This window comes from Holtiella tumoricola (assembly GCF_027857615.1).
Lineage (GTDB): Bacteria > Bacillota > Clostridia > Lachnospirales > Cellulosilyticaceae > Holtiella > Holtiella tumoricola.
In genome coordinates, this window is the sequence record NZ_JAQIFT010000010.1 from 1 (window position 1) to 115,343 (window position 115,343).

At 33.9% G+C, this 115,343-nt stretch carries 94 protein-coding genes, 12 tRNA genes and 1 riboswitch (1 of these 107 running past the window's edge); of the genes, 23 read left to right on the forward strand and 83 right to left on the reverse strand.

Annotation, left to right across the window (positions count from 1 at the left end):
- Nucleotides 1–49: 49 nt before the first annotated feature.
- Nucleotides 50–1,858: a translational GTPase TypA gene (typA, locus tag PBV87_RS01440; RefSeq protein WP_053984705.1), complete on the reverse strand. Its 1,809-nt coding sequence runs from the start codon at nt 1,856–1,858 to the stop codon at nt 50–52.
- Between the two features lie 272 nt (nt 1,859–2,130).
- On the opposite strand from typA, the gene PBV87_RS01445 reads away from it, so the two are divergent.
- Nucleotides 2,131–3,456 (forward strand): APC family permease, encoded by a 1,326-nt coding sequence (locus PBV87_RS01445; protein ID WP_053984706.1) that lies wholly within the window; start codon nt 2,131–2,133, stop codon nt 3,454–3,456.
- An 80-nt stretch (nt 3,457–3,536) separates the two neighbouring features.
- Here PBV87_RS01445 and PBV87_RS01450 read toward each other — a convergent pair whose 3' ends face one another.
- The 9 genes from PBV87_RS01450 to yjbM all read right to left on the reverse strand — a co-directional run bounded on the left by PBV87_RS01450 (nt 3,537) and on the right by yjbM (nt 14,177).
- Entirely contained in the window at nt 3,537–4,424 is an 888-nt protein-coding gene (locus PBV87_RS01450; protein WP_053984707.1) for an NAD(P)H-dependent oxidoreductase, read from the reverse strand.
- A gap of 34 nt (nt 4,425–4,458) precedes the next feature.
- Nucleotides 4,459–5,361: a LysR family transcriptional regulator gene (locus PBV87_RS01455; protein WP_271010898.1), complete on the reverse strand. Its 903-nt coding sequence runs from the start codon at nt 5,359–5,361 to the stop codon at nt 4,459–4,461.
- Between the two features lie 236 nt (nt 5,362–5,597).
- Nucleotides 5,598–5,771 (reverse strand): DUF362 domain-containing protein, encoded by a 174-nt coding sequence (locus PBV87_RS01460; RefSeq protein WP_053984709.1) that lies wholly within the window; start codon nt 5,769–5,771, stop codon nt 5,598–5,600.
- 256 nt (nt 5,772–6,027) lie between these two features.
- Nucleotides 6,028–8,337, reverse strand: a complete 2,310-nt coding sequence (locus tag PBV87_RS01465; protein WP_053984710.1) for a type IA DNA topoisomerase — start codon at nt 8,335–8,337, stop codon at nt 6,028–6,030.
- A gap of 167 nt (nt 8,338–8,504) precedes the next feature.
- Nucleotides 8,505–8,861, reverse strand: coding sequence for a hypothetical protein (locus PBV87_RS01470; protein ID WP_154668825.1), 357 nt, complete (start codon nt 8,859–8,861; stop codon nt 8,505–8,507).
- Between the two features lie 165 nt (nt 8,862–9,026).
- Nucleotides 9,027–11,393, reverse strand: a complete 2,367-nt coding sequence (locus PBV87_RS01475; RefSeq protein WP_271010899.1) for a hypothetical protein — start codon at nt 11,391–11,393, stop codon at nt 9,027–9,029.
- A gap of 167 nt (nt 11,394–11,560) precedes the next feature.
- A complete protein-coding gene (locus PBV87_RS01480) occupies nt 11,561–12,244 on the reverse strand; it encodes a hypothetical protein (RefSeq protein ID WP_053984713.1) in 684 nt (227 codons plus the stop codon).
- 205 nt (nt 12,245–12,449) lie between these two features.
- Nucleotides 12,450–13,364 (reverse strand): homoserine O-acetyltransferase MetA, encoded by a 915-nt coding sequence (metA, locus tag PBV87_RS01485; RefSeq protein ID WP_053984714.1) that lies wholly within the window; start codon nt 13,362–13,364, stop codon nt 12,450–12,452.
- Between the two features lie 12 nt (nt 13,365–13,376).
- Nucleotides 13,377–14,177, reverse strand: a complete 801-nt coding sequence (gene yjbM / locus PBV87_RS01490; RefSeq protein WP_053984715.1) for a GTP diphosphokinase — start codon at nt 14,175–14,177, stop codon at nt 13,377–13,379.
- Between the two features lie 148 nt (nt 14,178–14,325).
- On the opposite strand from yjbM, the gene spoVB reads away from it, so the two are divergent.
- Nucleotides 14,326–15,849 carry a stage V sporulation protein B gene (spoVB, locus tag PBV87_RS01495; protein ID WP_053984716.1) on the forward strand — a complete coding sequence of 508 codons (1,524 nt, stop codon included), beginning with the start codon at nt 14,326–14,328 and terminating at the stop codon, nt 15,847–15,849.
- Here spoVB and PBV87_RS01500 read toward each other — a convergent pair whose 3' ends face one another.
- Nucleotides 15,850–17,172, reverse strand: a complete 1,323-nt coding sequence (locus PBV87_RS01500; protein WP_271010900.1) for a replication-associated recombination protein A — start codon at nt 17,170–17,172, stop codon at nt 15,850–15,852. It lies immediately after the preceding gene.
- Between the two features lie 160 nt (nt 17,173–17,332).
- Between PBV87_RS01500 and PBV87_RS01505 the strand changes: the two genes are divergently transcribed.
- Nucleotides 17,333–18,019, forward strand: a complete 687-nt coding sequence (locus PBV87_RS01505; protein ID WP_053984718.1) for a TrmB family transcriptional regulator — start codon at nt 17,333–17,335, stop codon at nt 18,017–18,019.
- A gap of 11 nt (nt 18,020–18,030) precedes the next feature.
- Nucleotides 18,031–19,287: a diaminopimelate decarboxylase gene (gene lysA / locus PBV87_RS01510; RefSeq protein WP_053984719.1), complete on the forward strand. Its 1,257-nt coding sequence runs from the start codon at nt 18,031–18,033 to the stop codon at nt 19,285–19,287.
- Between the two features lie 92 nt (nt 19,288–19,379).
- Here lysA and PBV87_RS01515 read toward each other — a convergent pair whose 3' ends face one another.
- On the reverse strand, nt 19,380–20,837 hold the full coding sequence (locus PBV87_RS01515; protein ID WP_053984720.1) for a methyl-accepting chemotaxis protein: 1,458 nt from the start codon (nt 20,835–20,837) through the stop codon (nt 19,380–19,382).
- A gap of 209 nt (nt 20,838–21,046) precedes the next feature.
- Here PBV87_RS01515 and PBV87_RS01520 point away from each other — a divergent pair, with 209 nt between their 5' ends.
- The gene (locus PBV87_RS01520; protein ID WP_053984721.1) at nt 21,047–22,237 is read left to right on the forward strand and encodes a THUMP domain-containing class I SAM-dependent RNA methyltransferase; all 1,191 of its coding nucleotides are present in this window, start codon (nt 21,047–21,049) and stop codon (nt 22,235–22,237) included.
- A gap of 67 nt (nt 22,238–22,304) precedes the next feature.
- On the opposite strand, the gene PBV87_RS01525 is transcribed toward PBV87_RS01520, so the two are convergent.
- Complete coding sequence (locus PBV87_RS01525) at nt 22,305–23,693, reverse strand: HAMP domain-containing sensor histidine kinase (protein WP_271010901.1); 1,389 nt, start codon at nt 23,691–23,693, stop codon at nt 22,305–22,307.
- 3 nt (nt 23,694–23,696) lie between these two features.
- Nucleotides 23,697–24,401, reverse strand: a complete 705-nt coding sequence (locus PBV87_RS01530) for a winged helix-turn-helix domain-containing protein (protein WP_271010902.1) — start codon at nt 24,399–24,401, stop codon at nt 23,697–23,699.
- A gap of 152 nt (nt 24,402–24,553) precedes the next feature.
- Between PBV87_RS01530 and PBV87_RS01535 the strand changes: the two genes are divergently transcribed.
- The 3 genes from PBV87_RS01535 to PBV87_RS01545 all read left to right on the forward strand — a co-directional run bounded on the left by PBV87_RS01535 (nt 24,554) and on the right by PBV87_RS01545 (nt 26,558).
- The gene (locus PBV87_RS01535; protein ID WP_053984724.1) at nt 24,554–24,988 is read left to right on the forward strand and encodes a hypothetical protein; all 435 of its coding nucleotides are present in this window, start codon (nt 24,554–24,556) and stop codon (nt 24,986–24,988) included.
- 65 nt (nt 24,989–25,053) lie between these two features.
- Nucleotides 25,054–25,968 (forward strand): tRNA modification radical SAM protein MnmL/YtqA, encoded by a 915-nt coding sequence (gene mnmL / locus PBV87_RS01540; RefSeq protein WP_271010903.1) that lies wholly within the window; start codon nt 25,054–25,056, stop codon nt 25,966–25,968.
- 65 nt (nt 25,969–26,033) lie between these two features.
- Nucleotides 26,034–26,558, forward strand: a complete 525-nt coding sequence (locus tag PBV87_RS01545) for a DUF4364 family protein (protein WP_053984726.1) — start codon at nt 26,034–26,036, stop codon at nt 26,556–26,558.
- 168 nt (nt 26,559–26,726) lie between these two features.
- Here PBV87_RS01545 and PBV87_RS01550 read toward each other — a convergent pair.
- The 9 genes from PBV87_RS01550 to tig form a co-directional block, all read right to left on the reverse strand.
- A tRNA-Pro gene (locus tag PBV87_RS01550) sits at nt 26,727–26,801 on the reverse strand.
- Nucleotides 26,802–26,809: 8 nt separating this feature from the next.
- Nucleotides 26,810–26,882, reverse strand: a tRNA-Gly gene (locus PBV87_RS01555).
- 87 nt (nt 26,883–26,969) lie between these two features.
- Nucleotides 26,970–27,167, reverse strand: coding sequence for a hypothetical protein (locus PBV87_RS01560; RefSeq protein ID WP_271010904.1), 198 nt, complete (start codon nt 27,165–27,167; stop codon nt 26,970–26,972).
- Between the two features lie 162 nt (nt 27,168–27,329).
- Nucleotides 27,330–27,980, reverse strand: coding sequence for a ribosome biogenesis GTP-binding protein YihA/YsxC (yihA, locus tag PBV87_RS01565; protein WP_053984728.1), 651 nt, complete (start codon nt 27,978–27,980; stop codon nt 27,330–27,332).
- 16 nt (nt 27,981–27,996) lie between these two features.
- Nucleotides 27,997–30,303: an endopeptidase La gene (gene lon, locus PBV87_RS01570; protein ID WP_053984729.1), complete on the reverse strand. Its 2,307-nt coding sequence runs from the start codon at nt 30,301–30,303 to the stop codon at nt 27,997–27,999.
- Nucleotides 30,304–30,427: 124 nt separating this feature from the next.
- Nucleotides 30,428–32,068 (reverse strand): ATP-dependent protease LonB, encoded by a 1,641-nt coding sequence (gene lonB, locus PBV87_RS01575; protein WP_271010905.1) that lies wholly within the window; start codon nt 32,066–32,068, stop codon nt 30,428–30,430.
- A gap of 91 nt (nt 32,069–32,159) precedes the next feature.
- Nucleotides 32,160–33,452, reverse strand: coding sequence for an ATP-dependent Clp protease ATP-binding subunit ClpX (clpX, locus tag PBV87_RS01580; protein ID WP_053984731.1), 1,293 nt, complete (start codon nt 33,450–33,452; stop codon nt 32,160–32,162).
- Nucleotides 33,453–33,470: 18 nt separating this feature from the next.
- The gene (gene clpP / locus PBV87_RS01585; protein WP_053984732.1) at nt 33,471–34,055 is read right to left on the reverse strand and encodes an ATP-dependent Clp endopeptidase proteolytic subunit ClpP; all 585 of its coding nucleotides are present in this window, start codon (nt 34,053–34,055) and stop codon (nt 33,471–33,473) included.
- A gap of 45 nt (nt 34,056–34,100) precedes the next feature.
- Nucleotides 34,101–35,399, reverse strand: coding sequence for a trigger factor (tig, locus tag PBV87_RS01590; RefSeq protein WP_053984733.1), 1,299 nt, complete (start codon nt 35,397–35,399; stop codon nt 34,101–34,103).
- Nucleotides 35,400–35,632: 233 nt separating this feature from the next.
- Between tig and PBV87_RS01595 the strand changes: the two genes are divergently transcribed.
- The gene (locus PBV87_RS01595) at nt 35,633–36,055 is read left to right on the forward strand and encodes a hypothetical protein (RefSeq protein WP_053984734.1); all 423 of its coding nucleotides are present in this window, start codon (nt 35,633–35,635) and stop codon (nt 36,053–36,055) included.
- Between the two features lie 92 nt (nt 36,056–36,147).
- Here PBV87_RS01595 and PBV87_RS01600 read toward each other — a convergent pair whose 3' ends face one another.
- Entirely contained in the window at nt 36,148–36,690 is a 543-nt protein-coding gene (locus tag PBV87_RS01600) for a DJ-1 family glyoxalase III (RefSeq protein WP_271010906.1), read from the reverse strand.
- 188 nt (nt 36,691–36,878) lie between these two features.
- Between PBV87_RS01600 and PBV87_RS01605 the strand changes: the two genes are divergently transcribed.
- Complete coding sequence (locus PBV87_RS01605) at nt 36,879–37,331, forward strand: CYTH domain-containing protein (RefSeq protein WP_053984736.1); 453 nt, start codon at nt 36,879–36,881, stop codon at nt 37,329–37,331.
- Between the two features lie 46 nt (nt 37,332–37,377).
- Here PBV87_RS01605 and PBV87_RS01610 read toward each other — a convergent pair whose 3' ends face one another.
- Together PBV87_RS01610 and PBV87_RS01615 are read right to left on the reverse strand one after the other, a co-directional pair.
- The gene (locus PBV87_RS01610) at nt 37,378–37,728 is read right to left on the reverse strand and encodes a hypothetical protein (protein ID WP_271010907.1); all 351 of its coding nucleotides are present in this window, start codon (nt 37,726–37,728) and stop codon (nt 37,378–37,380) included.
- A gap of 250 nt (nt 37,729–37,978) precedes the next feature.
- Nucleotides 37,979–38,206: a YgjV family protein gene (locus PBV87_RS01615; RefSeq protein WP_053984738.1), complete on the reverse strand. Its 228-nt coding sequence runs from the start codon at nt 38,204–38,206 to the stop codon at nt 37,979–37,981.
- A gap of 124 nt (nt 38,207–38,330) precedes the next feature.
- Between PBV87_RS01615 and PBV87_RS01620 the strand changes: the two genes are divergently transcribed.
- Nucleotides 38,331–39,005: a DUF6199 family natural product biosynthesis protein gene (locus PBV87_RS01620; RefSeq protein ID WP_271010908.1), complete on the forward strand. Its 675-nt coding sequence runs from the start codon at nt 38,331–38,333 to the stop codon at nt 39,003–39,005.
- A 68-nt stretch (nt 39,006–39,073) separates the two neighbouring features.
- Here PBV87_RS01620 and PBV87_RS01625 read toward each other — a convergent pair whose 3' ends face one another.
- From PBV87_RS01625 to PBV87_RS01635, 3 genes are read right to left on the reverse strand one after another with little or no spacing between them, the layout of a single operon-like run.
- Nucleotides 39,074–40,288: a radical SAM protein gene (locus PBV87_RS01625; RefSeq protein ID WP_271010909.1), complete on the reverse strand. Its 1,215-nt coding sequence runs from the start codon at nt 40,286–40,288 to the stop codon at nt 39,074–39,076.
- A gap of 12 nt (nt 40,289–40,300) precedes the next feature.
- Nucleotides 40,301–41,155 carry a class I SAM-dependent methyltransferase gene (locus PBV87_RS01630; RefSeq protein ID WP_053984741.1) on the reverse strand — a complete coding sequence of 285 codons (855 nt, stop codon included), beginning with the start codon at nt 41,153–41,155 and terminating at the stop codon, nt 40,301–40,303.
- Nucleotides 41,152–41,742, reverse strand: a complete 591-nt coding sequence (locus tag PBV87_RS01635; protein WP_271010910.1) for a class I SAM-dependent methyltransferase — start codon at nt 41,740–41,742, stop codon at nt 41,152–41,154. Before PBV87_RS01635 ends, PBV87_RS01630 begins: the two co-directional genes overlap by 4 nt.
- A gap of 212 nt (nt 41,743–41,954) precedes the next feature.
- Between PBV87_RS01635 and PBV87_RS01640 the strand changes: the two genes are divergently transcribed.
- Nucleotides 41,955–43,676 carry a methyl-accepting chemotaxis protein gene (locus tag PBV87_RS01640; RefSeq protein WP_271010911.1) on the forward strand — a complete coding sequence of 574 codons (1,722 nt, stop codon included), beginning with the start codon at nt 41,955–41,957 and terminating at the stop codon, nt 43,674–43,676.
- Between the two features lie 120 nt (nt 43,677–43,796).
- On the opposite strand, the gene PBV87_RS01645 is transcribed toward PBV87_RS01640, so the two are convergent.
- From PBV87_RS01645 to PBV87_RS01660, 4 genes are all read right to left on the reverse strand, one after another.
- Entirely contained in the window at nt 43,797–44,465 is a 669-nt protein-coding gene (locus tag PBV87_RS01645) for a nitrite/sulfite reductase domain-containing protein (RefSeq protein ID WP_271010912.1), read from the reverse strand.
- A gap of 268 nt (nt 44,466–44,733) precedes the next feature.
- On the reverse strand, nt 44,734–47,202 hold the full coding sequence (locus tag PBV87_RS01650) for a Xaa-Pro dipeptidyl-peptidase (protein ID WP_271010913.1): 2,469 nt from the start codon (nt 47,200–47,202) through the stop codon (nt 44,734–44,736).
- A gap of 163 nt (nt 47,203–47,365) precedes the next feature.
- A complete protein-coding gene (locus PBV87_RS01655; protein ID WP_271010914.1) occupies nt 47,366–48,124 on the reverse strand; it encodes a copper amine oxidase N-terminal domain-containing protein in 759 nt (252 codons plus the stop codon).
- A 154-nt stretch (nt 48,125–48,278) separates the two neighbouring features.
- Nucleotides 48,279–49,103, reverse strand: a complete 825-nt coding sequence (locus tag PBV87_RS01660) for a MerR family transcriptional regulator (RefSeq protein ID WP_271010915.1) — start codon at nt 49,101–49,103, stop codon at nt 48,279–48,281.
- Nucleotides 49,104–49,182: 79 nt separating this feature from the next.
- Between PBV87_RS01660 and PBV87_RS01665 the strand changes: the two genes are divergently transcribed.
- A complete protein-coding gene (locus PBV87_RS01665) occupies nt 49,183–50,547 on the forward strand; it encodes an MATE family efflux transporter (protein WP_271010916.1) in 1,365 nt (454 codons plus the stop codon).
- Between the two features lie 106 nt (nt 50,548–50,653).
- On the opposite strand, the gene PBV87_RS01670 is transcribed toward PBV87_RS01665, so the two are convergent.
- The 25 genes from PBV87_RS01670 to PBV87_RS01790 form a co-directional block, all read right to left on the reverse strand.
- Nucleotides 50,654–50,725: transfer RNA gene (locus tag PBV87_RS01670), tRNA-Gln, on the reverse strand.
- A 93-nt stretch (nt 50,726–50,818) separates the two neighbouring features.
- Nucleotides 50,819–50,890 (reverse strand) — tRNA-Gln (locus PBV87_RS01675).
- A 6-nt stretch (nt 50,891–50,896) separates the two neighbouring features.
- A tRNA-Arg gene (locus PBV87_RS01680) sits at nt 50,897–50,970 on the reverse strand.
- 4 nt (nt 50,971–50,974) lie between these two features.
- Nucleotides 50,975–51,045: transfer RNA gene (locus PBV87_RS01685), tRNA-Gly, on the reverse strand.
- 37 nt (nt 51,046–51,082) lie between these two features.
- Nucleotides 51,083–51,163 (reverse strand) — tRNA-Leu (locus PBV87_RS01690).
- Between the two features lie 3 nt (nt 51,164–51,166).
- A tRNA-Lys gene (locus PBV87_RS01695) sits at nt 51,167–51,239 on the reverse strand.
- 28 nt (nt 51,240–51,267) lie between these two features.
- Nucleotides 51,268–51,339 (reverse strand) — tRNA-Gln (locus PBV87_RS01700).
- A gap of 16 nt (nt 51,340–51,355) precedes the next feature.
- Nucleotides 51,356–51,429 (reverse strand) — tRNA-His (locus PBV87_RS01705).
- Nucleotides 51,430–51,433: 4 nt separating this feature from the next.
- Nucleotides 51,434–51,507 (reverse strand) — tRNA-Arg (locus tag PBV87_RS01710).
- A gap of 4 nt (nt 51,508–51,511) precedes the next feature.
- Nucleotides 51,512–51,582 (reverse strand) — tRNA-Gly (locus PBV87_RS01715).
- Between the two features lie 93 nt (nt 51,583–51,675).
- On the reverse strand, nt 51,676–52,194 hold the full coding sequence (locus PBV87_RS01720) for a metallophosphoesterase family protein (protein WP_053984749.1): 519 nt from the start codon (nt 52,192–52,194) through the stop codon (nt 51,676–51,678).
- Between the two features lies 1 nt (nt 52,195).
- Nucleotides 52,196–52,795 (reverse strand): XTP/dITP diphosphatase, encoded by a 600-nt coding sequence (locus PBV87_RS01725; protein WP_053984750.1) that lies wholly within the window; start codon nt 52,793–52,795, stop codon nt 52,196–52,198.
- Nucleotides 52,796–53,009: 214 nt separating this feature from the next.
- Nucleotides 53,010–55,205 (reverse strand): N-acetylmuramoyl-L-alanine amidase, encoded by a 2,196-nt coding sequence (locus PBV87_RS01730; protein WP_271010917.1) that lies wholly within the window; start codon nt 55,203–55,205, stop codon nt 53,010–53,012.
- 126 nt (nt 55,206–55,331) lie between these two features.
- Nucleotides 55,332–56,621, reverse strand: a complete 1,290-nt coding sequence (locus PBV87_RS01735) for an MFS transporter (RefSeq protein ID WP_271010918.1) — start codon at nt 56,619–56,621, stop codon at nt 55,332–55,334.
- 172 nt (nt 56,622–56,793) lie between these two features.
- Nucleotides 56,794–58,383, reverse strand: a complete 1,590-nt coding sequence (locus PBV87_RS01740; protein ID WP_271010919.1) for a DUF3502 domain-containing protein — start codon at nt 58,381–58,383, stop codon at nt 56,794–56,796.
- 24 nt (nt 58,384–58,407) lie between these two features.
- On the reverse strand, nt 58,408–59,310 hold the full coding sequence (locus PBV87_RS01745) for a carbohydrate ABC transporter permease (RefSeq protein ID WP_330373783.1): 903 nt from the start codon (nt 59,308–59,310) through the stop codon (nt 58,408–58,410).
- Nucleotides 59,311–59,322: 12 nt separating this feature from the next.
- A complete protein-coding gene (locus tag PBV87_RS01750; protein WP_271010920.1) occupies nt 59,323–60,249 on the reverse strand; it encodes an ABC transporter permease in 927 nt (308 codons plus the stop codon).
- 129 nt (nt 60,250–60,378) lie between these two features.
- A complete protein-coding gene (locus tag PBV87_RS01755; protein WP_271010921.1) occupies nt 60,379–62,031 on the reverse strand; it encodes a cache domain-containing sensor histidine kinase in 1,653 nt (550 codons plus the stop codon).
- A gap of 118 nt (nt 62,032–62,149) precedes the next feature.
- Complete coding sequence (locus PBV87_RS01760) at nt 62,150–63,685, reverse strand: response regulator transcription factor (protein ID WP_053984757.1); 1,536 nt, start codon at nt 63,683–63,685, stop codon at nt 62,150–62,152.
- 36 nt (nt 63,686–63,721) lie between these two features.
- Nucleotides 63,722–65,290: a DUF4091 domain-containing protein gene (locus PBV87_RS01765; protein ID WP_271010922.1), complete on the reverse strand. Its 1,569-nt coding sequence runs from the start codon at nt 65,288–65,290 to the stop codon at nt 63,722–63,724.
- A 162-nt stretch (nt 65,291–65,452) separates the two neighbouring features.
- Nucleotides 65,453–67,411: an NAD-dependent DNA ligase LigA gene (ligA, locus tag PBV87_RS01770; protein ID WP_271010923.1), complete on the reverse strand. Its 1,959-nt coding sequence runs from the start codon at nt 67,409–67,411 to the stop codon at nt 65,453–65,455.
- A 210-nt stretch (nt 67,412–67,621) separates the two neighbouring features.
- A complete protein-coding gene (locus PBV87_RS01775; protein WP_053984760.1) occupies nt 67,622–67,816 on the reverse strand; it encodes a hypothetical protein in 195 nt (64 codons plus the stop codon).
- 82 nt (nt 67,817–67,898) lie between these two features.
- The gene (pcrA, locus tag PBV87_RS01780; protein ID WP_271010924.1) at nt 67,899–70,316 is read right to left on the reverse strand and encodes a DNA helicase PcrA; all 2,418 of its coding nucleotides are present in this window, start codon (nt 70,314–70,316) and stop codon (nt 67,899–67,901) included.
- 53 nt (nt 70,317–70,369) lie between these two features.
- Nucleotides 70,370–70,657, reverse strand: a complete 288-nt coding sequence (locus PBV87_RS01785) for a YerC/YecD family TrpR-related protein (protein WP_053984762.1) — start codon at nt 70,655–70,657, stop codon at nt 70,370–70,372.
- 56 nt (nt 70,658–70,713) lie between these two features.
- Nucleotides 70,714–71,430 carry a phosphatase gene (locus PBV87_RS01790; RefSeq protein WP_053984763.1) on the reverse strand — a complete coding sequence of 239 codons (717 nt, stop codon included), beginning with the start codon at nt 71,428–71,430 and terminating at the stop codon, nt 70,714–70,716.
- A gap of 187 nt (nt 71,431–71,617) precedes the next feature.
- On the opposite strand from PBV87_RS01790, the gene PBV87_RS01795 reads away from it, so the two are divergent.
- Complete coding sequence (locus PBV87_RS01795; RefSeq protein WP_053984764.1) at nt 71,618–72,478, forward strand: YitT family protein; 861 nt, start codon at nt 71,618–71,620, stop codon at nt 72,476–72,478.
- An 823-nt stretch (nt 72,479–73,301) separates the two neighbouring features.
- Here the strand turns inward: PBV87_RS01795 and trpS are convergent.
- Nucleotides 73,302–74,309, reverse strand: coding sequence for a tryptophan--tRNA ligase (trpS, locus tag PBV87_RS01800; protein ID WP_053984765.1), 1,008 nt, complete (start codon nt 74,307–74,309; stop codon nt 73,302–73,304).
- Nucleotides 74,310–74,430: 121 nt separating this feature from the next.
- On the opposite strand from trpS, the gene PBV87_RS01805 reads away from it, so the two are divergent.
- Nucleotides 74,431–74,910 carry an S-ribosylhomocysteine lyase gene (locus PBV87_RS01805; protein WP_053984766.1) on the forward strand — a complete coding sequence of 160 codons (480 nt, stop codon included), beginning with the start codon at nt 74,431–74,433 and terminating at the stop codon, nt 74,908–74,910.
- A gap of 22 nt (nt 74,911–74,932) precedes the next feature.
- Here the strand turns inward: PBV87_RS01805 and PBV87_RS01810 are convergent, their stop codons facing one another.
- Nucleotides 74,933–76,513 (reverse strand): extracellular solute-binding protein, encoded by a 1,581-nt coding sequence (locus PBV87_RS01810; protein ID WP_271010925.1) that lies wholly within the window; start codon nt 76,511–76,513, stop codon nt 74,933–74,935.
- Between the two features lie 196 nt (nt 76,514–76,709).
- Here PBV87_RS01810 and PBV87_RS01815 point away from each other — a divergent pair, with 196 nt between their 5' ends.
- Entirely contained in the window at nt 76,710–78,764 is a 2,055-nt protein-coding gene (locus PBV87_RS01815) for a helix-turn-helix transcriptional regulator (protein ID WP_198524911.1), read from the forward strand.
- Between the two features lie 43 nt (nt 78,765–78,807).
- Here PBV87_RS01815 and PBV87_RS01820 read toward each other — a convergent pair whose 3' ends face one another.
- The 6 genes from PBV87_RS01820 to PBV87_RS01845 form a co-directional block, all read right to left on the reverse strand.
- Nucleotides 78,808–79,983 carry an aspartate aminotransferase family protein gene (locus PBV87_RS01820; protein WP_271010926.1) on the reverse strand — a complete coding sequence of 392 codons (1,176 nt, stop codon included), beginning with the start codon at nt 79,981–79,983 and terminating at the stop codon, nt 78,808–78,810.
- Complete coding sequence (argB, locus tag PBV87_RS01825) at nt 79,977–80,861, reverse strand: acetylglutamate kinase (protein WP_271010927.1); 885 nt, start codon at nt 80,859–80,861, stop codon at nt 79,977–79,979. The genes PBV87_RS01820 and argB overlap by 7 nt, the downstream gene beginning before the upstream one ends.
- A gap of 11 nt (nt 80,862–80,872) precedes the next feature.
- Nucleotides 80,873–82,093 carry a bifunctional ornithine acetyltransferase/N-acetylglutamate synthase gene (argJ, locus tag PBV87_RS01830; RefSeq protein WP_271010928.1) on the reverse strand — a complete coding sequence of 407 codons (1,221 nt, stop codon included), beginning with the start codon at nt 82,091–82,093 and terminating at the stop codon, nt 80,873–80,875.
- Between the two features lie 25 nt (nt 82,094–82,118).
- Nucleotides 82,119–83,153, reverse strand: a complete 1,035-nt coding sequence (argC, locus tag PBV87_RS01835; protein ID WP_271010929.1) for an N-acetyl-gamma-glutamyl-phosphate reductase — start codon at nt 83,151–83,153, stop codon at nt 82,119–82,121.
- Nucleotides 83,154–83,327: 174 nt separating this feature from the next.
- Nucleotides 83,328–84,134, reverse strand: coding sequence for a hypothetical protein (locus PBV87_RS01840; RefSeq protein WP_271010930.1), 807 nt, complete (start codon nt 84,132–84,134; stop codon nt 83,328–83,330).
- Nucleotides 84,135–84,242: 108 nt separating this feature from the next.
- On the reverse strand, nt 84,243–85,523 hold the full coding sequence (locus tag PBV87_RS01845; protein ID WP_271010931.1) for an alkaline phosphatase family protein: 1,281 nt from the start codon (nt 85,521–85,523) through the stop codon (nt 84,243–84,245).
- A gap of 242 nt (nt 85,524–85,765) precedes the next feature.
- Between PBV87_RS01845 and PBV87_RS01850 the strand changes: the two genes are divergently transcribed.
- Nucleotides 85,766–86,053 carry a rhodanese-like domain-containing protein gene (locus PBV87_RS01850; protein WP_053984775.1) on the forward strand — a complete coding sequence of 96 codons (288 nt, stop codon included), beginning with the start codon at nt 85,766–85,768 and terminating at the stop codon, nt 86,051–86,053.
- An 87-nt stretch (nt 86,054–86,140) separates the two neighbouring features.
- Here PBV87_RS01850 and PBV87_RS01855 read toward each other — a convergent pair whose 3' ends face one another.
- Complete coding sequence (locus PBV87_RS01855; RefSeq protein ID WP_271010976.1) at nt 86,141–87,439, reverse strand: S41 family peptidase; 1,299 nt, start codon at nt 87,437–87,439, stop codon at nt 86,141–86,143.
- A gap of 154 nt (nt 87,440–87,593) precedes the next feature.
- Nucleotides 87,594–87,671: riboswitch (Fluoride riboswitch) on the forward strand.
- A gap of 46 nt (nt 87,672–87,717) precedes the next feature.
- Here PBV87_RS01855 and PBV87_RS01860 point away from each other — a divergent pair.
- Entirely contained in the window at nt 87,718–88,896 is a 1,179-nt protein-coding gene (locus tag PBV87_RS01860) for a cation:proton antiporter domain-containing protein (protein ID WP_053986321.1), read from the forward strand.
- Nucleotides 88,897–88,985: 89 nt separating this feature from the next.
- Here PBV87_RS01860 and PBV87_RS01865 read toward each other — a convergent pair whose 3' ends face one another.
- A complete protein-coding gene (locus tag PBV87_RS01865; protein ID WP_271010932.1) occupies nt 88,986–90,857 on the reverse strand; it encodes a beta-N-acetylhexosaminidase in 1,872 nt (623 codons plus the stop codon).
- 258 nt (nt 90,858–91,115) lie between these two features.
- On the opposite strand from PBV87_RS01865, the gene PBV87_RS01870 reads away from it, so the two are divergent.
- Nucleotides 91,116–91,934: a helix-turn-helix domain-containing protein gene (locus tag PBV87_RS01870; RefSeq protein WP_271010933.1), complete on the forward strand. Its 819-nt coding sequence runs from the start codon at nt 91,116–91,118 to the stop codon at nt 91,932–91,934.
- Between the two features lie 80 nt (nt 91,935–92,014).
- Here the strand turns inward: PBV87_RS01870 and PBV87_RS01875 are convergent, their stop codons facing one another.
- Nucleotides 92,015–92,479, reverse strand: a complete 465-nt coding sequence (locus PBV87_RS01875) for an NUDIX hydrolase (RefSeq protein WP_271010934.1) — start codon at nt 92,477–92,479, stop codon at nt 92,015–92,017.
- A gap of 151 nt (nt 92,480–92,630) precedes the next feature.
- Between PBV87_RS01875 and PBV87_RS01880 the strand changes: the two genes are divergently transcribed.
- Nucleotides 92,631–93,077 (forward strand): YajG family lipoprotein, encoded by a 447-nt coding sequence (locus tag PBV87_RS01880; RefSeq protein ID WP_271010935.1) that lies wholly within the window; start codon nt 92,631–92,633, stop codon nt 93,075–93,077.
- Nucleotides 93,078–93,134: 57 nt separating this feature from the next.
- On the opposite strand, the gene PBV87_RS01885 is transcribed toward PBV87_RS01880, so the two are convergent.
- The 8 genes from PBV87_RS01885 to PBV87_RS01920 form a co-directional block, all read right to left on the reverse strand.
- Nucleotides 93,135–93,455, reverse strand: a complete 321-nt coding sequence (locus PBV87_RS01885; RefSeq protein ID WP_053984781.1) for a thioredoxin family protein — start codon at nt 93,453–93,455, stop codon at nt 93,135–93,137.
- A 1,070-nt stretch (nt 93,456–94,525) separates the two neighbouring features.
- A complete protein-coding gene (locus PBV87_RS01890; protein WP_053984782.1) occupies nt 94,526–95,017 on the reverse strand; it encodes a hypothetical protein in 492 nt (163 codons plus the stop codon).
- A 154-nt stretch (nt 95,018–95,171) separates the two neighbouring features.
- Nucleotides 95,172–96,548 (reverse strand): sensor histidine kinase, encoded by a 1,377-nt coding sequence (locus PBV87_RS01895; protein WP_053984783.1) that lies wholly within the window; start codon nt 96,546–96,548, stop codon nt 95,172–95,174.
- On the reverse strand, nt 96,539–97,198 hold the full coding sequence (locus PBV87_RS01900; RefSeq protein ID WP_271010936.1) for a response regulator transcription factor: 660 nt from the start codon (nt 97,196–97,198) through the stop codon (nt 96,539–96,541). Before PBV87_RS01900 ends, PBV87_RS01895 begins: the two co-directional genes overlap by 10 nt.
- Nucleotides 97,199–97,367: 169 nt before the next feature.
- Complete coding sequence (locus PBV87_RS01905) at nt 97,368–98,252, reverse strand: TraX family protein (RefSeq protein WP_271010937.1); 885 nt, start codon at nt 98,250–98,252, stop codon at nt 97,368–97,370.
- Nucleotides 98,253–98,342: 90 nt separating this feature from the next.
- On the reverse strand, nt 98,343–98,720 hold the full coding sequence (locus PBV87_RS01910; RefSeq protein ID WP_053984786.1) for a HEPN domain-containing protein: 378 nt from the start codon (nt 98,718–98,720) through the stop codon (nt 98,343–98,345).
- Nucleotides 98,713–99,072 carry a nucleotidyltransferase domain-containing protein gene (locus tag PBV87_RS01915; RefSeq protein WP_053984787.1) on the reverse strand — a complete coding sequence of 120 codons (360 nt, stop codon included), beginning with the start codon at nt 99,070–99,072 and terminating at the stop codon, nt 98,713–98,715. The genes PBV87_RS01910 and PBV87_RS01915 overlap by 8 nt, the downstream gene beginning before the upstream one ends.
- Before the next feature lie 38 nt (nt 99,073–99,110).
- Entirely contained in the window at nt 99,111–99,434 is a 324-nt protein-coding gene (locus PBV87_RS01920) for a DUF1904 family protein (RefSeq protein WP_271010938.1), read from the reverse strand.
- A 105-nt stretch (nt 99,435–99,539) separates the two neighbouring features.
- Here PBV87_RS01920 and PBV87_RS01925 point away from each other — a divergent pair, with 105 nt between their 5' ends.
- Nucleotides 99,540–100,325 carry a putative ABC transporter permease gene (locus tag PBV87_RS01925; protein WP_271010939.1) on the forward strand — a complete coding sequence of 262 codons (786 nt, stop codon included), beginning with the start codon at nt 99,540–99,542 and terminating at the stop codon, nt 100,323–100,325.
- 186 nt (nt 100,326–100,511) lie between these two features.
- Here the strand turns inward: PBV87_RS01925 and PBV87_RS01930 are convergent, their stop codons facing one another.
- Both PBV87_RS01930 and PBV87_RS01935 read right to left on the reverse strand, forming a co-directional pair.
- Entirely contained in the window at nt 100,512–102,374 is a 1,863-nt protein-coding gene (locus tag PBV87_RS01930; RefSeq protein ID WP_271010940.1) for an ABC transporter ATP-binding protein, read from the reverse strand.
- A complete protein-coding gene (locus PBV87_RS01935; protein WP_271010941.1) occupies nt 102,367–104,559 on the reverse strand; it encodes an ABC transporter ATP-binding protein in 2,193 nt (730 codons plus the stop codon). Before PBV87_RS01935 ends, PBV87_RS01930 begins: the two co-directional genes overlap by 8 nt.
- Before the next feature lie 150 nt (nt 104,560–104,709).
- On the opposite strand from PBV87_RS01935, the gene PBV87_RS01940 reads away from it, so the two are divergent.
- A complete protein-coding gene (locus PBV87_RS01940) occupies nt 104,710–105,153 on the forward strand; it encodes a MarR family winged helix-turn-helix transcriptional regulator (RefSeq protein ID WP_271010942.1) in 444 nt (147 codons plus the stop codon).
- Nucleotides 105,154–105,236: 83 nt separating this feature from the next.
- Here PBV87_RS01940 and PBV87_RS01945 read toward each other — a convergent pair whose 3' ends face one another.
- Nucleotides 105,237–108,641: an FtsX-like permease family protein gene (locus PBV87_RS01945; protein WP_271010943.1), complete on the reverse strand. Its 3,405-nt coding sequence runs from the start codon at nt 108,639–108,641 to the stop codon at nt 105,237–105,239.
- A 12-nt stretch (nt 108,642–108,653) separates the two neighbouring features.
- Nucleotides 108,654–109,355, reverse strand: a complete 702-nt coding sequence (locus PBV87_RS01950; RefSeq protein ID WP_053986322.1) for an ABC transporter ATP-binding protein — start codon at nt 109,353–109,355, stop codon at nt 108,654–108,656.
- A gap of 239 nt (nt 109,356–109,594) precedes the next feature.
- Here PBV87_RS01950 and PBV87_RS01955 point away from each other — a divergent pair, with 239 nt between their 5' ends.
- Nucleotides 109,595–110,158: a TetR/AcrR family transcriptional regulator gene (locus PBV87_RS01955; protein WP_271010944.1), complete on the forward strand. Its 564-nt coding sequence runs from the start codon at nt 109,595–109,597 to the stop codon at nt 110,156–110,158.
- Nucleotides 110,159–110,219: 61 nt separating this feature from the next.
- Here PBV87_RS01955 and PBV87_RS01960 read toward each other — a convergent pair whose 3' ends face one another.
- Both PBV87_RS01960 and nifJ read right to left on the reverse strand, forming a co-directional pair.
- Complete coding sequence (locus PBV87_RS01960; protein WP_271010945.1) at nt 110,220–111,659, reverse strand: C39 family peptidase; 1,440 nt, start codon at nt 111,657–111,659, stop codon at nt 110,220–110,222.
- A 210-nt stretch (nt 111,660–111,869) separates the two neighbouring features.
- A protein-coding gene (nifJ, locus tag PBV87_RS01965; RefSeq protein ID WP_271010946.1) for a pyruvate:ferredoxin (flavodoxin) oxidoreductase crosses the window boundary here: on the reverse strand, nt 111,870–115,343 show its 3' portion. The gene runs 48 nt beyond the window's last position; 3,474 of the gene's 3,522 nt are visible here — the last part of the coding sequence; the start codon falls outside the window, past its right edge; its stop codon occupies nt 111,870–111,872.

A 115,343-nucleotide genomic window follows, 5' to 3' on the forward strand; every position in this document is an offset into this window, starting at 1 on the left:
AAGAGGCTACTTAATAGTAGCCTCTTTACATTTATATTAATTTATCCAATTAGCGTCCTGCTCTACGTCTATCGCCTTCGCTAAGAATACGTTTACGTAAACGAATTGCATCTGGTGTTACTTCTACTAATTCATCATCTTCAATAAATTCAAGTGCTTCTTCTAAGCTGAAGATTTTTGGAGGTGTAAGTCTGATTGCATCGTCAGCACCTGATGAACGTGTATTAGTCATTTTTTTATTTTTACATGCATTAACTGTCATATCTTCACGTCTAGCATTCATACCAATAATCATACCTTCATATACTTCTATTGCTGGTGGTACGAATAAGATTCCACGATCTTCAAGGTTATTAAGTGAGTAACCCATTGTTGTTCCTGCTTCTTGAGCAATAAGTGCACCATTAGCTCTTCTTGGAAGTTCTCCTACGTATTCTGTATAACCTTCAATACGTCTTACAAGAGTAGCTTCTCCACGAGAATCTGTAATAAGTTCACTTCTAAATCCTAAAAGACCACGTGTTGTACAAAGGTACTCAATACGTACATAACCATTTTCTGGTTCCATACTTTGCATCATACCTTTTCTCATATTAAGGTTAGCAATTGCTGCTCCTGAATATTGTTCTGGAAGTGTTACAATAACACGTTCAAGTGGCTCTACAAGTTTACCATTTTCATCTCTGTGCATGATAACTTCTGGTTTTGATACTCCAAGCTCATAGCCTTCACGACGCATGTTTTCGATTAAGATAGATAAGTGAAGCTCTCCACGTCCAGATACTTTGTATCCATCTGTAGTATCCATAGATTCTACTCTAAGACCAACGTTAACTTCTAATTCTTTTTCAAGACGATCTTTGATATGTCTTGTTGTTACGAATTTACCACTTTTACCTGCAAATGGTGAATTATTAACTAAGAAGTTCATAGAAAGTGTTGGTTCTTCAACTGTGATTGGTTCCATAGGTTCAACTTTACCTACTTCCCCTACTGTTTCACCAATAGAAATATCAGTGATACCTGCAATAACTGCGATATCTCCACTTGTTACTTCTTCAATAGGTGTTTGTTTAAGGCCTTCATATGCCATAAGTTTTGCAACACGACCTGTTCTAAGTGTACCGTCATTTGCAGAAATTTGAACTGTTTGACCTTCTTTGATTTTCCCTTTATATACACGACCAATACCAAGACGACCGATAAAGTTGTCATAACCTAATGCACTAATTTGCATTTGAAGAGGTGCTTCATCATCTTTTGGATATTCGCCTACTTGTTTAATAATCGTTTCAAGAAGAGGTTCGATATTGTCTGATGGTTGATCTAATTCATATTGCATGATACCTTGTTTACCAATTCCATAAAGGATTGGGAAATCAAGTTGCTCGTCTGTAGCATTAAGGTCTACGAATAAGTCGAATGTCATATCTACTACTTCTTCAGCACGGTGGTTTGGTTTATCAATTTTGTTAATAACAAGAATTGGTTTTAACCCTTTTTCAAGAGACTTTTGAAGTACGAAACGTGTTTGTGGCATAGGCCCTTCAATTGAGTCTACTAAAAGAATAACTGTATCTACTGTACTGATAACACGTTCTACTTCTGATGAGAAGTCACTATGTCCTGGTGTATCTACAATGTTAATTTTGTAATCTTTATGTCTAATTGAACAGTTTTTTGAATAAATAGTAATCCCTCTCTCACGCTCTAGAGAGTTACTATCCATTACGCAGTCCACTACTTCTTGGTTTGCACGGAATACACCACTCTGATTTAAGAAAGCATCTACTAGAGTAGATTTCCCAGCATCAACGTGGGCAATTACTGCTATATTAATTATTTTATCATGATTCATCTATTTTCCTCATTTCTGCATAATTCTACGCATCTTATCACAAATAGATATTGTATCATTCTTATGCTGATTACTCAACATGTAACATCTAACTATATTTAGGATGAAATATGCGTTTTTTTAGCCATTTTTATAAATAAAGAATTATTTTCATCTGTATTACCTTATGTTATACTACTACTTAATTCATATTTCTTCCATCTTTCTTCATTCTAATATGCCGAAAGATAACTTGAAATATATGACAAAATTAGATAAGGAAGAGGTCATTTATGAAAAAAACTGAATACGGTTTATTTACAACCATTGGGATGATTGTGGGGATCGTTATTGGTTCAGGAATCTTCTTCAGAAGTGATAATATTCTTATTGCAACAGGCGGAAGTATTAAACTGGGTGTGCTTGTATTCTGCCTTGCAGCAATTAGTATCATTTTTGGAAGTCTTACTATTGCCGAACTCGCTTCCCGTACAACTAAAGCAGGAGGGATCATTACCTATGCAGAAGATACATGTAATAAGCATGTTGCCTGTGCATTTGGTTGGTTCCACACATTTCTTTACTATCCAACATTAATCTGTGTTGTAGCGTGGGTTGTTGGGATTTATACATGTTTATTATTTGCTATTGAAGGTACGTTATTAGTACAAATTGGGATAGGTTCTATCGTAGTATGTGTACTCTTTGTCTTCAATATTTTATCAACGAAACTTGGGGGTTATTTCCAAAACTTTGCAACAGTAATTAAGCTTATCCCTCTATTTGTAATAGGTATCGCGGGACTTATTGGTGGCAATCCAACTCATTTAACGCCTAATCAATTAGAGACTGCTCAATCTGCTAGCTGGATCGCAGCTATAACACCTGTTGCCTTTGCCTTTGATGGTTGGATTATTGCAACATCAATGGGACATGAAATTAAAGACGCTAAGAAGAACTTAAGAATTGCTCTTATTTTTGCACCTATATTTATCTTAGCAATTTATCTTTTATACTTCATAGGAATTAGTTTATATATTGGTCCTGAAACAGTTATGCAACTCGGGGATGCCCATGTAGATTTAGCTGCACAACAGCTTGTAGGTCCATGGGGTGCTAAGATTATTTTAATCTTTGTTATCATCTCTGTAATGGGAACTGTTAATGGACTTATCATGGGACTTTTAAGACTGCCATACTCTCTTGCTCTAAGAGATATGTTCCCTCGCTCTGAAAAACTCAAAGAAACTTCACATGGTTTAAGTTTTTCACTTTCTAGCGCAGCGATTGCTTTTAGTGTTTGTGTATTTTGGATGATTATTCACTATTTCACTCAATCTAGTGGAATTTTACAAAACTCTGATGTATCAGAAATTGCAATCACTATTAATTATGTCCTTTATATTGTTCTCTATATCAAAGTTTTCCAACTTGGTCAAAAAGGAGAAATCAAAGGATTTTGGCGTAGTAAAATGAACCCAATTCTTGCAACTTGTGGTTCACTCATGATTTTATTTGGAAGCATAAGCAATCCTTACTTCTTTGTATATGCAGGATTCTCTGTACTGTTATTAATCGGCGGAGCATTATTCTGGCATAACAAATCTAAAAACCTATAAATAGAAAGTGCCTCCTATTCTTGTAAGGATAGGAGGCACTTTCTATTTAACTTTATGTATGATTTTATTTTAAAAATTTCTTAGTTAAAAAAGACTTCTTTTAGTTTTGCTTTGAGAGCATCTCTTAACTCATTAATTTCTGCTTCATAGTTGTCTGAACTATTCTTTGGTGTTCTATCATTTACAAATCTTCCTTTGTTCTCAACACCCCAGAAGCCTGCTGTATCATTATCTAAGACCTCAAATGCCTGCATATATTCATCCCATGCAGCATCATCAATACCGATACCATCACCAATATAGCCACGACCACCACCAAGGAATCCTGCATTCATAATAGTATAGATAGATTTATCTGTTAACATACCTTGTAGACCTGATTCTGTATCTTGATAAGCAAATTTCTTAGCGAAAACTTTCTCCATATAACCTTTTACAATAGCATTTGGTGTATCATGCCAGTTTGGATAAGAGAAGATAATATAATCTGCTTGACTTACTAGCTCTTGTTCTTTTTTTATCTCAGGTGTTGGTTCACCATTTCCATCTTTTGCATAATAAAATTCTTCTGGCATAAGTACTGGATTAAAGTTCATATCATATAAATCTCTTACTTCAACTTCTACACCATTTTCTTCAAAATACTGCATTGCAGTACGTGCCAAATCGTAATGCACGCTATCTTTTCTTGGGTCACCTATTACAAATAATGCTTTTTTAGCATCTGTATCTTTGAATCCTTTTGGACTGTAAACTTGTACTAATTCTGCTGGAACAATAGATGCTGATGTTGCAGCATCTACTTCTGAAGCCCCTGATGTTGCATCTGCTTCCTCTTTGTTTTCTACTTCGGCTTGTGTCACTTGTTCTACTGGTTCACTCACTTGTGGTACTTGTTCTTGTGCACATCCTACTAAAGCAATTGCTAAACCAGCTGCTAATAATGAAGCTAACATTTTTTTATTCATTTTAAATCTCCTTGTAAATCAATTTATATAAATATTATTTATACCGTTTTAATTGCTCTAAAAAATATAAAACTTCTTTTCTTAGAACTTCATTGTTACGTTTAATTACAGCAATAGTTACAGAAATGGGATTACCAGCAAACGGTATTCTTTTAAGATAACTATTGACTTCTAAATTACAATGCCATTCAGGTGTAATAGCAAAAGAAGGTAAATGAGCTAGTGCTGCTTCATAGGTTTTGATTTGATGTGTCACTAAACTCTTGTTGCAAAATTCCATTCCTAATTGACGCATCTCATAATCTAAGCTAAACATCCCACTAAACAAGATATTTTTCTTCACATGCACAAGTCCTCTTAAATCTCCTTTATTAATCTTAGCCTTTTTGCTTAATTCCCATTGTTCGCTGACATGTACCTTAAGCTCTCCTGTAAAAATTTCTTGCATACATAAGTTTTTGTTTATCAAAAACTGATCTAATTTTTTATATTGAAGAGATGTATAAGGAATAACAGCCACGTCTACTTCTTGGCTCCCTAATTTCTCAATACATTGTTCAATATTGCAATACTCTAATTCAAACTCATAATTCATTTGATTAAAAACCTTACAAACCTCAAAAAAGGCTGGCTCGATTACTTCACATCCACATGAAGCAATTTTAATCTTATTTTCACTAATATGATTTAATAGTTTTTGCTTCGTTAGCTCAAATTGGCTTACTACTTGCTTTGCATAGTGATAAACTTCTATGCCCTCTTTAGTAAGTGTAACCCCTCTATTACCACGAATAAAAAGTTGTCTTCCTATTTCTTTTTCTAATTGAGTCACTTGACTACTTAAATTAGGTTGCGAAAGAAATAAGACCTGAGCTGCTTTAGAAATACTTCCTGATTCTACAATTTCAACAATATATTTTAACTGGTTATACTCCATCTTTTCACCTACACATTGAACATTTTACCAATAACGGTTATATTTTACTTTTTGTTCACTAAAATAGTGTATAATTTGTAACTATCATTTACAACCGCTTGGTTATCCATATATTTTAACGCTATATTTATTTTTTTATATATCAAAGTTTTACCTATTATGTTTTCACTCACTATAAAAAGGCCCTTTATGGATTTATTCAATCCATAAAGGGCCTTTTTTATACTATGTATATCTTATGCTTCTGGGTTTGGTGCGCCAACTGGACAAACAGATGCACATGCACCACATTCGATACAAGAATCTGCATCAATAACGAATAAGCCATCTCCTTCAGAAATACAGCTTACTGGACATTCAGCTTCACAAGCACCACAGCTAATACAATCTTCACTAATACGGTATGCCATAATAAAACACCTCCATTTTTTCTCTTTAAAATAGTTGACCTTTTTATAGGATTTTCTATAAGGTTAACACACCTATAGCATATATTTTTGTAAGGCTAATGTCAAGATTTTTCCATCTTAAAAAGCACTTCATTATTCTACTTAATTGCATAAAAATATCTTATTAAAGTTTTATTTTTTATTGTTAAAAATGCTTCAATTTTTCTCCAACTTTTAAGAGGTGCAGAGGTACCTTCTCTCCCTCTACACCTCCTATTTACTCAGGTCTTCTAAAGTCCCATTTCCCTACTGCTGTTTCATTATCAAATGTATAACTTACAATAGCATCAAACTTTGTTCCATTCTTAGTCTTAAGCCCCTTTAAAGTGCCTTCGCCTTTTTTAAGCAACTGCTTCACTAATGTCTTAGTTGGCTTCTTCCCATAATGTGCAAGTGTTGTATCTTCTTTCCAAATAACAAAGCGGCAACCTGATTTATAACCCATACACCCAAAACCTTTAGCACCTTCAATAATATCACTACCACAAAGTGGACATTTGCCTAAGATTTCTTTTTCACCGTTTCCTTTAATTCCATTTGAAGAGGTATTTTTAGATGTACTTGATTTACTAGTAGATGCTTTATTAGCAGCTACCTTTTTACTCGCTACACTTGTTGGTGCAAAAGCTTCTTTGTTGTACTGGATAGGCGCTGTTCTTTGTGTCTTGATCGTGTCTACACCACTTACCACAAACTTAACAATATGATTCATAAAGGTTTCTTTTTTCACTGTTCCCTTTTCAATATCTGATAGGGTCTTTTCAAGCTTCCCTGTATACTCTAAGTCCATTAACCCTTTAACAGGTAATGTTTCTATGAGTTTCTTACCCTTTTCTGTACAGCGAATATTCTTCTTTTGCATTACTGTATAATGAGTATAACAAAGCTTCTTGATTGTCTCTGCACGGGTAGCTGGTGTACCAATACTAAAACCACTTAAGATAGCATCCATTAAATCACTATCTTCTCCCTCTTCACCTACATTCTCCTCAACGTCATCAGTATCATCATTATTGTCTGCTTTACCTTTACCGTTCTTAAACTGCTTACCGCATGTCTCCATAGCTCTAAGTAAAGTTTTTTCTGTATATGGTTTGGGTGGTGTTGTTGCATGACTTGTAACTTCAGCTTTTGCTACATCAACTATTGTTCCTTCTTCTAAATCAGGCAAAATGACATCTTTAGAATTATCTTTTTCAATTTTCTTCCAACCTAATACTTTTTGAATCTTTCCTTTAGAGATAAATTCTCCTTCTACACCTTCTATTTTTGTAGTGAATACAGTCTCTTCAACAATAGAAATAGGCATAAACTGCATCAAGAAACGATTACGTATAGCATCATAAACTAACTTTTCTTCTCCTCCTAGCCCCGTTGGTACCATATACGTTGGAGTAATCGCACTATGGCTTTCTACTTTTTTACTGTTAAAGACACGTGGGCTTCTATGGAATTTAATCTCATCTTCAAAAGGTGTACCTTTTTTCTGAGCCATAAGTACCTTTTGTACTTTATCTATTAAACTTTCGTCTAACACACTACTTGCTGTTCTAGGATAAGTAATAAATTTCTTTTCATATAAACTTTGAGCTACTTTTAATACTTTGTCTGAAGTAAACCCATTATATTTACTTGTAATATATCCTTGTAAAGCTGAAAGATTGAATAGTGCAGGTGGATATTCATTCTTCTCTACTACATCTTTTTGAACAAGTTTTCCTTGTTTAGCTGCAATGGCTTCTTTTACTGCAATGAGATCATTTTCTTTTTCAAATTTATCTTTCTTATCAACAGTATAGGCCCCTTCATAGCTTTCTTTATCAGCTTTAAAAGTAGCTGTTAGTTTAAAGTAGGGTTCTGAGTTAAAGTTAAGAATCTCCATATCTCTGTCATAAATCATTTTTAATGTTGGTAAAAGTACACGTCCTATATTGAATAATTCACCTTTACCCGATTTATATTTCAAAGTAGCTACAGAAGTTAAGTTAATTCCAATAAGCCAATCAGCATGCTGGCGACTTATACCTGCATCTTGTAATGGCTGCATAGTTTCATTAGGAACTATCTTCTCTAAGCCTTTTTTCACCTCATCTTCTGTCCATTCATTTAGAAGTATACGGTACCTTGGCTTCTTAACCTTCAAGAAGTTCATAATACAGTCTCCGATAACCTGTCCCTCCCTATCGTAGTCACAGGCTGAGATCACACCATCAACATCATCACGGTTAATAAGGTCTTTGATACACTTCATTTGTTTCTTGGCACCTTGATCTACTTTTTTCTTACCTTGTTCCATCTTGATCTTATATTTAAATTGATCCGGTATAAAAGGGAAGTTTTCCATACGCCAAATTTGCATCTTTTCATCATAGTCTTTTGCATCATAGAGTTCTACAAGATGACCAAATGCCCATGTAATAAGATAATCTTCCCCTTCAAAATATCCGTCTTTTCGTCCTTTGATGTGCAGGGCATCTGCAATATTTTTAGCGACAGATGGTTTTTCTGCAATAATGACTCTTTTCACTTAGATTGCCCTCCCATTAATATTTATCTACTCATTTTTTTCTTAGAAATAGTATTGTAACACATAACAAGAGACACTACAAAATGCTTTTATAGTGTCTCTTGATCTAGCTTATATCATACTTAGAAATATAAAAGCTCTAAGTTTGGCCTAGAGCTTTCATTATACTACTTATTTTCTTCGTCTGTGTTATCTGCTTCTACTACTTCTTCTGTAGCTTCTTCAGCTTCTATTTCGTCTTCTTTATCAAAATCTTTAATTGCTACGTATTCTACATCATCATCTTCTTCGCCATAAAGGTCATCTTCTAGTTCATCTTCTAGATCATCATCGAAATACTCATAGTATTCTTCAATGTATTCATCATTTCTTGATTTTAACCATAATACAAGACCTACTAATCCTGCAACTACAGCTAATGCGATTCCAAACCACAAACCTCTATTTGATCTTTCTTTTCTTCTTCCACAACACATGAGTTTTCTGACCTCCTTGACTTTCTTTTTAAATTTACGTTTATTCACTGTTTCATCTCCTTAACACAGTAAACTACTCTTATATACTATTATAACAATTTTCAAATCATATAACAACTCTATATTTATCTGTATTTAATCTGTTTACCTTTTAATAGGTTATCCATTTCATCTTAAAATATGAATTTCAATTGCTATTTCTCGTATATAAATTTATATCTCTAGTATCATTAAATTTATATATTCTATACAAATATTTTCACATGATTGGTTGCTTAAACTAAAGATACTCTCTTTATCATCTGTCCTAATAATTGTATCACCTATAAAATTAAATTTTTCTGTTTTCCGACTTATTGGTTGACAATACATTCCTGGATATTTCCTAGAATTAACTAAAAAACTAATTTGTATACTTGTTTTACATCTTGCTATACCTGGTAATACAAATATTGTACAATGTACATAATATGATCTATTACTTTCTAGCACTATTTGATTTTTTCCCATTATATATTTGATAGAATCTCCTCTAGAAACTATTTTATCCAACAAAGGGACTTTTTCATAGCACTTCACACACATATTTTTTTCTGCACAAATATATAAATAATCTCTAATAGCATCCTTTCCAGCAGGTCCTGTTGGTCCTTGAGGGCCAGTTGCTCCTGTAGAACCCTTTTCTCCTGGGGGACCTGTTACTCCCGTAGAACCCTTTTCTCCTTGTGAGCCTGTTGCTCCTGTAACTCCCCTCTCTCCTTGTGGGCCTGTTGCTCCTGTAACTCCCTGCTCTCCTTGTGGGCCTGTTACTCCCGTAGAACCCTTTTCTCCTTGGGGACCTGTTGCTCCTGTAACTCCCTGCTCTCCTTGTGAGCCTGTTGCTCCTGTTACCCCCTGCTCTCCTTGTGAGCCTGTTGCTCCTGTAACTCCCTGCTCTCCTTGTAAGCCTGTTGCTCCTGTTACCCCCTGCTCTCCTTGTGAGCCTGTTGCTCCCGTAGAACCCTTTTCTCCTTGTGAACCTGTTGCTCCTGTAACTCCCTGCTCTCCTTTAGGGCCTGTTGCTCCTGTAACTCCTTGCTCTCCTCTTGGACCTGTTGCTCCTGTAGGGCATATAGGACAAGTTGAGTTAATAATAGTCGTATTCACTTCATTAGTATTTACTACTACCCGCCTTGTATTATTTTCCATATCTATAAAGGTATATTTAAGAGTTCCTGTATTATATATTGTCGTGCCATTTTTTAGATTTGATGCCACTTGTACTACGAACTGAATATTGATGGATTGTTTTGGTCCTATATCCTTTAATACAATTCCCTCTGAAAGTAATGGACTATTAACTTGTACATTATTAACTATAACTGAATCTACTTGCAAATTCACATTACTTGACAAAGGATCAACAAATAATACTTCTTTGAGCGTTTGACTACTTGTATTAGTAAAAGTTATTGTATAAGTTAATTTATCTCCCGGCTCACATATCACTCTATTTACATTTTTTTGAATATCTGTTACGGGAGTACCTTCTAATTGCTCCAAACGGATATCATCAATAAGATAATCATTACCGTAGGCGGGACCACCTTCACTAATAAAGCTTACCGTTAACACCGTATTACTTGCACTATTAAAAACAGCACCTACTTGTTTCCATGTAGGAATTGAAGTAAGCCCTAGATTTTGTGTCAATAACTTATTAAATATATCTTCTGATCCTGAAATAATTACACGTAGTTCTGGATTAATATACCCTGTAAGTGCATCTAAATTTAATATCCATGTAGAAAAGACATAATCTGTATTTGCCTTTACTGTTACCTGAGTAGTAAATATAGATTGATCAGGATGTCCCCCATTAACGACCATCATCCTTCCTGTTTCATTACCTGTACTATGGTCTGCTGTATTAAACCACACAGCAAAATTCATATTATCTATAATATTACTTATGGAATACTCTCCATCTACTGGTAAACGATCACCATATTGGACATATTCAAAACTTGTTTCAAAATTGTTATAGGGGGGATTCGCAGTAGGTGGACTTGTTTGAACAGGAGTTCCATTAGGTAATAATCCAAATTCTCCATTTCCTCCTTCTACAATTAAATTTTTTCCCACCGTTACATAAGTATTAAGTGCTAATGGTATATTGGCTACTGGTGAATCTATAAACTGTATGTCTGAAATATCTGATGTAATTACTGTAATATAAACTGTATTTGGCGTTAAAGACATAATATTTGTCGTATCACTTGGTACTCCATCTATTACAGAAACGTCTGGATCTTGAGGTGTTACTGTTATTGATGTTGCTTTATTCCATTCATCATTTATTGTATTCACTGTATACCCTGCAGCTTCAACTACCCTATATTCACCAGTAGGTATATTATTAAATATGAAATCTCCATTACTATCCGTTTTGGTTATAATGCCTAGTCCTGTAAATGTTCCACTAACACTTATATCTCCCTTTTCTTGTAGAGCCATATAAATATTAGCAACGGCCTTACTATCTGACGTTACCTGTGGTACTCCACTAGGAACAAATGCTACATTTCCCGATATATTCATATACACCACCCGAACCTAAAATTATTTTCTATGATAATATATGAATATTTTTTCACCTTGCTACCTAATACTTACAACCTTGTTCTTTTTATTCCAACATTTATAAATGAAAAATATGAGTACAAAATTAACAAGCCACCTTAAGGTGGCTTATTAATTTTAAACTATTAATTAATTCTTAATAGAAATGGTCGATCATGTAATCCATACCAAGACCTATAGCATAAAACCGCTTCATAAAAGTTATTATATCTAATAGGTGTTACCATATCCCATAAAGCATCATTGCCTGTGCAACCACCTTTTGTTTCACCAATGTAGATGATTTGTGCTTTTGGATTAATGTGTTTTAGAAGTTGAATAACTGTTAAAATAGGTGCTTTTTGAGCACACCAAGAAATTAAAAGATAATCTATCTGGCTACCATATTTTCTAACGCTTTCTATACAATCTAATTGTTCTAAATCTTTAATCCAAAAATTAGTCAATAACTCCTCAGAGTAATCATCTGTTGCATGAATATTAACTCCAAAACTTCTCAAGCCATAGGTAAGACATCCTGTCCCTGCCATAATTTCTAGGACTTTTTTGTCTTTAATAAAAGATGCTAATGCCTTACAAACGTTTTTAGTTACTAGTGTGTAACCAACTATAGGTAACAGTGTCTCTCTATAATCATAACTATTGTAATCTTTAGGTATAATAATAGGTACACCGCAACTATCAAATCCAGCATAGATTTGGTCTGTATAATCAAAAGGAATATCTTCTGGTAAATCTTTATGAAAATAAGTTTTAAAAACTGACGGTACAGGAATAAGGGTTTCTCCTAGTTTGCGTATTGTTCTCATGTCATGCCCTCTTTATGTTAAATTTATCATTAATTTGCTACACTATTTTAGTGTAGCTAGTAAATAAATTGTTCCCTTTCTCACTAATCCATATGCTTATCAAAATATTCAAGTTCAAAATAGACTTCTATTAGTTTAGCTATAATGCTAAAGCGAGTTAATCATCTTATATTGATTAACTCGCTTTTTATAATCTCTATCTATTTCATTTTATTTCATCTAACTTATATGGTGTTACTTGGTATACGTAGTAGTTGAGCCAGTTTGAAAACATAATATAAGCATGAGAGCGCCATTTTACATCTGGTCCTTTGTCCATATCATCATCTCTAAAATAGTGATGTGGCATTTGTATAGGTAAACCTTTATCTAAATCACGTCTATACTCATTACCTAATGTCCAAGGGTCATACTCAGCATGACCTGTTGCAAAAATCTGTTTGCCATCTTTTGAAATTGCTAGTGCTATCCCTGCTTCTTCTGAATCCAATAAAATATCTACGCAGTTACAAGCTTTTACTTCTTCCCTAGAGATTTCAGTATGCCTTGAATGAGGAATAAATACACAGTCATCCAATCCATAAAGAAGTGGTCCCGTGCCTACTTTATAATGTTCAAATACTCCAAAACGTTTTGCTGGCAAGTCAAACTTTTTAATACCATAATGATAATAAAGTCCTGCCTGTGCTCCCCAACAAATATGGAATGTAGAAGTTACATGAGTTTTAGTCCATTCCATAATGTCTGCTAACTCTTCCCAATATGTAACCTCTTCAAAAGGTATTTGCTCTACTGGAGCACCTGTAATAATCATACCATCAAATCTTTCTTCACTAATTTCATCAAATGTTTTATAAAATGTATTAAGGTATTCACTAGATGTATTTTTTGATTCATGTGAAGCTGGTCTTAATAATGTAATATCGATTTGAAGAGGGGTATTTCCAAGTAGTCTTAGAAGTTGGACTTCTGTGTCTTGTTTAATAGGCATTAAATTTAATACAGCTATTTTAAGTTCACGTATATCTTGTTTAATAGCCCTCTCCTCATCCATGATGAAAATATTTTCTTTTTGTAAAATATCTGCTGCTGGTAATTGATTTGGTACTCTAATTGGCAAAATACTTCCTCCCTATCTTTGATACACTTGACGAATTTTTTCTTCTAATTCTTTATTGAACTTATTAAGTTTATCTACATTGCCTTCTTCCCATAAGCCCCAAAACATTTCATAAATCTCATTCATGTCGTCTTGTTCATTGTTCTTAGCAAGTGCTTGCACATTTCCAAAGATGTCTGCTACTACGTTTGATTCTGCCTGGAACCCAGCTTGTGCTTTAAGTACTTCATCTCGTATTTCTGCCATTTCTTGATCCAGCTTATGAGCAGCTTCTGCGGCTTTATTAAGACGCTCTTGAATTGTTTCTGGCATATTTTGCTTATATTTATATCTTAGAGAGTGTTCAATTGTTGCCCAAAAATTCATAGCTAATGTACGAATTTGAATCTCTGCAAAAATCAATTTTTCACCTTGAGCTGTTTGCACAGGGTATTTTATAATCATATGATAACTACGATAACCACTTGGCTTTAGGTTATTGATATAATCACGTTCTTCTACTAAATACATATCTTTGCCATGGCGCTTGCGGATAATTTCTCTTACTGTATAAATATCTTCAACAAACTGGCACATAATACGGATCCCCGCAATATCTTCCATCTTTTCTTCCACTTGATCCAGTGGAATATTTTTCTTTTTAGCTTTCTCTAATATACTTGAAATTTTCTTAACACGGCCTGTCACAAATTCTATTGGTGAATACTCATCCAGGTTAATGTACTCGTTTCTAATCCCTTTGAACTTAATTTTCAGTTCTTCTACAGCTTGTGTATAGGGTGTTAAAATCTTCTTCCAGTTATTAATTTCCACCTATTGTTCACCATCCTTTTGCCTAAACTCATCATTTTTATTATACCTTATTTACGGTAACTTGCTCAACTTAAAATTCTAGTGCACATATTTTCCCAACTTGTCTCATAAATTGTACTAGTTATGTATTTAGATAAGGAGGAAGTCTATGGGTAAAAAAGCACTGATCACTGGTACAATTGTTTTAACCTTAACCAGTTTTGCAACGAAAATACTTGGATTTATTTTTCGTATTTACATGTCCAATATTATGGGGGCTGAAGGTGTTGGATTGTATCAACTTATTTTCCCCATCTATATGCTCATCTGGGCAGCCTCATCTGCTGGCATTTCACTTGCTGTATCCAAAAAAGTAGCTGAACATACAGCTCATGGTAGACATGCAGATGGTATCCGTACATTAAGGTCCGCCTTAATTATTTCTGTAAGTATTGCAACATTTATGTCTGGTTTTATTTTTGTCGCAGCACCTTGGGTTGCAAACTCCTATATACACGAGCCACGTACTGCACTTGCTCTTCGCTATTTGTTTGTATGTGTTCCCTTTATGGCTATAGCTTGTTGTATTCGTGGTTACTTCCAAGGTAGACAAGAAATGGCTGTTTCTGGCCTTGCCCAAGTTGTCGAGCAAATTGCTCGTATGGCTATTATTATCTGCTTTGCTAGTCTTTATATTCCAAAAGGTATTGAATATGCCTGTGCTCTTGGTGCTCTTGGCCTTTGCGCTGGTGAGTTTTGTTCTGCACTCTTTACTTTCACTATGTTTCAACTAAAAAAACGCAAGTTACCACCAAGCAAACCAACATTACCTTACCGCAGCATTATGGGCTCACTGATGACCATCTCTATTCCTATTACTGCAAATCGTTTTCTTACTTCAGCCCTAAGCTCTATAGAAAACATTCTTATCCCTATCCAACTTCAAAAGTTTGGAATGAATAACAGTGAAGCACTAGGTATGTATGGTATGTTTAGTGGAATGGCACTTCCTCTTCTTCTCTTCCCTTCAATGGTTACAATGGCCATTTCAACTGCTCTTGTCCCTGCCATTTCAGAAGCGGTAGCTAAGAACAACACCAGAGTTCTCCATAAAACAGTAAGTAAATCTATACAATACTCTGCTGTAATTGGAATTGGTTCTTGCGTACTCTTTTTAACACTAGGAGATGAAATTGCTATGGCTTGCTATGGCCGCCAAGAAGTTGGAGACCTCCTTCGCTACTTAGCCATTATCTGTCCTTTCCTTTACTTAAGAGATATATTAACTGGTATGCTTAATGGGTTAGGACTTCAACGCTTAACCTTTAAGGGTAATAGTATTGCTTCTGTTATATGCATCGTCCTTATTTTAATCCTTGTTCCACGCTTAGGTATTATTGGATTCGTTGTGGCAATGCTTATTCAGTCTACACTTGTAAGCTGCTATCATTTATGGCACGCTCTCAAACATATTAACCTTTCTGTAGATATTGTAGGCTGGTTCATTAAACCTACTTTAGCTGCTGTAGCAGGTGGACTTACACTCAACTATGTGTTTGACCATCATTTAATGACTCTCTTTAGTCTACGTATCTCTACAGTAATTGGTTCCTTAAGTCTTGCAGCCTTCTACATAGTTTTTCTATTTTTATTCAAATCCATTACAAAAGAAGATATTAAATTATTTATTTAATTACTCTTGGCACTTGCGTCTTGCAAGTGCCTCTTTTTGTTTGCGTTCATATCCTTCATCTGTAAGCTCACAATATACAGTGCCTCTTAAAGCTTCTGGTAAATACGCTTGTTCTACATAATGATTTGGATAATTGTGAGGATAAAGATAGTCTATCCCTCTTCCTAAATCTTTTGCACCACTATAATGGCTATCTTTAAGATATAATGGCACTGTTCCAATATCTCTAGTACGCACATCACTAAGCGCTGCATCAATACCAAGATAACTTGCATTGCTCTTTGGTGCACAGGCTACATAGACTGCAGCTTGTGCTAATATAATACGCCCTTCTGGCATACCAATACGTTCTACTGCAAGCATTGCATTCGTTGCTACGACTAGAGCCATGGGGTCAGCATTACCTACATCTTCACTTGCACAAATAGTAATACGTCTTGCTATAAATTTAGGATCCTCTCCCGCTTCTATCATTCTCGCCAAGTAATGAAGTACTGCATCTTTATCACTTCCACGCATACTCTTAATAAATGCAGAGATGACATCATAATGGTTGTCACCCTTTTTATCATAGTTCAACATACGCTTTTGCATGCATTCTTCCATAACTGCTGCATCTATATGAATAAGTCCATCTTCACTTCTTTCTGTAGTCATAGCTGCAAGTTCAATAGCATTCAGTGCACTTCTTGCATCACCCCCACTTCTAAGACCTATAAATTCTAACGCTTCATCTGTAATCGTACACTTATATACACCAAGTCCACGCTCTTTGCTTTTTAGCGCTTCAATTATAATTTTTTTTATAGCCTCTTCACCTAATGGGCGAAGTTCAAAAATTAAAGATCTAGAAATAAGCGCTCTATTTACTTCAAAATAAGGATTTTCTGTTGTTGCACCAATTAATATAATCGTACCATCCTCTGCATAAGGAAGGAGCGCATCTTGCTGAGCCTTATTAAAACGATGGATCTCATCTACAAAAATAATGGTCTTGTGTCCAGTCATAGCCTGATGATCTTTTGCTTCCTTAACAGCTTCTGTTATATCTGATTTACCACTGGTTGTCGCATTCAAAATAACAAACTTTGCTTTTGTTGTATTGGCAATTACTTTAGCAATTGTTGTTTTCCCCGTTCCTGGTGGGCCATAAAAAATGAGAGATTGGAGCTTGTCTGCTTTTATCGCACGATACAGTAACTTATCTGGTTGTAATATATGTTCTTGTCCTACTACTTCTTCTAGTTTTTTAGGTCTCATACGAGAAGCAAGTGGTGAGTCTACACTTTTCTTATTTTCACTAATATAATCAAATAAATCCATATTATCCACCTCAATTCTTCGAAACATCATTATATCATATTTTTACCATATAGTTATGAAATTAACATGCAGACTAAATTCTATCATTTATTAAATACTATTGACTTTTCTAAAATTTTATTCTATAGTAGTTCTAAACAAAACTACTAAGGGTGATAATATGCATTTCGAAGAAGCACTTACCAAGTTAGGGTTAACACCTATAGAAGCTACTATTTACACAACACTTTGTAAACATGGTGCTTTAACAGGATATGAAGTTGCAAAACTCTGTGGCATTTCTCGTTCTAATGTATACGCAGCACTATATAGTCTCCAAGACAAAGGTAAATGCTATCTTCTAGACGAGGAACCTAACAAATATATTGCAATATCAAAGGAAGATTTACTTCTTTTAGCAAAAAAAGATTTTAAAGCCATTTATGAAACAATTGATACATTCTATCCTGAGAATTTACTTGTTTCAGATCCTTATATAACAATCAAAGGTTATCAAAATGTTATAGATAAAATTACAAATACTATCAAAAGCTGCAAATCACATTTGTATATTTTGACAACTGCTGACATTCTTGAACAATTTAGGGATGTCCTAAGTGAGATTAGTACAAGTAAAAGAGTCACCATTATTTGTAATTCACATTTAATATTAGGAGAGGCTCTTGTTTATGTTAAAGTCAAACCGCCTCTTGGTTTTCATATGATTGTGGATACACATTGTGTCATCACTGGGGATCTAGCTAATACATCATCACAATGTCTTTATACCACTAATCAATCTCTCGTACGGCTTATGCGAGAATCATTAATCACAGAATTAGAAATGATTCGTCTCACGAATCAATAGGGAGGATTGCTATGCACACTTTACACGGTAATTTTACAACTGATACTCAATTCTTTGGAGGAAACAATGTCTTCGACCTCATTGAAGAATACGGATCTCCACTCTATATTTACAATGAAGAAATTCTTCGTACACGTTGCAAAGAAATTAAAAACTTAGTTACTTATGAGAACTTTGTTCCACACTATTCAGTAAAAGCAAATACAAATATTCACTTACTTAAAATTGTTAGAGAAGAAGGCCTTCATGCAGATGTTATGAGTCCTGGTGAAATATACCTTGCACTTCAAAGTGGATTCAAACCGGAAGAACTTTTCTTTATTCCAAATAACGTTACAGCTGAAGATATGCGTTATGCGATCAATCATGGTGTTCTAATGAGCTTAGATTCTCTTTCTCAACTTGAACTTTATGGAGAAATGAACCCAGGTAGTAAAGTTGCTTTACGTTTCAATCCTGGTATTGGTGCTGGCCACCATGAAAAAGTTGTTACAGCAGGTAAAAAAACTAAATTCGGAATTAACCAAGAAGATATTGATATTGTTAAATCTCTTCTTAAAAAATATGATTTAACATTAGTAGGAATTAATCAACACATCGGTTCATTATTTATGGATTACGATCCATATATTCAAAGTACTGCTTCTATCTTACACATCGCAGAGCACTTTGAGGATTTAGAATTTATTGATTTAGGCGGTGGCTTCGGTATTCCTTATCATAAACAAGATGGTGAAGCACGCTTAGATATTAAAACACTTGGTCACAAACTCGATGTTGTACTTCACAACTTTGCTGAAAGCTATGGCAAAAAACTTCAATTCCAAATTGAGCCTGGACGCTATATCCCTTGCGAATGCGGACTTATCCTTGGTACAGTTACAAGTTTAAAAGAAAATGCTGGTGTACATTACCTTGGAACAGATGTAGGATTCAATGTTCTTCAACGTCCTATTATGTATGACTCACATCATGATATGGAACTTTATACTACACATGTTGCTTGTACTTCACCACTAACACCTTTTACTGTAGTAGGTAACATTTGTGAAAGTGGGGATATTCTGGCTAAAGACCGTCTTCTTCCTACTCCACATGTAGGTGACCTAATAGGAGTATTAGATGCTGGTGCTTACGGCTTCTCAATGTCATCTTCTTATAACCAACGTCCTCGTACTGCCGAAGTCCTTATTGAGGAAACTGGTAATGTAAAATTAATCCGCAAACGTGAGACACTTGAAGATTTACTTCGTCCTATGCTTGTATAACAAGGATTAATATTAAAAATATAAAAAGAACCTTCTATAGCTAGGAATTTTTCACTAGATATAGAAGGTTCTTTTTTATTATTCATTGCTAACTAGAATACCATTTCTTCTTGTTGTTCTAATCTTTTAGCAATTTTTATAATCTCTTGAAGCTTATTAATAATTTGCTCTGATATCCCATAGGTGTCTTGATAAATTCTCTGAGCTCCTACTAAATCTCCTGTTTCAATTGCACGAATAACATGATGCCCGTTATTATGTAAGGTCTTATGAATGCCTTCAATCGTATCCCATACTTCTTTAATCTGTGGATGTTTAATCTCTAAACCATTATAAAAGTGACCAAACTCACACTTATTCTCATTTGTTTGGATAGCTTCAATCTTTTTATTTTTTAACATTGTTTCTAACTTAATAACCCATTTTTGATGTGCTTTAATCGCTCTTTCAATAACTATTATAAATTGTTCATTTGAAAGTTTTGTATAACCCTCACTCATATTATGGAATATTGCTTTTATCTGGTTAGATACCCCTTCATCTATAGAACTAATACTCTTTGCATACTCATAAGTTTTCTCAGATACTTCGCTTACTTCTAAAGACATTTGATTCATTTTTTCTGTCTCAAGTACAACTTCATTCATCCCAACTGAAATCTCTTGTGCTGACTGATTAATCTCATTTATCGTTGTTGATAAAGTTTGAATTTGCCCTACTGTCATCTCTAGATTACGTCCGCCTTCTTCAAATGTATGATTAACTTGTTCCATCTTTGAATCCATTTCTTCCATTGAGTGAATGGTTGTTTTAACACTATGGATACCATCGGTTGTTGCTTCTCTAATATTTTGTGTAAAGGTCTGCATATCACCTAACTTACTTTTTGTGCCTTCTGCTAACTTTCTAATTTCTTCTGCAACAACAGCAAATCCTCTCCCCTGTTCCCCTGCTCTTGCTGCTTCAATACTAGCATTTAAAGCAAGTAAATTAGTTTGCTCTGCAATAGCTCTTACACCTTCTACAATCTCATCTACTTTATGTGAAAGTTGCTCTAAGACATTAATTTTATCTTCCATAATCTTTGCATTATCGAATACTACTTGTCTAATATTATTGATTTCATTAAGTTGTTGCATATTTTCTTTATTTGTAGTCATAAGCTCTAGTGACTTACTACTTACCTCTTTAAGGACGTGTGTGCTTTCTTCCAAACTCACAGATACTTCATTTATACTTAACTTCGCTTCTTCTACAATTGCCATATTACAATTACTTGACATCTCTAACTCTGCTGCAATATTTTTAAGTCTATTTGCACTAAAGCTCATTGTTACATCAAACTCACTCAACTTTGAGCTTTCTGCTAGAAGTTGGACTGTCATATCATAATTTAAACTATGTACATTCATATATCTATCTACAACTTCTAATACTTTTTGATGCTGTGGGTGGTTTGTTTTAGGTGCTTCACAGCATTTCCCTTTCATATTACTTTCCATATAATCAAAGATACTGCATACTTCTGAACACTTTTTACGTTTGAACATATTAAACGATCTCCTCGTATATTTTATATATTTTCACCTTAAGTCAACCCTACTCTTCCGCTAATATTACTGATATCTAAATTATAAACTAGGTTTACACTAGTTTACAATTATTTTTTATCTTTCCTGTCTCATTTACTTCTATCCTATACATTTAGCTCAACTTATAGTAAAATACATAAGATTAAGTATGATAAAAGGAGATTCCTATGAAAACTTTTGAGCTTATTGCTACTTCTACCTTTGGAATCGAATCTGTTGTTCGACATGAAGTAGAAGAACTTGGCTATGAAATAAATGAAGTTGCGGATGGTAAGATTACTTATATAGGTGATGTTGAAGCCATCGTTCTTTCTAATTTATGGCTTCGCAGTGCTGACCGTGTACTTCTTAAGATGGGAGAATTTAAAGCCCTTACTTTTGAAACACTTTTCAATGAAACTGCAGCTATTCCTTGGGAAAAATGGATTACACCAGATGCTAAATTCACTGTTAATGGTAAATCCGTTAAATCTGCTCTCTTTAGTATTTCTGACTGTCAATCTATCGTAAAAAAAGCTATTGTTACACGTTTACAAAAAGTTTATGGCATTGAATGGTTTGAAGAAACTGGTCCAAGCTATACTGTACAAGTATCTCTTCTTAAAGATATTGCAACTTTAACTATTGATACAACTGGTAATGAAGGTCTTCACAAACGTGGTTACCGTGTAAGCACTGTAGAAGCACCTATTAAAGAAACATTGGCTGCTGCACTTTTACAAATTAGTTACTGGCAAAAAGGACGTATTCTATATGATCCATGTTGTGGTAGCGGTACATTTGCTATTGAAGCTGCTATGATGGCTAAAAATATTGCCCCTGGGCTTAACCGTTCTTTTGCATCTTGTGCGTGGCCTCAAGTGCCTCGTAAACTTTGGCAAGAGCTTCGCGAGGAAGCACGTGACCAAATGGACCAAAAAGGTAACCCTATCATCTATGCTTCTGATATTAATCGTAATGCGATTTTAGCTGCACGTGAGAACGCAGAAGCTGCTGGTGTAGGCGAATGTATCCAATTCTTTGCAAAACCAATCCACAAGACTTCTCTTCCTCATGGAGACTATGGTGTTGTAATCTGTAACCCACCTTATGGTGAACGTATTAGTACAAGTCAAGAACTTCCTAGACTTCATAAGGATTTACGTACCCTTATTGACTCTAATGAAACTTGGTCTTTCTATGCTGTTACATCTGCACCTGATTTTGAAAAAGACTTTGGAAAACGTGCTAATAAAAATCGTAAACTTTTCAACGGACGTATTCCAGTTAAATTCTATCAATACTTTGGACCTCGCCCACCAAAAGATGGTGAGAACTTCAAAGTTGTTGAGCCAAATGAGAAGCAACCAATAGAATAAAAAAAGGCACATAGAGCGTGTATATTTACCTGGCTCTATGTGCCTTTTTTATAAATTTTAAAATTAATTATTCTGGAAACACAATTTTAAAACTTGTCCCTTGATTGACTTTACTTGTAATTTCTACTACTCCACCATAAAGCTCTACAATATGCTTAACAATAGAAAGTCCTAGACCTGTACCACCACTTTTACGTGATCTACTTTTATCTACTCTGTAAAATCTTTCAAAAATACGTGGTAAGCTTTCTTCTGGAATACCTATCCCTGTATCTTGTACACAAAATACTTTCTTTCCATCTTCAATATAAGTAGAGATTATTACATTTCCTTCATCTGTATACTTAACTGCATTACTTACTATATTCATAATAACTTGTTTCACATAATCTGTATTGGCACACTCTAGAATAAGAGATTGCTTAATATCTAGTTTAATTTCTACTTGCTTTTCAGTTGCATTTTGCTCAAGCATTGATACAACTTCTTCGATTAATGGTGTAAAGTTGACTTCATTCCCATCATTATTCTCCATATTTTCAATTTCAGACAGGCATAGTATATCTTGAATTAAGCGATAAAGTCTCTTGGCCTCTATATCAATAATATCGATAAATCTCAATGCTATATCTCTATTATCGATTGCCCCTTCTTTTAACGTCTCTGCAAAACCTTGTATGCTCGTAAGTGGCGTCTTAAGTTCATGAGATACATTACTTACAAATTGATAACGCATGACTTCTAGCTGCCTCGTTTGAGTAATGTCTCTTATGGAAATAATAAATCCATATTTTTTTCGTCCTTTACTAATAGGTCCTATACGAAAATGTAAAATTTGATCATTTTTAAGAAATTCACAAGAACCATATACACCTTGTCCCACCGCTTTTTCTATAACCTGCATAACCTTTGCATCACGAATTAAAGCAAGTATAGATTGATTCTTAATGGCATCTCCACCTAATAGTGTTCTAACCTTTTCATTTCCTTCTGTAATATAGCCTTCTTCATCTAAAATAATAATCGCTTCATTTAAATTACTTAATATAGATTCTGCTTTAGTTTTTTGATATTGGAGTTTTCTAATCGTTCTATAAAGTTTTTCCCCCATATCATCTAAGGCACTTGCTAATTGTTGAACCTCTTTTATACTATAATTTTTAACTTGATGAACGTATTCACCTTTTGCAAATGAACTTGCTTCTTCTGTCATATTTTGCATAGGGTCAACAATTTCTTTAATAAATGTTCTGAGTATCCAGTATAGAATAATGGATGCAATAACAGTTATCCCTACTGTCTTATAAATCATCTGAGTACCTAAATGCACAGCTACATTCTTTTCTAGTAAACCTCTAATACTTAACTCTTCGTAGCTGAGATAACTACTACTCATATAAATAAGCGCTAATACCCATATTGCTACCATTACAGGTCCAATAATCTTATTTTTCATGCATTACTCCTTTGTAAAGCGATAGCCTACTCCACGTACTGTTTCTATACAATCCTCTAGACCATACTGTGTTAGCTTAGATCTTAAATAACGGATATGTACATCTACTGTCCTTGTTTCACCATAGTATTCATAACCCCAAATACGATCGAGCAATACTTCTCTTGTCATTACACGACCTTTGTTTTGCATTAGAATTTTTAAAATCTCAAATTCTTTAAGTGTTAGTTCTAATTGTTGATCACCAAAAAAAACTGTATGACTTTCTATATCTAGTCTTAAACCTTTATAATTTAATTCTTGAGCTTCTTTATTTGTACTTTTTTCTATACGTTGATTTCTTCTAACTACCGCATTGACGCGAGCTACTACTTCCCTTACACTGAATGGTTTGGTAATATAATCATCTGCACCTAACTCAAGGCCTATAATCTTATCAATTTCTTCCGCTTTTGCTGTTACCATGATAATAGGCATATTTTGAGTTTTAGGATTGCTCCTATACTTTTTAAGTGCTGTCATACCATCCATGTCAGGTAGCATAATATCTAAGAGTGTCAAATCTACTACTTCATCCTCTAAAATTCGATCGGCTTCTTGTATACATGTTGCTGTAAAAACTTTAAATCCATTTTGAGATAAGTTGTAAGCGATGAGTTCAAGAATATGTTCTTCATCGTCTACTATCAAAATTTTTACTTTTTCCATATTTATCCTCCACTCTTGTGTTTACATCTTTTATTATAAACGTAAACTACGTATAAGTAAATTTACCAGACACCTTTTTGAGGACTTTGGATATAATAAGTGGTAGAGAACGAGATTTTCTATTTATTTTTCACATTTAAGGGGGATTTGAAATGTCAAAGCTACTTAGTAAACAAGAACTCGAGGCCCATATTAATCAATTCCGTGATATTTTAGCCCATTTTGATTATAGTCAGCTTAAGAACATACGCTTTTTTAATCTAGAGTCTCTTTATAACTATATGGATACTGTAGAGGGAAATCCTTTTCAAGAACAGTATCAAGCTTTACAATCTGAACTTGATTTTCTTCAACCCTATCTCCCTTTTGTATCTTCAGAACGTGCAGCTCATTTTTTAACTGCTATGTCTAAAGCAAAAGATGATGAAGAAATTGCCGAGATAAAAAAAGACTATACCCAAAAACTTCGAAAAGATTTTATCAATGTCGCTCGTACTATGACGACCAATGATCAATGGGCATCTTTACTTTCTACATGTGAAGAAATTCGCCTTCATAAAGAAGAAAGTAGCCTTGCGAGTTATTAAATTAAATGTATAATAAAAAACAAGGCATTGCCTTGTTTTTTATTATACGCAGAAAGGATTTTTTCATGTCAAATGCTACAAGATTCTATAGTTTAAACGATTTTTTAAAAGAACGTCATGGCGAAAAAGTAATGAAACTCTCATTAGATGGAGGCTTTACTTGTCCTAATAGAGATGGAAAAGTCGCTACTGGTGGATGTATCTTTTGTAGTAGTCGTGGTAGTGGAGACTTTACAAGTTCTTCCAAATACTCTATTACAAAACAAATGGAAGAGAATATTACCTTATTATCTAATAAATGGCCTAACGTCACAAAATATATGCCTTATTTCCAAGCTTACTCTAGTACATATGCCCCTTTACAAGTATTAAAAGAGCAATATGAAGAAGCTCTAAGTTTTCCTAATGTAGTCGGTCTTGCTATTGCAACAAGACCAGATTGCTTAGAAGAAGATCTATTAGACTACTTAGGTGAACTTAATAAACGTACACATCTTTGGATTGAATTAGGGCTTCAAACAATACATTCAAAAACAAGTTCATTCATAAATAGGGGGCATGATCTAGCCTGTTTTGAAGAATCTGTTTACAAGCTTTATAACCGTGGTATAGAAGTCGTTGCACATATGATTATTGGGCTTCCTTACGAAACTCGAGAAGATATACTTGAAACAGCTACCTATATGAGTAAGCTACCTCTTCAAGGCGTTAAAATGCATATGCTGCATGTATTAGATAATGCACCTCTTGGCAAACTTTATAATAAACAACCATTTCCACTACTTACAGAGGATGAGTATGTAGAAATTGTAGGAGAGATACTCAAAATTCTCCCTTCTCATTTTGTCATTCATAGACTTACTGGTGATGGTGATCGCAACCACTTAATAGCTCCTTTATGGACTACACATAAAACAATGGTATTGAATCATATCCATAAATATCTCAAATCAGAAAATATCTACCAAGGTTATAGATAAACACATATTGTATTTTTCTTAACTTTAATATACAATATATATTAAAAAGCGTGAGGAGGTGGCCTATGTTTAATACTAACGAAGACTTTACAATTAATAAACTTACTGTGCTCTATCTTTTATCAGAAGTAAAAATGCCTCTTACTCTTTCCCAAATCACGCAAATCGTTTTAGAAAGAGGCTACACCGATTATTTTTCTATGCAACAATCACTTAATGAACTTGTTGCATCAAAACTTATCACAAAAGCAACCGAAAATAATGCTTCTAACTTTGACATTTCTGAGAAGGGACTTCAAACATTAGAGTTCTTTGCTTCTAGAATACCAAATTCTATTCGCACTGAATTAGACACTTTTATTTCGAGTAACTGGAGAAAACTTAGAACACAAAGAGATGTAACTGCCGAATATATTCCTACTAAGGAACACGAATATATGGTACATTGTAAAGTTATGGAACACGATTCCACATTAATTAATCTTTCTATCAATGTAGCTTCTAAGAAGCAGGCCATAGCCCTTTGTGAAAATTGGAAAAATAATTCTGATAAGCTTTATAGCGAAATCTTACAAATTATATCAAAATAAACCAGGCTGTCCATTACAGCCTGGTTTATTTTATTGTCCACTTATTTATCTTAGCTTTATAATTCGTTTATTAAGCCCATTGTTTATTACATCTACTCTCAGGATCTATTAACCTAGTGAGTACATAATAAAAAAACGTCTAGATTAATATCTAGACGTTTTATATCATCGGGGTGACAGGACTCGAACCTGCGGCCTCCTGAACCCAAATCAGGCGCTCTAGCCAAACTGAGCCACACCCCGAAAATAAGAGCGCGAGACGGGACTCGAACCCGCGACCCTCTCCTTGGCAAGGAGATGCTCTACCAACTGAGCCACTCGCGCATAAACTAATTAATGGCTTGTTCTTTTGACAAGAATTATCTTATCATATCACTTGTATAGAGTCAAGTCCTTTTATCAATTTTTTTCCTATTGATTAAAATAGTCGCTCATTTCCCTAAATATACTCTCAATAGTTTCATCTATATAAATCTTAGAATCTTGCAGGCTTGGTATAGATGTTTGTTGTTCTACTGCTGTCATGTTTTCTTCTGGTAAACTCATAGATACTTCATCTAATACGGATAAATCTAAACGACCATTTTTTAAATAATAACATTTTGACATTTCATTCATCAAATACACACCTCTCTATCTGTATTATATTCTAACATTTTTCAAATTTTCTTTCAATAAAATACCAAAAAAAGGAACAAATTTAATTTTTTTGCTCCTTTTCTAAATTATACCCTTTTATTTAATTGTTATGCTTATACTTAAATGTATTTATTAATCCTCAGAGATATTACCTTCACTACTTACTTCTTCTAATACCTCAGCCTGCTCGTTATTATAATCTACAATAACACCATCAAGCATACTCCAAATCTCATCTTTCCCTAATTTACTTACTGAAGAGAAAGCCATAATTCTATCTGTAGGACGAAGCCCTAGCCCTTTCTTAACCATAGCAATATGTTTTTGCACTTGACTACGATTAAGTTTATCTGCTTTTGTCGCAATGATGTTAACTCTCTCATAATAATGTGCGATCCAATCGTACATCATCTTATCATTTTTGCCTACTTCATGTCTAATATCAATAAGTAAAATAACCTCTCTAAGGTTTTCTCTATTACAAAGGTAATCTTCAATAAGTTTACCCCATTTTTCACGCTCTGTTTTTGATACCTTAGCATAGCCATAACCTGGTAAATCTACAAAACGAATTTCGTCTTGTACATTATAAAAATTAATCGTTTGAGTTTTTCCTGGTTGTGAACTTGTTCTTGCTAAAGCCTTACGATTTACAAGGCAGTTAAGAAGGGATGATTTCCCTACATTTGACTTTCCTGCAAAGGCTACTTCTGGTTTGTTCATCTCTGGGAACTGTGACTTATTACCTGCTGTTATAATGAGTTCTGCTTTTGTTACGTTCATTTGTTCCTCCTAAGTATTATGCAAAGACATGCTCAAGTACATCTTCCATTGTTTCAGCATAAATAACTTTTACGCCGTCTAACACGTCTGCATCTATTTCTCTAATATTTTTTTCATTTTCTTTTGGTACAATTACTTCAAAAATGCCAGCACGTTTAGCAGCTAGGATTTTTTCTTTAAGGCCTCCTATCGGAAGTACACGCCCACGAATTGTAACTTCACCTGTCATTGCTATATCATTTCTAACTGGTTTATTGGTTAAAGCAGATATAATAGCAGTAGCCATTGTAATACCTGCTGAAGGGCCATCTTTTGGCACTGCCCCTTCTGGTATATGAATGTGGATATCAATATTTTGATAGAAGTTTTCTTTAAGTTCTAGTTTTTCGCGTTTAGAACGAATAAAACTCATGGCAGCTTTAGCAGATTCTTTCATCACATTACCCATGTTACCAGTAAGCTCAAAACTACCTTTACCATCCATAACATTGACTTCAATAGAAAGTGTATCACCACCAACCGCTGTCCATGCTAAACCACGTACTACACCAACTTGAGGCTTTTTGTTCTTTTCTGCATAATTAACTTTTGGTGCTCCTAAATAGTTTTGCACCTTTTTCGAATTAATAGTCACAGACTTTTTACTTTCTGTAGTCATTTCACGTGTTGCCTTACGGCAAAGTGTTCCAATTTGACGTTCTAAGTTTCTTACACCAGCTTCTCTTGTATAATGTTCAATAACATATTTAAGAGCTTCTTCAGAAATTTTAAGTGTCTTTTTAGTCAACCCATGCTTTTTAAGTTCTTTTGGAACTAAATAACGTTCTGCAATTTGAAGTTTCTCCAGTGATGTATAGCTACTTACTTCTATGATTTCCATACGATCAAGAAGTGGTCTTGGAATAGTAGAAAGTGAGTTTGCTGTCGCTACAAATAGAACTTTACTTAAATCAATTGGAACTTCTAGATAATGGTCTCTAAAGCTATGATTTTGAGCACCATCTAAAATCTCTAACAATGCGGCTGCTGGGTCCCCTCTAAAGTCTCCCATCATTTTATCAATTTCATCTAATAGCATAAGTGGATTATTAGAGTGTGCTTGTGTAAGCGCCGTTGCAAAACGTCCTGGCATAGCACCAACATAAGTTCTTCTATGTCCTCTAATTTCTGCTTCATCACGTACACCACCAAGAGAAATACGTACATAGTTTCTTCCTGTTGCTTCAGCAATAGATTTAGCAATAGATGTTTTTCCTACCCCTGGAGGCCCTACTAAGCATAAAATAGGTGCTTCTATTGATCTAGAAAAGTTCTTAACTGCTAAGAAATCTAATATACGATCTTTAACTTGTGTAAGTCCATAATGATCACGCTCTAATGTATCTTCTGCCACTTTTAAGTCATCTATTTCTTCTGTAGACTTTTCCCAAGGTAAATCTAGAACAGCTTCAATATAAGTCCTAAGCATGCTTGTTTCTGGTGAACTACTTGGTATTTTCATTAAACGATTGATTTCCCTTTCAATCTTTGCTTTAACCTCTTCAGGCATTTGATGTTCATTTAATTTTTGCTTATAACTATCAACATCCGCCTTAAGGCCATCTTTATCGCCTAGCTCTTCTTGGATTACCTTAAGCTGTTCACGCAAATAATATTCTTTTTGAGTTTGATCAATATTGTCTTTTACTTTATTATAAATTTGTTTTTGAATTTTAAGTAACTCTACTTCTTCTTGAAGTAATTCAACTACCTTGTATATACGTTTTGTAATATCTAAGCATTCTAAAACAGCTTGTTTTTTCGCTACTTCTAACGGCATATTGGCAATAATCAAATCTATTACTTCCACTGGAGAGTTACCCCCTAATATGCTATACACCATATCCATTGAAAGTTTTGTATTTAGAGAAGCATAGCTTTCAAATAACTCTCCTACAGTTCGCATTAATGCTTCTGTCTCAAGTGTTACTTCCAGTTCCTCTTCTTCAATTTCCTCTATGTAACCTTCCATATATTCTTTAGAAGTTACTTCTAACAACTTAGCTCTTTTAATACCTTCTACTAGAACTTTAAGCACTGGTGGTTTAAGTTTTACAATCTGTTTAACCTTTACAATTGTCCCTATTTCATAAAGATCTTCATGTTCTGGCTCTTCTAGTTTGGTATCCTTTTGTGTTACAAGTAAAAGCTCCTCATCGTGTAGCATCGCTGCTTCAATCGCCTTTACAGATTTGTCTCTCCCCACATCAAAATGAATAATCATATTAGGAAATACTGTTAAGCCTCTAAGCGGAATTAAAGGCATTTGTTTTCTTTCTGTCATCTCTTATTCCTTTCTTTATTCTCTCTATTTATCAGATGGTTATCATCTGTTTATATATGTACACACAAAAGAATACTTAAAATAAAGTACTCCTTGTGCGTTATTTGTATTAATACATAAGCAACTATGCGTGAAGGATATTTTCTGCCTTTTTGGTAATTGGCATATCCCAAAGATACTCAATAACTTCAGTTACTGTCTCAACTGGAATAATCTCTATATCTTCCTTTAAGAAAGTCTCTTGCATGTTTTCTTTAGGAATAATAACTGCTCTTGCTCCAGCTTTCTTAGCAGCTCTAATCTTTTCACTCACACCGCCTACTGGATAAACATTACCATTAATGGTTACCTCACCAGTCATAGCAATATTCCCAGGTACTGGCTCTTCAAAAAGAGCTGAGTAAAGGCTACAAAACATAGTAATCCCTGCTGATGGTCCATCTACAGGGATACCTGATGGATAATTAACATGGATATAGTAGTCTTCATAATCTACATTATATTTCACTTTGAGCAAAGTTAATACATTTTCTAAAGAACTATATGCCATACTCTTACGTTTTGCCTTACTTGTACTCATCTTTAACTCTTCTTCTTCAATTACTCCTGTAATATTAACTTTTCCTTTTCCAGTACCCACTTTCTGTGCAATAGATTCTACTTCTAATACCATACCACCAGAGTGTCCCATCACACCTAGGCCATTTACCTTACCTATATAATAGCCTGTATTTAACTTTTTGTGAAGTGCTGGGGTATAACCACCTGATTTTACAATCCATTCTACATCTGTTTTAGCGATTGTAGATGCATGTTCATAAAGCATTTTATTATAAGCCGTTTGTAAGATACTTACAGCATCACGACCATTAGCTGCATATTGTGTAATCATCTCTTTTGCTGTATCTTCAATTGGCATATGCTCTTTTGCAATGATTCGGTCTATAATTTTCATAATTTCTTCTTCATCTAAATCCTTAAAGAAAATCTCTACACATCTTGACCTAAGCGCAGAAGGAATCTCTTCTCTTGACCTGGTTGTTGCACCTATTAGTCTAAAATCTGCTGGAAGACCATTTTTAAATACATCATGTACATAAGTTGGTGTATTTTCATCATATGGACTGTAGTAAGCACTCTCTAAGTAAACTTTACGATCCTCCAATACTTTAAGAAGTTTATTCATTTGAATAGGATGTAGTTCACCTATTTCATCTATAAAGAGTACGCCACCATGAGCCTTGGTAACTGCTCCTGGTTTAGGTTGCGGTACACCAGCTTGTCCATAAGCACCTGCCCCTTGATAAATAGGATCATGCACAGAACCCATAAGTGGATCTGCCACGCTACGTTCATCAAATCTAAGTGTAGTTGCATCAATCTCTACAAACTTACTCTTAGAATTAAATGGAGACATCTCACACTGCTTAGCCATCTCAAGGGCAATACGTGCTGCGGCAGTCTTACCTACCCCTGGGCTTCCATAAATTAATATATGCTGTGGATTAGGGCTGCATAGTGCTGTCTTTAGTGCTTTAATACCATCTTCTTGCCCGATAATATCTGCCTCATCATGAGGGCGCATCTTCTCTGTTAATGGCTCAGTAAGACGTATACAACGCATTCTTTGCATCTTCTCATATTTCTCATCTGAATCTCTGCAAATATTTGTTTTAGTTTGCTTTGTATTTTTAAGTTGTAGTAGAAAGTACAACCCAATGACACAGGAAAAAAAGAACTGTACCCCTATCAAAATTCCATTCATGTTCTAAAATCCTCCTTGAAAATCTGTTTTCTAGATTATTGCCGGAGGCTAAAAAAAATATGCAAGGCAACGTTGCCTTGCATATTTTTTATTATGCTGATTCTCCATCAGATTTTAATGCTTTTTTCTTAGGTGCTTTAGAAGCATCTTTATAGACAATCTCTGGCTCAGCTTTATCTTTAATTGTATCTGCGTTGATGATAACCTTCTCAACATTTTCTGCTACAGAAGGTACTTCATACATTACTTCACGCATAACATCCTCTAAGATCGCACGTAATCCACGTGCACCTGTTTGACGTTCAATAGCAAGATTTGCTACTGCTTCTAATGCTTCTTGAGTGAAATCTAATTCAACGTGATCATAATTAAATAACTTCTGGTATTGTTTGATAAGAGCATTTTTAGGTTTACTTAGAATAAGTTGAAGTGCTTCCTTATCTAAACTATCAAGTGACACGATAGATGGAATACGTCCTACAAACTCAGGAATAAGTCCAAACTTAAGAAGATCTTGTGGTTCAAGAGACTTAAGTAATTGGCCTACACTCTTTTCTTTTTTACTTACAATGCTTGCACCGAATCCCATTGTTTTATGTCCAACACGATTTTCAATGATCTTATCAAGACCATCGAAAGCACCACCACAAATAAACAAGATATTTGTAGTATCGATTTGGATAAATTCTTGATGTGGGTGCTTTCTTCCACCTTGTGGTGGTACAGAAGCAACTGTCCCTTCTAAAATTTTAAGAAGAGCTTGTTGTACACCTTCACCACTTACATCACGTGTAATAGATGGGTTCTCTGATTTTCTAGCAATCTTATCAATTTCATCGATATAGATAATACCCATTTGAGCTTTTTCTACATCATAATTGGCTGCTTGGATAATTTTAAGTAAGATATTCTCAACATCTTCACCTACATAACCTGCTTCTGTAAGTGCTGTTGCATCAGCAATAGCGAATGGTACATTAAGCATTTTTGCAAGTGTTTGTGCAAGGAATGTTTTACCTGAACCAGTTGGTCCTAAAAGTAAAATATTACTTTTTTGGATTTCAACTTCATCGTCTTTATGTGAAGGTGTATTAATACGTTTGTAGTGATTATAAACTGCAACTGCTAAAGCTTTTTTAGCATCATCTTGCCCAATAACATATTGATCAAGATGTGCTTTTATTTCTTTAGGTGTAGGCATATCAAAGATACCACCTGCTTCTTCATCACCTTCAAACTCTTCTTCTATAATTTCGGAGCAAAGTTCAATACATTCATCACAAATATAAACTTGTGGGCCTGCAATCAATCTTCTAACTTGATCTTGACTTTTTCCACAAAATGAACATCTTAGTTGTTTTGTATCATCAAATTTAGTTGGCATGCTCCACCTCTTTTCTAATTATTTTTTTGCACTGATTACTTCATCAATGATACCATAAGCTTTTGCTTCATGAGCATCCATGAAATAATCTCTTTCTACATCATTTTTAATCTTTTCAAGAGGCTGACCAGTATTTTCTGAAAGCATTTGATTCATTTTAGCTTTAGTTTTGATAATATGCTGTGCATGAATTTCAATATCTGTAGCTTGGCCTTTAGCGCCACCAAGTGGTTGATGAATCATAATTTCTGCATTTGGAAGAGCAAATCTTTTTCCTTTAGCTCCCCCTGCAAGTAAGAACGCTCCCATACTTGCTGCCATCCCCATACAAATAGTGGATACATCACATTTGATATATTGCATTGTATCGTAGATTGCCATACCATCTGAAATAGAGCCACCTGGACTATTGATATAAAGCATAATGTCTTTATCTGGGTCATCTGCTTCTAAGAATAAAAGCTGTGCAACAATCAAGTTAGCAGTAACTTGATTAACCTCGTCTCCTAAAATGATGATTCTATCTTTTAATAAACGTGAATAAATGTCGTATGAACGTTCTCCTCTATTGGTTTGTTCTACAACTACTGGAACTAAGCTCATTTTTCACCCTCCCAACGCTTTCTATTTTGCTTTTTTGTATAAATATTATTTTGCTTCTACTTTTGCTGTTGATGTAATAAGGTCAGCAGCTTTTTGTACTCTAAGGTCTGAACTTAACATTTCTCTTTCGTAAGCACCGAATGATTTTTTAAGTTCTTCTACTTCCATTTTGTAACGTGTAGCAAGTTTTTCAACTTCTGCCATTACTTCTTCTTCTGTTACAGTGATTTCTTCAGCTTTAACGATTGCTTCAAGAACTTCTCTTGAACGTAATTGGAACTCAGCATCTTTTCTGAAGTTTTCACGGAATTTATCCATGTCCATACCTGTAAATTGTAAGTATTGAGCTAACTCAAGACCTTGTTGACGCATACGCATTTCGAACTCTTTAATGCTTCTATCAACTTGATCTTCAATCATGTTGTTTGGTACTGTAAGTTTTGCATTGTCTACAGCTTGTTGAATAGCTTGGTTTTCAACTTCTGCTTTGTAGCTAGCTTCTTTTTGTGTTGTAAGTTTTGCCTTAATATCAGCTTTATAATCAGCTAATGTTTCAAATTCTGAAACGTCTGCTGCGAAATCATCATTGATTGCTGGAAGTTCTTTAACTTTAATTTCTTTAACTGTTACTTTGAACATAGCTGGTTTACCTGCTAAATTTTCAGCATGATATTCTGCTGGGAATGTAACATTAACTTCTACTTCTTTACCAATTTCAGCACCGATTAATTGATCTTCGAAGTTATCGATGAATGATTTTGAACCGATTACAAGTGCATAATCTTCACCTTTACCACCTTCGAATGCTTCACCATCTACGAAACCTTCAAAGTCAATGATTACTTTATCTTGTGGTTGTACAGCACGGTCTGTAACTGTAATTTCACGTGAATTTTTTTCTGCTTCAGCATTGATAGCCATATCTACATCTTCATCGCTAACTTCAGCTTTTGCTACTTCTACTGTAAGGTTTTTGTACTCACCAAGTTCAACTTCTGGTCTAACTGTGATGTGTGCAATATATTTCATTCCATCTTTTGACATTTCAGCTACTTCAACATCTCCTTGGCGAAGACGTGCTGCCATATCAATTTTGTTTTCTTCTACAGCTGTTGCTAATGTTTCATCAATGATGATATCAGCAGCTTTATTGAAGAATACTTCTGGACCATACATTTTTTCGATCATCGCTTTAGGTACTTTACCTTTACGGAACCCTGGCATATTGAAATCTTTTTTCATTTCATTATAAGCTTTGTTAACTGCACCTGTTACTACTTCTTGGCCAACTTCTACTGTAAGTGATACAATGCTATTTTCTAGTACTTTTACTTCTGTATTCATTAAAAATGATCCTCCTTGGATTTTAATATTCATTACGTTTAAGCGTAAATATTGCATTATAAATTAACATTCCGTAATTATAGCATAAAAAATCAAAAAAATCTACTCGTATTCCTTATTTGTAAAATTTTATTCAGTAAAGTTCCAAGTATTACATATAGTATGTGCGTATGAATTCATTTATAATCAAGTTATGTGATGTTTTGTACGTACTCATAGAAAGGATAACCTTTATGGATGTTAGCTTTAAACACATTTATATGCAAAATATCTCTCCTAAACTTATGGGCATCGATTTGTTCTTAAAGACCAACGATGCGCCGTATGACCCAATAGAGGTTGCCCTTATCTTAGGTATGCCAACACAGGAAATAACGGACATAATGAAGGAGCATAGTATTGCTACTATAACACTTGTTGATTTCTTTACAATTGTGTCTCATGCTTCGAGTTATATATGTAGACTGATACAGCGACAATGGAAATACGCCTTATCGCCAACTTATACACCTGAGATGATTGCTTATATCTATGAACTTAGCTTACAAAAAGTTCAAGATGCTTTTCAAACTCTTGGTAAATGCTACATAGCTCCAGATGAAATCATGGATGTGTTCACCCACATTCCAACTACAATTCTTGTTTTCGGTAATTAGACTAAGTGATGGTATGAAGTCGTAAGGGCTGTTACAGCGATGCTGTAACAGCCCTTGTATTATAAATATATCCCAAAAACGGTATCTTTATGCTATTTGATAAGCATAGCCCCCTTAATCTCTTCAGCTTTATCCACTCCTTTAACAACTTCAAGTAGCTTAAGGGCGAATTCCAAAGAGGCCCCAGCCCCAATACCTGTTACAATTTTATTACTTACTACAGTACGTTCTTCACTGTGTGTTGCACCATATAAAAACTGTTCAAATCCAGGATAACATGTTGCTTTTTCCCCTTCTAAAATTCCAAACTTTCCAAGCACACTTGGCCCCGCACAGATTGCTGCTATCCACTTATCGGCTGATTTAAACTCTAACACACGAGCCTTAACAAGTTCACTTGCAAAAAGATTGTCTACACCTGGAAGTCCTCCTGGTAATACAACCATTCCTATCTCATCATAGTTAATATCTTCTGCTTTTTGATCCATCTGCACTTTTATTCCACGTGCACTTGATACAACATCTCCATCAACACCTGCCATGATGACTTCTACGCCACCTCTTCTTAATATGTCGACTACACTAAGCGCTTCTACTTCTTCGTATCCTGTAGCAAAAAATACAACAACTTTCATTTATGTCACCTCTTCATATAGATTCAATTTCTATTCCCTATCTTATCACAGCTAAATCTGCCTCACAACGCATCATGTAGTACAAAATACTATAATTGTCTTATAAAATCTATCTATTTTTTTGTCTATTTTCTGACTACTTAATATGATACAATGAAGTAAAGATTTATAAGGAGGAGGTAGTAGTTATGGAGATTGAACGTAAATTTTTGATTAAAGAACTTCCTGACCTCAATGCATATACTTGTAAGAAGATTAAACAAGGATATATTTCTACTGACCCTGTTATTAGAATTCGACAAATGAATGATACTTATTGCGTATGCCTTAAATCTCAAGGTCATATGATTCGTGAAGAATTTGAACTTGGTATTACAAAAGAACAGTGTGATGCACTGTGGCATAAAGTAGATAATACTCCAGTGGAAAAAACACGCTACTTTATCCCCCTAGATGGAAACCTTACTGCAGAATTAGATGTGTATGCTGGTCCCTTAGACGGCCTTCTAACTGTTGAAGTAGAATTTCCATCTCAACTAGAAGCAGCTAACTTCATAGCACCTGGTTGGTTTGGTGCAGATATTACTCACGACAATCGTTATAAAAATAACCATCTTTCACAATATGGTTTACCAAAATAGATAAAAGCCCCAACTTACGAGCACAGCTCTTTGTTGGGGCTTTTATCTATTTAAATACAGTAAAACCAATAATCATTAACAGTATTCCTACTAAAATTATCTCTATAACAGATGAACTATTTTGATCTAATTCATTTTTGTCTCTACGAATTTCATCTGTTTGACTCTTAAAGCTCATACTTCTAGCATAGAGATATTGAAAGTCTGCCCTTCTGCCCATATCCCCAAATGTGTTTGATCCTCCTATAAAAATATAGACTACACCAGCAATAACAAAACCATCTTTTAAAGAAAATGCAAAGAATTGTTCTGCCACTAAAATAGCTAAGGAAGTTAGTAAGAATATAATCCCTAATTTTAATATATACTTAAATAATTTTTGCCCCTTCTTATTCACATATTCCCCCTTCCTGGTGATAAAATTTTATCTATGCCATCCATTAAAGCTCCAACTTTGTATTGTTCCGTCTTTAGTCCAACCTACCCTACTTATTACTGCTTAATAACATTATAAAGATATTTTATACAGAATCATTTATACAATTACTCTCTTATAATATCATTATTCTTATCTCTTACCAATACAAATCTCTCACTTACTTCAAATAAAAAAAGAACTGCATTTTAATACTCACAGTTCTTCTTACTTAATTTTTCTCTTTGCTAAGTTTATACAATTGATAAGCATTAATCACTACAATTGCCGCATTAGAAATTACAACTGGATAAGCACCTACTAATACACCATAAATAACAAAAAGTACACATCCTATACTATTAATCACTCTAAGCTTGACCATATTAGTCATAAGTAAAGAAATAACTATACCTACTGATGCTGCATAGCCTATCCACTCAATCCATCCACCAAACATATACATCATCCTATCTTATTTTTCTAAAGTAACCTCAAGCTTAGTATGTGCACTTTTATTGGAGACATGCATAAGGTTTATTAATAGTCTATGATATAATAGAAAATAAATAGGGAGGGATTATATGGAACAACTCTATACTAAATATGGCAAAAAAAATACCTTTATATTTGGGGTTATTATTACATTTATCTTAAGCCTTTTCATAGGTTTACTTACACAATATTTTAGTCGTACGTTTCGCTTCGAAGACAAAACATTTACACTAATCAAACAGACTAATACACATGCTACTTTTAAAGATTCCTATAATAACTTATTAGAAGTAGATAGCGAACCTTATTTATTCAATACCTACAATACACTCCTTCATATTAATTACTTGGATAAAACTATAACTTATAATAGCTTAGACTTAGATGAAGGCATTATTATCACTTTATCAGATGGATCTATCCACAAAAGAGACGTCTTTGGTATATACCTTACTAATTCTACTCAAACTACGTCCTCCATACCTACCGAAGTTATTCTTTTAGATAAAATTTTTCATGTATTAAATAATAATCTTTCTACTGGTATTTTAGTATGTTTTAATATCTTAAGCCTTATCTTAAACTTAATTGGACTTATGAATATTATTTATCCTGAAATATGCTGGAATATTCGATACTGTATGTCTGTTGACGGTGGAGAACCCTCTGATTTTTATATTGTTTCAAGTAGATTGGGTGGTTATCTTTTAATTGGCTTTTCTATCTTTTTTCCTCTTTTTCCTCTATTCACAAGTAACTCTTAATTACCAGAATTACTATAAGGGTCACAGAATAGCAGAATATCTATCTGTGACCTTTATACTAAATAATTCTATTCTCCACCTAGTAACCTATAATATTTAGGTACCTTTTCTATACTACATTTCGCACAATTTTTTTTTGCATAACAATCACACTTAGGCTTGCCACAAGCTTGGTGCATTCTTTGCCATATTTCTTCTATAGGTTCCTTTAGCACATTACCATAGCTTTCATAAATAAAATCACATGCTCTAAAATTACCTTTATAATCAATATAACTATGCTGTACACCTGCTCCACACCCATACTGTTCCTCTGATTCTACATATGGAAAGACTGATGTTTTTGGATAGTCTGGGTTATTATTGAAGCATACATGCAGCTGAATAAGTGCCTCTTTTTCTTCTTTTATCAATACCTCATCTTGTTGTTCTTCTAAGTTTCCACATGGGATAGGTTCTACTATTCTTAGTTCATGAATACCTTCTTTTTTCAAAAACTTTGCAACCTCATGAATCTCACCACTTTGTAACATTTCTCTTGTGCAAACCACTTGCCCCATTGTATAAAGTCCTGCATCCTTTGCATGACGAATAGCATCTAATGCAATTTTGTGTGCCCCTTCATACCCCCTCTTGGCATCATGCTCTTGAGCCTTTGTACTATCAAAGCTAATAGCAACACCAAATAGGCCAGCTTTTTTAAGACTTTCTGCTCTTTCCTTTGTAAGTCCATATCCATTAGAAAACATAAGTGTCATACTTCTTTTATCTATAGCCTGTATAATTTCTTCTAGATCTTGCCTTACAAGTGGTTCTCCACCTGTAAACCCTATAATACCTACGCCTAAACGCTGTAATGCTTGTACGATTTGAATCATTTCCTTAGTTGATAAGTCACATTGTGGCTGTCCCATCATTTCACTTGCACTACAATGCCAACAGTTATACATACATCTTTTAGTTACAGCAACATATGTAGAAATAGGTGCAAGCCTTACCCCTTTAACATGGTTAGTATAAAACTCAGCCCCTTCTCCAGGTACATTTTGAGCTATACATTTAAATGCTTTACTATTTACTGGTGGTAAAAATGCATTAACGATATACTCTCCATCATGTTTAACAATACGTTCATTTTTAATAACATTTAAAGAACAATTAATTAAGTATTTTAATTTATAATTTGAGTTTTCTTTAAATCTTCTATGCAGATAAAAAAAGTTTTCTACTGCCCCTTTACTAAACAGCATCGGTATTATCTTTATCAATGATTTTAATTCCATATGATCTCCCTCTTACTTTCTAAATACACCCCATACAAAACTATGGGTAATCTGCTTAATTTTTTCTTTTTTTAACTCTATGGCAAGTTGATGTTGAATACTTTCATCCTTTAAATCTATCATACAGTCAAAACCTGCTAAGGCACCTGTATGGGTTACCCACCTTACAAGTTTTCTCATATCGTTAAATTGGAAAATCTGCCTTCCTTGCACTACTTTTATCTCTTCAAAGCCCACACTTCTAAACCATTTACCAAATATATGCTTATTCTTTGGATTAGGTAATGCTAACATAATTTCTTTTATAGCTTTTGGTTGCTTTATAAGTAGCTTAGGATAGACTTTTCTTATTTCAGGCAAAGTCTCCTTTGTATTCACGATCACCCCAAAAGTCCCTCCTGGCTTCAAAATGCGATGGACTTCTTTAATTATCTTATGTGGATTTTGATATTTGATCGCCCAACAACATACAACCATATCAAACCTTCCATCTGGTTGAGTATGCAAGAAACTCAGCATATCTTGCTCATAATATATAGCATGCGCAATCTGTTTTTCTCTTGCTTTTGATAACATGCCTCTTGATATATCTACTAAATGAAAATAAGCATTCTTATATTTTCTAGCCAGTTGTTCACTATTATATCCAGTTCCACATGCAAGATCTAATATACTCTCTACATCTTCATCACTGTTTTCTACTAGCTTTTCTAAAACCTTATCATTATGTACATGCATTATCTTTAAAAAATAGTTTTCATAGTAGTCACTCACTTTTGTATACGCTTTTCCTATGTCTTCATAATGTACAATTTTTCTTTGTAACCCCAACTTTCCTAACCTTTTAATGAGTTCAAAATATTTCATATCTGCTCCCTCTTTTTCCCTTGATATAGCATTTCAAACGAACTTGGTGCTATAAAGTTTATTTCATCAAAATACTTTTCACACAGTTTTCTTAAACCATCTTTCGAAAATCTATGACACTTCTCAAAACACAATAATTCAAAGCACCAGATAATCTTAGCAATACACTGCTTTCCATTAAACTCCCATATCAGAATTTCTCCCCCAGCTTGTAGATACTCTCTGCTAAGTGCAATAATTTCTTCTGGATTCTTTATATGATGTAATGCATCTCTTAGAATTACTCTGTCAAAAGTATTCTTTTTTAATATTCCTTCTAAATCTTGTAGGGTGTTGGCATAAATATGGATATGCTTATTTTTTCTGCTCGCTTGATTGATCATCTCCTGACAAGGATCTACAAGTGTTACATCTGCACCCTTATGTTGTAATAAATTAGCTAAAGTACCAGTTCCTCCACCTATATCTAAAATCTTCTTTCCTTTTACTGTTCCTAGATGTTTCAAAATCTCTTCATTGGTATCTAACCGAAACCGCTTCATAAAACTATCATAGATACCTGCATAATTTTTAAATAGATAAGACATGCCTTCTCCTAACTCCTCATTATCACTCTACTATAAATTGTTTCTTATCTCTATTATATCCTTTCATCACCATCGCTTCTAATCTATTTAAAATATTTAATCTTTTTGTAAGAATATATAACATGTTATTTTTCACTAGTACTTGATTTATAAATCTTATAATCATAATATAAGTATGTACTATAATATAAAAATTTAGAAAGAGGAGACCTATGCAAAAACTCAAAGACTTATCACTGAAAACAAAGATCATTACCATTACTTCAGTGATCATATTGGCAATCTGCTTGATTATCAGCAGTATTTTCTACAGCAACATGTATCATCACACAGTCAATATGATGGCAACTGATGCTCTAAACATTGCTCAATCCGCTACTTTATTAATCGATGGTGATGAATTTGAGCACTTATCTCTTAACCAAAATCCTGATTCCCCATTTTATACCCAAGTAAGAGAAAAACTTCAACATCTTAATCTGAATATAGGAAATGGTATGCTTTACACTCTGGCAAACTTAACTACAGATAATTATACCTATATTATTGATGGTAGTGATGCTTACGTAGATTTAGGATATGAACAAACAAAAAATGACTTTTCTAAAGAAACTCAATTGACTTTTGAAACAGGAGAAACTCATACAAGTGAACCTTACTACGTAGATACTTTCTCCAAATATTATATTTCTGCTTTTGCGCCTATCTTTAATAGCAATAAAGAGGTTGTAGGAGTTGTAGAATATGATTATGAAGGTGATGAATTAACTGCTAATACAAAAAAACTTACCTCTACAATTATCATTGTAACAACTGTATTAATTTTGCTTTCTATTGGTATTAATTATATCATTCTTACTTTCTTCTTTAAGCCAATGCGTTCACTTGTTGAAAGTATTGAATCCTTAGCAGAAGGTAATCTCCTTATTTCTATTGATGCTTCAAAATCAGATGAAATAGGAAAAATTAATAAAGCATTATATCAAACGGTGCATGCTTTAAGACATATGGTTACTGGTATTCAGCAATCAGCTACTCAAGTTTCTCAAACTTCTGAAAGCATTCTTGTTAGCTCAACTAATGCTACAATCGCTTACGAAGACTTAGCACAATCAACTAGTGAAATTTCATCTATTTCAACTCAACAACTCTCTGAAACAAAGAATATAAAATCTATACTCGAACAACTTAACTCAAACATTAATACTATTTCATCTAAAATCAATATTGCTCATCAAACTGCCAATGAAACAATCACACATACCACTCAAGGTTTAGATGCAGTTCAAACGACTCAATCTAAAATGGAAAATATCGAAGAAGGTATTAACCATACTCACGCAATCATCCAAAACCTTTCTACCAATATGGTGAAAATCCAAGGTATTGTAACAACTATTTCAGGTATAGCAGAACAAACTAACCTCCTAGCTCTAAATGCTGCTATTGAAGCTGCACGTGCTGGAGAAAGTGGAAAAGGATTTGCTGTTGTTGCAGATGAAGTTAGAAAGCTGGCTGAAAACTCTAATGTCTCTGCTAATGAGATTGTCGATATTATTGGCTACATTAATTCTCTTACTTCTACACTCTCTACAGCTATTTCTGAATGTGTCGACCATACAAAAGAAGGAAAAGATGCTACAACACATGTACTTAATTCTTTTGATGTGATTAAACATTCAAATCTGGATAATCAACATAAAATAGAAGAAATTAAAGAGACTGCAATGAGCATTGTTACTTCTATAGGTATCATTACTGATAATATGTCTACATTAGGCAATGTCTCTCAAACCATTGATATGAATACAATGAACTTAGCAGCTGTTACCCAAGAGCAAATGGCTACTTCTGAAGAATTTAAATCTATGGCCGAAGTCCTTCGCCAAGAAGCTGAAAATCTTCAAACAAATATTATGAAATTTAAAGTATAAAAAGGTTATTGCAAAATGAATAAGTACTTTTATTAATAGTAAAAAGAGCTCTAAAACTAATTAAATTTCTAGTTTTAGAGCTCTTTTATTCATTGAGACTAATAATTATGTGACAGCCTCTTAGTTAACTTCAACGCCAACTTGTTCTTTAAATGTGTCAAGGCCTACACGGTCAATGTAGTCTCCAAGGCGTTCATGTTTTGCCCCATTATCAGCATATACAGCTACAATTTTATCAATAAGTGTAAAGAGATCCTCTTCTTTTACAAGCGGTACAAGTAGGTCTCCCAATCTTGGTCTACCACCACCTTTACCTCCTACATAAACACGCCATCCATTTTTCACACCAATAAGACCAATATCTCTTGTATGACTATCTGAACAACTATTAGGACAGCCACTTACACCTATTTTAAGCTTATTCGGTAAGTTTTGACCATGATAAATACCATCTAACTTAGCACCAATAGCTACTGAATCATTAAGCCCTCTTTTACAAAATGTAGTTCCTGGGCAGATTTTAACACTACGTACACAAAGCCCAATTGCAGCTCCTGGCTTCATTCCTAAATCTTCCCACACATCATCTATATCATCCTCTTTAATCCCTACAAGGGCAATACGTTGAGCACCTGTTACTTTAAGTGTTGCTACATTATACTTATCTGCTACATCTGCAATTTTTCTTAATTGTTCTGGCGTTACAAGCCCACCTGTTAAGTGAGGTGCTATTGCATAAGTTTCTTTATCGCGTTGAAGCACGGCACCTTTTTCTAATAAATCAGCCATTGTTGTCCTCCTTATATCGTCTTTTTATTAGTATAGCAAGTCTATGAAAATTTATTTATATCAAATTTTCTATCTTTTTTATCTATACTCATATAATAATTATAATTAAATCTCATACTATCTTAAAGTCTATATATGCACTAAATTTCATCTCTTAACAACTCTATTATTGGTACAAACATCTCAATTTAAAATGGAAAATCTTGAAAATACAAAAGATCCCTCTTGTTCGGGGATCTTTTGTATTTTATTTAATTCTTTCACTTCTTTATTTTGCTACAGGAATCTCTAAAAATGTCTCTGCTACATTCACTGTAAAGTGAGTTGTAGTAAGTGGTCTCATTGTATACTCAGCATCTGTAGAATATAAAATAAGCCCTAATTTATGCCCTGCCTTCACAGTATAATCCATAGGTTGCATATCTACTGTAAATGTATATTCTGTACCTGGTTTAATCGGATCTACACGATAAGGTGCCACACGGTTTTGCGCATCCATCCAACCACGTGAAATGACTTTAAATGTAGATGGCTCTGATTCCATTACAAAGTCTACTATATCATCTGACCCAGCATTACCACCATAGATAATGCCATTTGGTACAACTACTTCTGTGTCAATTGTAGGTCTATATTCTGTTCCATAATCTACAAGCATTGCACTAATAATACCTGTTGGCTGATCAAGTGCTGCTTTAAGTGTTACATTAATTGTCCCACTTATTCTCATATCTTCCTTTAAAGGTTCTGTTACATAAGCTAGACGATCAGCTCTTGCCTCTTCTGGAGTACCTACTATAGTTTGTCTCCACGCTAATCCATCTTGAACTGCTCTATCATATCCTGATATTGAAAGATTATCTACAAAGCTTTCCTTCTTCGATTTAGAAGAAGGATTAGTTGTTAATGCATGTATTTGACCTCCATTATTTAAATAAAGTTTTAGAGTCTCACCTTTAACTGGCCAGTTATCAAATGTTTCAAATTCTAAATTTGTATTGTTTTGGATTGTTACAGGTGCAATGTCTTCCATTACGTTGTTATCAATCTCATAAAGCCAGTAATCAAACCAACGATTCATCATATCATTAAAATCAATACCTGCTAAATTATTGATACTAATATGTTCACCTTGATGTAATACCATTTTACGTGGTACATCATTTTCTTCTAAAGCTTTCCAAAGCATATCAAATTGTTTACTCTTTACATTCCAATCATTTAAACCATGTACAATAAATACACTTGCTTTAATTTGGTCCGCGTTATTTAAATAATTTCTTTCATCCCAAAATACATTGTAATCACCTGTTACACGATCTTGTTCCATACGCATTTGATCCATTGCACGTTCAAACACAGCTTTTACACTACTATAATCTTCTGGATCAAACATTCTACTCATACAATAAATAGCTAATAAGTCTGTATCATCACCTTGCCATCCTTCACCAGCTAAGTTTAATCCATTTGTTCTGTAATAATCGTACCAACTACTAATCGCTGCTACTGGTACAATTGTTTTAAGTCCATCAACACCTGTTGCAGCTATACCAATTGGTAAAGTTCCTCTATAAGAACGTCCTGACATTCCTACATTTCCTGTAGACCAATCCGCTTTTACTTCTATATTATCTGTTTTATTTGTAAATGCACGTGCATCTCCATTTAACCAATTGATAATGGCTACACCTGCTGCTATTTCATCTGCTGATCCTGTATCTACAATCCCTTCAGAGCCAATACTTCCAAGCCCACCAGCTGAAACAACTGCATAACCACGTGCAAAGAAATAATCATACCATCCATCAAAATCAAACTTCTCAAGTTGTCCATGTTCAGCTTGTCCTGCTATCTTGCGTGGTGCTGGAAGTTCTTTTTCTTCTGGTTTATAAGTTACATCTCCAAGAGTTGTTTCTGTTCTTTCACTTACTGTAAGGTCTTCATCTACGTTATGTAGATCATATAAATCGTCATTTGTTCCACGCTCATATGGACTAAGTTCAAATACAACTGGTACTTGCATCCCTTTTTCCGTTTCAGCAGGACGTTTAATCCAAACCTCAACTAAATCAAGTTTTCCATCAAAATCTGTATCTGTTTCTACTTCTACATATACTTTTTCATAAATCGCTTCATCGTGCTTAAAAATAGGTTGAGTTTTGCCATCAAAGACTAAAGCCTCTGGGATATCTTTATTGGTGTTATAATCACTCAAGAAACCATCTGCTAATAAAATCTCAAAGTATTCATGACCTTCTTTTGTTTTAGACTTAAGGCAATTATTTAATACTCTTGCTAAATCTTGATGTGTAAAGGATTTACTGTGAGTTGGCGCAAGACCTATAGCATCAGCAAAAGTAATCACTATCTCTTCATTAAAATCTACACCTTTCTCATAACCTAATAACTGAAGAAAAATTTCATAGAACTCTTTTTCAGATATTGGTTTAGAATGAGCTAAATGAGCCATTAACTCCTTATATTTGCCATCTAATGAGATACCTAGTTTCAATAAAATAGCATGTAAGTCATTACCCGTTACTTTCTTTTGGGCAAATTGAGCTGTTAGTCCCTCTTTGTGTCCAACTATTAAGCCAATATTATTCATAGCCAACATATCCTCACTTATTGATTGCTCAATACTGGATACATTTTGTCTTTCACTTGCATACACTACCGGAAAAGATGAAAAAGTAAGTGATGTTACAAGTGCTAATAATGCAAATTTTCTCATGATGTCTCCTTTATTTATGTTTATTTTTATATTTTAGTCTAAATAATTATATCATCTATTCTATTTATGTACACATTTTTTATAAACTTAAGTATATTTTTTTAAGTAAATATGCCGTTATAGATACTATTTCATCTATAACGGCATATTTGCTCCATTAATTTTATTTTTTTAATGTAAACACAAGTTTCTGATCCATTACTACCCAATCAGCAAACATCGAAAAATACTCATACGGTACATAAACACTACCTTCTATAAACTTCGGTGCAACGCCTACACTAAACGGTGCAGACATTCCTATTGCTTTTACACTATAGTAATTATACAAATCTGTTCCTATCTGCACTTTGGATTTTATCTCATCATTGTTAAGTGTAGCTGTATAAGTATCTGCATCCCATGTTACTTCAAATCCCATTGCTTCCGCTACATCTCGCAAAGGTAGCATGACTTTCCCTCTATAATATTCTATTGATTTTACTTCTACTACTTTCTCATCTATTATAACTTGTTCTATTAATTTTTCTTTTAAAATTTTATAGACCTGCTCCATATTGATACCATTATTCTTTTTAGCTTTGTCTAGTATCTCTACTTTCTCTTCTATGGGCATGTCTTCTAACCATATTTCCATTGGATATTGAGTCAAATCAATCAACCCTAATTCTTGTGCCTTTTGCATAGCAGACATTGCATAGTGTGTATCCATTATAAGTGGTAATTCTCTACCTGTACCTGCTTCAATTAAAATAGTTATAAACTCTGCCCTTGAAATAGGTACTTCTATATTTATTAAATCTGTTGATACTGGTTGGCTTACAGGAACATTAATAGGTTGAATAATTTCCGCTGCCCATACTGGCATAGCCAATGCCCCTATACATATTGTTAATACAGCCAATAGACTTTTCTTCTTCATATCTAGTCCTCTCCAATTCCCATTCATTTTATCACTTTAGACGTATACTTCCCTAAAAAAGTTCTCTATTTTAATTCATACAACAAGGTAGGTATTACTACCTCTATTATACTTATTTCAAAAATGTCATATGTTCAGGAGTAACGATTAAATTTTACCTTTCTTGAATCTGTATAGAGGCTTTGATCATATAATCATTTTTCTCTTTTGCAGCTACTGCATCTACCAGCACATCCTCATAGGCATTACCAATAATACATAAATTATGTGCCTTAATGTACTTCATTATCTTATCATACAATAAGGGTGTCTTATCATAATACCCTCTTATATATCCTACTACATACAACCCTTTAGGTTTAATCTCTAATTTCTCATTTCTCTGATGTCTATCTGTCTTAGTATAGTAATAGTCATATTTATAATAATTACTCTGCTCCAATTTTTCCTTTGTAAGCATTGCCCCTACAGGATATCCTATAGCTAGTTCATTTGCATAGCAATAATCTAGATGAGCCATGTAATTTTCCATATCGTAAGGTTCTTTTGTCCCATCTAATGGATTACTTAAGATAAGGCTTTCTTCTTCTTGCTCTTGTATTATTATTTGCTCTGTATAATGAAAGCTATCATGTAATGTTTTTATTTTATTCCCTATCATTTGTTTAGTACGCTGCAATTTTTTTATTTCTTCAGTAATTTTATTAGTTTCAAATTCAAATACTTCAAGAACACTTGTAATATTCCTTGTATCTATAAGTCCCTTTATTTCTTTAAGAGGCATGCCTATATCTCTAAGCGCAAGTATGAAATCAAATACTTCTAATTGATATTCTGAATAGTATCTATACCCATTATCCAGAATCTTATCTGGTTTAAATAAGCCTATCTCATCATAATGAAAAAGTGTTTTCTTATTAACTCTACATAACCTTGCAAACTCACCTGTAGAAAAATACTTTATTTTATTATCATTCATATTAAATCTCCTTATTGACTATCCAGTAACAGGATACCTTATTATACATTACAGACATTATTATTCCAAGGAGGATTGTATGCAGAATGCGTTACAAAACAAAGTTTCTTTTCTATCACTTATAAAATATACCTTCCCCACTGTAGTCATGATGGTATTCTTCTCTCTATATACCATTATAGATGGTATGTTTATTTCCAGCTTTGTAGGAGCCAATGCCTTATCTGCTACCAACATTGTCTTTCCTGTTATTAGTATTTTAATCGGGATTGGCATTATGTTTGCTACTGGTGGGAGCGCTATCGTTGCTAAATATATGGGAGAGGGCAAGGATACTGAAGCTAAAGAGAGCTTCTCTTTGATTACTCTAAGCACCTTAGTTTGTGGTGGTATTGTAGCCATCATTGCTCTTTTCTTTATTAAAGACATCATCTACGCTTTAGGTACAACTGATTTACTCTATCAATATGGGCATAATTACTTATTTACAATGCTCGTTTTTACACCATTTATCTTATTAAAAGTGTATTTCGACTACTTCTTAGTAACGGCTGGAGCACCTAAGCTCGGCCTTATTAGTTCTATTAGTGGTGGTATTGTTAATATTGTTTTAGACTATATATTTATTGTATCTTTTAATCTAGGTGTTACAGGTGCAGCACTCGCTACTTGTATTGGTTATGTACTACCTTCTATCATCGCCATTATCTATTTTACAAAAAAGACAAATACCCTCTATTTTGTAAAGCCAAAGTTTAATTTTAATGTTATCAAAGATAGTTGTATTAATGGATCTTCTGAAATGGTTACTCAACTTTCTTCAGCCGTCACAACTTTCCTTTACAATGTTACAATGCTTAAATTTTTAGGTGAAGATGGCATTGCTGCAATTACAATTATTTTATATATTCAATTCTTACTAAATGCAGCATACCTAGGCTTTACTTCTGGCGCCTCACCTCGTATTAGCTTTAATTACGGAAGCCAAAACAAAGAACAAGTTCAGAAACTAATTAAATATAGTTATATCATTATATTCATTTTCTCTATTAGCTCTTTTGTCATAGCCCGTGGCTTATCAGAAGCACTTATTGCCACTTTTACAGCTAAAGGAACGAGCTTATTTGATATTACTTTAAATGGTTTTATTATCTTCTCAATAGGATTCTTAGTTAGTGGATTAAACATCTTTACCTGTGGTATGTTCACCGCTTTTTCTAACGGAAAAGTTTCTGCCCTGCTTTCACTGCTTAGAACTTTTATATTATTTACATTGGGCATTGTAGTTTTACCGTTCCTATTCCACATTAATGGTGTATGGCTTGTTGTACCCTTTGCTGAATTTTCAACTTTAATATTCTCTATAGTATTCTTATATAAATACCGTAATCAATATATGTATGATAATCTCTTTTCTAACAAAGAAGCTTTAGATATACTATAATTTTTATTATCTTACCAAATATAAATTAAGTGATTTAATTTAAATACTTTATAAAAAATAGAGGTTAAGCTACTCAACTGAGTAGCTTAACCTCTATTTTTTATAACTGGGCTGGAAGGATTCGAACCTTCGGATGCAGGAGTCAGAATCCTGTGCCTTACCGCTTGGCGACAACCCATTATGTTTGACTTTTATAATTTTATCATAAATTTTCTAAAAACTCAAGAGAGCAAAAAAAAATCGACTACCTTAGTAGTCTTTTTTCTTCATACAGGGCTAGGAGGATTCGAACCTCCGAATGCAGGAATCAAAATCCTGTGCCTTACCGCTTGGCGATAACCCTATATAGCGTATCCACAGGGATTCGAACCCCGGACCCACGCCTTAGAAGGGCGTTGCTCTATCCAGCTGAGCTATGGATACATAAAGCGGGTGATGGGAATCGAACCCACGTGGCCAGCTTGGAAGGCTGGAGTTCTACCATTGAACTACACCCGCATAAATTGCTTCATGTATAATATTAAATTTTAAAAGATGCGGGTGAAGGGAGTCGAACCCCCACGCCAATGGCGCTAGATCCTAAGTCTAGTGCGTCTGCCAATTCCGCCACACCCGCATATGAGCCACCGGAGGCTCGAACTCCGGACCACTTGATTAAAAGTCAAGTGCTCTACCAACTGAGCTAGTGACCCAAATTTAATTGTTTGTCCTACTGGACAGCAGGGCTAGGAGGATTCGAACCTCCGAATGCAGGAATCAAAATCCTGTGCCTTACCGCTTGGCGATAACCCTATATGTAAAAACTAAGGGTGGAGAATGGGAATCGAACCCACGGCCTCCAGAGCCACAATCTGGCGCTCTAACCAACTGAGCTATCCCCACCATACGTATCCACAGGGATTCGAACCCCGGACCCACGCCTTAGAAGGGCGTTGCTCTATCCAGCTGAGCTATGGATACAAAGAGCGGGTGATGGGAATCGAACCCACGTGGCCAGCTTGGAAGGCTGGAGTTCTACCATTGAACTACACCCGCGTAAAACTTTTAGTTTTTACACCGTCGGCCTCAACCGACAAAATGTATTATACATAAATAAACACTCTACGTCAACACCTTTTTTATTTTTTCTTAAAATCTTCTAGAAACCCTTGATTCATCAAGCATTTGTAAGAGTGCAATATCCATAATACGACTATTTTTAATCTCAATCATAGCAAAAGATGGTACTGTGCTATCTTTTGGTAAAGTCATACTTCCTGGATTTAAAAGGGTAATGCCATTTTTTGTTTCTTTGTGGGCAATATGCGTATGACCAAAAATAGCAATCTTTGCATCATAAGCCTCTGCATCAATCCATAATTCCTCATAATCATGCTTTGCATGTTGCTGATGACCATGAGTAATCATAATCGGTACATCATCAATGTGCACCAAAATAGTATTTTCTATACCATAAGAAGAAAAGTCGCAATTCCCTGGCACTTTATAGACCGTTAATTCTGGATATATCATTTCAAGACGTCTAGCATCATCTATACAGTCTCCACAATGTATAATGTGTGTAAGATCATGTGATAAATACATTTCTATTAAACTTTCCACATGGCCTGTACGAGCATGTGTATCACTTATAACAAGTATCTTCATATTATTCACCTAAATATTCCATTAGTTTTACCTTCATAGCTTCTAAAGCTTTTGCACGGTGACTAATTTTATTTTTTTCTTCAGCTGAAAGCTCTGCTGTGCTCTTTTTAAAATCATTAATAAAGAAAATAGGATCATATCCAAAACCATTTTTGCCTTTTGCTTCATGTCCAATATGCCCTTCTATTGTAGCAAGTGTTACCATTGTAGGGATATTCTTCCCTGCTGCTGCAATAGCGCATACGAATCTTGCTGTTCGCTCTTCATCCTGTATATCTTTAATACGATCCAGTATAATCTGATTTTTAACTTCATAAGGTGTATCCTTCCCTAAATAGCGTGCTGAATATACACCTGGCTCTTTGTTTAAACAGTCAATCTCAAGACCTGAATCGTCTGCTAAAATAATAGCATCTGTATAAGCAGTTAAAGCTTCTGCCTTAATCACCGCATTCTCTTCAAATGTTGTGCCATTCTCTTCAATATCTATATCAATCCCTGCTTCTCCCATAGTTAATACTTCTACAGGAAGCCCCTCTAAGATTTTCTTGATTTCTTTTACTTTTCCTTGATTTTGTGTAGCAAATATAATTTTTTTCATTAGTTTACCCTCGTTAATCTATTTTTATATTGTTATAAACAAATTTCTTAAATATATTCTATTGTAAAGCTAAATAATCTATTTGTGAAGTCTAGGTTCCGATTCAATCAGCTAAATTATAGTCCCTTTCAACCTCTCCATTCTATAAATTAAATATTCTTTGACACACAAAAAAGGAGTCATTACACTTCGTGTAACAACTCCTTCCAATTTCTTATCTAAATGAGATTGTATTAAACATCTCGATAATCGCATTTCCTACTGCTCTTGCATAAGTTTGATTAAAGCTACTACTTGCTAATAGAGCTGCCTCTGTAGGATTAGAAATAAATGCTCCCTCTAATAATATAGCTGGCATTTTGCTTGTATTAAGTACAACTAAATCTGGTCGTGATTTAACACCTCTATTGTAAGTTCCACATTCAGCTATAATATGATCTAGTGCAATTTGAGCCATTTGTTTACTTCTGCCATCTGTTGTGCTTGGATAGTAAAGTACCTCTGTCCCTTTACTTGTTGCTGTATGAGAATTATTATGTACGCTAACGAACATATCCGCTTCGATTTCATTTGCCATATTCGTACGATCTCTTAACCCTGGATAGGTATCTTCTTCTCTTGTCATATAGATCTTAATATCGGAGTTTGCCTGAATATAGTTCATAATGGCTAATGTCTGAGTTAAGTTAACTGTTTTTTCAACTACCCCATTACCACTACTTCCACCATCTGTTCCACCATGTCCTGCATCTAGCACAAGTATCTTTCCATATTTCTCTTTTGGTTTAACCAATTCAATCACAAGCTTATCATCTTTTTTACTTAAGTTAACAGCTCTTATAGTCTGCTCTTCGATAATAAAACGTGTTGTTGTTCTATTTTCTACTGTCAACGTTGAGACTGCACTATCTCCAATAGTCCATTTCCCTTCACTAAACTGACTAGAGTAGTTATCTCCTAAATCGATAACTAATTTCTTCTCTCTATATCTATCATCAACAGTGATATCGCTTATACTAAAACTTGTTGGCATAGTAATTTCAAAGCTTGGTCTATATTCTCCTGTGTATTCAATAAACTCAAATAGTGGTTTGCTAAAGCGTATGATTGTATTTTCTTTTACAATTTCTGTTGTATGTGTAAATTTCACATCATCTTGTAGATTAATTGTAATTTTTACGTTATTGCCACTTTCCGTTGCATATACACTATCTATGTAATTGCCTCTAACACGATTCCACTCAACATCTTCTACTAAACTTGTATTTGGTAAAGTCACTATAAGCTGACTTGCATTTTCTTCCATTGTCATCTGACTTGGCGCAAATCCTTGAATTCCTAAATATTCACCTTTTAAATCTTCTCCTACTGCAAGTGCAGGAATTTCTTCTTTTGAAAGTTGAATAATAATGTCTGTACGATCATCACTTAGGCTCACAAGAGCCTCTGCTCCAGATGTTAAATCTAATACAACACGCGTTTTATCCGCTGCAAATTGACTTGTACGGATTTGTTTAACATAGCTATTGCTTGCTACTTGAACTGTACTACCTAATTGATTCTTACTATTTTTAATATCAATAATAAGCTTACCTTCTGAGCGACTTACTTCAAAATCACTAATTGGTGTACTTGCTTCAATCATACATGTTGCATCATTACGTCCACCTAATACTGTAGCACGGTCAATTGTTGTCATATTGTAACTTGCTGCCGCTTTATCTACAACTAACCCCGTACTATCTCCTTCATAAAACTGCTTAATTCCATCTACTGCATTTTCTAATTTATTACCTATAGCTGGTAATATAGGTGTTGGCTTACTTTCTGGCTTTTCTTCCGGTACTGGATCTGGCGTTGGCTCTGGTTCAGGTGTCACTTCTGGCTTAGTCTCTGGAAGTGGTTCTGGGTTATTACCACCATCTGGCTTTGTGTTACCTTCTGATACGTAAACTGCACGTTCATCTCCACCTACCCATTTTACTTCTAATCCAATATTCTCCCCTATAAATCGTAAAGGCACCATAATCTTATCATTAATAATCTTAGCTGGTACATCTAGCTGAACATTTTTACCATCTAACCATACTTCATCATTATCTGGCTCTAAAATCATGAGTGAGTCTTTATAACTTACATATATTTTTCTTTCATAACTTTTCCATTCTACCGCTGCTCCCAATGGTTCAAATACTTCACGAGCAGGTACTAATACACGTTCATCTATTTGGACAGGAGGCATAATCTCTGTCTTTTTTTCCTCCCCATTAATATAAAGTGTAATCGGTGGTAAATTGTATTGATGTGTTTTTCCATCATAAGTTAATTCCATAGAACTTGCATATATAGGGCTAACGCTCATTAAAGCAATAACTGTACTAAGCACTAACTTCTTCGTCGTTTTTTGCATGGTCTCCTCCTAAAAATGTCAACATTTGCTTCTAATCTATCCACATTATAGCAAATTTTTTAGGGGTACATACATTTTCTTTATACTTCTTAACAAACTTGTAATAATTTATAATCTCCACAATTTTCAAGTCGTTTTATCCAATTTATTGAAATCATAGTTCTCTTGTTCTACTTCCTTTTCCTTAGGGATACACAAGATACAGACAAACGCAATACTAATTAATCCAGTCAATACCCCTAATGCTGTCTGCCATACCATTTGCATATTATCATGAGGTAGTTTATCGTATACGACACCAATAAGTTGAGGAACTATCGCCCCCCCTAAAAAACCTGCAAAGTTTACTACTGACATAGTAATACCTGCATATTGCTTAGGATGGCGTTCTTTCGCATAGGCCCAAGATACAACAAAACTTGTTGCGGTAAGACCTAAGATAAAAAATACTATATTGAGTACAATCCAAGGCATAGGAATAAATACAACTATCAACCAACATATTAATTGCATACCACCAAATAAAATCATTGGTTTTCTTCTACTTTTCATGGTATCTGAAAGCTTTCCAATAATGATTCCACCTACTGCTACTCCCAGGGTAATAAAACTCATAGCATTAGCTGCTGTTGTTTTACTAATTCCTTTATATAAATCTTGGAACATACTTACTCCCCATGTCCCCGTTAATGCCATTGTTGAACCAAAAGTTAAAGCATAAGCTATCATAATAGGATATAATGCTCTATCTTTTAATATTTTTTTGATAACCTCCCAAATTCGAGACCATTCATTACATTCTACATTCATTTCTTCTACAGGATTTACAGGTTCTCTTTCTTTAATAAAATACCACCCTAATATACCTAGTATCAATGTGATTCCACTAATCATTAAAAATGAATTTCTCCAACCTATAAAACTATTCAAATAAGCTAATGGCGCCATGGCTAAAATTGCGCCTAAGTTTCCAATAAAAGAAGTACATCCTGACATAGTTCCAAACTTCTCCTTTGGAAACCATTCTGCAATGATTTTAAGAATACATACAAATACGACTGCCACGCCAATACCAACTAGGAAACGACCTATAAACGCTACAACAATATGTGGTGCACAAGCAAAAATTAAACTGCCTACTGTCGCTAGCATGGTTCCCATTGTAATCGTTTTACGAGGTCCTAATGTATCTGCTAAGATACCTGTTGGTATTTGCATAAACATATAGGCGTACATATACATAGATCCTAACAGTGCAAAAAGACTCCCCGCTTCTTCACTATTCGTTAATCCAAAAGCCTCAAACATTTCATCTTTTACTACACCTGTAGCTACCCTATGAAAAAAGACAATGACATAAACACAGGCAGCAATTCCCCAGATCATATAAGCCTTATCCTTATTTTTTGTGTCCATAGTATCTCCCCTTATAGCTTATCGCTTTTTTCTATTATACAAAGTGGACAGGAGTGTTGTCTATTATTATTCAGAAAATACACTTTATTCTCTTATATAAATCTAACTACAAAAATAGAAGCTACTACACTTGTATGTAATAGCTTCTAACCTATTTATACTTTTCACTAATTTACTTATTTAAACCTTCAGCGTACTCTTTGAATTTTATAGCCATTTCTTTATATACGTCTTCTGAACCTGCTGCTTTAAGCTTCTTTTGCATCTTAGCAATATCACCTGCTGGATCATCTGTAAAGCCTAAGCAAAGTAACTTATAGTCAGAAGCAAAGATATCACTCATTGCAGCTACTTGGTTCTTAACAGGATCACTATTAAAGTTAAAAGTAGAATACTCATTAGGAGATACTGCCGTTTCTAGCCATTTGTTGTAGAGTTCTGAATAATTAGGAATACCACCTTTTAAGCGTTTCCAATAAGCATCATTACGAATCCCCCAGTTACAGTTTGCATCATAACCATAATTTGCATTAGCAGGTAATAAAGTAACTGTACCATCTCCATTATTTGTATAGTGTTCACCTTCAATACCATAACAGAATAAATCATGAATTTCTTCATCATTTCTCAATAAATCTAATACCATAAGTGCTCTTTCTGGATTCTTAGATTTTGAGAAAATACTCATTCCATTTCCCATAAAGGATACAAGTGTAGCAGGGATCTCATCCATTGCATCAAATACTTGAACTTTCCATTCTGGATGTGCTTCATTGACAGAAGAGTACTGGCTTACAGCTGTATTTAAGTTCATAATGGCTGCTGCACTTCTACCAGATGCAAAGCTTTCACGATTGTCTGTTGTATTAACAACTGCACTCTTGCTCCAGTATCCTTTGTCTTTCCAATCTTTTAATTTGGTAATAACATTAAGGAATTCAGGATTCTCGCTTACATGTTTTACTGTGTAAGATTTATCTCCTACTGCCATGGAGCCACTTAATTGCCATGGTCCTACACCTGTAACTTTACCATAAACCTCTTGATTCCACATTCTATCAAACATAAATGTTGCATCATAATCTGATCCAACATCCATAGGGATCAATTGAGGTTCATTTTTAGCAATTGTATCAAGATATTTTTCTAATCCCTCTAACCCTGTTACATCTGCTACACCATATTTATCCATTAAATCTCCACGTGCCATATAAACATAACCTGATAATTCTTTATAATTCATTGGTAACATATAAACTTTACCTTCTACCTTTGCTTGTTCCCAAGCTTCTTTATAAATTGTAGAAGCTGTCATCGGTGCATACTTTTCTAAATTTCCTTGTGTAATTTCATAGAATCCTTGTTTAACGGCTTGAGAATTATAAAATGCCCAGTCTGCTGAATAAATAATGTCAAACTCTTCTCCTGAAGCAAAAAGAAGCGGATACTTTTGTTCATATTCTCCCCAACTCATAAATTTCACATCTAATGTTGCATTAATCTTTTCTTTTAATTTTTCATTAATCATTCCAAATACTCTATCAAAATCAGGTGTACGATCTCCTAATAGGTACATGGTCAATTTAACTTCTTTTGAAAGATCAATATCAGGTTCTTGGGTTTTATCTCCTTCTGCTGGTTGATTTATTTCCTGATTCGGTGTAGGTTTTGTACTTTCCGTCCTACTACTACACCCTCCAAGTGCCATAGATAACATTAATAAAACTGAGATAACTCCTGACAATAATTTTTTTCGATGCATAACTGTGCCCCCTTTATTTTTTCATTACCCTTTTACTGCTCCTATTGTAACGCCTTTAATAAAATACCTTTGCAAAAATGGATAAAGTAATATAATAGGTCCAATAGCAATAACTGTCATAGCCAGTTTCATCGGTTCACTCGGTATAGATGCAACGACAATACCACTTCTTGCTGCAGCAGCTTGCAAAGCACTTGCCTTGGTCAAAATATTATTTAAGTAATATTGAAGTGGAAACATCTTTTCATTATCGATAAAAAGCATTGCATTATACCAGTCATTCCAGTAGTTAAGTGCTGTAAAAAGTCCTACCGTTGCCATACCTGGCTTACAAAGTGGCAAAATAATTTTGGCATAAATCGTAAAGTCTCCTGCTCCATCTAATTTAGCACTTTCATAAATAGAATCTGGTATAGACTTCATATAACTCTTTAGTATGAGGAGATAAGTAACATTTACAACAATGGGTAAAATCAAAGATAAGAAGTTATTTTTGAAATGGAGATACTTGATACATAAAATATACCAAGGTACTAAACCTCCCCCAAAAATGGAGGTAAAATAATAGAAAAAGGAAACTTTGTTACGGTATTTAAAATCTTTACTATTTAAAACATAAGCTGCCATACTCATCATCAATAGACTACTTATTGTACCAATCACAGTAACACCAATGGTGACCGCATAAGCATTTAAAAGTGCACCTGGTGCTTTAAACAAAATTTCATAGGCTTCTCCTGAAAAACTTTTTGGCCATAGCCTGTAGCCATCTAGTAAAATAGATTCTTGTGTTGTCAATGAACCTACAATAATAAGCCAAAAAGGTATGGTACAGTAAATAGTAAGCACGGTTAAGAACAGATAGGAAAACACATTGAACATTTTACGATCTAGTGATGTTGGTACATTTTTAATTTTTCTTTTCATCATGTTTCCCCCTTAGAACAGTGAATAATCTGGTTCTACTTTCTTAACAATGGTATTGGCAATCATAATAAGGATGAACGAGAATACTGATTGATAAAAGCCTACTGCTGCTGTCATACCATATTCTTGCATACTGAGCATAGACCTTGTGACATACGTATCAATAACATCTGTGACTTCATAAACCATAGGGTTATTACCTGTTACTTGCCAAAACATTTGGAAGTCCCCTTTCATAATGGTTCCAATTGCAAGTAAGAATAAAATCACAATGGTTGGTCTAATACAAGGTAAAGTAATATTCCAGATTTTCTGCCACATGGTTGCACCATCAATACTTGCTGCTTCATATAGTTCTTCATCAATACTCATAATACTTGCCAAATACATTGTTGTAGAGTAGCCTACTCCCTTAAAGACACTCGCCGCTGCCAGTATGGGTATCCATGCCGCCGGGTTTGAATACACATCAATCGGTTTCTTTCCAAAGACCTCAAGCAATGTATTAATAGCCCCAAACTCATAGTTAAATAAACTATAGATAAAAGCACCTACTACAACCCATGAAATAAAATAGGGTAAAAACATTAAAGATTGTGTCAGGCGTTTAAAAAACTTATTAGTCAGTTCTGCCAATAAAATTGCACACATAATAGCAAAAAAAGTTCCAAGAATAAGAAATAAAATATTATAGAGAATAGTATTTTTTGTAATACTCCAGATCTTACCTGATTTAATAAAAAACTCAAAGTTATCAAATCCTACCCATGGACTTCCAAATATGCCATCATGATAATTAAAATTTTTAAAAGCTAGAACTATACCACCCATGGGAATGTAACACATTAAGATAAGAATCAGCGCACTTGGCAGTAACATCAGCCATTTGGTCCTGTTAACTTTTAAATCATAAAATATGCTGTGTTTTTTTTGTTTCACTGTATTCTCCCCCCCTCCTTTACTCTTATTATACGATTCTCTGCATAGTAAATTAACGGGATTATTTTTAGATAAGTAGAATTTTTTGTGTTGTTATAAACAAAAAAAGGTTACTCATAAAGCAACCTTTTAGTCTAATATTTTCGGAATACGCAATGTAACAATCGTTCCACTATCTATTTTGCTTGTACATGTGATACCATATTTGTCTCCATAGGCTAGTTTGATTCTTTCGTGTACATTTCTTACACCATAACCACTCCTTTGTTGTTCCATAGACTTATCAAAATTAAAATGTTTCTTAAAAGTCATTTCGCTCATACCAATCCCATCATCTTGTACATTCAAGCAAATGTCTTCTCCTTCTTCTAGCACCGTTACTAAAATCATGCCTTCTCCGCTTGCCTTCTCAAAAATACCATGTATAATTGCATTTTCTACAATAGGCTGAAGAATAATTTTAATCACTTTATACTGCATAAGCTTTTCATCTGCTTGTATCATTAGTTCAACCCGTTGATTGAACCTTAAATTTAAAATTTGTACATAGAGTTCTACATGACGGAGTTCTTCTTTAATACTGATACAGTCTCTACCACGACTTAAGGAAATTTTGTAAAATTGTCCTAATGCTTTTACCATGGTTACAATTTCAGGAATTTCTCTATCTATAGCAATACAATTAATAAGATCTAGGGAATTATATAGAAAATGGGGATTAATCTGGGCTTGTAACGCCTTCAGCTCTAGGCTCTTAATTGCTTTACCTGCCTCTTCTTTTTCCTGCATAAGGATATTGATACGTTGCATCATATTATTAAACGCTTGCATGGTCACACCAATCTCATCTGTACCCTCTGCTTGAATCGTAATACTCATATCTCCTTCTTCAACCTTTTGTATAGACTGTGTAAGCTTAATGACACGATTAAGCGTTAAGCTAGATAATGCATAGGCTATACAATATACCATACCGCCTACCACTATCACAAGCAACAATAAACTGACTATTAATCTTGTTATCTCTCCATATACATCTTCATAAGGAATGACACTTACCATATACCATTGTGTATCTGAAATAGAGGCATAACGATAGAAATATTTTTCTTTACCAATGAGTGTTTCATGCCACTGTTCCTGTGTTTCATTACTCATACGCAAAAATAAAGTGGTATAAAAACCTTTATCAAAGTGCTTATTAGAGGTAACTAACAAGCGATTTTGCTCTATTAAAAAAAAAGAACTATTTTCTGTAACAGGTGTCCTTATTGCTAAATCCATAAAATATTTTTTGCTAATCTCTATGCGCAGTACTGCTAAAATCTCTGATAAATCACTAGGGTCATAAAGCAATCTAACCATAGAAAAACATTCTTTCTCTTCTTCACTCGTATCTTGAAATAATTCTGGATCAAACCAGTAATTTACCTTTTTCGACTCACTTGCCTTCACAAACCAATCTTTATTTTGGATACTTTCTAGCTTAAAAATTTCTTTATTTTGCCCTGCATAGATACTTTCATTATTAACATAGAAACTTATTCTTTCTACATTTGTAACATCTCTAAAATGCTTAAAAATCTCTACAAGTGTCTTACTATCTATCAACTGATTATAGATTGGATAGCCTGACAAATCAGTTGTTGCCATACGATAAATCAACTTATTTTTAGCTAAGGTATTCATCATTTCACCTATCTGTCTAAAATTTTCTTCCATCATAAACTGAGTATTACTAAATGTCTTTGTTGCTGCAGATAAGGTTTGATCATGCATCATATAGGATAGCTTGCTAAAAGTTACTATGGAAAAGCATCCAAGGGGTATAAGAAGTAAGAAAAAATACATGCCTAACAATTTATTTTTAATATGACCATTATAAAGTTTTTTCCCTAACCTATATTTCATCCTCATACGCCCAATGCCTTTCTCTAAATTGCTTTGGTGTAATCCCTGTTACTTTGCTAAAAACTTTTGTAAAGTACTTTCCATCTGCATAGCCTACTTTATAAGCAATATCATATAGTTTAAGTTTTGGATTTTTTAGCAATTCTTTTGCTTTATCAATGCGTAGCTGAGTAAGTGCTTGATTAATGGTTATACCTGTTTTCTTTTTATACATGACACATAAGTAACATTGTGTAAAATTAAAATAATTTGCCATATCTTTGATGCTAAATTCAATTTCTTGATAATGCTCCTCCAGGTATTGATGCATCTTATAAAAGGGATCATCTACTTCAGTAGGTGCACGTTGTACCATTTCAAAAAATTTGCGTAGTGTTTCTTTTACAACACCTGCTGTACGATATAAAGTTTCTGACTGATTGAGCCTATGTATTATTTCTCTTCTTTCTAGTTTAGAGCTTAACATTCGTGACTCTACTTCTTGTAAGACATAGAAAATTAATTTAAAGTAGACATTTTTAACATAATTAATTGATGTTCCATTGGAATGTTCAAACTGATTATAAAGCGTGTGTAAGAGCATCATCAACTCATGTTCTCTTCCTTCTTTTAACTCATGTTCAAAAGTATCAAATAACTCATGTTCAACTTCATAAGCTGGTTGTGCTGCTTGAACAACATAGACTTGATTTTCTTTTTCAAAGAAACACCTATTTATCCCTTCTCTTACAAATTCGCAGGCCTCTTGCAAATCAGATAACCTAACACTCTGGTTAATAATCGATATAAAAATAAGTCCTTCCTTATTAATCTCAACCATTTGACTGACTACACTCTGAATTTTTTCTTTAAATTGACTCCATTTCTCTCCACCTTTTACAATTAAAAACAAAATACCTACCCTATCCATACTTTTAATACAAGATTCTTTTGGAAAATTATACGTTAAAATTTCTTGATAAGCTAAATACTCATTAGAAGGCATAGCAACATGTAATTTAAACGCAGCAATATAATAATTAAGATTACTTGCAAAACTCGGTTTTGCTTCTAGAACAAGTTTCACAAAATCTTCTTCATTTAGAGTCACCTTGGTCATAAGTTGTTCCTCTAACAAATTCGTCTCCATTTTAAATACACGGATCTTTATTTCTTGTATTAGCTCTGTCATTAGCTTTGTAATATCTTCAAGGTCAATGGGTTTTTCTATAAAATTAGTGGCCTTAATTTGAATAGCCGTTTTTAAATATTCCTTATCTGCATAAGCACTTAAAAAGACAAAACAATTATCTGGTTGTTCCTTTCTAATTGCTTTTGCCATTTCAATTCCGTTCATATGTGGCATCTTAATATCACTAATAATAATATGAGGCTTGAGTTCCCTAGCTAACTTTAAGCCTTCCATACCATTTTCAGCACTATATACCTGCTCTACCCCTAACTGTTGCCACGGAATATGTTTGACTAAAATCTGTCTTGTAGCACCTTCATCATCTACAATAAGTACAATGATTGATTGATTCATGCTCAACACTCCCTTTAATCTATAGCCCTTTCCATATTAACTTTCTAATATCAACTTTCTAATACTTTCAAATTGTTCCACCTCTGTATTGTATACTTTAAAGGATGGGCACAACTTCTGCATCCATCTTCGCACTTGTTCTTGTTGTATACAGGGTAATGCCTTGAATAATTCATAGTCTTGTGCACCTGCCCTTTGAGCAATATAACGCATACTTCTATAAACATCTTTTTCTCCTGGGTAAATAATATGTGCATCTCCTGCTGGAAGTTTCTTTCCCTTATGAGGACAACATGCCTCATGGTATAGATCTTCTCCTATATAATAATTAAATCCCCAGTGTAAAAAGCCACTAAGTCCATAATAAAAAACCATCCACAAAATATATCTAGAAACTAACAGGGGTAAGTCCATACTCCTATTCATAATTTTCCCAGCTGGAAAAGCACAGGTATAATACCACATTTGCTCACCTGCATCTTGAATCTCTTGAAACTTTTCTCTATGTTTTTCATAAGTATCTTGTTTAGGCACCCATATATCTATGCCTCCACCTAAATTAAAAGTTTCTACCGCCTCTATAATGTTTACTCCTGGTACACACTTTCTAAATACAGAAGCAATGGCTCTATAGCTTAAAGCATTATATACTTGAGGCTCATCTGCTAAGGACTGCATAATTCTTCTATTCCATCCTTTTTCGTCTACAATACTTTGCCATTTGCAAAAATATTTTTTGAGTTGGTAATACCCCTCTAAGCTTTCTGCTGCAATACTTGGCTCCCACAGTAAGTAATATCCTTTATCGTTCCATTCTCCCCAATGTGCTATACATGCCCCTACAATGAATGGTGCACCTTCTTCTAAGGCTATCTCACCTGCTTTAATAACTTCTGTAAAATCAAAATCAACAACTTCATTCTTCTCATTTCTAATAGACTTTGCGTAAGGGAGCATAATATGGGTACAATGCATTTCTAACTGCCTTCGTACATAAAGGCGATAAAGTGCCCAGTATGCTTTAGAATTTAATGTAACCCCATGGTTCTTTATGATATTATCGTAACAAAAAAAATTCATCATCCCCAACTTTTGGTCTTTTTGTTCAGGCAATCGTTTATCATACACTTGTAATTTAATAACAATCTCTACAATCTTTTGTTGTTTGCTTTCATCTTCTATAAAAAGCTTTAAGATACCCCTTACTTCTCCTACTGTTCCCTCTCCTACCTTAAACTGTATATAAAGAGGGATACGCTTTTCATAACTTTCTACTTTTTCCCAAGGTATGAGACAATCATAAACTTTAAAGGGTGCTTGCCGAGTCACAAAGGTTTTGCATCTTTCATAGTCTAGGGTGGTCATAAACTCTAAATCTGTATTTTCATCTACAGTAATAGACTCTAAATAAAATACTTCTGTTTCTATAGGTTGTTCTACTTCCCAGTTCATCTGAATATGACATAATTTAAATTTTTCCTGAGGATCTAGAATACACTGAAAGCCTATATAGGCATTTTGAGCTGTATGTAAATGTGCATGCGTATTCTTATTTACCTCTGTATCTGGATAAAGCCATTCATTTTCATTATAAATAGATAGCATTTTAGACCTCCCTATATATTTGTATACGTCTATTATATATTATATTTGTGCAAAAAAGTCCCAAAATCATTTGAAATTTTAGGACTTTTTACAATTCTATTTATAGTATTTGTAGAAGTAATTTATATCTAATATTAGAAATGCATTAAACTATTTAATGTTTTATTCTTGTATCATTTGTAAGAAATCTTCTTCAGTTAGAATAGGTATTTCAAGTTCTTTTGCTTTTTTATTTTTACTAGAAGCAGATGTATTATCATTATTAATAAGGTAATCTGTCTTCTTACTTACAGAGCCTGTTACTTTTCCACCTAATTCTTCTATCTTATTACTTAATGCTTTACGGTTAGCAAAGTGATTTACATCTCCTGTAATAACAAATGTTTTCCCTTCTAGAGTAAGTGCACTAGTTTCTACCTTCTCTACTTGTTTAAATTTGATTTCTTTTGTTAAACGCTCTAGCATTTCTACATTAATTGGCAATTGGAAATAGTCATGCATCTCACGTGCAATAACTGGTCCGACTCCCTCTATTGTTACTAATTCCTCTGGTGTTGCTTTCTGAATAGCTTCCAAGTCATTTTCAAAATGCTTACAGATTAGTTTTGCATTCATTGGCCCTACTTGTAGGATGCCTAATGCGTAAATAAATTGATGTAAGTTAACCTCTCTTGTACGTTCAATAGCACTAATTAATTTATCATAAGATTTTTGTCCAAAGCCTTCCATAGCTTTAATCTCTTCTTCATAGTCTGATAAATGATATAAAGAAGCAAAGTCTACTAAAAAACCTTTTGCTAAGAATTTCTCTACTGTAGCTTCTGATAGTCCTTCAATATTCATAGCATCGCGGCTTGCATAGTGAACAAACGCTTGCTGACGTTGTGCTGGGCAGTTACCATTTGGACAATAAACTGTTTTAGCTGTCTTATCTTGTTTGATTACAGTTTCTGCACCACATACATGACATTCATGAGGTGGCTCAATTGGCCCTGACTGAGTTAAATTCTCAGCTATTTGTGGAATGATCATGTTGGCTTTAAAAACAGTTACTTGATCTCCAATACCAATTTTTAAATCTTCTACAATACTTAAGTTATGCAGACTTGCACGTTCTACCGTTGTTCCTTCTAATTCTACTGGCTCAAAAATAGCCACGGGATTAATAAGCCCTGTACGAGATGTATTCCATTCTATGGCTATAATCTGTGTCTCGCTGATTTCATCTTGCCATTTGAAAGCAATACCATCTTTAGGGAACTTAGCGGTTGTTCCTAAACTTTTAGAATAGGCAATATCATCATAAACAAGTACAAGTCCATCAGAGGCAAAATCACGTTTTTTAACTTCGTCTCCAAAGTAGGCTACAGCTTCTTCAATATTTTCTTGTGTGACTGCTTTGTATTCTACTATTTCAAATCCAAGGCCTTTTAGCCACTCCATCTTTTCCATTTTACTATTGCAAGTTTCATCACCTTCTACAACCGCAAATACATAAAGGCGCACATTTCTCTTAGCTGTAATCTCTGAATTCAGTTGTCGTACGCTTCCACTACAAAGGTTACGTGGGTTTTTGTATTTGTCATCCCCTTCTAACTTTTCATTGATACGTTCAAAGTCGCTATAGGTAATGACTGCTTCTCCACGAATTACGAGGCGCTCTTTGTAAGAAATAGTGAGAGGAAGGTTGAGAAATGTTCTCGCATTATTTGTTACATCTTCCCCTATTTCACCATTTCCACGGGTTACAGCTTGTATGAGCTTTCCTTCTTCATAAGTACATACAATAGTCAGACCGTCCAACTTCCAAGAAAGCATACCAAGCTGATTTCCTAAGAAACTTTTTAGCTTTTCTATTTCCTTGGTTTTATCTAAAGATAACATTCTAGATGGATGGGTTACTTTCTTCAAGTTACTTGCTACTTCATAACCAACCTTTTGCGTTACGCTTCCAGCAAGTACTGTCCCTGTTTCTTCTTCAAGTTTTAAGAGCTCATCATATAATTTATCATATTCAAAGTTACTCATCAGCTCACGATTTTCTTGTTCATAAGCATAGGCTGCTTTTTTGAGTAGCTCAACTAATTCTTGCATACGTTTCATCGTTTCTTCGTAGTTCATCATTATCTCCTTTTGTACATTCTTCATCCTATATAGTTTGCCGTTATAATCTTTTTTAATCTCAGATAAAGTGAGTTCTAAAGTCTAGATGGCAATCATCAGATCAACTATGTATATTCTCTATATTGCATGAGTTTCAACTTATTTTCAAGTCAAAGCGCCTCATATGATATAAAAATAAAAGGAGCGTCAACAACGCTCCTTTTCCCCTTAGCAAAACTCTATATTTGGTTTTTCCGCTGCTGCTTGTGTTAAAAAATCTTTTTTTACAAAAGTTAATTCATCGTATTCCGCTTCAGTAATTTTCCCCTTACTATACAACCTATCCGCTAATTTGATAAAATCTTTTGTGACTTGTACAAGTTCATCTAAACTTAATTCATCATTTTTATACATTTTATCCATATTATTTCCCCCTTACCACAATAACTTTAGCAGCGTTATAGGAATATTGTAACATTTACAGATAATTCCATCAAGTACTTTCTTACAATTTTTGTAACTTTGCAAAACGTGCACTCAATTTCTTTTCTTGACCTTTGTCAAAAGCTATTGTTACAAAGACATCATCTTCTGTATGATCCACATCTTTGATCGTTCCTGTACCAAACATTTTATGCTTAACTTTCTCTCCAATAGTATAAGAATCACTCACTGTAGGTAGATTTTCTATTTTTTTACCTACACCACCTACTGTTGGCTTATAATTAGAAGGTTGATTACCTCCTATTGCATTACGACTAAATGGTGAAAGAGGATTAGTATATGCTGTATTAAGCTTCATTTGACCATTTGTTGACGTTGGTGTGGCTAAACGTGTTGTTGTCCCACTAGCTGATTGCGTGTTAAGTTTACCAGCAAAGTAATCTGCTGCTGAACCACGAGCTGCAACACCTGTGTTTACAGATTGTTTAGTTGCAGGACTCGCCATTGTTTGTGTGTACTGTGGCTTTTGAGCTGGTTTTCTATCTAATGCTGATAAATTAGTAAGTTCTCTTGGTAGTTCTTTAATAAAGCGTGAATTGGTACAACCTTGTGTACGTCCAAATAATGTACGTTGTTGTGCATAGAGCATGTAAAGTTTCTCACGTGCACGTGTGATCCCAACATAGCAAAGGCGACGTTCTTCTTCTACTTTATCTTCACCTTCTGTTAAGCTCATATAGCTTGGGAATAATCCCTCTTCCATCCCTGGCATAAATACAACAGGGAACTCTAATCCTTTTGCACTATGAAGTGTCATCAGTACAATGGAGTTACTATGTTGGTCGTAGTTATCTACATCTGCAACAAGGGCAACATCTTCTAGGAAACCAGCAAGAGATGGCTCTTCTGCAACCTCCATATATGCAGCTGCTTTAGATACAAGTTCTTCAATATTGGCAATACGGTCTTGATAATCTTCACCATCTGTTTGACGTAAGTAATCTCTATAACTTGTCTTTTCAATAATTGTTTCAAGTAAATGAGGGATATTGCCATCTTCTGCAACTTCACGTAGCTCTTCTATTAATGCCACAAAGCCTAACACCTTAAGAGCTGGTCCATTACCTAAGATACTCATCTCTTTAACTAATTTTGTTGCTTCATAGAAGTCCATTCCTTGTACATTGGCATAACGTGTAATCGTTTCAAGACTGCTTGCACCAATACCACGTTTGGGTACATTGATAATACGTTTCATAGAAACATCATCTTTTGTATTGGCTACTGTACGTAAATAAGCAAGCATATCTTTAACTTCTTTACGTTCGTAGAATCGTGTACCACCTAATAATCTATATGGGATACCATTTTTAATCATTTTTTCTTCCATTACACGAGACTGTGCATTGGTTCTATAAAGAATGGCATAATCTTTAAATTCATATTCACCTTGGTCAATACCCCTAACAATAATCTCAGAAACAGCATCTGCCTCACGATATTCATTGTCCATTTGGAGGATGGTAATAGGTTCACCCTTGTCATTTTCAGTCCAAAGGTTCTTTACTTTACGCCCATGATTATGCGCAACCACTTTATTGGCTGCATCTAAAATATTTTGTGTAGAACGATAATTTTGCTCAAGTCGAATTACACTTGCATTATCAAAGTCACGTTCAAAGTCTAAGATGTTGCGGATATCCGCCCCACGCCAACCATAAATAGATTGGTCATCGTCCCCTACTACGCAAAGGTTCTTATATTTTTTAGCAAGCATTTGTACAAGTTGGTATTGAACACCATTAGTATCTTGATACTCATCTACTAAGATATATCTAAATTTATTTTGATAAAACTCTAATACATCTTTATGATCTCTAAAAAGAATACACGTATTAAGCATTAAATCATCAAAGTCCATTGCATCATTTTCTCTAAGCTTCTTTTGATAATGGGCATAGATTTGAGCAATAACTTTATTTCTATAATCTTCTCCAGCTGTTTTTGCATATTCATCTGCTGTAATGAACTGATTTTTTTGATTACTAATTTCTCCAAGCACACCTGATATTGGGTGATTTTTCTCATTTATATTAAGCTGTTTCATAATATCTTTAAGGAGGGCTTTTTGGTCCGAAGTATCATAAATAGTAAAGTATCTACCATATCCAAGACGTTCACTATTACGTCTTAAAATACGTACACACATAGCATGGAATGTACTAATCCACATATCTTTAACCATTTCTTCTCCAATGAGTGCACCAATACGTTCCCTCATCTCAGCTGCTGCTTTATTGGTGAAAGTGATTGCGAGTATTGACCATGGAGATACATCCTTATTTTTAATAAGATGTGCAATACGATGTGTGAGCACCCTTGTCTTTCCTGATCCTGCCCCTGCTAGAACAAGAAGTGGTCCTTCTGTATGCAATACAGCTTCTTTTTGTTTATCATTTAATCCTGCTGTAAAATCCATTATTCTTCCTCCTTCATCCTGTGTACAAAAATAAAACAGCCTATTAAGCTGCTCTACTTTTTGATACGTTCTAAAATTAATTTATATCCATCTGATCCATAACTTAAGCATCTATTCACACGACTTATTGTTGCTGTTGATGCTCCTGTTATCTGTTGAATTTCTGTATAGGTTCTTTTTGCTTCTAGCATCTTTGCAACTTCTAGACGTTGTGCCAAAGATTTAATCTCATTAATTGTACATATATCTTCAAAAAAGGCATAACATTCTTCAATATTTTCTAGTTTCAAAATTGCTTCAAACAAACCATCTGTCATATCATCTTTGAGTTTGTTATTCACTTAAGTCACCCCTTGTCCTATTCTCCTCCTCATTTTAACGTATCAGGAAGGACATTTCAATTCTTTAGCGCAATAAAGTCTAGAATTCGTTCTGGATGCAAGTTGAGAATAAGCTCTTGTGGGAAATCAACCTCTTCAAATAAACGTATACTTTCTTCAAATTCACCTACTGCATAAGCAATATGAGCATCCGTATTTGCCATAACTGGTACATTATATTGCTTACATAAACCAAGTACACTAATAAGATTTTCACGTACCCCTGGTCTAAATCCACCTGGTTTTAAAGATGCATTATTTACTTCTAGTATAGTCCCTGTACGTTTTGCCGCAAGGACTACTGCCTCATGATCAAATGGGTAGCGATCATCCCCTGGATGCCCTAATATTTTTACGAAAGGATTTTCCATTGCACCAATCATTGCACGTGTTACTTCTTCTTTATCACCAAATCTTAAACATGGTGGATGCATACTTGCAATGGTAAAATCTAATCCACCAAGTGTATCTTCTGTTGCATCAATATTTCCATCAAAATCAATGATATTTGCTTCCATTCCTCTAAGGACAGTTACACCATATAATTGTCTTGGAATCGCTTTTAAATTATGAAAGTGGAAATCATGTGCCCCACCTGGTAATCCACTATTATGATCTGTAATAGCAATAATCTTTAGTTCTTTTTCTCCTGCAAATCTTGCTATCTCATCTACAGTACTATAAGCATGTCCACTTGAAACAGTATGAATATGCATATCTGTTAAAAGTTTCATTTAATCACCTTCTTTATTTAGTCTCTTTTTCTTGTCTCTTTTTATCTTACACGCTCAGACTTAATTTGACAAAATGATTTTCACCTTTTTAGCAATAAATTCTTTCCATTTATCATAAACTAACCTTATAATATATTTGTACACAAAAATTTATATTTTTTAAAACATTTACAATGGGGGAATGATGATGCCAAAGATTAAACTGGATATTAAACGTGCACTTTTTATTGTTATAGGTACTTTTTTAATAGCTTTATCTACAAATGCTATTCTTATTCCTAATCATCTATTGAGTGGCGGCGTAAATGGTATTGCAACCTTCTTACATTTCATCTTTAATTGGAATGTCAGTATACTTGTTCTCCTCTTAAATATTCCACTATTTTTATTAGCATTCTTTTTTTTAAAACGTCACTTTCTTGTTTCAAGCCTCTTTGGTATGTTGATGCTTTCCTTTTGGCTACAAGTAACAAAAGATATACAAATTGCTACAACCAATACCCTTAGTATCATACTATTGGGTGGTCTACTCAATGGAGTAGGTAGCGGTATTATCTTTAGAGGAGATGGTTCTACTGGTGGTTCTGATATCGTCGCTAAAATCGTTAATAAAAACTTTTCTTTGAGCATGGCTACTGTCAATATGATTATTAATGCTATCATTATTAGTTGTTCTATTCTCTTCTTCGGATTAGACTTATCTGTATTAACCCTTGCAACCATGTTTGTAGCTAGTAGAATTACCCATTTTGTAGTAGATGGTCTTAATTACAAACGTACATTATTTATTATTACCACCAAAGACCACTACCAACCCATGGCCAATGATATTATGTCTGAACTTCTCCGCGGCGTGACTATCATACCGGCAAAAGGTGCGTACACTAAAGAGGATAAATTTATTCTCTATACTACAATTAGTATTCAAGAAGTAGCCAAAATTAAGCACATCGTTGCTGAACATGACCCAACCGCCTTTGTAACCATAACCCCAACCGCTCAGGTTATTGGAAACGGAAAAGGATTCTTGCCAAATATCTCAGATTAACTCTACAGAGTAGGATAAGTATCCTGCTCTTTTTGCTATAAGTACGTAAAATAAATATTGGGTTAAGTGTGAGGGCATTTAGGCAAGCTTATTGTATTCCAACTTCTAGTCCTCAACTCTTAAGAGAGGCTAATTTCATTTCATCAAACTAACGGTCAAAACTCAGAAAAGAAGTTCACTTTTCTTCAAACATTTCCCTAAAACCAGTTTGATTTCATTCCCTAAGCCTCTCTAAAAAGCCTGCGGAAAAGTTTCCATACAATAACTTACCTTACAACCCATCACATAATAGACCCCTTCCGGTATCAAGGTAGCTAAACTACATAATCTATTTTCTAAACATCCTTCATGTGAAAGTGCCTAATCATTCCTAAGTTGAGATAAAGAGCAAACTATGAAGGAGTATTATCAAGCACTAGGAAGTATTCTCTCTAAAGAAGAGACGTTTGCTCTTCTATCTTCTCTTCGGCATATCATTGGAAGTGAAAACTTACTTCTCTGAGTAGAAAAGAGCGGTGATGCGTGGGTGACCTCCATGTAGCTTTTTTTCGAGGATGGACTTAGAGTGTGTTAACGAATATGAAGGAAGGGGGTTGTGCGAGTGTTTGCTGTGTGCCCCTCAGAGTAAGCGTTAGCGAGTTTTCTCATAGCCTAACTGAATAAGAGTTTACACAGTCTTAGTCCATTTGAGCAAAAGCGAAAGGGAGGTACCCATGTAGTGCCGACCGGACGACCTCACATACTAAAAGTTTTTACTCTATAAAATATTTACTTTAAAAGTTAAAAAGGCTGCCATCATGGCAGCCCTTCCTTCTAGCTTTAATTAACGTACAACTGGTGGGAATCCCACTTTCTTTTGTACTTTTCTAAGTGTTTTTGTTGCAAGATAGTTAGCTGTCTCTGCATTTTTCTTAATGATTCCATCAATATAAGCTTTATCTTTTGAAAGTTCTTCAAAACGTTTGTGAAGAGGACGTAGTTCTTCTACTACAGCTTCCCCTACTCTCATTTTGAAGTCACCATATCCTTTACCTTCAAACTCGTTTTGGATAGCTTCCATAGACATACCTGTTACCGCACTATAGATTGTCATCAAGTTACTAATACCTGGTTTTGCTTCTTGGTCAAAGCGTACCAGAGCATCCGAATCTGTTACTGCACGTTTGAACTTACGGATAATAGTGTCTGGATCATCAATTAATGAGATACTTGCATTATTATCTTCATCTGATTTTGACATTTTCTTTGTTGGATCTTGTAGACTCATAATTTTTGCGCCTACTTTACTAATATATGGTTCTGGAATCTTGAAAGTATCGCTATATAAGTTATTAAAGCGTGCTGCAATATCACGTGCAAGCTCGAGATGTTGTTTTTGGTCTACGCCTACTGGTACAAGGTCTGTTTGGAAAAGTAAAATATCTGCTGCCATAAGTGTTGGATATGTGAAAAGTCCAGAGTTAATATTCTCTGCATGTTTAGAAGACTTTTCTTTAAATTGTGTCATACGGCTAAGCTCACCCATATAAGTATAGCAATTTAAAATCCATGCAAGTTCAGCATGAGCTGGTACATGTGATTGATAATAAATAACGTTTTTTTCTGGATCTAAACCAGCAGCAATATATTGCATTAATAAGTTTCTAGCATTTTTTCTAAGTGTAGCTGGATCTTGTCTTACAGTAATCGCATGCATATCAACTATACAATAAAGACAGTTATATTCATCTTGTAAGTTTGTCCAGTTTTTAAGGGCACCTAAATAGTTCCCAAGTGTAATAACACCTGAAGGCTGCATCCCACTAAAAATGACCTTTTTTTCGTTTTCCATCTATCGCACCTCATTTTTCTATCTTTTTATGAATTAAAGTTATCATATCATATTTTTCTAGAAAGCAAAATGCCTTTCGGTATATAATAACACTAATAGCAACTGAAAGGAGCTTACAACTATGGAGAAAATTCCAAGCTTTACAATTAACCACTTAACATTATTACCAGGTATCTATGTTTCTAGAACAGATGATATGATGGGACATGCTATCACGACTTATGATCTTCGTATGAAAGCACCAAATAGGGAACCTGTTTTAAATACAGCCGAAATCCATACTATGGAGCATTTAGGTGCTACTTTCTTACGCAATCATCATGAGTATGCTAGTGAAGTAATCTACTTTGGTCCTATGGGATGTCGTACTGGTCACTATCTTATTTTAAAAGGTAATCGCCCTTCTAGTGAAATTGCACCTCTTATCACAGAAATGTTTGAGTTTATTGCAAACTATGAAGAAGAAGTTCCAGGTGCAAGTGCTCATGACTGTGGTAACTATTTAGATATGAATTTAGGTATGGCTCGTTATGAAGCTAAAAAATACTTAGAAACACTTCATAACTTAACATCTGAAAACTTGGTCTATCCAACTAACTAAAAAAGTGGTCTAATGACCACTTTTAATCTATAGAATGCTTTTCTGAACACTTACATTTATTATACTTTTCTTGATAAAATGCAACATATTCTTTCATCCCCATATTTTCTAGAGCACTTAAATAACTTTCCCATTCTTTCTCTATATCGTACTCTCCAGAAACCCACCTTATTTTCATCTCTACAACATATCTATTTAAGCTATTATAGATTTTACCCATTCCCATAAAATCAGTCATAAACATAGTCCTACGACAAATATTATCTTCTATCAAATAAGGGCTATACTCTTTATAGTTTAGTTCATGACGTACTAACATTGGATTAAAAATAAACTTACTTTTTTCACTTCTTGGGAATATACCCGGGCATGCTCCTAATGGACTATTCTCCATGCTATATTGCGCATAACTTTTTCCTAAAGGTGGACAGATAAATCTATAATTTCCTCCACTCTTTTCAAATGTAACACCTTCAGCTCCCCATATTAACTCTTGTATATTTTCAGGATTAAAAAACTGATCAATCCAAGCCATAGTAATCTCTGGATAAAGATTACTAGATGTAATCATAAATTGATTTGTTGTAATCTTACTATTTTGTTTTCCCCATAACTGTGTACCACTTGGCCCTTTTAGTGGTGGAATAACTATATATTCATCTCTTCCTCTTTCTTCTCCTACCACAATTGTACTATCTTTAGCAAGAAATGCTCCTACAACAGGTGTTTCTCTCATCCCCTTTGCTACATACTGTTCAATGTCTTGTGTAAAAATTTCCGCATCTAATAGACCTTCTTGATATAACTTCCTTAAATATAGTATTGCTTCCTTATAACCTTCTTGTGCTGGTGTAAATAATACATTTTCATCTTGCACCAGCATCATTCTATCTCCATTAATCACGCCAAATGATCCTATAAATGAATTCATACTGTAATTGTATACCCCATCTATATAGCTAAAGGGTATCTCATCAGCTTTACCATTTCCATTAGGATCTTGTGTTTTAAATGCCTTTAAAACATTATAAAACTCGTCTATCGTTGTTGGTATTTGTAGTCCTAGCTGATCCAACCATACCTTATTAATAAAAAGATAATTTTCTACCAATGCTGAATCCATTTCATTATAAAACGGTAACGTATAAATTTTATTATCTAAAAATGTACAGGCACTTTTTATAAAAGGCTTTTTTTCTAATAATGCTTGAATATTTGGAGCATACTTCTCTATAAGTTCATTTAAAGGAATAATCCTTTCACTTTGTATATATCCTAAAATATCTGTATTCTGCAAATCTCCTCCCATAATAAAATCTGGGACTTCTTCCATCTGTAATATATGTATCTTTTGTAAATCTCTTCTTGCACTATTAATTTGATTAAAATTAACCTCAATACCCATTTTCTTTTTAATGTTATTTAAAACTTCCATTTCATTATAATTGCCTAATCCCACTGGTGAAAATACAACACCATTCAATGTGATTTTACTCTCTTGTATAACCTGCATAGGTTGTATATCTATAGATATTTTATATCCTATACAAATTAAAAGCATACATATTATAAATGTAATAATATTTTTTTTAATATTTTTCATAACTCCCCCCTAATTTATCTTAACCTTTGTCAGATTATTTTTCAATTAATAATATTATAAAATTTTATAATATATTAAAGCATTTATGCTTGTATTTCCTATATATTTAGCTTAAAATGTCGTTGAGGTGAAAAAGTAAATGTCTTCACAACTAAATTTATTTAAAAAATATTTAATATCGTTTTTACTCATCTTTATGATTCCAGTATCATGCATTATAGCCACTTTATTTAGCGTAGGTTATGACATTTTTTCTAAAGAACTTTTTTCTAAAGAAATAACTAATATTGAATTATCTATGAGTCATCTTAATAATGAATTAGATGAATGTCTACTCATTGCTCATCACTTGACGAACAAAGACGAGTTTAAACCCTTTAACTTAAATGAAACCCCCTCTGAAGGTTCGCGATTGATTAATACATTATTTAATTATATTATTTCTAATAAACTTTTGAATGAGGCAGCTGTATACTTTTATAATACTGACTATGTGTATACCAGTAAGAGTAGCTTGTCTGTAGAAAATTTTTATGAGCAATATTCTTCAAGTACTTATAGTCCTAATGCTTTAAAAGAATTAGTCGAAACCAGTACTGACTCTATATTTTTTAATGACTTAAAATATAACGACACGAACTACTTTGCTCTTTTAGTACCTCTTTCTGCCTATTACGAACAAATTGGATGTAGCATCTTTTTATTTGATCAAAATCTTTTGTATGACTCTATCTTTGCTTCGCAAGAAGATAATAGACAATTTTACTTTGTAAATACTTTAGATTTAGAAAACTCATTAGATTCCTTTGATCTTAGCCATATGCCTACACTTAATTACGAAAGTTTAATACGCTCACTAAGTACACTTACTAAAACTGGCGATTCTTTCTCCACACATTCAGATCAATATCTAATTTATGCATCTAAGCCTTCTCTTTCTGCAGATAACTTATTAATTTTAAGTACGGCTTCACACAAAAAAGTCTTTGCACCATTACATACCCTTAATCTGATTATGTTAGTAAGTCTTGTAGGAGCTATACTCTTTAGTTTACTTTGTAGTTATTATATTGTTAAACGTAATTTTGCACCACTTCGTGAAATGAACTATTCACTTACTATGCTAAAACAAGATTACTCTAAATTAGAAAGAGAAGTAACTCAAAGTATTCCTATGCGTCAATATTTCCTATTAAATCAGCTTATTAATGGGAATATCAATAACATTCCTGATTTCATAGAAAACTGTCATTCCTTGAATATGGATTTAACATCCCCATATCATGGCATCATAGTCGTTAAAGCACAAATTAATCACTTTGCATTTGATAAAACTATTATTGATACACTACAAAGTATGCAACAAACTTCATTAAAACAAAGTTATCTCATCCAACATATTTATCCTAATATAGATATCTATTTAGTTGGAACTGAAGGAAATATTAAACTTTCGACAATTGTTCTACCCCAAGCAACATTGTACTTTGGCAGTTTCTCCAGAAGACTTTCTAATATTTCTAAGTCTTATATTAATGCACGTGCTCTTAGTGAACTTGCTACATCTACACCAGAACTCGCTGATTCTATACAAGTTCTTTTTCAAGATTATAAAGCTATTGCATTACAACTTACCACATTTCTACAAGTTGGAGACTATCAAAAAATCCCTGAACTTCTCCTACAAACTATACAATCTCTAGAGGCTACAACACTTCCTTTTTCATTACAAAAGGTTATTTGTATAGAAATTATGATGGCATTTAACAACTACATTTCTAAACAAAAATATTCTATTCCATATGATAAACTAGATTTAGTCTCCTTATTTAAGGTAGAATCCTTCGAAGAACTAAAAGAGATTGTCTTAGAAGTTTCTTCTGAAATGTTAAATCTTATTATAGATTTTCGAAATGATCGTATTCTTGAGCCATCTATTACACTTATTAAAGATTTCATTAAAGAGCATTATGAGGACCCTAATCTATCTACAGAACAAATTGCTTTAGAATTTTCCATACCTACTTCTTATTTAGAAGACTACTTTTATAAACATACTTCACAATCGCTCTTAGATTACATGTATCATTTACGTATTGAAAAATCTAAGGAACTACTGAAGACAACACCATATACGCTTAAAATCATTGCTAATCAAGTAGGGTTTGTGCATATCTCTAGTTTCATTTCTTACTTTAAGGAATACGAGCACTGTACACCAGGGCATTATCGATCAAAATACCATATTTAATTTAATCCATACATCAAAAGAGCGCCATTGGCGCTCTTTTTCTCTAACTATACTGTTCTATAACTTTTTCTAATAAAGTTACCGCTTCATCTACATGCTGCTTTTCTATAATTAGTGGAGGTAAAAATCGTATAACGTTCTCTCCTGCCCCTATAACAAGTAGCCCCTCTTCTATACATTGATTAATAACATGACGTGCTGGTATAGAAAGTTCTATTCCTATCATTAATCCCATTCCACGTACATCTACAACTTCATTTTTACGTTTCTTTAAGCACTCTAACTTTTCCTTTAAGTAGTTACCTATTTCTTGCACGTGCTGTAATAAGTTATTCTCACATAGCTCCCCTATAACAACCTGAGCTGCTGTTGTTGCCATTAAATTCCCACCAAAAGTAGTGCCATGGTCGCCTGGTACAAGTATATCTGCTTTTTCTTTCACAAGTACTGCTCCTATTGGCAATCCCGCTCCTAAACCTTTTGCTGTTGTAATCACATCTGGCTCAATGTCAAACTGACTATATGCAAATAAACTCCCCGTTCTTCCTACACCCGTTTGTACTTCATCTATGATAAGAAGGGCATTATAATCATGACATAGCTTCATCACTTCTTTAAGGTAGCACTTATCAGCTACATGTATACCACTTTCCCCTTGAATCACTTCTAGAATAACCCCGCAAGTATCATGAGTGATTACTTGTTTCAACTGTTGTATGTTGTTATATTCTACATAGTTAAAACCAGGCACCATAGGTTTAAACGGTGCTTGGTATTTCTCTTGTGCGGTGGCAGTCAATGCACCATAAGTACGACCATGGAATCCACCTGTCATAGAAATCATTTGTGTCTTAGTGGGTGATTGACTTACTCCATGTTTTCTTGCTATTTTAATAGCCGCTTCATTGGCCTCTGTACCACTGTTGCAGAAGAATACTTTCTTAAATCCACTATATTTTGCAAGTAGTGCCGCTGTTTCTATTTGGGGCTTTGTATAATAAAGATTAGAAGTGTGCATGAGTTTATGTAATTGACCTTCTAAACTTTTCATAAGCTTTGGATGACTATATCCCAAACTATTCACTGCAATACCACTTCCCATATCTAAATACTTTTTCCCATAATTATCATAGATATAACACCCTTCCCCACGGTCAAGTACCACATCAAAACGGTTATAAGTATGCATCACATGCTGGCTTTCTAAGTCTTTTAGCATCCTACCCCCTCCCCTTCATCATAAAGCATTGTTCCTATTCCTTCGTGGGTGTAGATCTCTAAAATAAGAGAATGTTCAACTCTTCCATCTAAGATATGTACCATCTTAACACCTTTTTCCATTGCCTCAAGACAACAAGTTACTTTAGGGATCATCCCACCTGCTATCGTCCCATCTTCTAAGTATTTATTGGCTTCTGATTTGCTTAAATAAGAAATAAGAGTACTTGGGTCCTCTTTATCTTTTAATACCCCTTCAACATCTGTCAAAAATACTAATTTCTCAGCCTTTAAGGCACCTGCTATAGCTACTGCTGCATAATCTGCATTAATATTATAGGTATTACCTTCATGATCTGTCCCAATAGGTGAGATAACTGGTATGAAGTCTCCTTCAATTAAAGTATTAATAAGCTTTGTATTGATATTTACAATTTCCCCTACATAGCCTAAATCTATATCCTTCTTAATCATTTTTGTTGATTCTATAATCATACCATCCTTACCACTTAGTCCTACAGCACTTCCACCCTGAAGATGAATCATAGAAACAATACGTTTGTTAACCTTACCAGCTAAAACCATTTCTACCACATCTACTGTTTCTTTCGTAGTGACGCGTAAGCCTTCTACAAAAGAAGATTCTATATTCATATCTGCTAATGTCTGATTAATCTCAGGCCCACCCCCATGTACAATTACTGGTTTTAACCCCACTGATTTGAGTATCACCATGTCTTGCACAATTGTATTATTAATCTCAGGATTAAGCATTGCACTCCCACCATATTTGATTACAACAATCTTATCCTTAAATGCTTGAATATAGGGCAATGCTTCACTTAATACTTTTGCTTTTTCTATAATTTGATTGGTCATTTTACTATCCCCTAACTTCTATATTCCCCATTAATCTTTACATAGTCATAGCTTAAATCACAGCCCCATGCTGTTACCTTTTCTACACCCTCACCCATTTCTACAAAAATTTTAATTTCATTCTCTTCTAAAATTCTTTTAGCTTTATGCTCACTAAATTTAATAGGCATACCTTCTTTAAATAGAGTAATACTTCCTACACAACTTTCCAATATCAAAGTCACTTTCTCTTGATCAAAAGGTACCCCTGCATACCCCATGGCTGCAAGTATTCTTCCCCAGTTTGCATCTTCCCCAAAGAACGCTGTCTTAACCAAGCTAGAAGTTAAAATACTTTTCGCTAAGAGTTTACCTGCTTCAAAACTTTTTGCGTTTTGTATTTCTACTTCTAATAATTTAGTTGCACCTTCACCATCTTTGACTATGGAGATAGCGATATACTTAAGCGCTTCAAACAGCATACTCTGAAACTGTTCAAATGCTTCTCCTTCTTGATCTATAATTGGATTACCTGCTTGCCCATTTGCAAGCACAATCACACTATCATTAGTACTTGTATCGCCATCTACCGTAATCATATTAAAGGACAAGTTGACACATTTGCTAAGAGCTTTTTGTAACATGGGTTTTGTAATATTAACATCTGTTGCTATAAAAGCAAGCATTGTTGCCATATTAGGATGGATCATGCCTGAGCCTTTCCCCATGGCTCCTACATGAATGGTATAACCTTCTATTTGTTCTTCTAATGCAATCTCTTTTGCAAATGTATCCGTTGTTAAAATAGCTTCCGCAGCTTCAGTTGCTGCTTTTTTTGTATCTTCAAGTTGTTCTGCTACCTTGCAAATACCTTGTGTAACAATATCCATAGGAAGTGGTACACCTATAACGCCCGTAGAACATACCAATACTTCTTCCTTTTGGATATTTAATGAAGATGCAGTAACCTCTGCCATTGTTTGAGTATCATTATGCCCTGTTGCCCCTGTTACTGCATTAGCATTTCCACTATTAATAACTACTGCATGCACAGTATTTTCTGCACTTAATACTTTTTGATCCCATATAACTGGTGCTGCCTTTACTACATTTTGAGTAAACGCTCCTGCATAAGTACAAGGTGCCTCACTATAAATGATAGCCATATCTTTTTTCTGTTTTTTAATTCCTGTATGTGTGCCAGCAGCTTGAAAGCCTTTTGCTGCTAAAATCCCATTATTATTCAATTTCATAATTCCCCACCTTTTCTTTGACCACTTATGCTGGGAAAAGTGGTACATAATGAATGCCTGTATCTTCTTCTAGACCTAACATAATATTCATGTTTTGTACTGCCTGACTTGCTGCACCCTTCATCATATTATCTAAGGCACTTACAATAATTAAGCGGTTGGTACGCTCATCTACTTTAAAACTAATATCGCAGAAATTAGAACCTTTAACCCATCTTGTTTCTGCTATACTTGTATCTCCAAGCAACCTTACAAATTGCTCTTTTTCATAATATGTATTGTATACTTTATTAACTTCATGGTTTGTTACACCAGGTTTTAAGCTTGCATAAATAGTCGTTAATATGCCTCTATTCATAGGTACAAGATGTGGCGTAAAAGTAAGTGTTACCTTCTTGCCACCAAATGCTTCTAGTTTTTCTTCAATTTCGGGTGTATGCCTATGTGATGTTAATCCATAAGCTTTAATGCTTTCATTACATTCTGTATAATGTGTTCCTATATTAAGTCCTCGCCCTGCTCCTGTAACACCTGACTTGGCATCAATAATAATCGTACTTGTATCAATAAGTCCTTCTTTTATCAGAGGAATTAGACTTAGTAAACTACATGTTACATAACAACCTGGATTTGCAATAAGTCTTGCCCCTTGGATATATTCTCTGTTCCACTCACATAATCCATATATTGCTTCTTCTAATACTTCCTTGCCAAAGTGTTCAACCTTATACCATGTATCATATGCTTCACTGGTAATACGGAAGTCTGCTCCTAAATCAATAACCTTCGTCGTTGCTAGTAGTTCCTTTGTAACCACTTTGCTTGCAATCCCATGAGGTAAAGCAATAAATAATATATCCGCATCTATCTTAGATAAGTCATCTTCTATACAAACCTCATCTACTAAATCTTTAAAATGAGGATAAACCTTGCTATATGGCTCACTTTGATAACTATGAGAAGATAAATGAGTTAGTTTAACACTAGGATGATTATAAAGAAGCCGTACTAACTCTTCTCCTACATATCCTGTTGAACCTAATATTGCTACTTTATACATTTCTAATCTCCTCCTTAGCTCAGTAATCTCTGTAATCAGATTATTCATTTTTCTTAATTTATTAATTATTATACTTTTTAACGTTTAAATATGCAATATATTTTTTAATAAAAATTATATTTAATGAATTTTTATTCATTATGTAGACTAAAAAATGAGGCGGTTAAAACCACCTCATTGATTGTCTGCTATTTCCATGGATTGATAATACATATAGAGTTCATCTAATTCTTCTAAGGTAAAATTCTCTTGGACAAGCTCTTGCAACTTCTTACTATCTTCTTCATCTATGCCATCTTTAATCATATTCCATACTTCGTTTATATTGATGTTTTGTACTTTAGATAAAATCATATTAAGTAATTTTAATTGATCACTTAAAGATAAATTACTAAACATCTTATTTACTATATTTTGATAATCAATGCGCCCATTATTATAGACACCTTCCATTTGATTCACAATATGATCATCTAACATAAGTACATAGGCATCATAAATAGGTACTTGCTCATACTTTTCATCTGTTGGTTGTTCTCTTGTTTCTTCTACTTGCTTACTTATTTCTGCTTTGTCTATAGATTGAGTATTCCCTCCTCCTTCTACTAGTTGATCCACATTTATTGTAGAGCTTACCTCATCTGTAGACTCTTGTTCTATACTTATATCATTTTCTGATTGTATATTATTCTGATTAGGAAACTTGTCATTATCTTGTTGACTTGCTAGCTCTTCTTCTTGTGATAATTGTGATTTACCACTTATATCTTCCGTAACTACTTGGTCACTTACTACTTCTTGTTTCATTTTTTTCCCTGTTAAATTTTCTGTTAAATTAGCTAATTGTTCTTCAGTATAAACCTGTGGCCTCTCTGTCAAAAAATATACAGCAAATAAACCTATTAATAATACAAAGCTAATACTTGCACAAAGGTTCAATAAACGCAATAAACAGTCATTAGTATGCTTCCTCTTCCTCATGATGTAAAAGTTCTCCTTCCAAACTTCTTTACATATTTGTTAGAGTATTTGCCCTAATGACTGCTTATTATTCAATGTTTAAAAACTTATTTATTTATCTACAAAATACTATTGCTCTATTAATTCTGCAAGCACACGGCCATCTGCTCCCGGCATTTCAAATCCAAGAAGTGCAGCACAAGTTGGTGCAATATCTACATTGTGTGCTTTTTCTAATACAGTCCCTGATTTTACTCCAGGTCCGCATAATACTAAGGCTGGTTGAGAACCACGAGTTGGTATATGTCCATGAGTTCCTACACTTGTACGGTAATCTTCATTAGCTACCTTTTTAATAAATGGTGCACTTAACATATAATTAAAGCCTACACCTTCTTCAGCTTCAAGTACAAAGTCAAAGTCTCCATCTAATTTATAAGCTTCTTTTACTTCTTCTGTTGTAAACATTTGATCAATTCTAAAACGGGTTTTGTTTTGTTTTAAGTATTCGGCAACTTCTTGTTTAAGTGTTTCATCATGGTCTCTTACATATATTTGTGCAGATGCTGCAGCTGAATGTGCAAATACTTTCCAGTCTATTACATTTCCTTCTGCATCTACTGTAATCCATCCTTTATCCATAAAGTCACGATTTAAGTTGATGCTTTCATCAATATTCACTTGTCCATGATCTGAACAAATAACAAATATTGTTTCATCATAGATACCTTTTGCTTTAAGTGCATCAAAAGTATAGCCTAACATATCATCTATAAATTTAATGGCTTCTTTAATTTTCTCACTATATACACCATATACATGTCTGTAATGATCAATTAATGTCATATGCATAAAAATAATATTTGGCATTTCTATTTCGATTAGATACTTACTTGCAAGCCCAGAGAATTTATCTGAATCCTTGTATTTTTCCTCTTTCCAAGCATCACTACATATCTCATACATTTTTTCCATAAGCCCTGGTGTAGAATTGGCAATCATAGATGCTTTTTTATCATCAGCCACTTGGTGAATCCCTGCACGTTGAAGATTCCAAGTTACATCTGCCCCTACCATTGTTGGCCAACTATTAATAAGTACTTTAAGTCCATGTTTTTCACATTCTTCTGGAAGGATAGCTGCATGAATTCCATTACGTTCTTCAAACCAATCTCCAAATTTCATAAATGGATTAAATATTTCATTATTTACAACACCATGTTTATCTGGATATGTACCAGAAATCATTGAAGCATGTGCTGTATAAGTCAATGATGGATATACTGTTTGAGAGTTTTTTACGATTGCCCCATTTTGTACAATAGGTCCTAGATTAGGAAGTGTTTTAATATATTCTAAGTCCTCAGAAATCATAGCATCCAATGAAATAACAAGCATTCTTTTAGTCATAGTTTTTCTCCTTCAAGTCATGTTTTAGGTTTGATTAACTTCACCAAACATTTAAATATACCATACTTTTATAGTTTTACACAAGCTAAATGATAATTTTTATTATTTAAACATATTTCAATTAACTTGTTTTTCTTAGCTCTCTATTATATTATGACTAAGAATAGACTGGTTTATGATTACTTTTAACATATTTGATACCTATTTGGTATACACTATGAGACGAACGAGGAGACAATTAAATGACTATATACGAAGCTTTAAAAAATGACACAAACCCAATTATTTTAGATGTACGTGAAAACAGTGAATTCAACGAAGGCCATATTAAAGATGCCCTTCATATTCCACTGAACTCACTTGAAGCCCAAGCTGAAGGTGAAATGACAGATTATGACCAACCAATCTACGTTTACTGTCGTAGTGGTGTACGTAGCAAAGTAGGATGCCATATTCTAAATAGCTTAGGTTATACAAAGACCTATAACTTAGGTGGCATTCTTGACTGGCCTGAGGAAATTGTAAAATAGGTTGATTTTTCTTTTAAAATAGGCAAGACGTATTGCTCATATGCAATACGCCATGCCTATTTTTTGTTTTTATAACTTATTTTACTATTACTCTAAACCTTCTACATCCAAAACTTTTTGTATACAAGTATCTATACTTAAATCATCTTTGCGCATTGGATGTTCTACTTCATGATCTGGTATAGTCTTATGCTCTTCATTACATATCCCTTCTTCACTCGTTCCCATTTCCTTTGTAAACCTTACAACATATCCACTTTTAGGAAGCATTGCCAAAATAGGATCTGAACCAATGCCATCTCCTCCAGTTTTTTCACCAATTAACGTAGCAAGCCCTGAACTTTTTGCAAACATTGCAAGTCCTTCTGCTGATGAGTATACATAATGGTCTACAAGCAAATAAATATTCCCTTGAAATTGTATAGAATCCTCCGCTGGCTTTACTTCTACACAATATTTTTCATAGTAAGTAAAGTCTTCGCTTACCTCTGGAGGAAGTTCCGGCAAGCTTGCAGTATCTAAATCCTTAACTTTTTTAGCATACATTTTAGGCATATGGTTTGCTTGCATATATCGTTGTAAATACACGCCGTCTTTATAGAAAGTATATTCCCAAGATACATATGATTTATCAATAATTTGGGGCAATAAAAAGTCTGACCAATATCTTGTATCACCGCCACCATTTCCTCTGATATCAATAATAAGTGCTTGGTAATCTTTAATGTTTTGTAAATATGCCTGAATAATCTCATAATCAGCTTTGGCATTCCAAGGATTTAGCATCTGGGGAATATGTATATAACCAACTCTTCCTTCTAAAGCATCCTTGGCAATTACCCTAGATTGCTTTATTTTCTCTTGTACTTCTTGCCCTATCTCTTCATCCTGCTCTTCCTTTTCCGCTAATGGTATATTATATCTTCTAAGTGCTAATGGTTTGTTAACTGTATCATAATTGATACCTTGCCAATATCCCTCAACTTTCATATTATGGTAGACTTCTCTCATCCATTCAACTTCTTCCTTGCTAAGTAACTGTGTATGACCGTTATGAAGATCGTCTAGACTATCACTGATAACCTGTGCAAATTCCTTATCATTCCTACTTTCTTTAACTTGCTGCAAATATCGCTCTTTGTTATTTAGCCAATCTACACCATTCATTCTTTTGTTCACTTCTAGATAAGGATAATTTTCCTCTATCGTTTTATAGAGATACTCAAAATCCTCTATCTTTTCTTCCATAGTGAGTGCCTGTAACGGTGTTTCCAAGATTTTATCTCTTTTATTATAGCTTTGCTGCTTATAAATCCCCCCCCCTGCTAGCATGATAAAAACAGCCATACTTATTCCTAACAAAACCTTCTTTGTTCCCCACTTCATCACTTTGTTTCTCCCAACCTTATTATTTTAATAATCATATTATATCATTTTTTTCTATCAATTCAATTTTCTACGCTTATTAACATTTCTAGATGTTCCTTGATTTCCTATTTATTTTATGCTACACTAACTTCAATCTAATACTAGTGTCTTTATGACCGAAGGGAATGAATGTCTCCCTTGGACTTAGTATCCAAAACTGCTCTTACAAGCTGATGACTTCTGCCACAAGCAGGGTTATCAGCTTTTTTTGCGTGATTAAAAGGAGGAATAAAATGATTCTTACAAGCTTAGCATTAATCTTTTTATGTGGTTTACTACTTGGTGGACTAATGAAAAAGTTAGGTTTACCTGACTTACTTGGTATGCTCATAACCGGCATCATACTTGGTCCTTATGCTCTTAACTTACTAGCTCCTAGTATTTTACAACTCTCTGCTGATTTAAGACAAATTGCTTTAGTCATTATTTTACTTCGTGCCGGTCTTTCTCTTGACCTTGAGGCACTCAAAAAGGTAGGGCGTCCTGCACTTTTGATGTGTTTTGTACCTGCTACTCTAGAATTATTAGGTACTCTAATCATAGCACCTACTCTACTTGGAATTTCTTTATTAGATGCAGCTATTCTTGGCACTGTACTTGCTGCTGTTTCACCTGCAGTTATCGTGCCAAGGATGGTAAATCTTATCGAAGAACAACGAGGTACACATCATAGTATTCCTCAACTGATTATGGCTGGCGCTTCTGTAGATGATATTTTTGTCATTGTGTTATTTACCTCATTTACAGGTATTGCAGAAGGTGGACAATTTAGCATAGAAAGTTTCTTAGGTATCCCCCTTGCCATTCTACTTGGAATTGTTGTCGGACTTGTTGTTGGTCTTTTACTTACAAAATGCTTTAAATCTATGCATCTTAGAGATTCTATAAAAGTTATTATTATCTTAAGTATTGCCTTTTTACTTGTTAGTCTGGAAAGTACAATTAAAGCAACTATTCCCTTTTCAGGCCTTATTGCTATTATGACTTTAGGTGCTACACTCTATCGTAACTATTGTCCACTCGCTAGTAGGCTCTCTAATAAATTCTCCAAGCTGTGGATTGCCGCCCAACTGATACTCTTTGTTCTTGTTGGTGCGACAGTAGATTTAAGCTATGCACTTAAGTCAACTATCCCAGCCTTATTAGTCATCTCCTTTGCCCTTGTCTTTAGAGCATTGGGTGTATGGCTTGCACTACTTAAGACACCTCTTACTAAGCAAGAGCGTATTTTTTGTATTGTGGCTTATATGCCAAAAGCTACAGTACAGGCCGCTATAGGAAGTATTCCTCTTACAATGGGACTTAGTTGTGGACCTATTGTACTTACTATTTCCGTTATTGCAATAGTACTTACAGCACCTCTTGGAGCCTTTGGTATAGACTATTTATCTCACCGCCTTTTACCTATTGAATAATAGCTATAAAACCACTTATATAACTGACAAAAGGCTATAAAACGAGAACAAAATTCGTTTTATAGCCTTTTATATCTAACTTCTACCTCTTACCAACACATTTTGTTAGCTGTCATACTTTTTTGTGCCTCATTATACTGCATCATTTCCCCCGCACCTTCTTGTCTATAAGGTGTTTTAGGCAATCTCACTTCTTCTAATTCTACAATATGGTCTAATTGACCTTCTATATAGCTATTCACGATACGCTTTGTTGTACGAAGCCTTTGAAGCATCCCACCTATTCTTAAATCTAATACTTCATAACCAATACTTTTATTCGTCATTTGCCATTCATTAAAACGCTTTTCTCCAAATACTTCTAAGACATCAATTAATGGCTCAACTTGTCTACTAATAATTTCTTTTAATTTTATCTTATCCTGTACTTGATAAGCATCTAATAGATTTACACCTAAATTCCACTTTAATTTTAATACCTTGGCAAATGCAGCATACATTTCGTCTACTTTTTTATAAAGTATATTGGATTCATTATCAGCTTCTTTCTCAAAATAATTTTGTAGCTCTTGGTAATATGAAGTTAAATCTTCTTGGATAGCTCTTGTATGATAGACAAACATGCTGCAAAGTGGGTCTTCGTAAAACATATATTTACTTGGATTTACTGTAGCAGATGGGTCACTGACCTCTGGTAAAATATCAAAGGCTTCTTGTTTCATAAAGTTTTCATAGCTTAATCCACTACAAAATGCTAATCTTTTCTTAAAGTCTTCTAAATCTACCGTCTCTTGATAACCATGTTCTGCAAAAAGCACTGTTCCAAATAAGCAAGTGCTAAGAGGTGCCTCACTTCCCTCATCTCCCCATGCTGTAGCTAAAACTTCTTTTACACCTGCTTTTTTACAAGCCATCAGTGCAGCATTAGTGGATACATAGGTTTTAGTATGATGCGGTGCATACCCAATCCAACGCCATGCCCCTCCAGCAAACATTACCTTTCTATCTAATTCTGTTCTCCTATTAAGATTATATGTATAATGCGCTTCACTATTGTTGTAGTAATCCCAATACATTAGATCTACTTCTTTAGGGATATTTCCTGCGTCATCTAATGATCCATGATTAAAGAACATATCATCCCAAATCATAGGCTGTAGCCCATAACGATTACAAATCTTTAATATATCCTCAAGATGCTTATTCATGATGGTAGACTTACTTTCAAGTCCATGTTTATCTGCATATCTTCCTCTCCCTAGATTAAAAGCTTCATCCATTCCTATATGTATACGTTTACTTGTAAAGGTATCTGAAAGTTGTCTAAGCATGTTATCTAAAAATCTTTTAACCTCTTCATTACCTACGCATAAAATATTATCTATATCTAGATACTTATTTTTAGGCTCATCCCATGCTAAGAAATGTTCTAAATGAGCTAATGTTTGAATACATGGAATAAGTTCTATACCAAACTTGAGAGCATACTGATCAAGTTCTTGTAACTCTTCTTTTGTATAACGTCCTCTCATATAACCAAAATACTGCTCACCTTCTAGCTCATATACATCTTCCATGTAAAGCATCATGACACTATGCCCCATAATAGCAAGACGCTCAATTAGTTCTTTTCCATACGCTATATTGAGAACACCATTTCTTGAACAGTCTACCATCAAACCATTAAAATTAAAATATTGCTTCTCTTCTATTTCAAACTCTTGAACGCCTTCTTGTAGCTTTTGAATAACATACCCTATTGCCCTAAATAAAGTATTTATATTCTTATATTCTATAACAGCATTTTCTCCTGTCACTTTTACTTTCAATCCATCTATAGAAGTTTCTAGGCACTTTAAAATTCTTCCTGTTTCTATTATTTCAAATTCAAATCGTCTTCCTAGTAAACTAAGAGGTTCATTTAAACTTTCCTCTAAACCAACTACATTTAATTGAATCATCGTAAATTCTCCTTCTCTCTAAGTATTCTTTATATACGATTGATAAAATTAAATTTTACTATATTTTTACTATTTTTTCACTATATTTTATTAATAAATTCATCTATCTCAAATAAAGCAACTTAGGTCTTTGATAAAATATATCATTCTACCTATAGTTGAAAATTTCTCAATAAATAAGTTATTCATATCTCAAAAGTAACTGCTATACTTTAATAAGAACCAGCGCTGATTACTTTATAATGAGGAGCAATACTTATGAATATTAAACTAGGTGAAAAAATTAAATATTTACGTAAGAAGAAAAATATTTCTCAAGAGATACTTGCAAATTATCTTGGTATTTCATTTCAAGCAGTCTCTAAATGGGAAAATGGCGCCACTATGCCTGATGTATGTTTAATCCCTGCACTCGCTTCATTCTTTGGTGTATCAACAGATGAACTCTTTGATTTTAATCTCTATGAAATCGAGAACAATGTTAATGACATTGTTATAAAATCAAGTGAATATTATTATTGCGATGCTGAAATGTGTGAAAAAATATTACGTGAAGGATTAAAGAAATATCCTGGTAATGACATCCTACTTAATTGCATCATTGGGGTTATACCTATACCAGAAAGAAGCTCAGAAGTTATAGACATGTGTCAGATATTAATTGAATGTACAAAACATGATGATATTAAATATGATGCATACCGTATTCTGGCAGAAGCATATAAATCTATAGGAGAATACAGTCTTGCTAAAGCAACAATAAATAAGATTCCTGAGCTTTATTTTACTAAGTTAGAAGTTGCTGCTCTATTGCTTGATGGAGAGGATATGTATGAAGCAGCTCATAAACAAAAAAACCTATCTGCAGATTCTCTTATAGAAATGCTTATAAAACTTGCTGATTTCTATAACCAAGCAGGTGAAAAAGAAAAATCAAAAACACAATTACTTATTGTTAAAAAAGTAATCGATGCTTTTAAAGATGATTTCACTGCCGAATTTTTTAAAAGTACTATCTACGAAACTAGAAAAGACTTCCTAAAAGATATTGAAACAAAGATAGACTTATTGAATTAACCTTGGGTAAAAGGAGCAACTTCATTTTAAATGAAATTGTTCCTTCTACGATTAACTATTAGTTTAGATATGTATAGATGTTACTTCTTTTTGCATCTGCATAGTTCAATAGCTTCTTGTGCCATATAGTAAACATCCTTTAATAAGTGATCTTTAATTTCTTTTAATTCTTTTTCCGAATACCACCTTAAATTAAGAGATTCATCCTCTTGTGGTCTTAACTCATCAGTCATACTTGTAGCATAAAATACAAAGTCTATATGTTCATGTCCCTTCTCAATCTCACCCCATATGGTGTGTATAGGATTAATCAATACCTTTTCTCTCTCATTATCTATATTTTTATCCTTTAAGCTATCTATGTCATATAATTCTATTTCAATTCCGGTCTCCTCTAAAGCCTCTCTTTTAGCAGTTTCCTCAGGTAATTCGTTTAACTCTATATGACCTCCAACAGGTAATAATATTTGGGCTTTTTTGTGCTTATGAAGTAAAACTCTATTATTATTTACAACATAAATAGATACTGTAAAGTGTCTATTCATACTTTCATATTCCCCTCTCTCAACCTATAAAATTTCTCACCAAATAAAAATATTATAAACTAATATAATCCTTTTATCATTATTTCATTAATTTCAGGAACTTTTTTATAAGAATATGCGTCTAAATTATCATATATAGGGAGGTCTAGAGATGAAAAAACTATTATTAATTGTAATATGTATAATCACCTTGTCTCTTCTTGGCTGTAGCAAAAATACCCATCCCCCTCTTCCTACACTTCAACTCACATATAACGATCAGCAAATTCCAATTACTCAAGGTGGTTATCATTGGACTTATCAAACTGGCTTATTGACAAGTGAGAGCGTTGTTGCTGATGCTGCTAGCCCTAGCCAAATTGCCCTTAAAATGGGTGGAACTATGATCACTCCATCAGCTAATATCTCTTTAAATTTTTCAACTATACCAACTGATGTAAAGATTTACTCTTGGGTTGCTGAGTCTTCTACCCTTTATTCCACATCTACTGATAGTTTTGGCCTACCTTCTGAAGAGGGTACATATATCTTCGAGATTATCGGTACTTGGCCTGAAGGCTCTGTCTCTTATACCACTAAACTTATTGTAAAGCCATAATAGAAGCACCATTAATGTTAGATCAACCAACATTAATGGTGCTTCTATTTAATCTTCTTACATCATTTTTATATATCGTACAAGCTTTGCTTCAAACTCCCTTAAATCTAAGTTCCGCCCTACTCTTAGACTTTCTCTTTCTTGTACAAATAAAATCATAAGAGGGAGAGCATATACTTCAAAACTTGTTGCCACTTCAGGATATTTTTCACCATTAACTTCTATTGCCTTTATCTTTGGATATTTAGCAAGAATATTCTCTACTTTCTCCTTAATCACTTCACAAGCACCACAAGCACTTCCTGTAAAGTAGACAACCACTAAGTCATGTGCTTTAATCTGTTCTTTTACTTCCTCTTGGTTTGTTATAGATTGCATATCATCTCTCCTCCTACGCCTATTTCTATTTACTTCATCTATCTTTATTGTTTATTTAAGTACTTTATAAATGTATCTCTTTGTTCATATACTTTATTTTTACTTAGTTCTCTACATAGGTTAAAATATATTGTTTAATAATATCCCATTTTTTTATTTTATCCTCAAATAATGTATTATATCCAAATTTCTTTATTTCATAATTAAAAATAACCTGCATCTCTATGAAAGCAAATAAATATTTACTCGTAAAGTCATAAAATGTTCTATTATATTATTTTTCAAAAATAATATCACCTTTTTGTGCAACCACTATTCCATTTTTGTTCCTATACTGCGAATATATTAAAATAGTTATTATACTCATTTCATCAGCAATATGTACAATTAACAACTTATCTTTTTATAAATATCTTACAATCCTCTATTCTTCCATCAAAAAATGTGACGGATTCTATCTTCTCATTTGTATATATAGGTTAGAGGTTAAAACAATGCTAACTCTTCTTTCTAAAGTATGACCTTTTTACCTCTTAAAAGTTTTTATATAATGCAAAGATGGGCTACTAAGAACTCATCCTAGGCTGTTCTTTATAGCATTTCTTTATCTAAGAAAAGTTTTATATTTCTAGGTCCCCCTCTTACCTAAAATGTATATTATTTTTCTTAGGATTGAATTTCTGTTAGCTGTGGCAAACTTCAGAAATTCATTGCATTATCCATATGCCTCACTCTTTTTTAGCTAAACTTAAGCTTCTTTTAGAATTTCAAGTTCTTGTAGTCTATGTTTCTAATGTGCACAATCTTAAAAGTTATTTAACTAGCAACTTATCGTGATCTATGCCTTGCATCCTTTCACTAATAGACGCTTACTTAAGTCACTTACAAGACCATCCACTTATAAGTCATAGTTTACAAAAGCCTCATTCACTTTGAAGTTAAACCTAGCTTATTTCGTGAGCACTTTGCCACACAACAATAAAGCTAACCTAAACCTGTCCATTTGATAAAAGGGGGAGACAGTCTTGGGTTAGCTTTTTGTTGTTTATTCTTATAAGCTCAATTTAAATCTATTTATTGCCTCTTTTGCTTCCACCCTGGCCCTTGCTTTTGCCTGGTGCTTGTCTTTTATCAAAGCCACTACGCCCTCTTCTAATATCTGATTCTTTCTTGCTTGGCGCTGCTTGGAAGGCTTTACTTACATTTTTAGCGTGCATTTCTGGCTTATCTGCTAACTTCTTTTTGAGACTTGTAATATGTTTAGTTGCCATATTAATAGTCCATTGTCTATCAATCATACGAACTTCAATACCTGTCTCATTGAAAAGTTCTTCATAGAGTTCATTACAACGTTGTACATTGTTTGCAACTTGTTGACCTTCTTCTTGTTGGCTTCTACGTTTTTTCTTTAAACACTCTCTTGCTTCTTGTTCATTTAAAAAGATGCAATTGTTAGGTACACGTTGCTCTTTTGCTCCTGCACCCACCATACATACTGACATTCTCTCATCTTTTCTTTTTACTTCACATTGAAGTACTTTATCTCCTAATACGCAATACATCTGTCATTCCTCATTTTATCTATAGATTTTTCTATAGTATACCATATTCTTCTAGTTTTTATCACACCTAAAGTCCTAGTTATTACTTAGCTTGTTTCATTCATCATGACTCGTTATAATATTTGATTTAATCTCCCCCCTACTGATGTTCTGCCTATACTAGTGGAATGATTATAATCACTTTTGCTCCCGATCTATCTTCTCTATTCATAAGTTTTAAACTTCCACCATGCAATACTATAATCTGACGTGCAATATGAAGTCCCATTCCGTAGTGCCCTTTACGCGACCTACTTTCTTCTCCCATATAAAATTCCTTGCAAGCGTTTTGCAAATCTTGCTCACTAAAACCTTTTCCCTCATCTTGGATGATTATACTTAATTGTCTATATGCATGCTCTCCTATTGCATCAACTTCCATTGTTACCCTTGTCATTTCTTTTGTATGATCGATTCCATTGCTAATAATATTCATTACAGCTCTGTTCAAAAGTTCTTTATCAATATTTATCTTATATTCTTCAGTTCTATCTGCCACTTCAAATTGAACTTGTCTAACCTCAGCAAGTTGTCCACCTTGCTGGCTTACCTCTTCCATAAATGTCTTAAGGCTCACCCTTTTTCTATTTAATGTGCCTATTTCATCCGAATGAGAAATATCTAATAATAATGTCACATAGTCTTGGATCTGCTTGCTATTTTTCAAGATATATCCACTATATTCTTTTTGTTCTTCATCTAATGTATCATCTTCAACAAGTAACTCTGCATTTCCTTTTATAATTGTAAGAGGTGTTTTAATATCATGTGCAATGGCAGCCATTTGCTCTCTTTTCCTTTTTTCCAAATTCCACTGCACTCTAAGTGCATCGCCTAAAGCTTCCTTTAGTTGTTCGAGAGACTCACTAATCTCATTAAATTCCTTTATAGAAGTAGGTGCTACCTGAAAGTCTAAATTTTGATTTTTAATTTGTTCTACAGCCTCTTCTAAAGGGATAAGCGCACGCTTAATTCTTTTAACATAAATACCAGATACAATACTTACTCCTAACACTATACTCCCTACTAATATAAGTATAAATAAAAGCTCTACATTAGGAAGATACTTTTCTAAAATAGGAGAGCTATAGTGTGCACCTATTCTATATAGTAATACGCACCATTGTTGTTTACCTTCCACTAAAATATATTGGGTTAGTCCATCTGGTTTATCTCCAGTTTGCACATATAATCTTGCACGCTCTACTTCTGATGCCTTTAGATTTGTTCCTAATAAATTCTCCTCTATATCAAATAAGGCGTAACGACATCCACCTGGTATATCCGCTAGGCTTATAGTTTCTTTTCCTCCTAATGTGTCACGTACCTTGAATACCTTCTGCTCCTCATAGTTAGCTGGCAAAATAAACTGTGTCTGTACAAGTATATTCATGACTAAAGATACAATGGCTAAGATTAGCAAACTGGTAGTGCCAATAACAATCATGTATTCTATAAAAATACTTTTAAGTGTTCTTTTTCTTATACCCATTTATAACCAATCCCCCAAACTGTTTCAATAGGCACAAGGCCATAAGGTTTCAGCTTAATACGTATATTTTTGATATGCACTGTAATCGTACTCACATCACTTTCTCCCTCGTACCCATAGACCTTTTCATATATACTTTCTTTTGTAAAAACCTGTCCCTTATTATGAGCAAGATATTCACAAATAAGATATTCACTTTTAGTTAAATTAATCTTCTCCCCATTCACTAACACTTCTTTGCCTGAAAGATCAAAGTCCAGCCCCGATACATGCAAAGTATGTTTTTTCTCCCGTTGCTCTCTCCTTAAATGCGCTTCTACACGCGCTCTTAACTCACCTGTACCAAAAGGTTTAGTTAAATAGTCATCTGCTCCTATACCTAATCCATACATAATATCATTTTCCATACTCTTTGCCGTTAAGAAAATAATAGGTACATCTACTTGATGACGTATCTGCTTGCAAAGCTCAAAGCCATCCATTCCTGGCATCATCACATCTAATAATATTAAATCATAAAACCTATAGTCTTTTTCTAATACTTCATATGCTGAAAAGGCAGTGACAACTTCATGTCCTGCCTTCTTTAATACATTTGCAATTAGTTTTACTAAATCTGCTTCATCATCCACCACCAAAATCCTACTCATTGCACACTTCCTATCTTTATCCTACTCATTTCTCTTGGAACTCATCTTAACACCTTTAGTCTACACCTTTATACATCCTCATGAAAGCTCCATTTAATCAATTATATCTTATTCATTTGATATGTCTTATCCCTATAGAATCCTTTTAAAAATTGAGTTAAGGTTTCTCTTATCCTTTGAAAAATATAAAAGATAAAATGTAAAATACATAAACGTGAACTGGATAAAAGGCATAGAAGAATCCTTTCATACTACGTCCCCTTTGGCCGTTGTATAAACACATGAAAGGAATTGCAAAGATTCCTATCCACTCATAGTAAGTTGTAAATAAATTGGCTACTGTAAGGTCTATTCCCATTAAAAGAGGCATTCCTATTGTCCATAGTAATGTAAATATCCCAAATACACTTATTTGAAGTACTTTACGCTTCTTGAAGCCATAAAGGATTAAACCTGCTATTACATAGAAGATTCCTCCTTCAACAAACATTGGTAAAGGTAAAACTGTTGTCATCACTAATCCTAATACTGGCATCATACTCATTGGTAATAAATAGGCTAGACAATTTGGTAATATCCCCACTGCTAAAAATGCTATACCCTGTACTCTTTTCTTCTGTTTCAAACACTCTATTCCTTCTATTAATATTAGAATAAGTGTAAACGTTGCAAAAATATTATTTATCGGATAAAATCCATCTGGCCTGCTGAGCCCAAAGGTTGCAATACAATAATTAATCGTTCCCATCAAAACAGACATACCATACATACGTCGGATATATTTTTTTCGGCTACGTGTATGACTAAATCCTTCTAATACCATATATAAAAAGAGATACCCCGATATCCTCCCAAGTTGGGAAAATAATGTAGGCACTTGCCCTGTATACTCAAAGAAATAATGAATATGATCAAATACCATCAATACTAATGCAATAACTTTAAGCTGAAATCCCGTTAAACCATTTTTCCATATTGGTACTACACTCCTATTTACACCCTCTTGTTGCTTCACTTCACTTACTAAATCTATACATTGACCATTTTTCTCCATAAAAAACACTCCTTATCTTTTAACTGATGACCGGCATCTGTTTAATAGTATAAGGAGCATTTCTAAGGATTTTCTAAAGATTTATTTATTTTATTCAAGACCACATAACTTTCTAAGATAAGCTATGAGTTCTAAGCTTTGATTGAGATAGTCTTCATATTCGTCTGGCTCGAGCAAGACATAATCTTCACTCTCATAACGTCTATCATAATAACTATCTGTCAAAAACCTGGCAATACGTTTAAAATCCTGTAATTCAGGAAATGCCTCTTCAAGTTTAGCAATCATTGCTGAAAGACTATGACTACGCATAACTTCATTTGCATGTTCACGTACAAGATGTTTTAAGTATTTTTCTGCACACTGCTGGCAGTTGACGATTGTAGGATCTTCCATCCCCTTTACATCTTTAATGTGTTGAATCAGTTCATAATCAGTGTTGGCAAAGTCAAGCATAGACCTATTCACCACACACCGCCTCCTTTAATGGCAGCATATATTTTGTAATTTCACTTTCAAATGAGAGTTTACTGGCTAACTCATAAAAACGTGCCTTATTATAAATTTTCACATCTACTTCATAAGTGTAGTGTATTTTTTCCTCATAGTCTTCTCTTAAATCCATACGCAGCATCTTAGCTTCTTTCGGTGTTAAGGGTCTCTCTAATAAGATTAGAAGATCAATATCGCTGGTGGATTTAATTTCTCTTTTAGCATAACTACCAAAGAGATAAACTTCATACTCTCCAAGATCTAAAGCTTTAAAATGCTCATAGACTGCTAAAAGTCTTTCTTGATAGATACTAGGAATATCAATCACCTGTTCTCATCTCTTTTCTTTTGTAGAATACGTATACTTTAAAAATGTTGACCATTTTCATAGTAACTACTTTCCTTAAGTGGCACAAAATATACTTCAAGACATGATATACCTGCTCCAAAGTATTTTGTAATACATTCTGCGACTTTATCTTGTACTTCCTGACCACGTTCGAACCAGGCTACTTCAATAATTGTAGGAGGCTCTACTTCTTTACCTTCCAAAATAAAAGTAGTATGCATACATTCAAGTGTAAAGTAATCCTTTGGACAGCCCACAATCATTGCAAGATCATTTACAAGATCACGGCTTACTTGTTTTATTTTTGGCATTTGAATACCACGAATACGTAACATTGGCATAATTCTATTCTCCTTTAAAATGTCCATAGTCTAATCTAGTCATCTCTTATCATATCATAAACAAGATTCTTTCGTTCAGATGAAAAAGTAAAAAGGAGGTTCCTAATGTTGAATTTCTATATTAATAGTTTATACTTTGTACTTTATAGTATGCTAGGTTGGTTGTCTGAAGTTATCTATTGTTCTATTCCTAGAAAAAAACTTATTAATAGAGGCTTTTTAAATGGTCCCTACTGTCCAGTCTATGGATTTGGCGCACTACTTGTTATTCACTTTTTATGGCCTTTTTATCCCTATCCTTTACTGGTATTTCTATTGGGTATTATAGTTACAAGTCTATTAGAATACATAACAAGCTTTCTCTTAGAAAAGCTCTTTCATGCCCATTGGTGGGATTATTCTCAGCACCACTTTAATATTCATGGACGTGTCTGCCTACTTAATTCTACACTATTTGGCTTACTTTGTTTGATACTTGTCTATGGGATCCATCCTTTTTTGACTAAAGGAATCTTCAATATACCTAGTACGTTTCTCCCACTTATTGTGATGGGATTTAATATTATTTTGTGTGTAGATATTGTTGTAACGCTCTACACCATTACATCTCTCAAAGACCGTGTTCATTCAATCTCTGAACTAAACACTACTTTGAAAGAAAAGTTGTATTTACTCGAAAATAAACTTTCATCTCTAGAAGAAAAACATTTACTCTCAGAAGGACAGCGTAACCTAAGGTGTGCTGAATTCATTACTTATCTTGAAAATGAAATGAATAAAAAAGTAGCTATTAAAAATATTCTCCATGACCGTCTATTAGATGCATTTCCTAGCTTTCACTTTATTCATCTTGAAGAGTACATTTCAAAACTACGTGATCGTCTAAAATAAGTTTATCCTAAAACTTTAATTTCAAACCACGTACATTTTCCATAGGGTATAAAAACACATTTTTTGCAAGTCCTAATGACATACCATTACATTTTAAAATCTGAATTCATTTGATACCAAAAGAGGGTGTCACACAGTTAACCTCATTGGTTATTGTGTAACACCCTCTTTAGAATTTACTATTTTTTAAGCCTCTTCTGTATTTTCAAATTGGCTATTATAAAGTGATGCATAGAATCCATTTGCTGCAAGAAGATTATCATGTGTTCCTTGTTCAACAATATCCCCATCTTTCATTACAAGAATAAGATCTGCATTACGAATAGTGGATAATCTGTGGGCAATAATAAAGCTTGTGCGACCTTTCATAAGGTTTTCCATTGCTTGTTGAATGAGTACCTCCGTACGTGTATCTACTGAACTTGTTGCTTCATCTAGAATAAGTACTTTAGGATCTGATAAGATTGCTCTTGCAATAGTAAGAAGTTGCTTTTGCCCTTGAGACACATTACTTGCTTCTTCATTAAGCACCATGTTGTAACCATCTGGAAGTGTTTTTACAAAGTGATGTACACGAGCTGCTTTTGCTGCTTTAATAACCTGTTCATCTGAAGCTTCTAAATTACCGTAACGGATATTTTCCATAATAGATCCATTAAATAACCATGTATCTTGGAGTACCATCCCAAAAGCATCTCTAAGTTCACTTCTATTGAAATCTTTGATATTATGACCATCAAGGCGAATAGCTCCTGAGTTTACATCATAGAAACGCATAAGAAGCTTGATCATTGTTGTTTTACCTGCTCCTGTTGGTCCTACAATAGCTACTTTTTGACCTGGTCTTACATGTGCTGTAAAGTCATTAACAATAATCTTTTCTGGATTGTAACCAAAGTGAACATGTTCAAAATCCACATATCCTGATAGATTATCTATACTTACTGGCTCTTTCGCAAACTGTTCTTCTTCCTCTTCATTTAAGAATTCAAAAACGCGCTCTGCTGCAGCTGCTGTTGACTGCATTAAGTTAGCAACTTGAGCTGTCTGTGCGATCGGTTGATTAAATGATCTCATATATTGAATGAATGAAAGGATATCCCCTACTTCAATCGTATTTTTAATTGCAAGCCATCCTCCAAGAATGGATACCATTACATAGCCAAGGTTTCCAATAAAGCTCATAATTGGCATCATCATACCTGATAAGAACTGAGATTTCCAAGCTGAATTATAAAGTGTATCATTAAGTTTGTTGAACTCTTCTACTGCTACTTCTTCTCCATTGAAAGCTTTTACAATATTGTGACCACCATATATTTCTTCTACCTGACCATTTACATGACCAAGGTATTCTTGTTGTGATTTAAAGTATTTTTGTGATTTCTTAACTACAAGTGTGATAAACACCATAGATAATGGAAGTACTAATAAAGCAACAAGTGTCATCACCCAACTAATAGAGAACATCATAATGAGTACCCCTATTAAAGTTGTAATGGATGTAATCATTTGTGTCATACTTTGGTTAAGGTTATTACTAATCATATCTACATCATTTGTTACTCTTGAAAGTACTTCACCATGTGTTTTAGTATCAAAATACTTAAGCGGCATACGGTTCATTTTCTCAGAAATTGCTTTTCTAAGATTATAAGATACTTTTTGTGATATTCCTGACATTACAAAACCTTGAATGAAAGAGAACAATGCACTAATAATATATAGACCTAATAGGAATAAAAGCATATTACCAATGTAAGTGAAGTCGATTCCTCCACTTCCACCACTTACTTTGCTTACAAGTCCCTCGAAAATCTTTGTTGTTGCTTTACCTAATAATTTAGGTCCTACAATAGAGAAAGATGCACTTCCTATTGCAAAAATAACAACTGTAATAATAGAAATTTTAAATGGAGCTAGGTATTTAATTAAATTTTTCATTGTGCCTTTGAAATCTTTTGCTTTCTCACCACCCATAGCCCCCATTGGACCGTGTCCACCACCTGGACTAAACCCTCTTTTTGGTTGTTGTCTTTGATTACTCATGAGTTAGCTCCTCCTTTGAAAGTTGTGATAAAGCAATTTGCTCATAAACTTCACAGTTCTTAAGAAGCTCTTCATGTGTTCCTTTTCCTACAATTCTTCCTTCATCTAATACAATGATTTGATCTGCATGAAGAATTGTACTAATACGTTGAGCTACTATGAGTACCGTACTATCTACTGTTTCCTGTTTAAGTGCTTTACGAAGTACCACATCTGTTTTGTAGTCAAGTGCAGAGAAACTATCATCAAAAATATAGATTTCAGGATCTTTTGCAATAGCCCTTGCAATAGAAAGACGTTGTTTTTGTCCTCCTGAAACATTGGTACCGCCTTGTGCAATCTCTGAGTCAAAACCTTCTGGTTTGGCAGCAATAAAGTCTGATGCTTGAGCAATCTTGGCTGCTTTTTCAATTTGATCTTGTGTGGCATCTTGTGTACCATATCTTAAGTTGCTATCAATTGTACCTGAGAACAATACACCTTTTTGAGGTACGTAACCTATTTTTTCTCTTAAGTCATGTTGACTTACATCTTTGATATTGACACCATTAACAAGAATCTCACCTTGTGTAGCATCATAAAATCTTGGAATAAGGTTAATCAATGTAGACTTACCACTTCCTGTACTTCCAATAAACGCTGTTGTCTGACCTGGTTTTGCTACGAAGTTAATGTCCATAAGTACATTTTCTTCCGCATTAGGATATCTGAAAGATACATTTTTAAATTCTATAATACCTTTTTGTGCTTGATTAAAAGCTTTTGTTGCTTTTGGATTTTTAATGGTTACTTCTGTTTGTAAGACTTCTTCTATACGTAACGCAGATACTGATGCTCTTGGAAGCATAATAGATACCATAGAAATCATGAAGAAACTCATGATAATCTGCATTGTATATTGAATAAATGCCATCATATCACCAACTTGCATTGTTCCTGCATCTACACTATGAGCACCTTTCCATACAATAAGTACGGTGATACAGTTCATAATAAGCATCATGATTGGCATCATTGTTGCCATTGATCTATTTACAAATAATGTTGTTTTCATTAAGTCTTTATTCGCTTTATCAAAACGTTCTTCTTCATGTTTTTGGGTACTAAATGCACGAATAACAAGCATACCTGTAAGAATTTCTCTCATAACAAGGTTTACTTTATCTACTAACTTCTGAACCATTTTGAACTTTGGAATAGCAATTGCAAATAATACTAATACAAGTGTTAAAATAGCCATAACTGCTACAGCAATAATCCATGCCATAGAAGTATTCGTACCAAGGACTTTAATTACACCACCAAGTCCTAGAATTGGTGCATAGAATACAACTCTAAGGAGCATAACCATAAGCATTTGAATTTGTTGAATATCATTTGTACTTCTTGTAATTAGAGAAGCTGTTGAGAATTGATCAATCTCTGCATTTGAGAAAGATACAACTTTGTTGAACACTTTTCCTCTTAAATCACGTCCAAGTCCTGCTGCTACACGTGCACCTAAGAACCCTACTGTTACAGTAGCTGCCATACTTATAAGAGCAATTAGTAACATTAATCCACCAGAGTATAGGATATAATTTGATTGCATTTTTTCCATATTAAGTCCAATAGCTTCATATTCAGCTTTTACAACTTGTGTTGCTGATTGAGTAATCATACTTTCTGGCATATTAGCAAATTGCTCATTGATTTTTTCTTGCATCGCTACTAATTGCTCTTTTGGCATCTGAGCAATCATTTGTGTAACATCTGTACCTTCTGGAATAGTTATACCAGAAGGTAGTTCATCCATTTTTGAAAGGGCTGAAAGAGGTAAAATAGCTCTACCAAATATATTATTAAGTTGTTCCTTAACTTCTTTATCTTTAGTGTTTAATTTATAAACTTGTTCCGTTGCTGCAAGAGGATACTCATTGACCTCACTTCCATCAACCAGTATATAATTTGCTTTTACTAACTCTTGTTCCTCGTCTGACATAAATAGTGTGAGTTTATCTAACTCTGTCTTGCGAATTACTTTAGGTATAGCATTTTCTACGCCACCTTGTTGAATACCTACATTGACAATATTAGATGTATAATCTGGCAATGAAAGGTCACAAATTGCTTGCACCATAAGTAATACAACGATTACTAATATAGACAAAGCTGATCGTTTTAAATACTTAATCATCTTCAACATCGCTTTTCCTCCTCAAAGTTGTCTCTTTTAATTATGATTTTGTATTAATTATATTTTCATAACTATTATAAGTCAATAACTTTTATTTGTGTAACTAAGATGTTTGGGGTATACTAAAAATAATTAGCCGTTTACAAAGGAGACTTTATTATGAATACTACCAATTTACCTAATATATCTGATCAATTATTTGAATTGGTTGTAAAATTAAACACTAAAATTTTTAATCAAGAGGAGTTCCTTAAAAGTTTGCCTATTCCTCCATCTCAGGTAAAGGTTATTTTCTACCTAGTGCACAATGGACCTGCCTCTGTATCTCATATTGCAGATAAACTCTGTATTTCAAAACCTAATATGACCCCTATTATTGACAAACTTATTTTAGAGAATCTTGTTTCTCGTTCTGAAGATCCTACTGATAGACGTGTCATCCTTGTAGCAGCCACACCAAAAGCTAAAAAGGTCTTAGAAGGTCAGCGTCAAATCATAAAAGAGCGCCTTATCTCTAAACTACAAAGCGTTCCACCAGAAAATCTCCCACAATTATTAGAGGGTATAGAAATGCTCTCACCTATGCTAGATTTTCTTAAATAGTATTTTTAGTTATTATATTAAAAGCCCCCTTAAGATTTACCTTTATGCAAAGGTTCCTTAAGAGGGCTTTTATATTTTTTAAATTATTCAACTGATTTTAATGCATCAATCATATCAATATTTTTCAATTTAATATGCATCATAATCATAACTAAAAATGCAAACATAAGTGTCATACATCCTGATGTGATATAACTGCTCATATAAATATCTGGTACCATCATCATTGTATCTGTCTCTGCAGTCATTAAGATAAAACTAAAAAGTACTTTCCCCATAACTGAGCCTACAAGTATGCCTAATAGCGTTAAAATAATATTTTCTCTGAAGATGTACATGGTCACTTCATTATCAAAGAATCCTAAAACTTTAATCGTTGACAACTCTCTTATACGTTCAGATACATTAATATTAATTAGATTATATAATACAACAAAGGCTAAACACCCTGAAGATACAATTAACACTAACATAACCATATCTAAACTAGAATCCATACTAGAATTCTCTAATACTGAAACTAACGTTACATTGATTACTTTATCGGTGTCCATTAATATGCTTTGTACACTATCTTCATTTTGTTCTGAGCTAAATTTTAGAAGTTGTGCATTATAAGTAATTGCTTTATTAAATACCTCTTCATAGTACTGTGGTGATAAATAGAGATTATGTCCATAGTAGTTTTCTGTTATAGCATCTACTCTAACTTCATAAGTATTTGCATCTGAATCTTGGAATGTTATTATATCACCTTTAGATACACCTAATAGTTTTGCTAGCTTTTCGTTTATAATTGCTCCATCATTAGAAAGGTGATAGGTCTCTTGAGTCTTCCTATCTCGGAGTGTCATATAGTTATTTAATGCCTCTACATCTTTAGGAGCATATAACATAACTGTTTGTTTATTCATTCCTTCTTTTCTAAATGTGATCGATTCTTGATGTATATCTAAGCTTGACTCATAACCTTGTAATTGATTCAATGTTTCTTCATAAGCCTGATTCTCTTCTTCTGTTACATCTTCATTAAATACAACCATCGCGTCGTACTGAATCATCTGACTAAACTGCTTCTCCATTGACTCTGAATTAGACTTTTTCAAAGAGAAACCTGTTACAAGCATAGCCATACACCCTGCTATCCCAAGTACAGTCATAATCATACGTTGCTTATATCTAAATAAGTTTCTAAAGGTTACCTTTTGATTGAAATTCAGCCTTCTCCATAAAGGTATAATTCTCTCTAAGAATATCTTTTTCCCTAGCTTTGGTGCCTTAGGTCTCATGAGATTTGAAGGATGATCTCTTAGTTCTTCCATTAATACAAACACAGAAGCTCCTACTGTACATAATATAGACAAGATCATAGATTGTACAATATATGAAGTATAGTAGTGTATCTTAAGTTCTGGTGTATCAAACATACTTGCATAAGCACTATTAATAATATAAGGAAGTGCACTACTTCCTACTAAAATTCCAAGAATTGCTCCTATAATACTTGCTAAGGCTGAATACACTACAAACTTTTTAGCAATTTCTAAGTTAGTATATCCAAGAGCCTTCAATGTACCTATCTCCCCCCTTTTTTCTTCTACCATTCTTGTCATTGTAGTTAAACAAATTAAGATGGCAACTAAGAAGAAAAATACTGGAAAAACAGAAGCAATATTATCTAAACTTTGTATAGAATCGCCATAGGTTGAATACCCTGGGTTATCTGTTCGATCAAAGAAATAATACTTGCTACTATCTAAATCATTTAATTTAGCCTTTTCATTTTCTATTTCTTCTCTAGCTTCTACTAATTTTTGCTTATTATCTTGAATTTCCTTTTCACCATCAGCAAGTTGAATCTTAGCATCTTCTAATTGCACTCTAGCTTCTTCAAGCTCTACTTTTCCTTCAATCTTACCTTTTTCAAGCTCTCTTCTTCCTTGCTCTAGCTCACTTTTGGCTTGATCTAATTCTCTCTCGGCTTGCGCAATCTGTACTTTTCCATCATTGAAAGTTTTTAGTTCTTCTTTGTACTGAGTGAGTCCATTGTGATACTGGATTATTCCTTCAACTACATTTTGTAGTTGTGCTCTATTTTCCTCATTACCTAACTTAATTACATCAATATTTCGAGCTATATTTATAGCTAAATCAATCTGAGTTGGTGCCTTTGCTAATTGATCGATTAAACCATTTAATTCACTTAGACCTAAACTAGCATCCAAAATCATGCCTTTCCAGTACTGAATCTTCTCACTTGGTATTGCACTACCTTGTGACGTTTGTCCTGCAATATTTTTTATATCTTTTGCAAGTTCATCATAAGTATTGATTAAACGATTTAAGTTCTTAATTTGTTCTTGATACGTACTTAAATCATTGTCTGGATCAATACCTTCTGCTAAAAGTTCTTCTTTCGCTTGGTCTAACTGTACTTTAGCTTCTTGAAGCTGTTTTTCACCTGTCTCAAACTGTTGTTTTTGTGTAGTAAGTTCATTTCTACCTTGTACAAGCTGACTTTCCCCTTCTGCTAATTGTGCTTCACCATCTTTAATACCTTTTTCATAATCTAATAAGCCTTGCTCGTAGTCTTTGTGTGCCTTTGCAAGCTCTAGCTTACTTTCTGCTATATCTTTTTCCCCTTTGGCAAGTTCTCCTTCACCATCTTCTATTTCTTTATACCCTTTATCAATTTCTATCTTTGCTTCTGCCTTAACCTCTTCTATTCTTGCTTTTGTTCTTCCTGAAAATAATGTTTTTAAATGTTTGTTATTCTCTTCCATCTTTTCTTTGTATGCTTGGCTATAAGGGGCAACACCCTCTACATTTTTAAACCTTACATAAACTTCCGTATAAACATCCATTGCAATATCAGACTCATTAACAACTGCAAAGTAATCTATACTACCTTTTCCAATAGTTGTACTACCTCTAGAATCTTTATCGATATACATTGGATGTTTTGCAAAGCCAACAATCTCATATGCTGTACGATTAAACATCTCCATTGTATCTTCATCTGACTCAATGTTGTAGAGATCACCTATCTTTAATTCTTTATCAAATTGCAACGCCTTTTCATCAAGTACAATCTCTCCTGGCTTTTGTGGAAGGCGCCCTTCTACTATAACAAGTTGATTAATACCACTTATACTTCTAGGGTTATAGCTCATAAATTTAACAACACTATTTTTATTTGTTAGATTCACATCTAAACTTTGTGCTGCCTCATATTCTAATATACTTTCATCCTCTGCGAGTAACATTAAATCATTTTTAGTAAGACCTAAACTGGATACAATTCTACTATCCATAAGTTTCTGATTACTATAAAATTCATTAATAGTTGCTTCCATGTCTGGTCCACTTGATTTAATACCTGAGTAAAAAGCTACCCCTAAAAAGATAATAACCAATATGGATGCAAATCTTGCTTTTGATGATAGAATCTCTCTTACTATAGATTTACTATGTGTACTATTTTTCATCTTTGATCACCTCTACCATTCTATAGATTCTACCGGTACAGGACTTTGATTGATTTCCACACTTCTAACTTTTGCATCATTAATCTTAATTACTCTATTTGCAATAGGAGCAAGTGCTGAGTTATGAGTGATAATAATAACTGTTGTACCTGTATTTTTACAAGTATCTTGTAGCGTTTTTAATATTTGTTTACCTGTTTTATAGTCAAGTGCACCTGTTGGTTCATCACAAAGTAAAAGTTTTGGATTCTTAGCTATAGCTCTTGCAATAGATACCCTTTGTTGCTCTCCACCTGAAAGTTGAGAGGGAAAATTATCTTTTCTATGACTTAAGCCTACAAGCTCAAGAGTCTGGTCTACATCTAAAGCATTTTTTGAAATCTGAGTAGCAAGTTCTACATTCTCTCTTGCCGTTAAGTTCTGCACTAGGTTATAAAATTGAAATACAAAACCTACATCATTTCTTCTATAACTGGTTAACTGTCTATTATTAAATTTGGCAATATCTGTACCATCAATAATGACCTGTCCTTCATCACAAGTATCCATACCTCCAAGTATGTTAAGTACAGTAGACTTCCCAGCTCCACTGGGTCCTAATATAATAACTAATTCACCTTTTTCTACTGAAAAAGTAATACCATCATTGGCAACAACAACATTTTCTCCTATTTTATATCTTTTGTACTCATCGGTAATTTGTATATATGACATATTCATATTCAACTCCATTCATTTCAAATTATTAATCATACTCTTGTCATTAAGTAGACACCCCGTATGATTAATAGTACAATAATAAGTATAATAGTTAGTATAAAGAATAGCCTTATCTAGAACAATAATCACATCTATTCAAATTGATATTAAATAGACATTCTATAAAAATATGTCTATTTAATACCATTTATTTTTAAATTGTTAATGACTAAAAGACATAAAAGGTGAACAAAATGGCTGGAATTAAAGGAAATCGCAGAATTATATATACCAAAACAGTAATTAAAGAGAGCTTAATTGAATTACTGCAAGATAAAGAAATTCATCAGATCACTGTTACAGATATTTGTAAAAAGGCTGATATTAATAGGGGCACATTTTATTCTCATTACAAAGACGCTTATGATCTTTTACAATCTATGGAAGATGAACTTTTTAATCAAATATTAGAATACGTATTAGAAATGCCATTAGAAACTCATCTTAATACGTTACTCATCAGTATCTTTGAGCTAATTGCCGAGAATCAGTCTTTATGCAAAATACTCTTTTGCAATCAAAGAGGCAGCCAACTCTTAGATCGTATACTTTATATTGCCCATAAGGCTGATATTGAATCCCTCGTACAAAGTCCAGAACTTGATGGCGTATTTCTAGATTATTTAATCAAATATTCTATTGGGGGGATCTTATCAGTTATCCAAGTTTGGCTTCAAAATGGTTTAAAAGAATCACCTGCCGACCTTGTCAAATTTTTAAGCAATATGAGTACCTACACTTATTATCCACAAAATTGAAAAAGGAGCAGAAGAATTATCTTTTAATTCTTCTGCTCCTTTTTTAATTCCCTTTTATGCCTTAAATACACTGTTCATATTCTTCATTTTCTTCTTCATCTAAATACCTATTTATAAAAGCTGTTGAATCTTGAATAACATACTCGTAACCCATATATTGTATTAATGCATCAAGTTCTATTCTAGTTATACCATCTTCTATCCAATAATGTAGCGGAACTACACTTCCATCTTCTAATACTATATCAATATAATCTTGTTCCCTTTCTAATATATAAGATTGACCCTCTAGTTGTATATAGACTTTTTTATCTTTATATTCATAGTTAAAGGAATCTATAAATTGACTTATATAACTGACTGGAATAAATATATGTTCATCTTTTAATAGTATATCCTTCCCCTCTTCTGTAACGATTAGTTCGTTATCTACTGATATTTCCAATACTTTATATACATCCATTAATAATTGCTCATCTTGCACACTGTATGTAATAGGCAAAAGTTCTGTTAAGCCATTTAGTTCTATTCGTGTAATACCTTTATTAACTTCATAAGATAGCTCTGTTGTTTTCTTTTCATTAAATACTATATCCATTTTATTTTGTCTCGTATCTAGCTGTACTTCTCTACCTTTGATATCTAAATATACTATCCTATCTCTATAAGTAGCTGATACATCATCCATTATATATGTAAGATAGCTTACAGGTATAAATACTTTATTTTCTTTATATATAATCTCTTGTGCATCTACCTCCTCAATCACTCTTCCATTCACGCTTAGTTTTAATACTTTTTCCTCTGGTAAAATGGCTACTGCTCTTTTGCCTAATGTATTATAACGATTTTCAACGACTTCTCGTTTGTACTTTTTCTCTTGTCCCGTATAAGGATCATTTAAATAAATATATGTTGAGTCATAGCCTACTAATAATAAAGCATGTTCATTACCAGGCCAACTAAACATTTCTCCCGTATCCAACCTCCATCTTTGTTGATAAACTACGTCTAGCATATTTATTGTAGCCCATATCATAACAGGTCTTCCATCCTTTACAACTTCTAAGAGTTGATCTAGTGTCTTCCCTGTTAAGTTTTCCCCTCGCTCAGGCAAGTATTTATTAATGACTTGTAATATAGGCTTTTCAAATACACCATAGCTAGATTTTGAATACGGATTTCCTACAAATCCTTTATTAGGATCTCCTCCATATCTTACACCATTTTTATAGTAAGATACGGGTTCTTTAGGAAGACTATCTGCTACCTGCTGTTTTGTCACATCCACACCATAATATCTTAATAACATAGTCAGTGCTGTTGCCTCACACCCTGTAGGCAATTCTGGAAACTGATTAATCACTGGTATATTATTTATTTTAGTAATCTTACTATTGATTGTTATTGAATCATTTGCATATAGGGTTACTGTATGATTAAATAACCAACTACTCATCCCCATAACTAATATCATCTTTTTGATTGTTTTTAATTTCATATTTCCCCCATGTACATTACTATTTTCTATTTATAATAAGTAAAAAATAAATGATAACCTATAAGTAATTAAATCTTGAACTATTATTTATTTTTAATTTGAATTATTACATTTTTATACATTTTTGTCAAATACAATATTATTTTCTATATCTTTCTTCTATAAAAAATCCATCTTAATAAATAATTTATTAAGATGGATTTTTTATTTTTATTGTTCTGCTAATTTTTTATAAATTTCATAACGTTCTTTTGCTTGCTGTTCTGTTTCAGTAAACAAACCTTCAGCTACTTCTGGGAACTGTTTTGCAAGTGCTGAGTAACGTACTTGATTCATAATAAAGTCTCTAAAGCTTTCTGTTGGTTCTTTAGAATCTAGTATAAATGGATTTTTACCTTGTTCTTTAAGGTCTGGGTTATAACGATAAAGATGCCAGTAACCTGCTTTAACAGCTTGCTCCATATTGGCCATACTTCTACCCATACCTTCTTTAAGACCATGACTAATACATGGTGCATAAGCAATAATCAAAGATGGTCCTTTATAACTTTCAGCTTCAATAAGTGCTTTGATAAATTGGTTTTTGTCTGCACCCATGCCCACTTGCGCAACATAAACATTACCATAAGTCATAGCCATACGACCTAGATCTTTTTTGCCTGCACGTTTACCAGCAGCGGCAAATTTGGCAATGGCAGCAAGAGGTGTTGCTTTAGATGCTTGCCCACCTGTATTAGAATAAATTTCTGTATCAAATACAAAGACATTAATATCTTCTCCAGATGCAAGGACATGGTCAAGACCGCCATAACCGATGTCATATGCCCATCCATCTCCACCTACAATCCATTGTGAGCGTTTAACAAGATAATCTTGTTTATCTTTAATTTTATCAACAAGTTCTTTAGTAGCTGAATTTGAAAGGCTATCTAAGAGTTCGCTGACTGCTTTAGATGCCTCTTTAGAAGCTTCACCATCGTCTTTATTTGCAAGCCAATTTTCAAGAACTGCTTTTTCACTGTCTCCTACTTTTTCTTTTAAGGCAGTAATATTTTCTGATAGTCCTTCTCTAATATGTTTTACACCTAAATACATACCATATCCATATTCAGCATTATCTTCAAAGAGTGAATTTGCCCATGATGGCCCTTTACCTTCATGATTAGAGGTATATGGTGTACATGGTGCTGAACCACCCCAGATAGATGAACAACCTGTAGCATTGGCAATCATCATACGATCTCCAAAGAGTTGTGTTACAAGTTTGATATATGGTGTTTCACCACATCCTGCACATGCACCTGAGAATTCAAATAGAGGTGTCTTAAATTGGCTATCTTTAACAGTCTTTCCAGCTACTAGATGACCTTTATCACTTACTTTACTTACTGCATACTCCCAGTTAGGTACCTCTTTATCTGTTTGTGTTGCAAGTTTCTTCATAACAAGTGCTTTGTCTTTTGCTGGGCAAATATCTGCACAGTTACCGCAACCTGTACAGTCCATTGTATCTACTTGCATACGGTAACCTAATCCATCAAAGCCTTTACCAATAGCTTTCTTAGTCTCAAAGCTTGCTGGTGCTTTATCTTGTTCTTCTTGTGTTAAAAGGAATGGGCGGATACATGCATGTGGACAAACATACGCACATTGATTACACTGAATACAGTTTTCAAGAATCCATTCTGGTACATTAATACCTATTCCACGTTTTTCATAAGCTGTTGTTCCTGATGGGAAGGTACCATCTTCAATACCATCAAAGGCACTAACTTTTAAGCGATTACCTTGTTGTGCTTCCATTGGGCGCATAATCTTTTCAACAAATTCTGGTTCATTCGCTCTTTTCTCATCTGCACTATCAGCATCTTTCCAACTACTTGGTACTTCTACTTTAACTGCAGCACCGAATCCTTCATCAATAGCTTTATAGTTCATTTGAACCACTTTTTCACCTTTTTTACCATAAGCTTTATTTACGGCACCTTTTAAATACTCAGCCGCCTCCGCTTCTGGTATAATTCCTGCTTGTTTGAAAAATGCACCTTGCATAATCATATTAATACGATTACCTAGTCCAATTTCTTCTGCTATTTTAGTTGCATTGATAATATAGAATTCTGCTTGTTTTTCTGCTATTCCACGTTTTAACTTAGTAGGAAGCTTTTCTTCTAACTCTTCTTTGCTCCATTGACAGTTAAGTACAAATGTACCACCTTGTTTTAATCCCTCTACTAAATCATAAAGATTCACGTAAGATTGGTTATGACATGCAATATAGTCTGCCTCTTTTACGAGATAAGTTGAACGAATGGGCTCATCACCAAAACGAAGGTGAGATACTGTAAGACCTCCTGACTTTTTAGAGTCATAGTCAAAGTATGCTTGAACAAATTTATCAGTATGCTCACCAATAATTTTAATTGCTTGTTTATTAGCACCTACTGTACCATCTGATCCATAACCCCAGAATTTACAACGAATCATGTTTTTTGGCTCTGTAACGATCAATTCGTTTTCATCTAAAGAAGTATGGGTAACATCATCATAGATTCCAATAGTAAAATGATCTTTAGGTTGATCTTGTTTAAGGTTATCAAATACTGCTTTAATTTGACTTGGTGTTGTATCTTTAGAGCCAAGTCCATAACGCCCCCCTACAATAAGAGGCATTGTGTCTGCTTCATAGTAGCAGTTACGTACATCTAAATAAAGTGGTTCACCCATAGCACCAGGCTCTTTTGTACGGTCAAGGACAGCGATGCGTTTAACTGTACTTGGCATTACCTCTAAGAAGTGCTTCATAGAGAATGGACGATAAAGATGTACTTTTACAAGACCATATTTTTTACCTTGAGCATTAAGATAGTCTATAGTCTCTTCTATTGTTTGAGTGACTGATCCCATAGCTACAATAACATGCTCTGCATCTTTTGCCCCATAATAATCAAATAGACCATATTTTCTGCCTGTAAGATCAGACATCTTATGAATATAATCTTCTACAATACCTACAATATTTTCATAGTACTTGTTAGATGCTTCACGAGTTTGGAAATAAATATCTGGATTTTGTGCTGTACCACGAGTTACTGGATGATTTGGTGATAGGGCATTTTCTCTAAATGCTTTAAGTGCTTCTTGATCTACTAAACCTTTTAAATCATCATATTCTAATGCTTCTACTTTTTGGATTTCATGTGAAGTTCTAAATCCATCAAAGAAATGGATAAAAGGTAGACGACCTTTAATAGCTGCTAAGTGGGCAACTGGAGCAAGGTCCATAACTTCTTGTACTGATCCTGTAGCAAGCATAACGCATCCTGTTTGTCTTGCTGCCATAACATCTTGGTGGTCACCAAATATTGAAAGAGCTTGAGCAGCTAATGCACGTGCACTGACATGGAATACACCTGGTAAGAGTTCCCCTGCTACTTTGTACATATTAGGAATCATAAGTAATAGACCTTGAGATGCTGTAAAAGTAGTTGTAAGGGCTCCTGCTTGTAGTGAACCATGGAAAGCACCTGCAGCACCCGCTTCAGATTGCATCTCTACTACTTTAACTTTTTGATCAAATATATTCTTTCTACCCTGAGCAGCCCATTCATCTACCACTTCTGCCATAGTAGAAGATGGCGTAATAGGGTAAATGGCAGCAACTTCTGTATAGGCATAAGCTAC

Bases quoted from the DNA above. Each gene is read 5' to 3' on its own strand.
- typA (WP_053984705.1), bottom strand. From the start codon at position 1,858: ATGAATCATGATAAAATAATTAATATAGCAGTAATTGCCCACGTTGAT.
- PBV87_RS01445 (WP_053984706.1), top strand. From the start codon at position 2,131: ATGAAAAAAACTGAATACGGTTTATTTACAACCATTGGGATGATTGTG.
- PBV87_RS01450 (WP_053984707.1), bottom strand. From the start codon at position 4,424: ATGAATAAAAAAATGTTAGCTTCATTATTAGCAGCTGGTTTAGCAATT.
- PBV87_RS01455 (WP_271010898.1), bottom strand. From the start codon at position 5,361: ATGGAGTATAACCAGTTAAAATATATTGTTGAAATTGTAGAATCAGGA.
- PBV87_RS01460 (WP_053984709.1), bottom strand. From the start codon at position 5,771: ATGGCATACCGTATTAGTGAAGATTGTATTAGCTGTGGTGCTTGTGAA.
- PBV87_RS01475 (WP_271010899.1), bottom strand. From the start codon at position 11,393: ATGAATATATCGGGAAATGTAGCATTTGTTCCTAGTGGAGTACCACAG.
- PBV87_RS01480 (WP_053984713.1), bottom strand. From the start codon at position 12,244: ATGAGAACAATACGCAAACTAGGAGAAACCCTTATTCCTGTACCGTCA.
- spoVB (WP_053984716.1), top strand. From the start codon at position 14,326: ATGGGTAAAAAAGCACTGATCACTGGTACAATTGTTTTAACCTTAACC.
- PBV87_RS01500 (WP_271010900.1), bottom strand. From the start codon at position 17,172: ATGGATTTATTTGATTATATTAGTGAAAATAAGAAAAGTGTAGACTCA.
- PBV87_RS01505 (WP_053984718.1), top strand. From the start codon at position 17,333: ATGCATTTCGAAGAAGCACTTACCAAGTTAGGGTTAACACCTATAGAA.
- lysA (WP_053984719.1), top strand. From the start codon at position 18,031: ATGCACACTTTACACGGTAATTTTACAACTGATACTCAATTCTTTGGA.
- PBV87_RS01515 (WP_053984720.1), bottom strand. From the start codon at position 20,837: ATGTTCAAACGTAAAAAGTGTTCAGAAGTATGCAGTATCTTTGATTAT.
- PBV87_RS01520 (WP_053984721.1), top strand. From the start codon at position 21,047: ATGAAAACTTTTGAGCTTATTGCTACTTCTACCTTTGGAATCGAATCT.
- PBV87_RS01525 (WP_271010901.1), bottom strand. From the start codon at position 23,693: ATGAAAAATAAGATTATTGGACCTGTAATGGTAGCAATATGGGTATTA.
- PBV87_RS01530 (WP_271010902.1), bottom strand. From the start codon at position 24,401: ATGGAAAAAGTAAAAATTTTGATAGTAGACGATGAAGAACATATTCTT.
- PBV87_RS01535 (WP_053984724.1), top strand. From the start codon at position 24,554: ATGTCAAAGCTACTTAGTAAACAAGAACTCGAGGCCCATATTAATCAA.
- mnmL (WP_271010903.1), top strand. From the start codon at position 25,054: ATGTCAAATGCTACAAGATTCTATAGTTTAAACGATTTTTTAAAAGAA.
- PBV87_RS01545 (WP_053984726.1), top strand. From the start codon at position 26,034: ATGTTTAATACTAACGAAGACTTTACAATTAATAAACTTACTGTGCTC.
- PBV87_RS01560 (WP_271010904.1), bottom strand. From the start codon at position 27,167: ATGTCAAAATGTTATTATTTAAAAAATGGTCGTTTAGATTTATCCGTA.
- yihA (WP_053984728.1), bottom strand. From the start codon at position 27,980: ATGAACGTAACAAAAGCAGAACTCATTATAACAGCAGGTAATAAGTCA.
- lon (WP_053984729.1), bottom strand. From the start codon at position 30,303: ATGACAGAAAGAAAACAAATGCCTTTAATTCCGCTTAGAGGCTTAACA.
- lonB (WP_271010905.1), bottom strand. From the start codon at position 32,068: ATGAATGGAATTTTGATAGGGGTACAGTTCTTTTTTTCCTGTGTCATT.
- clpX (WP_053984731.1), bottom strand. From the start codon at position 33,452: ATGCCAACTAAATTTGATGATACAAAACAACTAAGATGTTCATTTTGT.
- clpP (WP_053984732.1), bottom strand. From the start codon at position 34,055: ATGAGCTTAGTTCCAGTAGTTGTAGAACAAACCAATAGAGGAGAACGT.
- tig (WP_053984733.1), bottom strand. From the start codon at position 35,399: ATGAATACAGAAGTAAAAGTACTAGAAAATAGCATTGTATCACTTACA.
- PBV87_RS01595 (WP_053984734.1), top strand. From the start codon at position 35,633: ATGGATGTTAGCTTTAAACACATTTATATGCAAAATATCTCTCCTAAA.
- PBV87_RS01600 (WP_271010906.1), bottom strand. From the start codon at position 36,690: ATGAAAGTTGTTGTATTTTTTGCTACAGGATACGAAGAAGTAGAAGCG.
- PBV87_RS01605 (WP_053984736.1), top strand. From the start codon at position 36,879: ATGGAGATTGAACGTAAATTTTTGATTAAAGAACTTCCTGACCTCAAT.
- PBV87_RS01615 (WP_053984738.1), bottom strand. From the start codon at position 38,206: ATGTTTGGTGGATGGATTGAGTGGATAGGCTATGCAGCATCAGTAGGT.
- PBV87_RS01620 (WP_271010908.1), top strand. From the start codon at position 38,331: ATGGAACAACTCTATACTAAATATGGCAAAAAAAATACCTTTATATTT.
- PBV87_RS01625 (WP_271010909.1), bottom strand. From the start codon at position 40,288: ATGGAATTAAAATCATTGATAAAGATAATACCGATGCTGTTTAGTAAA.
- PBV87_RS01630 (WP_053984741.1), bottom strand. From the start codon at position 41,155: ATGAAATATTTTGAACTCATTAAAAGGTTAGGAAAGTTGGGGTTACAA.
- PBV87_RS01635 (WP_271010910.1), bottom strand. From the start codon at position 41,742: ATGTCTTATCTATTTAAAAATTATGCAGGTATCTATGATAGTTTTATG.
- PBV87_RS01640 (WP_271010911.1), top strand. From the start codon at position 41,955: ATGCAAAAACTCAAAGACTTATCACTGAAAACAAAGATCATTACCATT.
- PBV87_RS01645 (WP_271010912.1), bottom strand. From the start codon at position 44,465: ATGGCTGATTTATTAGAAAAAGGTGCCGTGCTTCAACGCGATAAAGAA.
- PBV87_RS01650 (WP_271010913.1), bottom strand. From the start codon at position 47,202: ATGAGAAAATTTGCATTATTAGCACTTGTAACATCACTTACTTTTTCA.
- PBV87_RS01655 (WP_271010914.1), bottom strand. From the start codon at position 48,124: ATGAAGAAGAAAAGTCTATTGGCTGTATTAACAATATGTATAGGGGCA.
- PBV87_RS01660 (WP_271010915.1), bottom strand. From the start codon at position 49,103: ATGAATGATAATAAAATAAAGTATTTTTCTACAGGTGAGTTTGCAAGG.
- PBV87_RS01665 (WP_271010916.1), top strand. From the start codon at position 49,183: ATGCAGAATGCGTTACAAAACAAAGTTTCTTTTCTATCACTTATAAAA.
- PBV87_RS01720 (WP_053984749.1), bottom strand. From the start codon at position 52,194: ATGAAGATACTTGTTATAAGTGATACACATGCTCGTACAGGCCATGTG.
- PBV87_RS01725 (WP_053984750.1), bottom strand. From the start codon at position 52,795: ATGAAAAAAATTATATTTGCTACACAAAATCAAGGAAAAGTAAAAGAA.
- PBV87_RS01730 (WP_271010917.1), bottom strand. From the start codon at position 55,205: ATGCAAAAAACGACGAAGAAGTTAGTGCTTAGTACAGTTATTGCTTTA.
- PBV87_RS01735 (WP_271010918.1), bottom strand. From the start codon at position 56,621: ATGGACACAAAAAATAAGGATAAGGCTTATATGATCTGGGGAATTGCT.
- PBV87_RS01740 (WP_271010919.1), bottom strand. From the start codon at position 58,383: ATGCATCGAAAAAAATTATTGTCAGGAGTTATCTCAGTTTTATTAATG.
- PBV87_RS01745 (WP_330373783.1), bottom strand. From the start codon at position 59,310: ATGAAAAGAAAAATTAAAAATGTACCAACATCACTAGATCGTAAAATG.
- PBV87_RS01755 (WP_271010921.1), bottom strand. From the start codon at position 62,031: ATGATGCATGATCAAACCTTATCTGCAGCAACAAAGACATTTAGTAAT.
- PBV87_RS01760 (WP_053984757.1), bottom strand. From the start codon at position 63,685: ATGAATCAATCAATCATTGTACTTATTGTAGATGATGAAGGTGCTACA.
- PBV87_RS01765 (WP_271010922.1), bottom strand. From the start codon at position 65,290: ATGCTATCTATTTATAATGAAAATGAATGGCTTTATCCAGATACAGAG.
- ligA (WP_271010923.1), bottom strand. From the start codon at position 67,411: ATGAACTACGAAGAAACGATGAAACGTATGCAAGAATTAGTTGAGCTA.
- PBV87_RS01775 (WP_053984760.1), bottom strand. From the start codon at position 67,816: ATGGATAAAATGTATAAAAATGATGAATTAAGTTTAGATGAACTTGTA.
- pcrA (WP_271010924.1), bottom strand. From the start codon at position 70,316: ATGGATTTTACAGCAGGATTAAATGATAAACAAAAAGAAGCTGTATTG.
- PBV87_RS01790 (WP_053984763.1), bottom strand. From the start codon at position 71,430: ATGAAACTTTTAACAGATATGCATATTCATACTGTTTCAAGTGGACAT.
- PBV87_RS01795 (WP_053984764.1), top strand. From the start codon at position 71,618: ATGCCAAAGATTAAACTGGATATTAAACGTGCACTTTTTATTGTTATA.
- trpS (WP_053984765.1), bottom strand. From the start codon at position 74,309: ATGGAAAACGAAAAAAAGGTCATTTTTAGTGGGATGCAGCCTTCAGGT.
- PBV87_RS01805 (WP_053984766.1), top strand. From the start codon at position 74,431: ATGGAGAAAATTCCAAGCTTTACAATTAACCACTTAACATTATTACCA.
- PBV87_RS01810 (WP_271010925.1), bottom strand. From the start codon at position 76,513: ATGAAAAATATTAAAAAAAATATTATTACATTTATAATATGTATGCTT.
- PBV87_RS01815 (WP_198524911.1), top strand. From the start codon at position 76,710: ATGATTCCAGTATCATGCATTATAGCCACTTTATTTAGCGTAGGTTAT.
- PBV87_RS01820 (WP_271010926.1), bottom strand. From the start codon at position 79,983: ATGCTAAAAGACTTAGAAAGCCAGCATGTGATGCATACTTATAACCGT.
- argB (WP_271010927.1), bottom strand. From the start codon at position 80,861: ATGACCAATCAAATTATAGAAAAAGCAAAAGTATTAAGTGAAGCATTG.
- argJ (WP_271010928.1), bottom strand. From the start codon at position 82,093: ATGAAATTGAATAATAATGGGATTTTAGCAGCAAAAGGCTTTCAAGCT.
- argC (WP_271010929.1), bottom strand. From the start codon at position 83,153: ATGTATAAAGTAGCAATATTAGGTTCAACAGGATATGTAGGAGAAGAG.
- PBV87_RS01840 (WP_271010930.1), bottom strand. From the start codon at position 84,134: ATGAGGAAGAGGAAGCATACTAATGACTGTTTATTGCGTTTATTGAAC.
- PBV87_RS01845 (WP_271010931.1), bottom strand. From the start codon at position 85,523: ATGACTAAAAGAATGCTTGTTATTTCATTGGATGCTATGATTTCTGAG.
- PBV87_RS01850 (WP_053984775.1), top strand. From the start codon at position 85,766: ATGACTATATACGAAGCTTTAAAAAATGACACAAACCCAATTATTTTA.
- PBV87_RS01855 (WP_271010976.1), bottom strand. From the start codon at position 87,439: ATGAAGTGGGGAACAAAGAAGGTTTTGTTAGGAATAAGTATGGCTGTT.
- PBV87_RS01865 (WP_271010932.1), bottom strand. From the start codon at position 90,857: ATGATTCAATTAAATGTAGTTGGTTTAGAGGAAAGTTTAAATGAACCT.
- PBV87_RS01870 (WP_271010933.1), top strand. From the start codon at position 91,116: ATGAATATTAAACTAGGTGAAAAAATTAAATATTTACGTAAGAAGAAA.
- PBV87_RS01875 (WP_271010934.1), bottom strand. From the start codon at position 92,479: ATGAATAGACACTTTACAGTATCTATTTATGTTGTAAATAATAATAGA.
- PBV87_RS01880 (WP_271010935.1), top strand. From the start codon at position 92,631: ATGAAAAAACTATTATTAATTGTAATATGTATAATCACCTTGTCTCTT.
- PBV87_RS01885 (WP_053984781.1), bottom strand. From the start codon at position 93,455: ATGCAATCTATAACAAACCAAGAGGAAGTAAAAGAACAGATTAAAGCA.
- PBV87_RS01890 (WP_053984782.1), bottom strand. From the start codon at position 95,017: ATGTATTGCGTATTAGGAGATAAAGTACTTCAATGTGAAGTAAAAAGA.
- PBV87_RS01895 (WP_053984783.1), bottom strand. From the start codon at position 96,548: ATGGGTATAAGAAAAAGAACACTTAAAAGTATTTTTATAGAATACATG.
- PBV87_RS01900 (WP_271010936.1), bottom strand. From the start codon at position 97,198: ATGAGTAGGATTTTGGTGGTGGATGATGAAGCAGATTTAGTAAAACTA.
- PBV87_RS01905 (WP_271010937.1), bottom strand. From the start codon at position 98,252: ATGGAGAAAAATGGTCAATGTATAGATTTAGTAAGTGAAGTGAAGCAA.
- PBV87_RS01920 (WP_271010938.1), bottom strand. From the start codon at position 99,434: ATGCCAATGTTACGTATTCGTGGTATTCAAATGCCAAAAATAAAACAA.
- PBV87_RS01925 (WP_271010939.1), top strand. From the start codon at position 99,540: ATGTTGAATTTCTATATTAATAGTTTATACTTTGTACTTTATAGTATG.
- PBV87_RS01930 (WP_271010940.1), bottom strand. From the start codon at position 102,374: ATGAGTAATCAAAGACAACAACCAAAAAGAGGGTTTAGTCCAGGTGGT.
- PBV87_RS01935 (WP_271010941.1), bottom strand. From the start codon at position 104,559: ATGTTGAAGATGATTAAGTATTTAAAACGATCAGCTTTGTCTATATTA.
- PBV87_RS01940 (WP_271010942.1), top strand. From the start codon at position 104,710: ATGAATACTACCAATTTACCTAATATATCTGATCAATTATTTGAATTG.
- PBV87_RS01945 (WP_271010943.1), bottom strand. From the start codon at position 108,641: ATGAAAAATAGTACACATAGTAAATCTATAGTAAGAGAGATTCTATCA.
- PBV87_RS01950 (WP_053986322.1), bottom strand. From the start codon at position 109,355: ATGTCATATATACAAATTACCGATGAGTACAAAAGATATAAAATAGGA.
- PBV87_RS01955 (WP_271010944.1), top strand. From the start codon at position 109,595: ATGGCTGGAATTAAAGGAAATCGCAGAATTATATATACCAAAACAGTA.
- PBV87_RS01960 (WP_271010945.1), bottom strand. From the start codon at position 111,659: ATGAAATTAAAAACAATCAAAAAGATGATATTAGTTATGGGGATGAGT.